The organism is Actinoallomurus sp. CA-142502 (assembly GCF_050936355.1).
Taxonomy (GTDB): Bacteria; Actinomycetota; Actinomycetes; order Streptosporangiales; family Streptosporangiaceae; genus Actinoallomurus; species Actinoallomurus iriomotensis.
This window is the reverse complement of sequence record NZ_JBNJMY010000001.1, coordinates 7,275,382-7,390,724: the sequence shown is the minus strand read 5'-3', so window position 1 is coordinate 7,390,724 and position 115,343 is coordinate 7,275,382. Positions and strand designations below refer to the sequence as shown.

The window sequence follows — 115,343 nt, the reverse complement described above, 5'->3', positions numbered from 1 at the left end:
CGCTGTTCCCGTTCGGGTACGGCCTGTCGTACACGAGGTTCGCGTTCGGCCACCTCACCGTCGGCCGGCCCGGCCACGACGGGCGGGTGACGGTCGGCCTCGACGTGCGCAACACCGGATCGCGTACCGGCGCGGAGGTCGCCCAGGTGTACGTGACCGATCCGGCGTCGGCCGGCGAGCCGCCGCGACAGCTCAAGGGGTTCGCCAAGGTGACCCTGCGACCCGGCCAGGTGAAGCACGTGCGGCTGACCCTCGACCGGCGGGCGTTCTCCGTCTGGGACGGCGCGGCGCAGCGCTGGACCGTCCCCGGCGGCCGTTACACGATCGCGGCCGGTGATTCCTCGCGTGACCTGCCGTTGTCGGCGTCCGTGACTCTTCCGGCATACTGACCGGTCGGGACATTGTCAGATCGTTACCAATAGAACGCCCAGGTCAGCGCATTCTTCGTCTGGGTGGCGGGGCCGAAACAGGACATTGTGCTGTTCGGCGGTCGTTTCGGCGGCTAGCGTTCCGTCCGCGAGATCGCGCGCGGAGACGAGGACCGGCACGGGACGATCGGCGCTCGGCGGGCACGCCGAGCGTCCACGCCGGTCCGCGCGAAGGACGGAGAGCACATGGCGGGCATCAAGAGGCGGAGCCTCCTGACGGGTGCGGCGGGAGTCGCCGCGATCGCCGGGATCGGGGGCATCGACGTCGGCTCGGCCCGGCCGGCCGAGGCCGCCGCGTCCCAGTCGCCCGGCCATGGCCGCACCGTCCGCCTGCGCGAGGGCACCGACGTCGCGGCCCAGCTGTCGCCGGACGGGCGGTTCATCGCGATCGACCTCGTCGGCGTGCTGTGGGTGCTGCCGGCCTCCGGCGGCCAGGCCCGCCGGCTGACCAGCGACCTGTACGACATCGCCCAGCCGGAGTGGTCGCCGGACGGCAAGTGGATCGCCTTCCAGTCCTACCGCGAGGGCGTCTTCGACATCTGGATGATCCGCCCGGACGGGTCGGGGGCGCGCCGGCTGACCCACGGGCCGTACGACCACCGTGAGCCGCGCTTCTCCCCGGACGGCAGGCGGATCGTCCTGTCCTCCGACCTCACCGGCAGCTACGGCATCCACACGCTGGACGTGGCGTCGGGCGACCTCACCCCGGTCACCGACACGACCGCCGAGGAGTACGAACCGGCGTGGTCGCCGGACGGCACGCGCATCGCCTTCGTCGTGGCCAACACCCGGATCGACGTGGTCGACCTCGGCACCGGCGAGCGCACGACACCGGTGACCGTCCCCGCCGGCCAGGTGATCCACAATCCGGCCTGGACCATGGACGGCCGGGACCTGGTGTACTCCGTCGTCCTGAACGGGCGCAGCGAGCTCTGGCGCTCGGGAAAGCCCCTCGTGACCGGCGAGGAGGTGTTCCCGTTCCGGGTGTCGTGGCTGTCGCGCGACGAGTTCCTCTACACCGCCGACGGGAGGATCCGGCGCCGTTCGGTGAGCGACGGCACGCGGAAGGACATCGGCTTCAGCGCGGGCGTCACCGTCACCGCGCCGGCGTACAAGAAGCGCCGCCGCGACTTCGACTCCGCCAAGCCGAAGCCCGTCGTCGGCATCGGCAGCCCGGTGCTGTCGCCGGACGGCACGCAGGTGGCGTTCCGCGCGCTCAACGACATCTACACGATGACGATCGGCCAGGCGCCCCGCCCGCTCACCCGTGACCACTGGTGGAAGAGCGCCCCCGCCTGGTCGCCGGACGGCCGGTACCTGTCCTACTCGACCGACCGGGCCGGCAAGCTGGACATCTGGATCCGCGACCTGCGGACCGGCGCCGACCGCCGGCTGACGGACCTGCCGAACGCCGCCGCCGTGTCGGGCACCTGGTCGCGCGACGGCGCGCACATCGCCTTCCTCGACCAGACCGGCGCGCTCTACACCGTCGAGGTCTCCTCCGGCGACGTCCAGCCCGTCTACACGGCCACCTTCGAGCCGGGACGGCCGACCTGGTCCGCCGACGGCAACGTCATCGCCCTCGCGGCTATCAAGCCGTACTCCGCGCGCTACCGCGAGGGGCTCAGCAAGATCCTCCTGGTGGACCGCCGCACCGGCGCCGGCACCTACGTCGACCCGCTGCCGGACCGCTCCATCCAGACGCGCGGCGACGACGGCCCCGTGTGGTCGCCCGACGGCACGAAGATGGCGTTCGTCGTCGCGAGCGTGCTGTGGGTGGTCGACGTCCATCCCGACGGCACGCCCGACGGCAAGCCCCGGCAGCTCACCCACGAGGTGACGGACGCGGTGAGCTGGAGCGGCGACTCGAAGCAGCTGCTGTACCTGAACAACGGGCGGCTTCGCCTCGTGACCGTCGACGGCGGCCGTACGCGCACCCTGCCGATGCCGCTGACCTGGGCAAACGCCCGCTCCAATGGGCGCACCGTGGTCCGCGCCGCGCGCATGTGGGACGGCAGCAGCCGCACGCTGCGCGACAACGTGGACATCGTGGTGGAGGGACACCGCATCGTCGCGGTCGAGCCGCGCGGCCACGGGCGCGGCGACAAGGTCGTCGACGCGGGCGACTCCGTGGTCGTCCCGGGCCTGGTGGACATGCACAACCACCGGGAGATGCAGGGGTACGAGTACGGCGACCGGCAGGGACGGCTCTGGCTGTCGCTCGGCATCACCACCACCCGGTCGCCGGGCAGCCCGGCGTACCACATGGTCGAGGCGCGCGAGGCGTTCCAGTCCGGCGCCCGCGTCGCCCCGCGCTACTTCGCCACCGGCGAGGCCGTCGACGGGCCGCGCATCTTCTACAACTTCATGCGGCCCACGTTCGACGACGACCAGCTCGCCCTCGAGCTCGAACGCGCCGGCGCCCTCGACTACGACCTGATGAAGGCCTACGTGCGGCTGCCCACCGAGTGGCAGCGGAAGGTCATCACCTGGGCGCACGAGCACCGCGTGCACGCCACGTCGCACTACCACTACCCGGCGACGGCCTTCGGCGGCGACGGCATGGAGCACATGGGCGCGACGAACCGGTTCGGCTACTCCCGCACGGTCACCGCGCTCGGCACCGGCTACCGCGACGTCATCGACATCTTCACCGCCTCCGGCGCGGTGCGGACGCCGACGCTGTTCGTCGCGGCGACGATGTTCCGCGAGGACACCTCGCTGGTCACCGACCGGCGGGTGAAGACGCTGTACCCCTCCTGGGAGTACGCCTCGCTCCAGGCCGCCGTGAAGACGGCCCAGACCACCGACCAGACCGTGAACGAGCGGAACCTCGCCGCCCAGGTGGCCCAGGTCGTCGCGACGATCCGCGGCGGTGGCCGGATCATCACCGGCACGGACTCGCCGATCGACCACACCGCGGTCAGCACCCACATGAACCTCCGCGCCCTGGTCAAGTACGGGCTCACGCCGTACGAGGCGCTGACCACGGCCACCCGGGTGCCGGGGGAGTTCCTCGGGGAGCCGCTCGGCCAGATCAAGCCGGGCATGTACGCGGACCTGGCCTTCCTCGGCGGTGACCCGCTCACCGACATCTCCCGGGCGGCCGACGTGCGGCAGGTCATGGTCAACGGGGAACTGCACACGGTGGACGACCTGCTCGCGCCGTTCGCCGCCCCGGCCCGCACGGCCGCCGCGCCCGCGGGCCGGCTGCTGCCCAAGCTGCCGGAGCACCCGGCGAACCGGAAGTACTGGTGGCACGACCCCCACTACCTGGAGGAGAGCAAGCGGTCCTGCTGCGCGGAGAGCTGACCGCGCCCCGGGCTCGGAGGTTCTGACGGGAATATGATTTTCCGGAGGTTCGGCGCGGGACGGGGAGACGTCCGATCAAGACCGAGCCGGTACGGGGGTGCGTGAACCGATGGGACCGACGCCGACTCGGGTGACGCTGTACGCCCGCGCGACGGAGGCGGAGCGGGTCGCCGAGTTCCGGTGGAGCCCGGAATCAGGCGTCTCGCTCACCGTGTTCGACCAGGAGTGGGGCGCCCTGGCCAGGGACTACTACGAAAACGGCGTACCGCTCATCCGGGAGAACCGGCGAGTGCCGGCCAGCGAGGGCGCGGCCTTCATGCGCGCTCTCCTGGAGCGGCGGAACATGAGCTACTACAGCCTCGTCGACGAGAGCCAACGCGACAACCTGAACTGACGGCCCAGGCCCACACTGAATCGGAATTCGCATGGCCAAGGACGCGGCGCTGGGGCGCCTCTTCGGCAAGGTGGCCGCGTTCTTTCGCGGACCGGTGGAGCAGGTCGACGGCGTCTGGACGCGTAAGCTCTCGAAGCCTCAGCTGGAAGACATCAGCAACAACTTCCCTGCGTACCGGGTCGATCTACCCGATGGCACGAGCAGGCTGTACAAGCTCAATCCCGACATGGACATCGGTTACGGGGTGCCCGCCAACAAGATGATCAACCGCGAGGTCGGTGCCTCGATCACCGACCGGCATCTCGGCTTCGGGCTCGTTCCCCGCACCACCTTCTGGGAGGGCCCGTACGGGAAGGGGTCGCTCCAGGACTGGCTGCATGACGCGACCCCCGGCAAACTGCCGCACGAGTACGACCGGCTCGACCAGCAGCGGATGGCCGTTCTGGACTATGTCATGGGCAGTGGTGACCGGAACATCGGCAATGTCTTCACTCACCATGGACGTCCGGCCGCGACCGACAACTCGATCTCCTTCCCGCGGTACGACGACGAGGTGATTCGTTCGACCTACGTGAAGAACCACGTGGGGCAGCAGCTCGACGCCGACGTGCTCGCCCAGGTGAACGCGGTCGACCCGGTGCGCCTGGCCGCGGATTTGAAGGACGCGGGGATCGACGCCCAGTCCGTGACGAACGCGATGTCCCGCCTGCGGGAGATTCAAAGCAATGGCGCGATAACAGGGCGGTACTGGCGCGGCGACATCATCGAGTGGTGATCGTCGCCGGATCCCCACGACCGGCCCGCTCCGCGCCGGTCGCCACCTGACGTGGCCAGGGAGACTTCCCTGCCGGTCCATCCGTATGGAATCGTTCCCATATGCGTATTACGGACAGCCTGCGGGTCCATTACGACACCTGCAACGTCTACCTGCTCGTCACCGGCACGGACGCCGTCGCCATCGACTTCGGGTCCGGCTCCGTGCTGGATCACCTGGCCGACCACGGCATCGAGCGGATCACCGATGTGCTGATGACGCATCACCACCGCGACCAGGGGCAGGGGCTGGCGCGCGCCGCGGCCGCCGGAATACGCATCTGGGTGCCCTCCACCGAGCGAGACCTGTTCGCCGACGTCGGCACGCACTGGCAGACGCGCGTCATCGACAACTACTACGACCTGCGCCAGGACCGGTTCTCCCTGCTGGAGGACGTACCGGTCCACGGCGCCCTGCCCGAGTACCGCACCACGCGGGTCGGCGGGGTCGACGTCCACGCGATGCCCACCCCCGGGCACACGCTGGGCTCGGTCAGCTACCTCGCCGAGCTGGACGGCCGGCGGATGGCCTTCACCGGCGACCTGCTGTACGGGCCGGGCACCGTCTGGTCGGTCTCGGCGTTGCAGCGCGGCTACAACGCCCTGGAGGGCGCGGCCGCGTCGGTGATCTCGCTCGACCTGGTCGCCGAGCGCGCCCCCGACCTCGTACTGCCCTCGCACGGCCGCCCGATCGCCGAGCCGGCGGAGACGCTCGCGCAGACCCGGCGCAACCTGCAGGCACTGGTCGACTTCCGCCGTGATGAGCCGTGGGACCTGGACGCCTGGCTGCGGCGGCCGTACGAGGAGGTCACCCCGCACCTGCTGCGCAACCGCACCTCCTTCGCGACCAGCTACGCCCTGCTGTCGGACTCCGGCGCCGCGCTGCTCATCGACTACGGGCTCGACATGATCACCGGGCTGCCGACCGGTGACGACCGCTCCTCGCGCCGCCCCTGGCTCGCCTCGCTCGACGCGCTCAAGCGCACGTACGGCGTCGACCGGGTCGAGGTGGCCATCCCGACCCATTACCACGACGATCACGTGGCGGGCTTCGGCCTGCTGCACGAGGTCGAGGGCACCGAGATCTGGGCCGGGGAGTCGATCGCGCCGATCCTGCGCGACCCGCACCGGTACGACCTGCCGTGCCTCTGGTACGACCCGCTGCCCGTCGACCGCGCGGTCGCGCCGGGCGTTCCCGTGCGGTGGCACGAGTACGAGCTGACCATGTACCCGCTGCCCGGCCACACGCTGTACGCGGTGGCGATCGCGTTCGAGGCCGACGGCACCAGGGTGCTGGCCACGGGCGACCAGCAGGACGGTGGCTGGGTCGACGGCGAGCGGACCGAGGTGCTCAACTTCCAGTACCGCAACCGGTTCCGCTTCGACGACTTCGTCGACTCCGCGCTGCTCTACCGGCGGCTGTCGCCGGACCTGATGATCAGTGGGCACTGGGAGCCGCGCCCGGTCGACGACCGGTACCTCGACATGCTCCTGGCGAAGGGCGAGGAACTGGCCCGCCTGCACCGGGCGCTGCTGCCGCTGGACGAGGTGGACTTCGGCGCCGAGGGCTTCGGCGCGCGGATCCTGCCGTACCGCTCGACGGTGGGCGGCGGCGAGAGCCAGGAGTTCGAGGTGGTGGTCCTCAACCCGTTCCGGCAGCGCTGCGAGCTCCGCGTCGACCTGGTCGTGCCCGAAGGGTGGCTGGCCACCCCGGCGTCCCGCGCGGTGGAGGTCGAGGGAGGCGGCGAGGCGGTGGTGCGGTTCACCGTCGTACCCCCGCCGGGCCGTCGGCGGCGGGCGCGGCTGGCGGCCAACCTCACCGCCGGCGACCGCGACTTCGGCCAGCAGGCCGAGGCCTTGGTGGACGTGCGATGACCGGGCCCGGCCGCGGAGCGAGTGAGGAGGGTGAGCGACCGATGACGCGCATGGACGTCGGTGAGACCGACGGGTGGCTGGAGATCCGTGCCGAGCACTACACCGCGCGCGTCGACCGGGAGCGGCTGCTGGCCGACGTCACCGGGGCGGACGGCGGGTCCTGGGGGATGCTGCGGCTGCTCGCCTCCGTCGACACGCTCGCCGGCCCGGATGAGACGACGCATGTCGAGGCCGTGACCTGGGAGTCCACGGACTCGTGCGTACGGCTGACCGTGTCGTGCGCCAGCTCGCTGTGGACCGCGCGTACGCACGTGGTGGAGTTCCACCCCGGCCGGATCACCTTCGGGGCGACCGTGCGCGGTGAGGGCCGCGTCACCACGGTGCGGCTGCTCGGCGGAGCGCGGCTGCCGCAGGGCGTGCTGCCGAGCGGCGCGGCCCACCACACCGTCTTCTCCCCGAACCCGGACCACCCCTGGCGCGTCGCCCGCCCGGCGGTCGAACCCGCCGTCATCAGCGTCAACGGCGAGGGCGGCGAGCCGGGCGTGGGCCGGTGGCTGTTCACGCCGGCGCCCACCTGCTTCGGGCTGTCCCGCGAGCGGGCCGCCGACGAGCGGACCCTGCCGGAGGGACCGTGGCTGATGCTCGGGCTGGCCGCGACCCGGCGGACGTTCGTCGACGTCGTCTACGACCCGACGCCCGGCGGGTTCAGCCTGCGCTGTGAGTACCAGGGGCACACGGCCGCCGACGCGACGTTCACGACGCCCGAGGTGCTGCTGCTGTTCGGCGCGGCCGACCCGTACGCGGGGCTGCGCGCGTACCGCGACGAGCTGGCCGCCCGCGGGCTCGCGCCCGCCGTCGCCGGCCGGGACGCCGCGTGCCCGCCCTCCGGCGACCGGCTCCAGCCCATCTTCTGCGGCTGGGGCGCCCAGTGCGCCCTGGCCGCCGTGGACGGGTCGCCGGCGCCCGCGCTGTCGCGCCGCGCGCTGTACGAGGAGTGGCTGGACGCCCTGGCCGGTCGCGGGATCGTCCCCGGCACGATCGTCGTGGACGACAAGTGGCAGGAGCGGTACGCCACCTGCCGGCCCGACGCCGTCAAGTGGCCGGATCTCGCCGGTTTCGTCGCCGACCGGCAGGCCGGGGGACAGCGGGTGCTGCTCTGGTGGAAGGCGTGGGACCCCGAGGGCGCCCCCGCCGAGGCGTGTGTGCGCGCTCCGGACGGCACCCCGCTCGCGATCGATCCGGAGAGCCCCGCGGGCCGCGCGGTGATCGAGGACGCGATGGAGTACATGCTGGGCCCGGACGGGCTGAACGCCGACGGCCTGAAGATCGACTTCACCGCGCGCACGCCGTCGGGCACCGCCCTGCGCCACGCCGGCCCGTCGTGGGGCTTCGACCTGCTGCACGAGCTGCTGGCGGTCGCGTACCGGGCGGCGAAGCGGGTCAAGCCGGACTCACTGATCGTCACGCACACGCCGGACCCGGGCTTCCTCGACGTCACCGACATGATCCGGCTCAACGACGCGCTGCACAACGACCACCCCGAGGGGCTGGTGCCGCCGTCGGACGACGCCGTCGTCGAGCAGATGACCTACCGGGCGCGGGTCGTGCACGCGGCGTGCCCGGAGCTGCCGGTGGACACCGACGGCTGGCGCCTGCCCGGCGAGCGGCACCTGCGGGCGTACGCCGCCGCGGCGCCGCGACTGGGCGCGCCGGCGCTGTACTACGCCGACGGGATGGACTGGGCTCCGGGACGCGTCGAGGCCGCCACCTGGGCCGCCATCGCCGAGGCGTGGGCGGCGTACCGCGCGGAACATGGGCTCGCCGTGCCGCCACATAGAATCATCGGCCATGGGGCGTAGACGTGAGGACGGTGCCGGACACCGACCGAACGGCACACCGTCGCCCCAGCCCCGCCGGCGGCCGACCATCCAGGATCTCGCCCGCGCCGCCGCGACCTCACCTTCCACCGCGTCCCGCGCGCTGAGCGGCAACGGCTACGTCGCGGCCGACGTGCGGGCGCGGGTGCTCGAGGCGGCCGAGCGCATCGGGTACGTCCCGGACATCAACGCGCGTACGCTCCGCAACCGCCGGAGCCGTGCGGTCGGCGTGCTCATCTCGGATCTGCGCAACCCGTTCTACGCCAACCTCGCGGCCGTCATCGAACAGCAGCTGCGCTCGGCCGGCTATCACGTCATCGTCGTCAACAACGACGGTGAGCAGCACGCCGAGGTCGAGGGCGCCCGCACGTTCCTCGCGGTGCGCGTCTCGGCGGCCATCATCACGCCCGTGTCGGACCGCGCGGTGCACATGCTGATGGACGACGGCGTGCCGGTGGTGCAGGCCGACCGCATGGTGGACGGCCTGACCACCGACGGCGTGCTGGTCGACAACGTCCAGGGCGCGCGGCGGATCACCGACCACCTGATCGGGCTCGGGCACACGCGCATCGCGCTGCTGATCGACGAGACCGGCTGGACGACCGGCGCGGGCCGTCTCGCGGGCTACCGCGCGGCCCTGCGCGACGCCGGCCTGCCGATGGATCCGGGCCTGGTCGTGCCGACCCGGTTCCAGCCCGACACGGCGCGGGAGGCGGTGACCGCGCTCCTCGACCGCCGGCCCGACGTCACGGCGCTGTTCGCCGCGAACAACCGGCTGGCCGAGGGCGCCTTCCAGGCGCTCCAGGAGGGCGGCCACCGCATGCCCGACGACATCTCGCTGGTCGCGTTCGACGACGTGCCCTGGATGTCGATGGTCTCGCCGGGCATCACCACCGTCGACCAGCACACCGACGACCTCGGTCGGGCCTGCGCGCAGCTCGTCGTCGACCGCATCGCGGGGGGCGCGGCCGGGCACATGACCGTGCGCTACATCGAGCCCTCGATCGTCCTGCGCGGCTCCACCGCGCCGCCGCGCACGTCGCCGGCCACCTCCGTCCGGCCGGACCCGGGCCCGGCCGCCGCCGCGCCGTCGGCCTGAGCCCGCGCGGGGCCTCAGCCGACCTGGCACGCCGGGGGCGCGGAGACGGTGACGGGCAGCGAGAGACAGAACTCGACCGCCGCCGTCTTGGACTTCACCAGATTGTCGCGGGCGTCCTTGAAGGAGTCGGTGCTGCTCCTTCCGCATCAGCGCATAACGAATTCGGGGTTATCTTCGCCGCTGCTGTGGCGTCTGTCGGTATACGTCCGGCATGAATATCGGCGGAGCCGGAAAAAGGGGTGGCGGAGTGCGGGCCCCGCCCTGGTCGGGCCTCGCGACCCGCATGGCGAGGCCGGTGCCTTCATCCGATGAACGACCTGGTCGAGCGGCGGCTGTGAGCCGATCAGGTGGAACCCGATGGTCGGCGTCGTCGGGCTGGTCAACCCGAGGACGCACTCGCCGGCCGGCCTCTCCGGTGGTCCGGCGGAATCTTCCAGCAGGAGGCGGTCCTATTGCGAAAGAAAGGATCTGAGCGCTTTCGTTCGCCGTCGCCTTCCCGCTCGCGGTCGAGACCAAGACGAATGAGGGCGACGGTGAAGTCGCTGACGATCTTTCCGACGCGGGCCCACCACAGCGGGACACATCCGGTAGCCGCTGACGTGTCCCGGCGGCATCTCGCCGGGACGGCGATGGAAGCGGCCGGACGAGCCCGGTGGACGCTCCGGCCGGAGGCCGGGCCGCACCCCCTGAGCGGCACGGTCGCGCGGTCGGGCCGGGCGGACGGTGGCGTCGGTGGCCCTGAGGCGCGTGTGGCACTGGCAAGAATGGCGCGTTAATCCGTCCGAAACATGGTCTTGACAGCGACTGCGGGCCGAAAATATGGTCGGCCGCACTGTGGTAACGATGCCACATTCAATGTCCGGGCCGGTCCCCCACGCGCCCGCAGTGCCCGAGTTCACCGGAAACCGCAGGTCACCGCGTACTCTTCACGCCTGGCCCGGACATTCGCCTGGTTGTGAGGAGTGAGCAATGATCACCCGACGCGGTTTTCTCACCGGCTCGGCGGGCGCGCTCGCACTCGGCGCCGTCACGAGCGCCTGTGGCGGTGTCGGCGGCAAGAGCACGAGCGGCGGTGGCGGTGCGTCCAAGGGCGACACCGGAGCGATCTCGATCCAGGGCATGGGCAAGCCCGACGACGTCGCCCAGGCGCGCATCGACGCGTTCAAGAGCGCGTACCCGAAGGTCCAGGTCAACATCAACGAAGGCGACTTCGACCCGCAGCAGTTCCTGTCCGCGGTCGCGAGCGGCAACCCGCCGGACATCGTGTACCTCGACCGGGACCTCGTCGGCACGTACGCCGCCAAGGGCGCCGTCCAGCCCCTGGACGACCACCTCGACAAGGCCGGGCTCAAGACCAGCCTCTACCGGCCCGCGGCCGTGCGCGAGGTGACGATCGACGGGAAGGTCTACGGCGTCCCGGAGTTCTACGACACCCGCAACATCCTCATGAGCGGCAAGGCGCTTCAGTCCGCCGGCCTGACCGCGGCCGACCTCGCGACCAGCGACTGGGACAAGCTGCACACCAACACCGTCAAGCTCTACAAGGCGAACGGCGGCAAGATCTCCCGCATCGGGTTCGACCCCAAGCTGCCGGAGTTCCTGCCCCTGTGGGCCAAGGCCAACGGCGCCGAGCTGATCAACCCCGACGGCTCGCCGAAGCTCGACGACCCCAAGATCATCGAGGCGCTGACGTTCGCGCTCAGCCTCATCGACGAGCAGGGCGGCTGGTCGAAGTTCAAGGCCTTCCGCGACACCTGGGACCTGTTCGGGGCCAAGAACGAGTTCCAGAAGGACCAGGCCGGCGCGTTCCCGTGGGAGGGCTGGTACGTCAACGTCCTCGTCCAGGCGACGCCGAAGCTGAACCTGGAATCGATTCCCTTCACCGACCGCCAGGGCAAGCCGATCAGCTTCTCCAACGGCAGCGCGTGGTGCCTGCCGAAGGGCTCCAAGAACCCGGCCGCCGCGGTCAACTGGATGAAGACCATGACCGCCACCGACACCTGGCTCAAGGCCGGCGCCGCGCGCGAGGCGACGGTGGAGAAGAACAAGTCCATCTTCACCGGCCTGTGGACCGGCAACCCCACCGCCGACGCGCAGGTCAAGGCCAAGTACGTCAAGCCCGGCGACACCGGCTTCGACAAGGCCATCCAGAACTACTACGCCTCCACCGAGTACGCCTTCAGCATCGCGCCGTCCAAGGCGGGCAGCGAGATCAAGACGGCGTGGACGGACGCGGTGAACCGCGCGCTGTCCGGCCAGCAGAAGCCCGACGCCGCCATGAAACAGGCACAGTCGGAGGCCGCTAAGGCGTTCAGCGCGGTGAAGTGATGGCGGCCGTCACCACCGCCGCGACCCGCGTGCGGCAGAAGAAGAGGAAGGGCACCCGGAGCCGGGAGGCGCGCGCCGCGTACGGCTTCATCGGCATCTGGATCGTCGGCTTTCTCGTGTTCACGCTGGGCCCGATGATCGCCAGCCTCGTGCTGTCGTTCACCGACTACAACGCCATCAGCTCGCCCCACAACGTGGGGTGGGCGAACTACCGGCAGATGTTCTCGGACCCGAAGGTCGGCAAGGCGCTCGCAAACACGCTCGTCTACGCGGTCATCTACGTGCCGTCCGCGATGGTCGTGGCGCTGGCCCTGGCGATGGTCCTGAACCGGGTCGGACGTGCGTCAGGGTTCTTCCGCACCGTGTTCTACCTGCCGGTGATGACGCCGCCGGTCGCCGCGGGCGCGCTGTTCCTGCTGCTGCTCAACGGCAACCAGGGCCTGCTGAACCGCACGCTGCACCTGGTCGGGATCAACGGGCCCAACTGGACGACCGACACCGCGTGGGTCAAGCCGGGCCTGGCCCTGACGATGCTGTGGGGTGTCGGCGGCATGGTCGTCATCTACCTCGCCGCGCTGCGTCAGGTGCCCAAGGACCTGTACGAGGCCGCCTCGCTCGACGGCGCGGGAGCGTGGATGCGGTTCCGCAAGATCACGCTGCCGATGATCAGCGGCGCGCTGTTCTTCACGCTGATCGTGCAGACCATCTCGGCGCTGCAGATGTTCGACCAGGCGTACACGATGTTCTTCGGCGGCCAGCAGAACAGCACCTACTCCAACGACGCGGCGCTGTTCTACGTCATCTACCTGTTCCAGCAGGGCTTCGGCTTCCTGCACATGGGCTACGCCTCCGCGCTCGCCTGGCTGCTGTTCATCGTGATCATGATCATCACCGCGATCCAGGTGCGGGTCTCGCGCCGGTTCGTCTACTACGAGGGGGAGAGGGACTGATGGCCGCTTCTCCCGCCGGCCTGACCGCGACGCCCGCGGCCGAGGGCCCGGCCACCCGCAAGGCCAGGACGGCGCCGCCGGGCGCCGGCCGGCGCGACCGCCCTCCCGTGTGGAAGCGCGCGCCGTACCTGGTGGTGCTCGGGCTCGCCAGCGTGCTGTTCACCTATCCGTTCCTGTGGCTGATCAGCGCGTCGTTCAAGCCGCGCACCGACGTGTTCGACAACGCGCTGATCCCGCGCCACTGGCGCTTCGCCAACTTCGCCGACGTCTGGCACTACGGCAACATGGTGAACTGGCTGATCAACAGCGCGGTGGTGGGCGTCGCCGCCGCCACCACGGTCACGATCAGCAGCGCCGTCGTGGCGTTCGGCTTCGCCTACTTCCGGTTCCCCGGCCGCAACATCCTGTTCGGCCTGGTGCTGGCCACGATGATGCTGCCGCAGGCGGTCACGATGATCCCGGTCTACCTGATCTGGAACAAGGTCGGCCTGACCGGCACGCAGGTCCCGCTGTGGGCGCAGAACATCTTCGGTTCGGCGTTCTACATCTTCCTGCTGCGGCAGTTCTTCCTGTCGCTGCCACGGGAGCTGTTCGAGGCGGCGCGCGTCGACGGGTGCAGTTTCTTCGGGTTGTTCTGGCGCATCGCCCTGCCGCTGGCGCGGCCGGCACTGGCGATCGTGTTCATCTTCGAGATCCAGGCGAGCTGGAACGACCTGCTCAAGCCACTCATCTACCTGCAGAACACCTCGCTGTTCACGATGCCCCGCGGCCTGAAGTCGATCATCGACACGTTCGGCAACGGCGGCGAACACCACTGGGAGATCATCTCGGCGGCGAGCCTGATCGCGACCATACCCATGATCGTGATCTTCGCCTTCGCCCAGCGGCACATCATCGAGGGCATCGCCACCACGGGCCGGAAGGGCTGACACGTGACATTCGGGGATCACGTACTCGCCCTCGACATCGGCGGCACCAAACTGGCCGCCGGCGTCGTGGGCCGGGCCGGCGACGTACGGTCGTTCGTACGGACGCCGACGCGGGTCGAGGAGGGCCCGGACACGACCGTCAAACGTCTCCTCGACCTCGGCCGGGACGCCCTGGCCGAGGCCGGCCACCGGGCCGAGGACATGGCCGCGGTCGGCATCGGCTGCGGCGGCCCGCTCGACCCGGTCACCGGCCGGGTGCAGGGCCCGCCCGGCCTGCCGGGCTGGGACGACGTGCCCATCGTCGACCTGGTCGACACCGCGTACGGCCGGCCGTCGTTCCTGGAGAACGACGCCACCGCCGCCGCGCTCGGCGAGTACCACTACGGGCGCTGGGGCGACGTGCGCCAGATGCTCTACCTGACCGTCTCCACCGGGGTGGGCGGCGGCGTCATCCTCGACGGCCGGCTGTACCGCGGCGCGGCCGGCAACGGCGGGGAGTTCGGGCACGTCGTCATCGACTGGAACGGCCGCCTCTGCGGCTGCGGCCAGCGCGGCTGCATCGAGGCGTACGCCTCGGGCACCTCGATCGCCCGGCGCGCGAACGAGGCGCTCGCCACCGGTGAGGCGTCCTCCATGCGGGAGGTCCCAGTGGTGACCGCCGAGACCGTCTCCGCGCACGCCGGCCGGGGCGACGCCCTCGCCCGGCACGTCTGGGACGAGACCACCGCAGCACTGGGCCGGGCCCTCGCGGTGATGATCAACGTGATCGAGCCCGAGCTCGTCGTCCTGGGCGGCGGCGTCACCCGCGCCGGCGACGCCCTTCTGCTGCCGGTGCGCCGCGCGGCGCTGTCCCAGGCCATGCGGCCGGCCGGCGCCGCCGCCCGCGTCGAGCTGTCCGCGCACGGCGACACCGTCGGCGTGGTCGGCGCGGCCGCGTCGGCGTTCCTCCACCTCGACGGCGGAGGAAGGACCCATGACCTCGCGGAGCGAGGGAACCGAAGTCACCGTCTTCCCCCGACGAAGGAGGTCTCGTCCCCATGACCGACCAGCCCGCGCTCGCCGAGTACCTCGACGAGCACCTCGCCGTGATCGAGTCGGTCCGCGGCCTCGTGCCCGAGGTCGAGTCGCTCGGGGAGGAGGTGATCGCGCGCCTGGCCCGCGGCGGTGTCGTCTACTCCTTCGGCAACGGCGGTTCGGCCGCCGACGCCCAGCACCTGGCGGGTGAGCTCATCGGCCGGTACTGCCGCGAGCGCCGGCCGCTCGCCGCCGTGGCGCTGTCCACCGACCCGACCGTGTCGACCTGCATCGGCAACGACTACTCCTTCGACGACGTCTTCGCCCGCCAGGTCACGGCGCTGGCCGGCCCGGACGACGTCGTCGTCGGGTTCACCACGAGCGGGCGTTCCCCCAACGTCGTCGCCGGGCTCGCCGCGGGCCGCAAGGCCGGCGCGCTGACCGTGCTGCTCACCGGGCACGCGGACAGCGGCGGCGGACCGGCGGCCGAGCACGCCGACCGGGTCCTCGCCGTCGCCTCAGCCCGTACGGCACGCGTCCAGGAGGCGCACGTCCTGCTGTTGCACCTGCTCAGCGAGCACATCGACCGCTGGGCCGCCGAGTCCTCGTAGCCGTTCTCGTCACGGACCGGCACCCCCCACCATCGGAAGGAACCCCCGCTTCACCATGATCAGCGCGAAACCGGACCCCCGGCCGCGTACGGCGTCCACCTCCCACCCGGCGCCCCCGATCGGACGGGCCACCCGCGGGCCCCTCCACATGATCGGAAACGCGCACATCGACGCGGTGTGGCTGTGGCCGTGGCAGGAGGGCTTCCAGGAGGCGCGCGCGACGTTCCGCGCCGCCCTCGACCGCATCGCCGAGTACCCCGACTTCGTCTTCACCTGCGACTCCATCGGGTACCTGGCGTGGATCGAGGAGCACGACCCGGAGCTGTTCGACGCGCTGCGCGAGCAGGTGCACGCGGGCCGGTTCGAGATCGTCGGCGGCTGGTGGGTCGAGCCGGACTGCAACATCCCGGGCGGCGAGGGGTTCGTGCGGCACGCGCTGTACTCCCAGCGGTTCCTGGCCGACCGGTTCGGCCGGATGGCCTCGGTCGGCTGCAACGTCGACCCGTTCGGGCAGAACGCCGTGATCCCGCAGCTGCTCAGCAAGTCCGGCATGGAGAGCTACGCCTTCATGCGGCCGCAGCCGCACGAGGCCGAGCTGCCCGGCCCGACGTTCTGGTGGCGGTCGGCGGACGGCTCCCGGGTGCTGACCTACCGGATCCCGCACGAGTACTGCAGCCCGGCCGGGCACCTGGGCACGCACGTCGGCAAGGCCCTGGCCCAGCTCCCGCACACGACCGAGCCGCTGATGTGCTTCTACGGCGTCGGCAACCACGGCGGCGGCCCGACCCGGGCCAACATCGACAGCATCGTCGAGCTGAACGGCAGCGACCAGTTCCCGCGGATGATCTTCTCCACGGTCGGCGCGTTCTTCGACGACGCCAGGGACGGTGACCTGCCGGAGTACACCGGCGAGATCCAGCCGCACGGAGTCGGCTGCTACTCGGCGCACTCGGGGATCAAGAAGCTGATCCGCACCACCGAGCACGCGCTCGCCGCCGCGGAGAAGTGGGCGGCGATCGCCGGAGAGGTGGCGGCGATGCCGCCGGTCACCGGGGAGTTCGAGACGGCCTGGCGGCAGGTGCTGCTCAACCACTTCCACGACACCGCGGCCGGCACGGCGCTGCCCAGCGCGTACGACGACGCACGCGACCAGCTCGGCGAGGCCCGCTCGATCGCGGCGCGCCTGCAGAACCGGGCGATCCAGAGCATCAGCCGCCAGATCGCCGTCGCGCCCGAGGAGGGCATGGCGCCGCTGGCGGTGTTCAACCCGCACCCCTGGCCGGTGGCGACCACGGTCGAGGTGGAGTTCGGCGCCCAGCTCGGCCGTGGCGCGATCGTCGCCGTCGACGACGCGGACCGGCGCGTGCCCGTCCAGCCGGCGCGCTCGTCCACGGTCTGCGGCGGGCGGCGGGTGCTCGTGGTGCCGGTGGAGCTGCCGCCGCTCGGCTACCGGCTCTACCGGCTGTACGCCGACCCGGTGAGCGGCCCGGTTGCCGAGCGCGGCACCGTCCTGGAGAACGAGCACCTGCGGGCCGAGATCGACCCGGAGACCGGCTGGCTGTCGAGCCTCGTGCACAAGGCGAGCGGCGTCGACCTCATCGACGGCGAGGCGGCGCGGGCGGCGCACGCGGCCGTCCTGGACGACCCGACCGACACCTGGGGCCACAGCGTCGTGTCCTACCGCGACGTGATCGGCCGGTTCACCCCGACGTCGGTCCGCGTGGTCGAGTCCGGCCCGGTGCGCCACGTGGTGCGGGTCGACAGCGCGTACGGCTCCTCGACGATGCGCGAGGACTACGTGCTGGTCGCGGGCGCGCGGCACCTGGAGGTCCGGGTGACCGTCGACTGGCACGAGCGGCTGCGGATGCTCAAGCTGCGCTTCCCGACCGCGCTGACCGGCGTCACCGCGACGCACGCCATCCCGTACGGCCACCTGGAGCGCGTGCCGGACGGCCACGAGACGGTGAGTCACACCTGGGTGGACGTGTCGGGGGAGACGCCCGCCGGCCCGGCCGGGCTTTCGGTGCTCAACGACGCCAAGTACGGCGGCGACGTGTCCGACGGCGACATCGGCGTCACCGTCCTGCGGAGCCCGCCGTACGCCTGGCACACCCCGGAGCCGTTGCCCGAGGACGGCGACTTCGAGGCGATGGACCAGGGCGTGCAGCGGTTCACGTACCGGCTGCTGCCGCACGACGGCGACTGGCGCGCGGCCGGCACGCCGCGTGCGGCCGCCGAGCTGGACCAACTCCCGGTCGCCCTGCTGGAGTCCTTCCACGACGGCCCGCTGCCCCAGCACCGGTCCTTCGCCGACGCGAGCGACGCGGGCAACGTCGTGATCACGGTGGTCAAGCGGGCCGAGGACGGTGACGGCCACATCGTGCGCGGCTACGAGACGGACGGCGCGGCGGCGACCGCGACGGTCCACCTGCCGTTCCTGCGACGCACGGTGATCGCGGAGTTCGACCCGCACGAGATCAAGACGCTGTTCGTGCCGGACGACCGGAGGCTGCCGGTGGTCGAGACCGACCTGCTCGAACGGCCGCTGAGCGAGTCGGAGGACCGGGCGGAGGACACCATCCTGGACCGTACGGAATGACCGGTGTGGTCGCCCTCGACCGGGACTGGCGCCTGCGCGGCTTCCTCGGCGACGACTGGCAGCTCCACCGCGCCCAGCTGCACGCCCGCGACGTGGGCGGCCGGTGGGTGCCCGCGCGGGTGCCCGGCTCGGTGCTGGCGGACCTGCTCGCGGCGGGCGAGGTGCCCGATCCGCGCGTCGGGCGGCAGAGCCTGCTGTCGGAGTGGGTGCCGCAGCGGACCTGGGTCTACCGGACGACGCTGCGCACGCCCGCCCTGGCGGAGGGCGAGCGCGCGTTCCTGGAGTTCGACGGCGTCGACCACTCCGCCACCGTGCACCTCGACGGCGAGCGGGTGGCCGCGCACGAGGGCACGTTCGTCCCGCTCGTGGCGGAGGTGACGGGGCGGCTCGGCGCCGGCGAGCACGCCCTGGCGGTCGTGGTCGACCCGGCCCCGGTCAGCGAGCCGCAGGTCGGCCACACCGAGGCCGTGACCGTGCACAAGGGCCGGATGGGCTACGGCTGGGACTTCTGCCCGCGCATGGTCCACCAGGGGCTGTGGGGCCCGGCCCGGCTCCGGATCACCGGTGCGGTGCGTCTCGCGGACGTGTGGGCGCGGCCCGCGGCGGACCGGCTCACCGTCACGGTGACCGCGGACGGCGACGCGACCGGGGCGACCGCCGCCTGCGCGCTGCGCGACGCGGACGGCGCGGTCGTCGCCGAGGCCCTCGTACCGCTCGCCGGCGCGGTCACCGAGGTCGTCCTCGAGGTGCCCTCGCCGCGCCCGTGGCGGCCGAACGGCTTCGGCGAGCCGTACCTCTACACGCTCGACACGACCGTCCGCGACGGGTCCGGCCGGCGCGGCGACGAACGCCGGGTCCGCGTGGGCTTCCGCGACATCGGCTTCGTCCGCGAACCCGCCGGACCGGCGGGCGCGCTGCCGTACCGGCTGACGGTCGGCGGGGAGCCGGCCGACATCCTGGGCTGGAACTGGGTGCCCGCCGACGCGATGTACGGGGCGGCCGGCGAGGACCGGCTCCGCCACCTGCTCACCCTCGCCCGCGAGGCCGGCGTGATGATGCTGCGGGTCTGGGGCGGCGGCCTCATCGAGAGCAGGACGTTCTATGACCTGTGCGACGAGTACGGCATTCTCGTGTGGCAGGAGTTCGCCCAGTCCAGCTCGGGGATGAGCAGCGTGCCCGGCACGGATCCGGCGTTCGTCGCGCGGATGCGGGCCGAGGCCGAGCGGATCGTGCCCGCGCGCCGCAACCATCCGAGCCTGGCCATCTGGTGCGGCGGCAACGAGCTGCAGAACGCCGACGGCGTCCCGCTGACCGACGGCGAGTCCCCGGTGCTGGCGGCGCTGCACGAGGTGGTGGCGCGCCTGGACCCGGACCGGCGGTGGCTGCCGACCTCACCGTCCGGGCCGGTGTTCGGCAACACCCTCGACAGCGTGCGCACCGCGCCCGAGCAGCACGACGTGCACGGCCCGTGGGAGCACCAGGGGCTGGCCGACCACTACCGGCTCTATGACGAGGGCCGCGGCCTGCTCCTCAGCGAGTTCGGTGTCGAGGGCATGAGCAACGTACGCGCGATCGCCTCGGTCGTGCCCGGCGCGACGCTGCCCACGCACGGCGACCCGGTCTGGGACCACCTGGGCCGGTGGTGGAACAACGAGCCCCCGGTCCGCGCGGCCTTCGACGACGCGATCGGTGACCTGCCCGCCATGTCGCGGGCGAGCCAGTTCCTCCAGGCCGACGGCCTGCGGTACGCGGTCGAGGCCAACCGGCGGCGGCCCGGGAGCTGCGGCGTGCTGCCGTGGCAGCTCAACGAGTCCTTTCCCAACGGCTGGTGCACGGCGGCGGTCGACTACTTCGGCGAGCCGAAGGCGGCCTACCACTACGTGCGCCGCGCGTACCGCTCGCCGCTTGTATGCGCGGCCCTGCTGGCGCCGCGGGTGACCGGCGAGGAGTTCACCGCCACCGTGTGGGCCGGTCCGGGAGAGGTCACCGCGCGGGTGCTGCGCCTGGACGGCGAGGAGATCGCGTCCGCCGCATGGCGGAGCGAGGCGGACGCGCCCGTGGCCGGGGCGGGCGGCCTGCGGCCATGCGGCGAGATCCGCTGCGCCACGGCCGCGCTGGCGGGCGCGCCCTTCGTCCTCGACCTGGCACTGCGGGCGGGCGGACGGACGTACCGGAACCGGTACCTGCTCACCGCCGGCACCGGCTTCGGAGCGCTGCTCTCCCTCCCGCCGGCCCGCGTGGAGGTGCGGCTGGCGGCCTCCGGCGACGAGTGGACGCTGCGGCTGCGGCACGAGGACGGCCCGGCCGCGCCGTTCGTACGGCTGCTCGACGGCCGCCCGGCGGACCGGCCCGGCTGGGCCCGCTGGGACGACAACGCGGTGGACCTGCTGCCGGGCGAGGAGACCGTGCTGCGGTGCCGATGGGACGGCGTGCCGCCCGCCGAGCGCCGGGTGCTGCTCGACGGCTGGAACGTTCCCGCCCGCGTGCTGACCGAGAACCCCGCGTGCTGACCGAGAACTCCGATGGGGAGCGGACATGGACCTGACCGTCACCGGGCTCGACCCCGGTGTGTTCGACGTGGAGCTGGACCGCTCGACCGACCCGACCCCGGCCGGCGGCGTCACCGTGACGGTGACCGCGACCTACCGGGGCACCGAGCCCGCCGAGGCGCGGCTGCGGGTGTCGGCGAGCCTGCCCGCCGAGGACGACCCGTACTGGATGATCCCCGGGCTGTTCTACGGCGAGAACCGCCCGGAGGGCAACGACCGGCTCTACCCGCGGTACGCGCGGGAGGCCGACACCGAAAGGTTCGTCTCGCCCGCGTGGAGCTTCCGCGCCGACCGTGCCGCGACGCCCGCCGTGTTCGCCTGGACCGGCGAAGGCGGGCTCGCGCTGGCCGTGGACGAGGACGGCTCGCTGGGCCTGACCGGCATCGGCTTCGCCTGGGAGGCGGGCACCGCCACCCTGCACGCCGAGTTCCCCTACCGCGAGGCGCCGGTCAGCTACTACGGCGACAAGGTGCCGCTGCCGCCGATGGCGCAGACCCACCTGTGGCAGCCGGGGGAGCGGCACACGGTCGAGCTGTGCGTCTACCCGCTGCCCGCGGACCGGCACGCGTACGCGCCGGTGTTGCGCGAGCGGCACGCGCGGACGGCCACCGAGCCGCTGCGGCCCTGGGTCGGCGTGTCCGAGGCGGCCGACCTCGCCGCGCACGGCCTGCACCGCTGGCACTATCGCCCCGATCCGGCCGTGCTGCTGGAGACCGCGGCGTTCGACCGGGAGTTCAACGGCAACGTCCGCGGGCTCGGCGACCGGGAGGCGATGCACGTCGCCTGGGTGAGCGGCATCCCGTACGCGCACGCGCTGCTGGCGCACGGTCGCCGCCGGGCGCTGCCCGAGGAGGTCACGGCCGGGGCCGCCGTCATCGACCACATCTGCGCCAACCTCGCGCCGTCGGGCACGTTCTGGGGCCAGTGGAGCGGGAGCCGGGGCTGGGTCGGGAGCTGGACGCCGGTGCCCGGCGGCCTGCATGCCCGCACCCTCGCCGAGGCGACGCTGTTCCTGCACCGGGCGGTCGTCGCGGAGCGGACTCTGGGCGTCTCGCACGACTCTTGGGAGCGCGCGGTGCGGAGCAACCTGGACGTCGCGGTGAAGAGCCAGAACGCCGACGGCAACCTCGGCAGCATGCTGCACGCCGCGGACGGGCAGGTCCTGTCGCGCGAGGGAGCGGCCGGGCTGACCTGGGTGGCCGCGCTCGCCGAGGCGAGCGACCTCGACCCGGCCTACCTGCCGGCGGCGGTCCACGGCGGCGAGCACTACGCGCACTTCGTGGACGAGGAGTTCCTGCACGGCGCGCCCGAGGACGTCGACCTGGCGCCGACGTCCGAGGACGGGTACGCCGCGATCCTCGCGTACATGGCGCTGTGGCGCGTCACCGGCGAGGCGCGCTGGCGCGACCTCGCCCGCCGCGCCGCGGACTGGATGCTGACCTTCCGCTACACCTACGACGTGCGCTTCGACCCGCACACGCTGCTGGGGGCGTACGGCTTCCGCAGCCGGGGCGCGGACCAGGCGTCGCCGAGCAACCAGCACCTGCACGCGTACGGCCTGATCTGCCTGCCGGAGATGGCCGAGCTGGCCGAGGCGACCGGTGATCCGTACTACCTGGAGCGGACCCGGGAGAACCTCGCCTGCTTCCGGCAGTTCATCGCCCGCGAGGACGGCGACTTCAACGCCTACAAGGGCATGGCCAGCGAACGCTACTACCAGACGGAGTGCTTCCAGGCGAAGGGGATGCTGCTCACGCTCTCGCACGCGTGGAGCGTCGGCGTCCTCCTCCTCGGCTGCGAGGCCGCCCTGAACCTGCCGGGAGCGGAGTGGTGAGCTTTCCGCCGGATTTCCTGTGGGGCGCCGCCACGTCGGCGTACCAGGTCGAGGGCGCGGTCGCCGAGGACGGCCGGGCCCCGTCGATCTGGGACACCTTCGCCGCCGAGCGCGGCATCGACTCCGGTGAGGTGGCCTGCGACCACTACCACCGCTGGCCCGGCGACGCCGACCTGATGGCGGGCCTGGGCATGAACGCCTACCGCTTCTCCCTCGCCTGGCCGCGGATCGTCCCGGCGGGCACCGGCCGGGTCAACCCGGCCGGCCTCGCGCACTACGACCGGATGATCGACGGCCTGCTCGAACGCGGCATCACGCCGGTGCCGACCCTGTACCACTGGGATCTGCCGCAGACACTGCAGGACCGCGGCGGCTGGACGTCCCGCGCGACGGCGGAGGCGTTCGCCGCGTACACGGAGGTCTGCCTCGACGCGTTCGGCGACCGGGTGGGGACCTGGCTGACCGTGAACGAGCCGTGGGTGGTCTCGGTCCTTGGCTACCGCCTCGGCCTGCACGCGCCGGGGGAGCAGGATCTGCGTACGTCCGTGCTGGTCGCCCACCACCTGCTGCTCGCCCACGGCCTGGCGATGGGCCGCATCCGCGAACGCCGCCCGGAGGCTCGGGCGGGCATCCCGCTGAGCCTGTACCCCACGTACGGGGCCTCGGCGGCGGATGCCGAGGCGGCGTGGGGCTCGGACGGGTACACGAACCGCTGGTTCCTCGACCCGGTGCTGCGCGGGGAGTACCCGCGGGACATGGTGGAGCTGTTCGAGGGCCTGGTCGGCCCGCTGGACTTCGTCCGCGACGGCGACCTGCCGGTGATCGGCACCCGTTCGGACCTGCTCGGCGTGAACTACTACACGCGCCGCCGGGTCTCCGCCGCGCCGCAGGACGGGCTGCCGTGGCGGGTCGAGCGCGCCGAGGAGGGCGTCCCGCGCACCGAGACGGGCTGGGAGGACGTGCCCGGCGCCTTCTACGACCTGCTCGTGCGCCTGCGCCGCGACTACGCCGTTCCGCTGCTGATCACCGAGAACGGCGGTGTCTGGAACGCCGGGCCGGACGCCTCCGGGCGCGTCCGCGACACCGGGCGCGCGCTGGCCCTGCGCCGGCACCTGCTCGCGCTCGCCCGCGCGATGGACGACGGGGCGCGGGTGCTCGGGTACCTGCACTGGTCGCTGCTGGACAACCTGGAGTGGGCCGAGGGGTACTCCCAGCGCTTCGGCCTCGTCCACGTCGACCGCGTCACCCAGGAACGCCGCGTCAAGGACAGCGCCCGCTACTACGCCCGCGTGATCGCCGCGAACGCCGTGGTCGACATCGAGGAGGACGAATGAAGCTCACCATCGTCGGCGGGGGCTCGACGTACACGCCCGAGCTGATCGACGGACTGGTCCGCCTGCGCGACCGGATCGACGTCACCGAGATCGCCCTGCACGACGTCTCGGCCGAGCGGCTCGACGTGCTGGCCGCGATGAGCCGCCGGATGCTGTCCGCCGGCGGCCACCCGGCGGCCGTCACCACGCACACCGACATCGCCCCGGCGGCCGAGGGCGCGCAGATCGTGCTGGTGCAGCTGCGCGTCGGCGGCCAGGCCGCGCGCCTCCAGGACGAGACGCTGCCGCTGCGCTGCGACTGCCTGGGCCAGGAGACCACCGGCGCCGGCGGTCTGGCCAAGGCGCTGCGCACCGTGCCGGTGATGCTGGACGTCGCCGAGCGGGTGCGCGCGGTCAACCCGGACGCGTGGCTGATCGACTTCACCAACCCGGTCGGCATCGTCACCCGGGCGCTGCTGACGGCCGGGCACACACGGGTGGTCGGCCTGTGCAGCTCGGCCATGGTCTTCCAGCGGCACTTCGCCAAGGTGCTGGGGGTCGAGCCGTCGCGCATCGCCCTCGACCACGTGGGACTCAACCACCTGACCTGGGAGCGGCGGGTGCTGCTCGACGGTGAGGATGTGCTGCCGCGGCTGCTCGGCGAGCACGGCGAGGAGGTCGCGCCGGCGACGGGCCTGCCGATCGGCCTGCTGCGCCGCCTCGGCACCGTGCCCTCCTACTACCTGCACTACTACTACGCGCACGACGAGGTGGTCGCCGACCAGCAGGCGAACGGCGTGCGGGCACAGGAGGTCATGGAGATCGAGGGCCGGCTGCTGTCCACGTACGCCGACGAGTCGGTGACCGCCAAGCCGGAGCTGCTGACGCGCCGGGGCGGCGCGTTCTACTCCGAGGCGGCGCTGGACCTGATGGCGTCGCTGCGCGCCGGTGACGGCCGGGCGCACGTGGTCAACGTGCGCAACGGCGCCACCCTGCCGTTCCTGTCGGAGGACTCCGTCATCGAGGTGCCCGCGACCGTGGGCGCCGACGGCCCGGTGCCGCTGCCCTCCGCGCCGGTCGAGCCCCTGCTGGCCGGGCTGATCGCGAACGTCACCGCGTACGAGCACCTGGCGCTGGAGGCCGCCGTGCACGGCGGGCGCGACCGGGTGTTCCGCGCGCTGCTGGCCCACCCGCTCATCGGCCAGTACGCGGTCGCCGACCGGCTCACCGATCTGCTGCTGGAGGCGAACCGCGCGTACCTGCCGTGGGCCGTGTGATGACGCGGCTGGTCCTGGCGGTCGACGGCGGCAACTCCAAGACCGACGTCGCGCTCGTGGATCCCGCCGGGACGCTCCTGTCCTGGGTCCGCGGGCCGGGCTGCGCCCTCGACGTGCCGGCCGTGGCCGCGCTGATCGCCCGGCTGGCGGACGCCGCGGCCGCCTCGGCGGGCGTGGCCCTGGCGGACGCGCACGCCGCCTGCTACCTGGCCGGGGTGGACGTGCCGTGGCAGGCGTCGGCGCGGCGGGAGGCGCTCGCCTCGCTCGGGGTGTTCGGGTCGGTCGAGGTCGGCAACGACGCGTGGGCGCTGCTGCGCCTGGGCGCCTCGTCGGAGGCGCCCGCCGTCGGTGTGGTGTGCGGCGCGGGCCTGAAGGGCGTCGCGCGGTCGGGTTCCGTCGCCTGGGAGTTCCCGTCGCTGGGCTGGCAGACGGGCGACCTGAGCGGGGCGGGCGACTTCCTGGCGCGGGAGACGGTACGCGTCGCCGCCCGCGCCGAGGACGGCCGCGGCCCGTCGACCCCCCTGCGCGAGGCGGTGTGCTCGGCGCTGGGCGTTCCGTCGGTCCGCGCGGTGGGGGAGAGGCTGCTCGCCGGTTCGCTGACCGAGGAGGCACTGGGCGTCCTGGTGCCGGTGGTCCTGGACCAGGCGGTCGCCGGCGATCCGGTCGCGGCCGGGGTGGTGGGAGAGCTGGCCGCCGAGGTCGCGGCCATGGCCCGCGCGGCCCGGCGAACCCTGGGCGGAGAGGGACCGTGGACGCTGGTGCTGGGCGGCGGCCTGTTCGCCGACCCGGCGGGCCGCCTCCTGAGCGCGGTGAGGAAGGCCGTGCCGGAACTGGAGCGGGAGTTCACCCTCGCGGTCGTCGACGCTCCACCGGTCGCGGGCGCCGCCCTGCTGGGCCTCGACCGGACCGGTGCCGCGGCCGGCGTCGAGACCGTGCGCCGTGCGTTCCTCACCAGGTCCCCGTCCGACGTCATCGACCTCCGCTGAACAGGGCGGTGGTGGCGTACGTCCATCACCGCCCCATCGCGGGCCGACGTGACGGCGCCCTCGTCAGGAGTGGAGGTCGGCCGGAGGCGCGGGGCGCACGTTCAGAGCCGCCAACGCCTGCCGGACCCGCCCTCCGGACTCCGCCAGCGCGGCGCGGCAGTCCTGCGGTGTCACCGATCCGGCCGGGGGCTGCCCCGCGAGCAGGTAGACCAGCGCGGTCTTCAGATCGCCGCACACGTCGAGTGCCGCCCGGCAGTCGGCGTCGTCCGCTCCCGTGGCCTGGACGAGCAGCCGCACCATCCGCCCGCGCAGCTTCGCGTTCGTCGCCCGCATGTCGACCATGAGGTTGCGGTAGGTGTGGCCCAGCCGGACCATCAGCGCGGTCGAGAACGAGTTCAGGAGCAGCTTCTGCGCGGTGCCGGCCTTGAGCCGGGTCGATCCCGTGAGGGCCTCCGGCCCGGTGTCCGCGACGAGCACATAGTCCGCGAGTTCGGCCAGCGGGGCGTTCGGGTTCGAGGTGACGAGCGCGGAGGACGCCCCGGCCTCCCGGGCGGCCGTCAGCGCCGCTCCGACGTAGGGGGTGCGGCCGGAGGCGGTCAGGCCGATCACCACGTCCGCGGCGGTGACGTCGGCGGTGTCGCTTCCATCGTCGTTGTCCTCGGCGTCCTCGACGGCGCGCAGCAACGCCGTGGTGCCGCCGGCATGATGAGCGATGACCACGCCTTCGGGCAGCCCGAACGTCGGGAGCAGTTCCGCCGCGTCGAGCACGCCGAGACGTCCGGACGTGCCCGCGCCGAAGTAGTGCACCCGGCCGCCGCCGGCGACCCGGGCCGCGGCGTCGTCCACCAGCCTGGCCAGTTCGGGCAATGCCGCGGCCACCGCGTCGGGGACGACACGGTCCTCATCGTGAAGCAGGCGGACGAGTTCGAGCGTCGACACGGCGTCGAGTTCGGTGGTCCGGGCGTTGACCTGCTCGGTCGGGGACGTGACCCGGATTCCAGAGTGGTTCACGAATGGCCTTTCCATGGGCGGCGTTGTTCAGCGGGTCTCCCCACCGCGCGGTTGGGGCGTTGTCCGGGTGACCCGGCGATCGGCGATGGCGTGCCGGGTCGCGTCGAGTGCGGCGATGGCCTGGTCGTAACGGCGCTGGGCGACGGCGGTGAACAGCACGTCGACCACACTCAGCGCGGCGATCCGCGACGCCGTCGCTCCGGAGCGGAAGGTCGTCTCCCGGTCGACCGTGGTCAATAACACGTCCGCCGCGGCGGCGAGCGGTGAGTTCGGTACGCCGGTCAGCGCGATCGTCCGGGCGCCGTGCGCGCTCGCCTCGCGGATGACGTCGACGGTGTCCGGCGTCGTACCGGTGTGCGACACGCCGATCGCGACGTCGGCCGGTCCGAGCAGCGCGGCCGCGGTCAGGGCCGCGTGGGTGTCGTGCCAGGCGTAGGCGATGAGTCCGATCCGGTGCAGCTTCTGGTGCAGGTCGAGGGCGACGACGGCGCTCGCGCCGACGCCGACGATGTCGACCCGGCGCGCGCCCGCGGTGAGCGCGACCGCCTTGGCCAGTGCCGCGCGGTCGAGGTTACGCGCCGTGTCGGCGATCGCCTGCTGGTCGGTGAAGGTGACGGTGTCGATGATCGAGTCAAGGTCGTCGTCGCGGCTGATGTCGCTCCCGATCGGGCGGTTCGCCGCCCGCTCCTGCTCGCGTCCCGACTCCGCCGCGAGTGCGATCCGCAGTTCGCGGTACCCGCGCAGCCCGAGTTCCTGGCACAGCCGCAGCACCGTGCTCTCCGAGGTCTGCGCGGCCCGCGCGAGTTCGGAGATGGTCTGCGTGGCGGCATGCGCCGGCTGACCCAGGATGTAGGTCGCGACCCGCCGTTTGGACGGCACCAGCGACAGCTGGAGCCCGCGCAGTGTGGTCAGCACGTCCTGCTGCGGGCCGGGCGAGTGATCGGTGGCCACGGTTACCCGTTCGTCCCGTCCGCCGTCGCCGCCTCGCTCTGCACGACATGGCAGGCCAGCCGATGCCGGCCGGACGCGGGCAGCATGAGCGGCTCGACACTGCGGCATCGATCTTCGGCCAGCGGGCATCGCGGGTGGAAGCGGCACCCGGACGGCGGGTCGGCGGCGTCCGGGACCTCGCCGGTGACCACCAGCTCGGTCGGCGGAGCGTCGAGCCCGGGGTCGGCGATCGGCACCGCCGTCTGCAGCGCCCGGGTGTACGGGTGCCCGGGGGTGTCGGAGACGACGTCCCACGGCCCGTACTCGACGATCTTGCCCAGGTACATCACCGCGATCCGGTCGGCGAGGTGGCGCACCACGCCGAGGTCGTGAGAGATGAACACGAAGGTCAGCCCCAGCTCATCGCGGAGCCGGACCAGCAGATTGATGATCTCCGCGCGGACCGAGACGTCCAGCGCCGAGACGGGCTCGTCCAGGACGAGGATCTGCGGCTGGACGGCGAGCGCGCGGGCGATCCCGATGCGTTGCCGCTGCCCGCCGGAGAGCTGGTGCGGGTACCGGCCGGCGGTGGACGGCGGCAACCCGACGGTCTCGAGCAGCTCGCCGACGCGTCCGTCACCGGACGGCAGCCGGTGCACGCTGAGGACCTCGGCCAGCGCGGCGCCGATCCGCTGCCGCGGATCGAGGGAGGCGTACGGGTCCTGGAAGACGAGCTGGATCCCGCGCCGCAGTTCGCGCAGTTCTCCCCGCTTGGCGAGGTCGATCCGCCGCCCCAGGATCTCGACGCTTCCGGAGTCCGGCCGTTCGAGCCGTGTCAGCAGTCGCGCGAGCGTCGACTTCCCGCAGCCGCTCTCCCCGACGACGCCGAGCACCTGGCCGCGCTCGACGCTCACGCTCACGCGGTCGAGCGCCTGGACCTCGCCGCGCCCCGGTGTGCGGTAGTGCTTGACGACGTCGCGTACGTCGATCGCGATCTCGCCGGACGTCGGCCGGTCAGGCACGGCCGGTCACCCCCGCGGACGGTGCGTGCCAGTCCTCGCGCGGCACCCAGCATGCGGCTCGTGAGCCGGCACGGTCGATCAATGGAGGCTCCTCCGTGTCGCAGCGGTCCTGTCGATGGGCGCAGCGCGGCGCGAACGGGCAGCCGGGCGGGAGCGCGGACAGCGCGACCGGGCTGCCGCCGATCTGCGGCAACGGCGCCTGGTGCGGATCTCCCGGTGTCGGCAGCGAGCGCAGCAGGCCGTCGGTGTAGGGGTGGTGCGGGGTGGCGAACAGCGAGCGGGTACGGGCCAGCTCGGTGACCCGGCCGGCGTACACCACGGCGACCCGGTCGGCGATCCGCGCCACCACGCCGAGGTCGTGGGTGATCCAGACGACGGCGATGCCGTACTCGTCCCGCAGTCTGGCGACCAGCTGGATGATCTGCTGCTGGATCGTCACGTCCAGCGCCGTCGTCGGTTCGTCGGCGATGAGCACCTTGGGGCGGGGCGCGATCGCGCACGCGATCAGCACGCGCTGCCGCATGCCACCGGAGAGCTGGTGCGGATAGAGCCTCATCAGTGCCTGCGGCGAGGGCAGCCCCACCTCGCCGAGCACGGTCACCGCCCGGTCGCGGGCCGCGTCCTTCGACCAGCCGTGGGCCTGCAGCCCCTCGGTCACCTGCCGGCCGATGCGCATCATCGGGTTCAACGACGTCATCGGATCCTGGTAGACCATGCCGACCTCCGCGCCGCGGACGGTGCGGCGCTCGGGCTCGCGCAGCGCCACCAGATCCCGGCCCTCCAGCAGGACCTGGCCGCTGGTGACCTCGGCGCCGGCCGGCAACAGGCCGGCGATGCTCAGCGCGGTGAACGACTTGCCCGAACCGGACTCGCCCACCACCGCCAGGGTCTCGCCGCGGTCGACCTCGAGGTCGACCCCGCGCAGGATCTCCAGCGGCCCGGACGGAGTGCGGATCGCGGTGTGCAGGCCCCGTACCGCGAGTATCGGTTCGCTCATGAGCCCTCCTTCGTCGGAGAAGCGATCCCGGCGCGCGTGTTTTTGATTCGCTCGCTCCGCTCCCTCATGGGCGGGAGTCCCTTCGCGGATCGAGCGCACTGCGCAGGCCGTCGCCGAGGAGGTTGAGCGTTATCACCGCGATGACGATCGCGAGTGCGGGGAAGGTCAGCGTCCACCAGGCGGTGGCGACGGTGTTGCGCGCGTCGGAGACCATCAGGCCGAGGCTGGGAGTCGGGGGCCGGGTACCCAGGCCGAGGAACGACAGCGCGGACTCGGTGAGGATCGCCCAGGACAGCGCCAGTGTCACCTGCACCACGATCGGCGCGCTCACGTTGGGGAGCACGTGGCGGAGCAGGATCCGCGGCAGTGGCGTGCCGAGAACCCGCTGCGCCTTGATGTACTCCGCGCCGCCGACCGTGAGCGTCGGCCCGCGCGAGACGCGGGTGAAGATCGGGGTGTAGACGACGGCGATCGCGATCGCGGTGTTCTGCCAGCCGTTGCCGAGGGCGCTGACGACCGCGAGTGCCAGCAGGATCGCGGGGAACGCGAAGAGAATGTCGATGAAGCGGCTGACGATCTGGTCCACCCAGCCGCCGAAGAAACCGGCGCTGATCCCGAGGACCGAGCCGATCACGGCCGCTGCCGCCACCGAGACGACCGCGACACGCAGCGACGTCCAGATTCCGACGGCGGCGCGGGCGGCGATGTCCCGGCCGAACTGGTCGGTGCCGAACCAGTATCGGCTCGACGGGCCCTGCAGCCGGGCGGCCGGGTGCTGCGCGATCGGGTCGTGCGGCAGCATCCCGAGCGCGCCGAGCACCGCGATGACGGCGAGCAGCACGATGACGGTGAGGCCGATCCGCCCGTTGCGGTCCCGCCAGATCCGGGCGAGCAGCGACGACCGGCCGGGCGCGGCGGGCACGGAGCCCATCGGCTCGGCCACCGTAGGCAGCACACTCACGAGGTCTCCTTTCGCTCGCTCATGAGGCACGCGTCCTTGGGTCGATCATTCGGTAGAGCAGGTCGACGAGCAGGTTCACCAGCACGAACAGCACCGCGATGACCAGTACCGTGCCCTGCACCACCGGGTAGTCCCGGTTGGAGATGGCGGTGAACAGCAGGCGCCCCATACCGGGCAGCGCGAAGATCTGCTCGATGATCACGGTGCCGCCGAGCAGGTAGCCGAACTGGATACCGGTCAGCGTGACGATGGGGATGGTGGCGTTACGCAGGATGTGGGACCTGCGGACCCGACCGGGCGACAGGCCCTTGCCGCGCGCGGTCCGCACGTAGTCGGCGTCCGCCATCTCGACGTACTCCGATCGGGTCGTGCGCATCACGTTGGCCGCGAACGCGACCGCGAGCACGAGCGACGGGTACAGGATCTGGCTCATGTTCCCCGACACCGAGCGGGTCAGCGGCACGAAGGTGCCGGTGTCGGGGAAGTAGTGGAAGGCCTCCGCGAGGATCGTCACCACGGCGGTGCCGAGCACGAACTCGGGGATCGCCAGGCCGACCAGCGACGCGCCCTGGGTGAGCGAGTCGGAGGCCCGCCCCGGCCGGCTGCCGGCGAGCACACCCAGCACCACGCCGAAGGCGGTGCCGATCAACGCCGACAGCACGGCGAGTTCGACCGTCACCGGCAGCGATGACGCCACCAGGCTGGTGACGGACCTGCCGTTGGTCAGCGACAGCCCGAGGTCGCCGTGCGCGACACCCGAGATCCACGCCCAGAGCTGGGCGAACCAGGGCCGGTCGATCCCGTAGAAGTGCTCGAGTGAGGCACGCTGCGCCGGGGTCAGCGTGCCCGACTCGATGCCGAGCGAGGCGGTGATCGCGTCTCCGGGGATGGTGCGCAGCACGACGAAGACGACCACTGTCACCCCCAGCAAGGTGATCAGCGCGCCGAGGGCCCGTGCCCCCAGCCATCGCCAGTTCAGCATCGGCTCGCCCCTCTCAGGACGTGGCGGTCAGCGAGCTGAGCAGCTCGTCCGGCCGTGGCGTGAACCCGTGGACGTTCGAGCCGACCAGGTAGTAGTCGTCCGAGCGGAAGGTCCAGACCCACGGCGACTCGGTCAGCAGCTCCTTCTGGAGGTTGCGGAAGGTTCCCTGCCGCTTGCCGTCGTCACTGGTGGCGTTGCCCTGGGTGAGCAGGTCGGCCAGCGTCGAGGAGTTCAGGCCCGCCGGCTTCGCGAGGCTTCCGCCGGAGGTGAAGTAGCGCCCGTACATCAGGAACGGGTCGTACGAGCCGCCGTTCAGCGCGACGGCGGCGTCGTAGTCGGCGTCGAGCCACGCCGACACGTACGGCCCGGTGGAGAGCTGCTTGAGCGTGAGCTTCACGCCGATCTTGGCGAGCTGTGACTGGAGGTTCTGGGCCTCGGCGCCGGCGGTCGCGTACTCGCCGGTCTCGACGATGGTGGTGAGGCTGAAGCCCTGTGCGTACCCGGCGGCGGCCAGCATCGACTTGGCCTTGGCGGTGTCACCCGGGGTGCAGGGCAGCCCGTCCGTCGGCGAGTACGCGAAGGCGGGGCTGGTGATGGGGCCCGTGACGGTGCCGTCGCCGTACGCCGCCGTCTGCATGACCTGGTTGCGGTCGACGGCGCAGCTGATGGCCTGCCGGACCTGCTGGTTCTTCAGCGGTCCCTTCCGGCCGTTGAGCATCAGCACGTGGTAGGCCAGGGCCGGCTGCTTGACGAGCGAGTACGCGTCGGCCTTGCCGGCCTGGCGGGCGACCCCGGGGTCGGAGATCAGGCCGAGCTGGAAGGCGGAGGCCTTCATGCCAGACAAGATCGACGACTCGTCCGGGATGACACGGAACTCGAGTTTCTTGATCTTCGGCGCGCCGCCGAAGTACTTCGCGTTGCCGGTGAGGACCACCTGCTGGCCGGGGTTCCAGGCGCTCCAGGCGAACGCTCCGGTCCCGTTGGGCTTCTTGCCGACCGTCCCGGCGGAGATGTCCTTGGCGGACTCGATCGAGGAGTTCACCGTCGTCAGCGAGTAGAGCAGCGAGGCCGACGGCTGGGACAGGTGCAACACCACTGAGGTGTCGTCGGGAGCGTCCACCTTCTTGATGGCGACCAGGTTCGAGCGGGAGACCGCACCGGTCTTCTGGTCGAGGATCCGCTCGATCGACGCCTTGACGTCCTTGGAGGTGAACGGCGAACCGTCCTGCCAGGTCACGCCCGAGCGGAGGGTGAAGTCGAGCGTCTTCCCGTCGGAGGAGGTGGTCCACTTGGTCGCCAGATCGGGCTGGATCTGGCCGGTGGGGCTGGTCTTGACCAGCGTCGAGTAGACGAGTCCCAGCGTCTGCTGTGTCTGGAACGCGGTCGCCAGGTGCGGATCGAGCTTGTCGATGTCACCCGTCCGGGCGACGACGAACGTCGAGCCGCCGGACGAGGAGTTCTGTGAACCGCTGGGCGAGCACGCGGCCAGTCCCGCTGCCACGGTGACGGTGGCGGTGAGGGCGACGGCGCCGGTACGGAACCGGACGCCGCCGCGAGGGGTGGGGGGTGTCATACGAGGTCCTCCGAGCGACGAGTTACGCAGAGGGTAATGGTTGACCTGAATGACATTCAACAGGTGAACGATTAACCTGATCCCGTGTCCGAAATAACCCGACTCACCGCGGACCCCCTGGTCACCGCCGTCACCGACCTGCTGGGCGCGTCCCCCGACGGCGGCGCCGCGCCGCCCGGAGCGCTCGTCGCCGTCGCCGAGGGCGAGCGGATCCGCTATGCCGCAGGGGGATTCGCGCGGCACGGCGCGGCCGGGCCCCCGGTCGAGATGGGCTGGGCGACACGGACGGACGCCGGGTCGGTGAGCAAGATCGTCGGTACGACGGCCGCGCTGATGGCGCTGGTGGACGCCGGCGAGGTCGCGCTGGACGCGCCGGCCGCCCGCCATCTGCCGGAACTCGACCGGGACAGCACCGTGCGCGACCTGCTCGAACACCGGGCAGGCCTGCGGGAATGGTGGCCCCTGTACCTGAACGGCGCCCGCTCCGGTGACGCCGTCTCCCTCGCCGCCCGGATGCCGCTCCGCTACCGGCCGGGCGAGGGACGCCATTACTCGGACCTCGGGTTCATCCTGCTCGGCGAGCTGGTCGCACGCGTCGCCGGCGGCGGCCTCGCGGCGGCAGTGGACGAACTGGCGCTACGGCCGTTCGGGCTCGCCGAGACGCGCTACGCCACGCCGGTGCCGGGCGGACCGGTCGCCGCGAGCTCGAACGGCGACAGCGTCGAACAGGGCATGATCGCGTCCGGTGTCCCGTACCCGGTCGACGGTGTCGTCGCCGACTTCGACGGCTGGCGCGACCACGTCCTGGTCGGCGAGGTCAACGACGGCAACGCCTTCCACGCGTTCGACGGGGTCGCCGGACACGCCGGGCTGTTCACGACCGCCGCCGACCTCCTGCGGTTCGCGACGGGCCTGCTGCGCTGCCTCGACGGTGACGGGCCGGTACGGCGCGACACGGCCGCCGCCTTCCTCACCGCCGGCGCCGACCCCGGTCAGGCCCTGGGGCTGCGCGTCTGGAGCCTCCCCTCTGGCCGCGCCATCGGGCATACCGGTTTCCCCGGAGTCGCGGTCGCGGTACTGCCCGAGCGCCGAGCCGCCGTCGCGATGATCACCAACCGGCTGCACACGACGGGCCCGTTCCGGGCGACCGAACAGATGTGGCTGCGGGTACTCGCCGCGGCCGAGGCCCACCTGAGGAGACCGACATGGACCTGACCGTCATCGGCATGATCAGTGGTACGTCCTATGACGCGATCGATGCCGCCGCCGCCGACTTCTCGCTGGCCGATGACGAGATCGTCTGCCATCCTCGCGGGCTGTACAGCGAGGACGTCCCGGACGAACTCCGGGCCCGGATAGCGGCCGCCCTGCCGCCGCACCCCACCACCATGGAAGAGGTGTGCCGGCTCGACACCGAGCTGGGCCGGTTGTTCGGCTCGGTCGCCGCGGCGGCCGACGACCACCTCACCGGTGGTTCCGCTGACCTCATCGTCTCCCACGGGCAGACCGTCTTCCACTGGGTCGAGGGCGCACACGCGCTCGGCACGCTGCAGCTGGGGGCCGCGGCCTGGATCGCCGAGGCGACCGGGGTGACCACCGTCTCCGACCTGCGCACGCGCGACCTCACCCGCGGCGGCCACGGCGCGCCGCTCGCCTCCACCCTGGACGCACTGCTCGTCCTCGGAGACGAGGCCCGGCGCGGTTCCCTCAACCTCGGCGGCATCGCCAACATCACCGTGCGAGACCGGGACGGAAACGTGATCGCGTACGATCTCGGCCCCGCGAACGCCCTGATGGACAGCGCCGTCAGCGACGCCACCGCGGGCGCGGAACGCATGGACGCCTCGGGGGCGCGGGCGGCACGAGGCACGGTGCACGCCGCACTGCTCGACCGGCTGCTCGCCGAGCCGTACTACCGGGCCGCCCCGCCCAAGTCCACCGGCAAGGAACTCTTCCACGCCGACTATGTCCGCGACGCCGTCGGCGAGCTGGAGATCGGCACCGACGACCTGCTCGCGACGCTCACGGAACTGACCGCACGGCTCGTGGCCGACGCGTGCCGGACGCACGACCTGACCGAACTCGTCGTCGCGGGCGGCGGGGTGCGCAACCCGACCCTGATGCGGCGCATCACCGAACTGGCCGCACCGGCGCGCGTCCGGCCGGTCGAGGACTTCGGCCTGCCGGCACAGGCGAAGGAGGCCTACCTGTTCGGCCTGCTCGGCTACCTCTCCGTCCATGGTCTCGAGGGCACCATCGCGTCCGCGACCGGCGCGCGCACCGGATCGATCCTGGGATCCCTGACCCCGGGTGCGACACCGCTGCGGCTGCCGGAGCCGGCCGTCGTGCGGCCACGTCGGATGGTCGTCAAGTGACCGCCTACCGGGAGGCGGTCGCCGGCGACCTGCCCGCGATGGCCGACATCTTCGTGGCCGCCTGGCGCTCCGGGTACCGAGGGGTCGTGCCGGACGAGGTGATCGACGCCCTCGACGCGGACACCGTCGCGGCCGACCTGGCCGCGCGCCTGGACGACCCCGGCCTCACGACCGTGCTCGCCGTCGGCGCCGGCGGGCGGCCGGTCGGGTTCGTCCGCTACGGCGACGACGCCGATCATCCCGGCGAGGGCTACCTGGCCGCGCTCTATGTCCATCCGGCCGCGTCGGGTGCCGGCGTCGGACGCGGTCTGCTCGGCCGCGCGATCGACGCGATGCCCGGCGTGGACGTCAGGCTGTGGGTGTTCGAGGACAACGACCGGGCACGCGCGCTCTACGAGCGCGCCGGCTTCCGCCCCGAGGGCGCGCGGCTGACCGACCCGCGCTGGCGGACGCCCCAGGCCAGGTACCTCCGCCCAGGCGATTCCGGCTCTCCCGAGGGGGATGCCCCGGCGCCGTCATGAGCCCGGCCGGCGCGGGAGGCTCATTCGTGGCGTGCCTCGCCGCCCGTGGAGGTGTGCACGAGGACCGAGGCGTCCGCGGCGCCGACCGGTCGCAACAGGGAGAGGGTCATCGGGACGCCGCGCACCTCCACGGTGGTCGGCGTGAAGTCCGCCACCGACCGGCATTCCCACCAGTGCGCGAGGTCGGGGCGCTCGGCGGCCAGCAGCCCGCGGATGTCGCGCACGCGGGGATCGCCCGGCCGCCGGTCGGCGCCCGTACGGAACTGGCCGTACAGGCCGCGGGCGAGACGTGCCCAGTCCGGGACCGCGTCGCGGAGCTCACCGACGAGCAGGAGCAGGAGGTTGCGCCGCTCCCGTGTGACCTTCGACAGGTCGAGCACCATGTCGCGGTACGCGGGGTTCCACCCGTCGATGTCGAGGCGTTCGTCGAGGATCAGCGACGGGGTGCCGGGCCAGGGATCGATGAGCCGCCGCAGGTGGTCGCGGTCCGCCGGTGGTGCCGTCTCCTCGTGGTATCCGGCCAGTTCGAGGGCGTGGCGGCGGGACCCGGGGTCCATGCGCAGGACCCGGCACACCGAGTCGAGCACCTGCCGGGAGACCGCGACCCGGCCCTGTTCGAGCCAGGTGTACCAGGCGATGCTCACGCCGGACAGCGCCGCCACCTCCTCGCGGCGCAGTCCCGGCGTACGGCGCCGCGCGCCCGCGCTCAGGCCCACGTCGGCGGGTGCGGTGTGCTCACGCACTGCCCGGAGGAAACCGCCGAGTTCGCGGCGGAGCGGATCGGGGGACATGCGGCCAGCCTATGAGTCTGGCCAACAGGACAATTCGTGTACTGCCACGTTCGCGGAACGCGCGACAGGCTGACTGCCATGACACAACAGATCTGGCGCCGCGACCCCGACTCGTCCCACCGGACGGAGCCCCGTGTCCTCATCCGGGTCTTCGTCGGGCCGGGCGAGCTGGACGAGGCCATCGGCTTCTACGAGACGTCGCAGGGCACGACGCTCGACATGCGGATGCCCTATCCGGAGAAGAACCTCGTGCTGGCCGCGGTCGGCGCGTTCCTGATCATCGAGGGTGACGAGGAGTCCCTGCGCCCGTACCGCGCCACGACCGGGACGCTCCTCGTCGACGACGTCGAGCCGTACCACGAGCGGCTGCTGAGCGCGGGCGCCGAGATCGTCGGGCCGCTCAGGCAGGTGCCGGTCGGTGCCGGCTTCACCGTGCGGCACCCCGACGGGGCGGTGGTGGAGTACGTCCACCATCGCCCCGTCGCGGACTGACGCTTCCCGACCCGGAACCCTCGCGCGCCCGCCCCGGCGCCGTCATGCCGCCGGCCGGTCCGGCAGGGGTCGTCTGCGCTGCGCGGTCTCGGCCAGCGCCGGATGGGTCCACGCACCGTCCGGGTGGTAGACGTTGGTGCCGGGCGGCACGATCGCGTCGATGCGGTCCAGTGTGTCGTCGTCCAGGGTGAGCGCCGCTCCCTTGAGCAGTGCCTCCAGCTGTTCCATGGTGCGTGGCCCGATGATGACCGAGGTGACGGCCGGGTGCGCGGCCGCGAAGGCCACGGCCAGTTCGGGCAGGCTGCTCCCGATGCCGGCCGCGACCTCCACGAGCTGCTCGACGACGTCCAGCTTGGCCGCGTTGACCGGCAGCGAGGGGTCGAAGCGGCCGGGGGTGAGGGCGGCGCGCCCGGTGTTCAGATCGACGTCCTGTCCCTTGCGGTAGCGGCCGGTAAGGAAGCCCGAGGCGAGCGGCCCCCAGGTCAGCACGCCCATCCCGTACCGACGGCAGGCCGGCAGCACGTTCGCCTCGACGCCGCGGGCCAGGATCGAGTACGGGGGTTGCTCGGTGCGGAACCGGTGCAGCCCGCGGCGCTCGGCGACGTGGTAGGCGTCGGCGATCTCCTCGGCGGGGAACGTCGAGCAGCCGAACGCGCGGATCTTCCCCTGCCGCACCAGGTCGGTCAGCACGGACAGGGTCTCCTCCACGTCGGTGGCGTGGTCCGGGCGGTGGACCTGGTAGAGGTCGATCCAGTCGGTGCCCAGCCGCCGCAGGCTGTCCTCGACCGCCGAGGTGATCCAACGCCGGCCGTTGCCGCCGCGGTTGCGGCCCTCGCCCATCGGGAAGTGCACCTTGGTGGCCAGCACCACGTCGTCGCGCCGCCCCTTCAGGGCCTTTCCGACGATCTCCTCCGACTCGCCCGCCGAGTACATGTCGGCGGTGTCGACGAAGTTGATCCCGCGATCCAGCGCGGCGTGCACGATACGGACGCAGTCGTCGTGGTCGGGATTGCCGACCGCGCCGAACATCATGGTGCCCAGGCAGTGCACGCTGACTTCCATACCGGTACGGCCGAGATAGCGGTAACGCATGGTGAGACTCCTGTGAGGGACCGGAGGTGGCTTGACTCGTCCGCCGCACCCTAGATGCTGGACCCGACTCCAGCTCAAGTCCCATCCTGGAGGCGTGAGCGATTCCCCAACCCTGACCATCGGCCAGGTCGCCGCGCGTACCGGCCTGAGCGTGGACACTCTGCGCTTCTACGAACGCGAGGGCATCCTGGCCAACCCCGTACGGCGCGGCCCGGGCGGCCGGCGGGTCTACGCCGAGCACGACGTCGACTGGCTCAACCTCTGTATCGTGCTGCGCTCCTCGGGAATGCCCATCCCCGCGATCCGCCGTTACACCGAACTGGCCCGCCAGGCCGGCACCGAGACCGACCGGCTGGCCCTGCTGCGCGAGCATCAGGGGCAGATCTTCGCCCAGCTCGCCGGACTTCACCGCTGCCTCGACGTGATCAACCACAAGATCGCCGTCTACGAGGACTACCTGGACCGGCCCGCGGAGTGATCCCTCGTACTCCCTGCCCGGCGGTGGGAAGCCACCGACGTCCGGTCCGGCCGGCTCTCACGGGCACTCGGCCGCGGCGATCAGGAAGTTCGGGAGGTGGACGTAGCCGTCGATGCCCGGCGTGGTCCGCCTCGCTTCGCGCGCGATGTCGGGGTCGAGCCCCGGCTCGGCGAGTTCCCGCAGGCGGCAGCCCAGGGCGGCGAGTTCGTTGAGGTAGGCCGAGATCGGCCGATGGAAGTCGGGGGCGTACTTCTGGGCCATCTCGTAGTCCTCCAGATACCGCCGCACGCGATATTCGCCGTGTTCACGCCACGTCGCCCACAGGTGCTCGAAGGCCGGATGGTTGACGGAGAAGACGAACAGCCCGCCGGGCCGTGCCGCGCGCACGCAGGCACGCATCGCCGTCTTCCAGTCGGGTATCGCCGGCAGCACCATGCTGCAGACGACGGCGTCGAAGGGCTCGCCGAGATCCGGCAGGCCGGTCAGATCCGCCTGGACGTACTCGATGCCCTGCCGATGTTCGCGTTCCTTCTCCCACGCGTAGGCGAGGAGCGCGTCGGTGGGTTCGACGCCGACCACGTGGGCGTGGCGGGCGGCCAGCAGGCGACTGAGGTAGCCGTGCCCGCATCCGGCGTCCAGTATCCGGCGCCCGCGTACATCCCCCAGCATGCGCCACAGCACCGGGTTGAGCAGATGACGCTTGGCGAAGTCCCCTTCCGGCTCCATCGCGTCGAGCGCCTCGCGAGGGAGGGTGTTCCACTGCCGGATCACCGCTTCGTTCGTCCAGTCCGTGGTCATCCGCGCGATCTTAGTGACGGACCGGCCACCTCCTGTCAAAAGAACATGAGTGCGCCCTCGCCGTCTTCCACTTCTGGTGTCAGGGGCCGCCGACGACCTCGGAGACGGGGTCGCCGACGCGGGTCCAGCCGGTGCCGTCGCCGGACCAGGCGAACAGGCCCGCCCCGGAGGCGCCGTACAGCGACGTGTCGTTCACCGTGAACACGTCGCCCGGACCGCCGGCACGGGCCCAGGTGTTCTCCACGCCCAGGTAGTGGTAGACGTCGCCGGTGTTCGGGTCGGTGGCGAAGAGGTCCTCACCGCCGGCGTGGATGCGGCTCGCCGGGCCGCCGATCTGGGTCCACGTCGTGCCGTTGCCGGTCCACTCCACCACCTTCGAGCGGTCGGGGGTCAGCCCGTACAGGCCGTTGGCGTTCACCGCGAACGATGCGCCGGGGCCGCCGATCCGGGTCCAGTTCTCCGGGGTCCCGTTGTAGCGGTAGATGTCGCCGGTGTCCGGGTTCGTGGCGAACAGGTCGTTGCCGCCGGCGTAGATCTGGGCCGCCGGGCCGCCGATCCTCGTCCACGCGGTGCCGCTGCCGGTCCACCGCAGGACCATGGAGTGGTCGGGGGCCAGCGCGTACAGGCCGTCGGCGTTCACCGCGAACGATGCGCCGGGGCCGCCGACCCGGCTCCAGTTCCCCGGCGTGCCGTTGTAGCGGTAGAGGTCACCGGTGCCGGGGTCCGTGGCGAACAGGCCGTACCCGCCGCCGTACAGGTGCCCCGCCGGGCCGCCGACCACGGTCCAGGACGAGCCGTCCCAGCGCGAGACGGCGGACCGGTCTGCGGGCATCGCGTACAGGTGAGGGCCGCTGACCGGGCCGTCGTGCCAGGTCAGCGGGGCGAGGTAGACGCCGCCCCTGCCCCAGCCCGCGGCGCTGATCCACCACGCGCCGTTCTGGTCCAGCACCGGCTCGGCGGCGTGCGAGGCGATGTGGCCCACCGCGTCGGCCAGGGCGAAGTGGAACGGGTCGCGGCTGCGGTACACGTCGGTGCCGGAGTAGTCCAGCCGCGGGCCGATGAACAGGTACCACCAGTCGCCGCGGTGCACGACGAACGGCGACTCGGTGTTGCCGCAGCAGTCGCCGGTGGTCGGGTCGGTGTAGGCGATGTTCCGCCCGCTCCAGTGGATCAGGTCCGTGCTCGTGCGGTACGCGACGACGTGGTCGCCGCCCGACGGCGCGCTGGTCGCGTCGTAGTACATGACCCACTGGTCGCCGACGCGGGTCACCATCGGGTCCCGTGCCTCGTACCCGTCGCGGAACAGCGGACCGCTCGCCAGTCGGGTCCAGTGGATCAGGTCGGTCGAGGTCGCCAGGCTGATCGCGGTGGCGGTCAGGTCGGTGCCGCCGCCGTTGTAGAACATGTAGTACGTGCCGCCGACGTGGATGACGTGCGGCGCCCACAGGTGCGTCTCGCCGAAGTAGGAGCGGTCGACGGTCAGCGCGGGCGCCTGCTTGGTCCACGGGCCGCCGAGCGAGGGTGCGGTCGCGTGCGCGAACTCGATCTCGTTGACCGGGTCGGCGGGCTCGGCGTGGGTGATGCCGAACATGTGCCAGGTGCCCGCGTCGTCCCGTACGAACGTGTGGTCGTTGATGTACCACTGCTGGGTCGGCGTGCTCGGGTCGTAGATCTTGCTGAAGGCGCCGGCCGTCACCCAGGCGCCGGCGACCGGCGACGCCTTCGCGGGCACGCAGGTCAGGGCGGCGGCGAGCGTCGCGAGGGAGACGAGAAGGATCCTTCGCACGGGATGTCCTTTCCTCACGGCAGCAGCCTGCTGGGCTGCGGCCACTCGTCGTCGGCGGCGAAGTGGTCGTGCCACTTCCAGCCGTCCTGGACGAACCGGGCGCCGTCGGAGAGCGAGACGTAGACGTCGGCGGCCGTGCCGCGCGTGAACGTCACCGCGTCGGCGCGCCCGTCGCCGTCGAAGTCGCCGATGCCGGGCACCTCCGTCCCGGCGGCGAAGTGGTCGTGCCATTTCCAGGCGTCCTGGACGAACGTCGTTCCGTCGGACAGGGAGACGTAGACGTCGGCGGTGTCGCCGCGGGTGAAGGTGATGATGTCGTCCCTGCCGTCGCCGTTGACGTCCCCGACGGCCGGGAGCTCGTCGCCCAGCGCGAAGTGGTCGTGCCACTTCCAGCCGTCCTGGACGAACCTGGTGCCGTCGGACAGGGAGACGTAGACGTCGGCGTTCGTGCCCCGCGTGAACGTGATGATGTCCGCGCGCCCGTCGCCGTCGACGTCGCCGACCGCCGGGATCTCGTCGCCCACGGCGAAGTGGTCGTGCCATTTCCAGGCGTCCTGGACGAACTTCGTGCCGTCGGAGAAGGAGACGTAGACGTCGGCGGCGTCGCCGCGGGTGAAGGTGATGATGTCGTCCTTGCCATCGCCGTTGACGTCCCCGACGGCGGGGATCTCGTCGTTGATCGCGAAGTGGCTGTGCCAGACCGTGGCCGGCCCGAAGCCGGTGCCGTTCGACAGCGCCACCCAGACCTGGCCGTTCGTCCCGCGGGTGAACGTGACGATGTCGTCCTTGCCGTCTCCGTTGAAGTCGCCGGTCTCCGGCACCTCGGTGCCCGCCGCGAAGTAGTCGTCCCACTTCCAGCCGTCCTGGACGAACTTCGTGCCGTCCGACAGCGAGGCGTAGACGTCGGCGGCGTCGTCCCGGGTGAACGTCAGGGCGTCGTCCCGGCCGTCGCCGTCCAGGTCCGTACGGACCGGGTTCGCCGTGGTCGCGTCGAGCACCGCCGAGCCGGACCCGGCGTTGCCGGCGCCGTCGACCGCCACGACCCGGTAGTGGAGCGTCTGGCGGGCGGGCCGCGACCCGTACGTGAACACCGGCAGGCGCGAGGTCCCCACCAGCGTGGACGAGCCGATCGGCACGTCCGCCGAGGCCGAGGCGTAGACGCGGTAGGTCGTGACGCCGGAGTCGTCGGCGGGCTCGGTCCAGGCGAGGTGCACGGCGTGCTGCCGCCCGCCCGTCCGCACCAGGCCGGTCGGCGCGCCCGGCGGCGACGCGTCGGCGTACGGGGTGACGAGGCTGTCGGCGGTGTACCGCGCCGCCGTCCAGGCGGGTGCGCCCGCCACCGGCCGCAGCGTGACGGTCACCGACGTCCGGCCCACCGTCGCCGAGGCGGGCAGGGGGAACGCGTCGTCGCGCAGCCGGTGAGTGCCGTCGCCCTGCGGCTGGACCCAGGTGCCGACCGCGGTGCCGTCGACCAGCACGTCGGCCTTCTGGTACGCCGCCTGCTGGTCGGAGGCGCGGCGGAGCAGCACGCCCTGGTTGGCGGCGTCCGTGGTGACCTTGAACGCGACCTGGCCGGTGGTGCTCCGCACCTGCGCGGCGACCGGCACACCGTCGTCGTCGCCCTCGTAGGAGGAGTCCAGGGCGTACTGGCTCGCCGTGCCGGACTCGGTGTAGGCGTGGGCCGTACGGCTCGCCGCGTCGCCGGTCCGTACGGTGTCGGTGCGGTGGTTCGCCACGGTGGTCTGGGTGTAGAGGAAGGCGGTGGAGGAGTACTCCGCGTCCGCGTCGTCCTGCGGCCCGTGCTCGATCCCGAACCTCAGCGCGTGCGCGTACGGGACCGCGTCGGCGAGCATGAGCCGGTACGCCCCGTCGCACTCGTGGTCGCAGCCGCCGGCGTGCCGCTCGTGGCCGGGCTCGCCGTTGAACGGCGCGGTGAACGTGCCCCGGTTGAAGTACCAGCCGGACTCGTAGAAGTCCTCCGTCCCGGTGCCGTGCAGGTCGGGCGTACCGGAGCCGTCGGCGTACACGCGCTCGTCGCCTTCGAGGTACGCGCGGGTGTTGGCGCTGGTGTCCGGGATGAGGCCGCGCATCGTCTCGGAGACGCCGACGAACTTGCCGCGCCCGCCGGTGTCGGCGAACAGCCAGTCCGCGCCGGGCGTGGCGACGGCGCGGTGCGCCGAGGCGGTGAAGTACGCGGCCGGCCCGTTCGGCGCGAGGGCGTCCGTCCACTGGGCGTCGGGGGCCGACGTCAGCTCCACGCTGATCCCGCTCAGCGCGTGCGCGGTCCCGTTCACGAGCGCGACCGTCGCCGACCGGCGGTACGGCATCGGCCACCACGTCGAGTACCAGCCGCTCGCCGGGTCCACGCCGAACAGCAGCGAGCTCACCTTCTGCTCGCCGAGCCCCACGCCGAAGAACTCGCCGATCGGCGCGTCCACCGTGGGCCGGCCGTCGAAGGAGATCCGCAGCCGTACCTTGTCGAGCGTGTCGTCGGACCGGTCGGGCAGCCTGACGCGCAGTCCGGTGATGACGGCCGGGCCGGCGGGCTGGTCGACGCTCGCCGTGGCGCCCGCGGCGGGGGAGAGGCCGGCCGTACGCGTGGTCGCCCCGGAGACGGGCGGCTTGGGGTCGTTGGTGCCGGCCGCCCTGAGCATCGCGACGACGTCGTCGGCGTGGTCGGCCGGGTCGAAGGTGGCGACGCCGTTCGCGTCGGGGAAGTGCCGGTAGGTGACGTGGTAGAAGAGCGGGTCGCTCTGCGTGGTGACCGTCATGGAGGAGCGGTACGGCATCGGCACCTTGATGTACACGCCGCCGGAGCTCTGGTCCGCGTTGGCGACGAGCGGGCTGACGAACGGGGCGCCGTGGCCGCCGTTCACCACGTTCTGGAGCGAGTCGTCGAGGACCGTCCTCCCGTCGAGCACGATCGTGATCCGGCCGGTGGCGGACACGTCGCCGTTGTCGCGGGTGAACCAGATCGAACTGATCTCGCCGGGCCCGGAGTCCTCGGCGATGACGCATCCGCCGCCGGTGGTGCGCAGGCAGGAGTAGGTGCCGTTGAACCCGTCGTCGTTGCCGCCCGCGCGGTCGTAGCTGGAGAACTCGTGCGTGGTGACGCCGGTGGTGAGGTAGGGCAGCTGGTCGAGGTGCCGGTAGGTGTCCCAGCCGACCGGCCCCTTGCCGGCGGGCGTGGGCGCCGCCGCGGAGGCCGGGTGCGCCGTGACGAGCGAAGAGACGGCCAGCGCGAGCAGGACCGGAACCAGGCCCGCGAGCACGCGCCGCATCAGATGCGTGGGCTCGGCCCGGCGGCGGCCTTCGGCTCGTCGGGGAGAGGCCATCTCCGCCTCACTTTCCTCGCCTTGGCGGCGACGGTGGGCCGGGCCGTCGGGACGCCGGCCAGCTCAGAAATCGATTTCAGAAATCGATTTCTGACCGAGAACCTAAAAACCGGACGTACGGCTGTCAACGACCGGATCCGGACATCCGCCCTGTCTTGGGGCGCTCGCCTGGGCGACTCGGCTATCGCGGCCCAGGGTGGAGGAGCGTCTCGGCGATCCGCTGGACTCTCGCGCGGGTGATGCCCTGACGCTGCTCGATGGCGAGCGGGTGGGCGGTGGGCTCCAGCTCGACGGCCGGGCGTTCACCGACCGGGCGGGTGTGGAGGTTGGTCTTGAGTTCGACGGTGGTCGGTGAGTAGATCGGCAACTCCGTCGACAGCCAGCCGAAGTAGGGCGGCTCGGCTTCCCGGCCGGGGACGTCCCAGAGTCGTGTGGCGCGGGTGAAGTTCTTCTCGCTGAGCGAGACCCATACACCCCAGGTGAAGACCTCTCCGGTGTCGACGACCGGGATCTCGATCAGTCCGCGCACGAAGAACGCCTGCCGCTTGATCACGCACTGGTCGGAGGAGAGCTCGCTGTCCGGATCGTCCACCAGGTCGGGCGTCCAGAAGGCCGGGGCCGGAGCGGAGAAGGAGAGCGGCGGCTCGCCGTGGCGCCGGCCGCAGCACGAACACGTGAACCCTGGCTCATCCGACATGCCCGGAGACTACGGGATGGTGATCCGCAGTGCGGTGCGCGCGGTAAAGATCGGCTAGCCGCTGGATCATGCCAAGATCGTCTTATGTGGGGATATCGGCGTGCATTCCTTGATCCGGCCCGGTGCCGTGCGTCCATGACGACCGGGCTCGCGTGACGATGGCCGAGGACGAAGCGATGCGCCGGATGCTCCGCCCGTACGTCCTGGCCGCGGGCGAGGGAGAGCCGGCGGCGGCGCCCGAGGGCTCGGTCATGCGGGTGAAGGCGTCCGCCGAGTCGACCGACGGCGGCCTGGGCCTGCTGGAGGGCGTGGACGAGCCCGGCTTCGCGACGCCACTGCACCGGCACGACGTCGCCGAACTCTGGTACATCCTCGACGGTCACTACGACTTCTACGTCGCCGGCGAGTGGGTGCCCGCCGACACCGGAGGCGTGGTCTACGTCCCCGGCGGCCTGCCCCACGGCCTGCGCGCGGGCCCGGACGGCGGACGCAAACTGACCATGATGATCCCCGGTGGGTCCGAAGGCTTCTTCCGCGACGTACACCGCGCCCTTGAGGAGGACACGGCGACCCCGGAGACGTTCCGCGCGCTGGGCGCCGAGTACGGCATCGAGCTGATCGGCCCTCTCCCGGAAAGCTGACCCGACCGGTCTCGCAAGCACCGGCTCGTCACCCGCTCCGGCGCCGAAGTCCTGGGCCGGCACGAGCCTCAGAGCACGCAGAACTCGTTTCCCTCAGGGTCGGCCATCACCACGTGATCGGGTTTGCCCCGCAGTTCGTCTTCGCGTATCACCGTGGCACCGGCCGCGATCAATCGTTCGACCGCCTCGATCACGCGGGGCCATCGCACCTCCCACGGTGTTTCGCGGCCTCCGCCGACCTGGACGTCCAAATGCAGTCGGTTCTTCACCGTCTTGCCCTCCGGCACCTGCAGAAATGACAGGTTCGGACGCACGCCGTCCGGGTCGGACAGATAAGCGGCCTGATCCCTTTCTTCTTCGGGAACGCCGTAATGCGTGAACCATTCGTCCCAGCTTCCGAATCCGACTCGCGGCGGCGCCTGTACGTATCCCAAGGCCAGTGCCCAGAACTCCGCCAACTTCGCCGGTCGTGCACAGTCGATCGTCAGACTCCACTCGGTCGCCACGGATCCTCCTCGTCGAGATGCGCGGACCGTACCGCGTACATCCGACAACGGCGGCCGGCCGCAGGCGCTGCGCCGGATCACTAGCCCCAGGTGAGCGGATCGAGGTGGAGGTAAAAGGTCAGGCGGTCGTGATCGAGGGCGATGCCGTATCTCTCCTCGAAGGCCGCGTCGGCGGCCAGGGCCTGCTCCTCGTCCTGCCATGTCTCGCGGGCATTGGCCAGCAGCAGCGCCAAGTCGGCGTGGCGGTCGGCCAGGCCAAGGCGGCCCAGGTCGATGAAGCCCGCCACCTCCAGAGTCTCCGGGTCGAGGATGATGTTGGGCAGGCACAGGTCCCCGTGGCAGACGACCATGTCCGCGGCCTCTTGGTCGCGTCGCCGCGCGACCTGCTGGAGGAGCCGGGCCAGCAGTTCCGCGGGCGGCGTGTGCCGCTGCTCGACAGGCAGGAATCGCGGGTTCACGGCGTCACGGGCGACGACATCACGCGCCATGGCCACCGTTCCGTCCAGACCCTGGCGGAACGGGCACTGCTCGATGGGCACCTCGTGCAGTCCGCGCACCGCGTCCGCGATGCGTTCCCACGAGGCTCGCAGGTCCGCCGCGGGAACCTGATCCGCGGGTACGCCGGAAACCGCGCTGGTCACCAGGCAGGCGCCCGCGTCACCGGAGTGCCACTCGAGCACGCGAGGCCCCGGCACGCACTGGTCGTGCAGCCATGCGGTCCGGTCGCGCTCAGCCTCCAGGCCGGCCGCATCCGCAGCAGGTACGCACTTGGCATATCGGGCAGCGTCCGCGCTGCGAAAGACGGCGGCCTCAGATTCGCCCGTAGTGACGGACAGCCATTCGCCGCCGCCGTCACCCGCACCCAGCAGCGCCGGCTGAGGACCAGGATGACCGCTCATCGCAACCACTCTAGTCAGCCCGGCACAGTGTCGATCGCCAGTGCTGGGCGCCGGCCCCCGGGCCGAAGTGCGGCCGTTCGAGCGGTTCCTTTCCGAGGGAGGGGTGTTCGTCTACGCGCGACGCTCGTCAGGTGGTGGCGTACGGGCGGAGCTGGCGGACTCCCGAGCGGGGTGAGGTGAGGACCGGGACGGTCACCTCTCCGGCCGGGAGGGCGTCGACCACGCGGGCCATGCTGGCCTGGGCCAGGACGAGGACGTCGACCTCCGCGGCCAGGCGGCGGGCCTCGGCGGCGACGATCGTGTCGTGGCGTTCCGTATCGCCCGCCTTCAGCGCCTCGAACGCGCCCGGGCACACCGACTCCCGGAACTCGCGAGGGCCGGTCGCCCGGCGACGCAGCAGGTCGCCGGTCGGTCGCAGGGTCGCGGCGAGCGTGGCCAGGATCCCGATGCGCCCGCCCGCGCGTACCGCCTCGGCGGCCATCGGCGCGTCCACCCGGTACACCGGAATGCCGGCCTCCGCGTTCGCCTCCTCCGCCGCCTCGCCGATCGAGGAGCACGTCACCAGCATGGCCGCCGCGCCGGACTCCTCCGCGAACCGCGCGTAGTCGGCGACGCGGCGGCGGGTGCGCGGCAGCAGGCCGTGCTCGACCGTGTCCCGCAGCAGCGTCTCGTCCACCATGTTGACCGCGTCGACCGCGCCGACCTCGACCGGAAGCAGACCGGCGAAGACCGCGGGCAGGCTCGTCACGGTGTGCAGCAGACACACAAGGGTCATGGGCTTCCTCTCAGCGTGCATCAGCCGGCCTCGGTCCACGGGCGGCCGTACCGGTCGACGGTCTCGCCCAGGCGCCGCAGCCGGTCGGCGGATCGGGTCCGCAGCGCCTCGGCCGGGTCGGGCGTGGCGATCGCGTCACGCCACAGGGCGCGGCCGGCGAGCATGCCGGAGGCGCCCGCGCGGCAGGCCGCCTCGACGGCCGCCGGGAAGTCCGCCGCCTCGACGCCGTTGGACAGCACGACCCAGGGCCGGGCGAGCCGGCCGTCCAGCTTCTCGCAGGCGCTCACCAGCTCGCCCATCGAGCCGCGTCCCCGGCGCGGCACCTGCGCCTTGTACAGGCTCGGTCCCGAGGGGCCGAGCGCGGCGGCCGCGTCGAGGATCGCCGCGTCCAGGTCGAAGCCGGTCTGCCCGGGTGCCGGGACGGCGACGGGTTCGAGCACCGACAGCAGCCCCGCGTCACGGCAGAGGGCGACGAACCGGTGGGCCATCTCCTCCCGTCGCGCCTCCTGGCCGTCGCGCTTCCAGATGACGAGCAGCTTCAGCGCCACGACGCCGTCGCGCCGTGCCCGTCCAGGGTCGACCGCCAGGTCCAGTTCGGTGTCCTCGACGGCGCCGCCCGGCGGCTGGGTCAGCGCGTCGGCGGCCAGGATGAGCCCGCAGCCCGGCGGCAGCGACCGCTCCCGTACGAGGTCGGCGAAGGCGTAGTGCCGGTCGATCAGGAACGCCGAGGCCAGCGGCCCGAGCACGGCCGCCACCTCCAGCTTGAACGCCGTCAGGGCGGCGTCGTCGGACGGGTGTCCGTCCTCGGCGAGCATGGTACGGAGGCTGTCACGCTGGTCCATGGCGACCATGGCGAAGGTTCCGGACGGCCGCGCGAGGCGGTCGAGGGTGGGGTCGAGGGTGGGAGAGGTCATGGTGCTTCCTGTTCGTCGGAGGGAGAGGGCGCCGTGGCCAGCGGCAGGAACCTCGACCGGTACGCCTCCTCCCACTCGGGTGCGGGGACGGGAGCCCGGGGTGGAGCAGGGACGAAACCGTCCGGAAGGCCGATCGCGCGGCCGGCGAGCTGGGCCGCGCCGAGCGCCGCGCCGTGCGCGCCGGGCACGACCGCGAGCGGCGCCGGGGTCAGCCGTGCCTTGATCCACATCCAGGTCGGGTTGGCGGCCGGCCCGCCGAACACCGTGACCGAGCCGGGCCGTACGCCGCCGCCCGCCGTGTCGAGCATCCACCGGGCCTGCATCGACAGCCCTTCCAGCACGGCGCGGCCCAGGTCGGCGAGCGTGTGTTCGGGCCGCAGGCCGTGCATGGACAGCGTGCGGCGCGGATCCGGTTCCGGGGCGGCACGGCCCCGCAGGTACGGCAGCACGGTGATGCCGGTCGGCGGGGCCTCGGGCGGGCCGACGAGCTCGGTGAACCACCGGTGCGGGTCGGGATGGCCGGCCGGCGCGATCCGTCCCAGCAGCCACTCGACCAGCCCGCCGCTGGCGGGCAGGCCGCTGATCAGGCAGTACGACGCGCCGTCGACGAACGGGCCGACGGTCGCGCCGTCGACGACCCGCGCGGGTACCGCCGCGACCGGCGTCACGATCGCCTCCGCGGTGCCCATGGAGTCGGCCACCCGCCCCGGCGCGCGGACCCCGGCCGCCCATGCGGCGGCCATGTGGTCGTGACCGGCCACCACCACCGGCGTACCGGCGAGCAGCCCGGTACGCCCGGCGGCGGCCGTGCCGACCCGCCCGGCCACGCCGGTGACGACCGGGGGCAGCCGGTCGGGGGACAGACCCGCCAGGTCGAGCAGGTCGGGCCGGTAGGCGCCCTGGTGGATGTCGTAGGCACCGGTACGGGAGGCCAGTGTGGGGCTGGTGGCGACCACGCCGGTGAGCGAGGCGGCGACGAGGTCGGCGGCGCTCACCCAGCACGCCATGCGCCGGAGCACGTCGGGGGCGTGACGGCGCAACCGCATCCAGCGGGCCAGCGGCAGCTTCGCCCCCGGACGCAGGCCGGTGACGGCGAAGAACGCCTCGGACCCCACCTCGGAGGCCAGCACGCCGGCCTCGTCCGCGGCGCTCCGATCGCGCCAGTCCAGCAGCGGCCCGGCCGGATCGCCGCCCTTATCCAGCGGTACGCCGGTCTCGGCCATGCTCGCGACGCCGACGGCGGCGGGCGCCGTCCCGGCCTCGGCCACACACTCGGCGAGCAGCCGCAGCGCGGTCGTGCGCAGGGCGTCCGCGTCACCGGGCGTCCGGTCCCGACGAGAGACGAGGGACGTGCCGTCGGCGCGGTAGAGGGCGACCTTGGTATGCGTCGTGCCGATGTCGAGACCCGCGAGCGTGCTCATGAGCGTCACGCCGCCTCGCCGGCCGGCACCGCGCCGAAGGCACCGGCCGCCGCTCCTGCGGCGGTTAGCGTGGTCATGGGCCGACCTGGGCGAGGATGTGGCGGAGCGTGCCGTCGGTGCCGACGTTGCCGGGTACCACCACGTACGCCGGGTGGCCCCGTGGTGTGCGCAGGTCCCACACCGGGACGCCGGGCAGGATCTGACCGCGTACGCGGGCGCTCGTCGCCTCCAGGGCGTCGGTGGCCAGCCGCGCCGAGGTGATCCCGCCCTTCGCGACGACCAGGTCCACCTCCGTCGCCAGGTGGCGCACGGTCGCGACCAGCGTCTCCATCAAGAGCGCGGGTGCCGCCGGGACGCGGTCGTGGCCGGGGGTGCGGTCCGTCGCCAGCAGCGCGCGGCCGTCCTCGGTCAGCCGTTCGCGGACCGCGCCGGCGAGGGCGCGGTCGTCGCCCGCGCGCGGGGCGACGGGCAGTTCGACGCGGCGTTCCCACAGCCCGTCCAGGGCGCGGAGCTGCCGCGTGCTGGCCTCGGTGAACGATCCGCAGACGACCAGCACCCGCCCGGGCGGCGGCACGGCGACGCGGTCGAGCGGCCGGGTGGTGAGGCCCGCCAGCGCGGCGGCGAGCGACGCGGCGCAGCGGACCTGTACCCGCGCGCCCCGGCGTTCCGCGCATACCAGCCCCGCCGCGATGGCGAGGACGTCGGACTCGGTGACGCAGTCGGGGATCACGACGGCGTCCGGCCCGGCCGACGCCAGGGCGTCCGCGACGGCGTCGGGCCCCCGCGAGCGCAGCCGGGAGAGGGGGACGGTCACGGCGTGCCGTCGGCCGCCGCCGACCTCGCGGACCCAGCCGGCCATGTCGGGACTCGTGTAGCCGAAGACCGGATCGCGGGCGAACTCGGTCTCGGCGACCGGGACCGGCCCCGAGGGCGTGCGCAGCCGGTGCACGCCGTCCTCGGTGAACCGGCCGCCGTCGACGAACGCCGGCACGAACAGCACCGGCGTGCCCGGCGACACGGCGTCGACCTCGGCGAACACGTGCCCGCGCAGGGTCGAGTCCCCGCGCAGGACCAGCCGCAGGGAGCGACCGGCGGCGCGCGCCGCGGCCTCGGCCGTACGGGCGATGCCGGCGACCAGGGCGGCGGCCTCGCCTTCGGGCAGCGCCCGGCTGTTGGACAGCACGAACACCGAACGGTGCGCGGCGGCGGCGTCGAACGCGGCCCGGCCGGGGCGAAGGATCACGTCGACGTCGCTCACGGACTGGGTGCCGGTGGGGTCGTCATCGACGATCACCGTGAACCGGTCGTCGGCGGCGATCTCCGCCCGCCGGCTGGTCTCCCGCACCCGCCCTCCCCGAGATGTCAAGCTTCGGACAATTGTCGTCCGAGTTAGGACATTCTGGCAAGAGGCCGGGTACGGTCGAGCACGTGGTCACCGGAGAGCGCGGCGGCGAGCTGCGATACAACTCCGCGCCCGAGCGGCGCGAGGAGATCCTGCGCCGGCTCCGGGAGACGGGCTACGTGTCGGCGCCCGACCTCGGCGCCGACCTGGCCGTCTCGGAGCGTACGGTCCGGCGTGACCTGCAAAGACTCGCCGAGTTCGGCCTGGTGGAGCTCGTCTACGGCGGCGCGGTGGCCCCGGGCGGCGTGACCCCGCGCTCGCCGTTCGGCGTGCGGTCGCAGGCGCGCTCGGAGCAGAAGCGGGCCATCGCCGAGCTGGCGCTGCGTTTCGTCCAGCCCGGCGCGACCGTCGGCCTCGACGCGGGCACCACGACGCTGGAGCTGGCCCGGCTGCTGCCCGGCGATCGCGACGTGACGGTCGTGACCCACTCGCTGCCCGCGATGACGGTGCTGGGGGAGCGCCCCGGCACGACCCTGATCGGCCTCGGCGGCCTCCACCATCCGCCGACGCAGGCGTTCACCGGGCCGGACACCGTCGCCGCGATCGGCCGACTACGCGTGCACACCTTCTTCCTGGCCGCGAGCGGGCTCGGCGAGCGGGGTGCGTACTGCGCCACGCCTCTCGACGCCGAGGTCAAGCGTGCGTTCATCGGCATCGCCGATCACGTCGTGCTCCTTGCCGACTCCGCCAAGCTGCGCCAGACCGCGCCCGTCCCGATCTGCGAGCACTCCGAGATCGGCGCGTTCGTCACCGACGCCGCGATCACGCGGGCGCAGCGGGCGGCGCTGTCGCCGGGCACCCGGCTGCTGGTCGCGGACGGCTGACCGGTCCGGTCGCTCGGGCCTCGACTGGTAGGTGTGCTAGTGCGGGGACGTTGGTGCCGGGCGACGCTCTAAGAGGTCATCTCATTTGGTGGCTAGGAATCCGCAACGAGCCGAGCCATCTCGTGTAGGTGGTGCCAGTACTCGGGGTCGTCCGCTTCGCTGAGTACAGGTATGACCTGGTCCAAGCGGGCGATGCAGCGAAGCAGGCCACTCCGCCCCTGCGCTTCGAGCTCGCCGCCGTTCTTGATCCAGATGGAAACCCAGGCTGCGGTGTCCGAGTCCAGCATCACCAGGTCAAAGCCGGCTCGGTCCGCACCTGCCAATCTGGGAGGAAAGGGCAGTTTCATGAATTCTTGATAAAGGCGAGATACGGCCTCGAACGCGGTTTCTTTGCTCACGCGGGCCATCATGGCTCAGCTGTGCCAATGCATGGAGCCGTCCTGAGTCTGCGGTAGCAGATGAGGGTGCAGGCGATGCTGGTGAAGGCGAGGAAGTGCTCGGCTTTGCGTTCGTAGCGGCGGTGCAGGCGGCGGCAGCCGGCGAGCCAGGCCATCGTGCGTTCGACGGTCCAGCGGTGACGGCCGAGTCGTTGGGAGGACTCGATGCCTTTGCGGGCGATGCGGTGGGTGATCCCGCGTAGGCGAAGCCATCGGCGCAGGTGGTTGTAGTCGTAGCCCTTGTCCGCGTGCAGTTTGGCGGGACGCCGACGACGCGGACCGTGGCTGGAGCGGATCGGTGGAATGCCGCTGACCAGTGGGATGAGGGCCTGGCTGTCGTGGAGGTTCGCACCCGAGATTCCGACGGATATGGGCAGGCCGGACCGCTCGGTGATCAAGTGGATCTTCGAGCCGTACTTACCCCGATCCACAGGATTCGGACCTGTCAGGTCCCCCGTTTCATGGCCCTCATGTTCATCGAGTCGATCGCGCAGCGGCTCCAGTCCAGCCCGCCACGCGCGCCAAGCTCGTCCAGGACCAAGCGATGGAGCTTGGCCCACACCCGGTCCTTGCTCCACTCGGTGAACCGGCGGTGAGCCGTGGGCCCTGAAGCCCCGAAGGAAGGCGGCAGCTGGCGCCACGTACAGCCGGAGGTGGCGACGAATACGATGGCCGCCAGCACCTCACGGTCTCCGTACCGACGCCGGCCGCCACCCTGCGGCCGCGACGGCGCAGGCGGCACGACCCGCTGGAACAACTCCCACAGTTCATCCGGCACGAGGCGCTCAACGATCCCCACCACCGCAGACTACCGAACGCGCCAAATGAGACGACTTCTAAGTGGCCTGATCGGGGTAGGGGCGGCGCCGTGCACATCGGAAGGCTTGGCCGGCGGAGTCAGGATGGGCCCGTGTCGTGTAGGCGGATTTCGCCGTGGGGCCCTTGCACGGTGTAGCGGTAGCCTTCCTCCTCCGTTCCCTCCATCGCCTTACTGAGCGCCTCTGCCGCATCTCGCCACGAATAGCCCTGCAATGTCTCGCGCAGCTTGGCTGCGGTCATGCGTCGTGCTGGATAGTCGGCGGCAAGTCTCATTACCACCCTGGACCATGCCTCGATGCGGGTTGGTGTGTCTTCGGCCATACCATGATCCGGCGTAACGCTCGGCTGGCCGAGCTTGGGCGGCACACGGCTCGCGTCCTCGAGGAACTTCGCGAAACCGCTCTCGGCGTTCACGAGCACAGGCACTCCCCGTCCAGCCGCCTCGCTGCCGACCATGCCAAAGCCCTCGATACGAGACGGCATCACCGCGACATGCGCCCAGTCGTGGTCGGCGCTGAGCTCGTCGGTGTCTGTGGTGTGTGGCAGGATTTCGACAATGCCCGAAGCGCCGAGGACTTCGTCCGCATGTTGTTGTTCGGTGGCTACGTTCTCTCCCGGTACTCCCCGGACACGTAGACGAATCGGTACGCCTTGGTCTCGCAACTCCTTCACGGTGGCCAAGAGGTCGTCGTAGCCCTTGACAGGGTCGCTTACGCGATTTGTCGTAAACAGCGCATTGAAGGTCTCGCCGGTGGATGATGCGACGGCCTCTCTGGCAGTGTCGATGCCAGGGATCAACTCATGGTGATTCGGCGCGCTTTGACTCCCTGCTGTCATCTCTCGCGCAACGTCGGTATTCAGTGGGCCGACTCCGACCACAAGGTCGGCATTCTGCATCAATTCGCGTTCTTCCGCCGCGCGTTTTGCTCCGCGTTCGAGGACTCCTTGGATCTCGGCATACCGCATCGCAGGCTCATGTGTGACATACATCAGGTTTGCGTAGGGATACCAACGCTGCCGGATCAGCATCGCTGCGGACCCGGAGGCCTTCCCATGGCCGATGACCCAATCAAAACCGTCGTAACCGTGCACCGGCAGTCCCTCGATCTGTTCGGGCCAGCCATATCGTGCGACATCCTGCAGCTGGGCTTGCCTTGACCGCCCGGCTTCGTGAGTGGGGATCGAGGTGACGCGCGCGTGTCCATGCGGCTCGGCCGGTCCCACGGTGAGTAGAGTGACGTCTGTGTTGTGGAGACCGGCCATCTCTGTGGTGAGTTTCCCGGTCGCGACGGCGAGTCCCCCGACACGGACCTGGTTACGGCCGCTGGCGTGAGCGACGACAAGGACCCGTTGCCGCTCGGCCTCGTCACTCAGGCGCTTCAGGTCGATCCACTCATGTCGAAGCGGATCCCAACGCCCCGCCAATGGGTGTTCGCTGAGGAGGGGGGCAAGGAACGCTTTGAGAAGCGGCTTCGCCTCCGGGAGGGTCTTGAACGCAAGCCCGGGTGTCTTTCCAGCGTAATCCGCGAATCCCTCGCTCCAGTTCGGATTCGGCACCCGGAAACGCCTCGGAATCGTCACCGGGTCACCGCGCGTGATTCGGAAGTCAACCTCCGCGCGCAAAACGGCATGCATGATTTCGGCGTCCCATGACCGCTTGGTCGCGAGGAACGTCGTGTCAACGAGGTCCTTGACGCGCCACGGTAGATCGCCTTCCTGGCAGGCGAAGATACTCTCGGATCTGCGAAAGCAGTGGATGCACCGGCTCTCCGCGGTCCGCAACCCCTGTGTGTACATTGCCACGACTTTTTGGACTAGTTGATCCTCCAGCGACAGCACCCGCAGTTGCGGACTCTCCCCGGGCGCCCCGGTCGAGAAGATGTGCCGTGGAAACGGAATCAGTTCCGGGGCGATCCACTCGGGACTTCCTTCATTAGGGAGCAGGTCGGCCTCGAAGTTCATCAACTCACGGCCACCGAGCGTCACCCGGTGGGCTACCCGTGCACCGGCTCCGCCTAGCAGATCGGCGGTCCCAAGCGGCTCGAACGCCAGATAGTCGTGCAGATCCAGCGTGAGTGCGTCGGCGAAGTCGCCCTCCATCTCCGGCCGCGCGGCCTTATCGATTCGGGCAAAGTCGACATCACCGCTGACCCGGGCATCGGGGAAGCGTGCGAGCATTCCCTGGCCGCCTTTGATCTTCCAGTCGTGAGGGTTCGCGGTGAAGCTACGCGCCATGATCCGTTGCACGACGAACTGCTGCAACTCTGCCGATGGTGACGTCCCGCGACGGTACGCCTCCTCGCGGACCCTGCCTGTCAGCTCCTTCAGAAACGACGTCGAATCCTCGATGCCGGGAAGCTTCGGCCCGAATTCGTTGAGGCGTTTGATTAGTTCATCGACATCGCGTGCCGGCCTATCGGCGAAGCGTGACGTGTCGTTTTCGGCACCTACCGAAAGCACGGCTCGGTCCTCATTGCCGGCTGGCTCGATACCGTCAGGCTCCCTGCGACGAGTCGGCTGCGGCGTGGCATGAATATCCTTGGCCTGCCGCGCGAGCGTGGCGCCATCTGTGGGCCCATGCGCGGTAGGTGGAATGATCTCCGGGGCATCGACCTTGGGCGGCGTATCCGCAGCCTTGACATTGAGAATGCCCGCAATGCTCTTTCCGCCGTTATCCACGCTGCTGGGCTCACTGCCGATGGCCAGCCTGGAATCATGGTGGCCCGTCGGCTGTGTGGTGGCGTCGGCCAGCATGCTGTCGCCTGACACGTCGGCGGATGACCGGGGGAGGTGAGCACCCTGGCCGGTCGAGCCGATACCGCCGGTGACCGGGTCGGCGAGGCTCGGCACGGCTCTGTAATCGGCGGCGCCATTGATGATTTCGTGGACGTGGTTGTTGCCCGGGCCGTCGATCGTTTCGATGTTCGCGACACGGGCTTCGGCGCGTCCGGCGAGAGCGGTGGGGGATGGGTGATCGGTCGGGCCGACCGTGACCTCGGTGTGTGCCGTGGATTCTATTGACGTCGAGATCGTGTCGATAGGTTCATGCGCGGCGGTGGCGTGGATCTCGGCGGCCCTTTGTGCGGACTGTGGATGGTCGGCCGATCCGAGCTCGGCGTGAGCGGGCTCAACGAGCACTCTTTCGAGCAGGTGTTCCGGCTTTGGAAAGATCTCATCGCGTACTGTCATCACCTCGCCGTCCACGATTCCGCCGGACCGGACGAATGGGTCGTCAAAAGGCGGGATGCCGACAGCGGGCGAATGCGACTGATCGGTGTGGCGGATGAGTTTGCGCAGGTGGGTGATGCCTTCGGCGCCGGCGCCGATGGAGGCCATCGCCAGGCCGGTCTGCCAGGCGTGTTCCAGGTCCCAGCCGTGTCCGGTGATCTTGTTGGTGGCCGCGATCGCTCCGGTACCGACGCCCCAGCCGACCGCGAAACGGGACAGTATGCCGGCGGCGCCTGCTGATTCCATCATCTTGGCCAGGCCGATGGTGGCTGGTCCGCGGCGCAACACCGCCGGCAGTCCCGCTTTCGCGCCGCCCATCAGCCCGCCCAGCATCAGGCCTTGGCCGAGCGCGCCGCCCAACTCGCTCCAGTCGAAGTGCCCGCCGCGGAAGAGTTGCTCGATCACATCTGACCCGGCGGAAAAGACCCCACCCACCACGGCTTCGAACAGCAGATTGAGGATGATCTGCAGCGCTTCGCCTTCCAGCCGGATCATCGACAGCGCCCAGGCCATTCCGGCTTCAACGAACGGGCCGAGCATGCTGACCGCGTACATCAAGCCCACCGCGAACACCGCTGAGGCCACGAAATGCCACTGGGCGGTAACGATCGCATCGGCGGCCGTTCGACAGTAGCCGGCCAGATCATCACACCGCTGTTTCAGGTCCGCCAACAGCCCGTCCTGCGCGTACACCGTCCGCGCGATCGCCCCGAAGGCCTCGGTCGCCTCGCCGGACCCGCTGCCGGTCACCCGTCGAGCATGGTCGGCGACATGCCCGCGCACCGTATCGATGGCCGAACCCAGCTTGGTCGCGGCACCTCCGACCCGCTCCACCGCCGCCGAATCACCGTCAGGCCAGGCAACCGTCAATCCCGCCCGCTCAAAGAGCCACAACGCCTGCATCACGAGATTCGGTGGCGGCGCGCTCGACGGAAGCCCATCCGGTATCGGGGGCAATCGATACTCCCGCACACCCCCCGGCCCACCCCCAGGAAGCCTCGACGGCGCCGTCGGGGCCTGCCGGCCGCTCAGCACCTGCGCGATCGCCTGGTCGGCCGCGGCGTACCGATCACCCGCACCGACCAGCCCCGCCGCCATCCCCTGCAGCAGATTCACAATGGCGGGCAAGTCCTTCAACAACCGATCCCGCCGCTGCGCGAACCCCGCCGCGCCCGAACCGGTGTTCCCCTCGAACAGCCCCCGGCCCAAATCGTCGCTACCGAAGGGCTGGCCACCAATGACTCCGGCGAACACGGACACTCCATCGGCCAGCCGCGAGGAGGCCTCATCGATACCACGCCCTGCCTTGACCCATACCTCGGGCACAACGGCAAAGCCCAGCATCGCATCGCTCCCTTCGAAGGTCATGCAGGCGCAAAGAGCTATAAAACGGAGTCATGACTTCAGCGGAGACGCCTCAGCCCAGAGTGCCCTGAAGGCCCGAGTAGGCCCGGTTGATCGTGCCGTCGTGGCTGAACTCGACCCGTACCTCGCGCGGGCCACGGGTGCCGATGAGCAGCTCGGGTTCGCCCACGTACAGCGGGGTGATGCCGTAGGCGTCGAAGTATCCGAGGACCATGGCGCGCATCGTCGCGTACCGGTCCCGCTGGGGCGTCAGCTGCTGGAGGCAGTCGGCCATGGAGAGGATGACCTCGCAGATCAGCGGCAGCGAGCTCGCCGGTTCGGGGACGCGGCTGTCGGTGACGGCCCAATAGCGCTTGCCGTCGTCCTCAGTCGGAACGGACGCGAGGCCCCGGGCGCGTCCGAGCTGGGTCGCCGCGCGCACCAGGAGGACGACGATGTAGCCCTCGAAACCGGGGGCGTCGGGGAGGACCACCTGGTCGGCGGCGAGGTGGTCCGCGCCGTGCTCGCGGGCGATCGCGCGCAGGCGCGCCACCCCGTCCCCGTCGCCCCAGTGCCAGGTGCGCGTGTCGTGGTGGTAGACGCCGATCTCATACGCCTCGGCGGAGAAGACGTCGCCGAAGTGGACGACCCCGGCCTCCCACGACGACGGGGTCCGGTCGGGCCAGCCCAGTTTCTCCAGGTGGTCGCCGAAGGCGACGGCTCCCCGGTCGAGCCCCTCCGCCGCGCCACGGGCGAGTTCGGTGAGCAGGCTCGGCGGGAAGAACGCCGCGACCGCGCCGTCGGCGGCCGGCGCGGGCGGCAGAGGTGCGGCGGCGACCGGACCGTCCGGTCCGGTGACGACGACCTCGCCCAGCCGTTCGCCGTCGAGGTGGACGAGTACACGGTGGTCGCCCGGCAGGTCCAGCTCCAGGCCTTCCGGGACGTCCCGCACGGTGAGGCCGTGGTGCGCCGCGTACCCGCTCACCACCTCGGCGGCGTTCGTCCCGGGCAGCATCTGGGCGCCGGTCCGCAGCGCCTCCCCGACCGTCGCGGGATCGGGCCGGCTCGCCGGCAGGGCCGGATCGTCGGTGACCAGGAACGTCAGGGATCTGCCGCCGTGGCAGAAGTCGATCGCCCCTCGCGCGCCCAGCAGCGCCATGGCGATGAGGCCGAGCCGCTGGGCGGCCAGCCGGGAGTCCGCGACGCCGCGCAGATCGACCATCTCCGTGGTCAGCTCCGGGACGCCGTGCCGCTCGCCGATCCTCCGCAGCTCCAGGGGCCCGCTGATCGCCGGCATTCCGGCGAGGCCCGACTTGGCCCAGCCCCACTGGAAGGTGGCGTCCTCGGCGTAGGTGCCGAGCAGATCGGCGCGCAGTTCCAGGTCGCCCATCCGGGCGGTACGGGCGTCGGCGTCGTAGCCGACGGCGCCCGCGGGCACGACGGAGTGGAAGGCGCCCAGCTGTTCGGCGGCCCAGCCGAGGTGGGGACGTGCCAGGTCGAGCAGGGCGTCGCTGAACAGGTCCATTCGGGGAAGCCTAATGCGGCCGGCGGGCCCGGCCGGTGATGGTACGAGGACTTTTGAAACGTACCTTCGCGGCCCGATGCGCGCCTCGGTTCGGGTCACCGTCCCTGGTGAGCCGGGAGGCGCCGAGGCGGGCGCGACATCACGTCGAGGTGAGGCCGAGGCGGTCGCGCAGGGCGGTGGTCCAGGGAACCCATCGCGGGTCGGGTCCGGCCGCCGAGTCCCATGCCAGGTTGGTGCAGGTGTAGGCGACGGCGGTCCGGGTTCGGGGCTGGGCGAAGGCCAGGCGGCCGCCGGCGCCCGCGTGCCCGAAGGAGCCGGTTCCCAGCATGGGCAGGTGCGAGGCGGGCAGCTCGTAGCCGAGCGCGTGCCGGGACCGGCTTCCCGCGGGCATGCGGTCGAGAGGGCTCGGGGTCGGCAGGTGATCGGTCTGCGGCGCGGTGGCGCGCTCCAGGGCCTCCGCGGTCAGGAGCCGCGTCCCGCCCACGGGCCCGATGAGCGCGGCGAACAGGCGGGCGAGGGACCGGGCGTTGCCGACTCCGTTGGCGGCCGGGATCTCGGCGGCCATGGCGGCGGGGCGGTTGAAGGCCTCGGCGGCCTCGGCCACCGAGGCCATGGTCGCCAGCGTGCCGCCGACGAGCGGGTCCCCGCGGTCGATGCCGAAACGTGCCAGCGCCTCGTCGATCTGCCGGGCGGTGGGGCGCGGCTCGTCGGTGAACTGCGCGAGCACGCGGGGCTCTTCGGCCGCGGGCAGGCCGATCCACAGGTCCAGTCCGAGAGGGGCGGACAGGTCCGTGGCGAGCATGGCTCCGACGCTGTGCCCGATGATCCTGCGGATCACCTCGCCGACCAGGTAGCCGTAGGTCAGGGCGTGATAGTGCCAGGCGGTGCCCGGCCGCCACAGCGGGGCCATGGCGGCGAGCACGCCGGTGCAGTGGTCCCAGTCGAGGAGCTCGGCGAGTCCGACACGTGCCTCCGGCGGGAAGGCGGAGAGCCCGGAACGGTGCGCGAGCAGGTCGCCGACGCTGATGGTCTCCTTGCCGTTCTGGGCGAACTCGGGCCAGTAGGCGGCGACGGGCGCGTCCAGATCGAGCAGCCCGCGCTGGGCGAGCAGGTGGGCGCAGGTGGCGACGACGCCCTTGGTCACCGACAGGACGACGCTCAGGGAGTCACCGCTCACCGGCCTCCCGCCGATGGGGTCGGCACCGGCCCACAGGTCCACGACCGGCTGCCCGTCCTGGTAGACGGCGAGCTGAGCGGCTCCCGGATCGTCTCGTTGCCCGGCTTCGAAACCGTCGCGTACGGCTTCGAAACCGGGCGCGGCCCAGCCGCCGGCACGTGGGTCCCGGGGAGCCCGTGAGGCGCCTGCCGGACCGTGCATGTGTCTCCTCGCGGACCGCCGGGACATTCAGGACATCGCAGCGTACCGATGAATTCCGTCCGTGGCACCGGTCACAATCCCTGGTGAGCCGCGACCGGCGGTCACCGCACGGACCCAGGGAGGGATACCGGTGAGCGGAGTACGGGTACTGGTCGGCACGCGCAAGGGCGCGTTCATCCTGACGTCGGACGGCCGGCGGGAGCGGTGGGAGGTGAGCGGCCCCCACTTCGGCGGCTGGGAGATCTACCACGTCACCGGCTCGCCCGCCGACCCGTCGCGGCTGTTCGCCGCCCAGTCCACCGGCTGGTTCGGCCAGCTGATCCAGCGGTCCGACGACGGCGGCGCGACCTGGACGCCGGTCGGCAACGAGTTCCGGTACGAGGGCGAGACCGGCACCCACCAGTGGTACGACGGCACGCCGCACCCCTGGGAGTTCGCCCGCGTCTGGCACCTGGAGCCCTCGGCCACCGACCCGGACACGATCTACGCCGGGGTCGAGGACGCCGCCCTGTTCCGGTCCTCCGACGGGGGCACGACCTGGCGGGAGCTGCCCGGCCTGCGCGGGCACGGCTCCGGCTCCTCCTGGCAGCCCGGAGCCGGCGGCATGTGCCTGCACACGATCGTGCTGCACCCGGAGGATCCGGCGCGGATGTACGCCGCGATCTCGGCCGCGGGCGTCTTCCGCACCGACGACGCGGGCCAGACCTGGCAGCCGGCCAACCGCGGCCTGCGGTCCGGCGGCATCCCCGACGAGGACGCCGAGGTCGGCCACTGCGTGCACCGCATCGCGCTGCACCCCGCGCGCCCCGACACCATGTACATGCAGAAGCACTGGGACGTCATGCGCAGCGACGACGGGGGCGGCTCCTGGCGTGAGGTCAGCGGCGACCTGCCCTCGGACTTCGGCTTCCCGATCGCGGTGCACGCCCACGAGCCGGAGACGATCTACGTCGTGCCGATCAAGAGCGACTCCGAGCACTACCCGCCGGAGGGGCGGCTGCGCGTCTACCGCAGCCGTACGGGCGGCGACGAGTGGGAGCCGCTCACCAACGGCCTGCCGCAGCGCGACTGCTACGTCAACGTCCTGCGCGACGCGATGGCCGTGGACCGGCTCGCCTCCTGCGGCGTCTACTTCGGCACGACCGGCGGGCAGGTGTACGTCTCGCCGGACTCCGGCGACACCTGGTCGCCCATCGTGCGCGACCTGCCGGCCGTCCTGTCCGTCGAAGTCCAGACGCTGTCGTGATCCGCGTCGTGCTCCCGGCCCACCTGCGGGTCCTCGCGCGCACCGGCTCCGAGGTCGAGCTGGACGTCGACGGCGAGGTCACGCAGAGCTCGGTGCTCGACGCGCTGGAGGAGCGGTATCCGATGCTGCGCGGGACGATCCGTGACCACGGCACCGGGCGGCGCCGCGCGTTCATCCGGTTCTACGCCTGCGAGAACGACCTGTCCCACGACCCGCCGGACGCGCCACTGCCCGACGCGGTCGTCCGCGGCGCCGAGCCGTTCCTCGTGGTGGGCGCCATGGCGGGCGGCTGACGGCCGTACGGCGGCGGGGTGCCGATGCCCGGCGGTCTCGCCCGTGCGCTCCTCCATGCGCCTGAGGCATGGTGGGCATCGGACACCACCGCCCCGCGCCACCGTTCACCCACTGGAGCCAGCCGATGACGTCCCCCCGCGACCGGTTACCGGAGATCACCCTCGACCCCACCGGCGCCGACCACCACGGCGAGGCCGCACGCCTCCGCGCGGCCGGTCCGGTCGTCCGCGTCGTCCTGCCCGGCGGTGTCCACGCCTGGGCCGTCACCCGCCACGCCGAACTCTTCGCCCTGGTCAAGGACCCGCGCGTCAGCAAGGACCGGCGCAACTGGACCGCCGTTCAGAACGGCCGGATCCCCGACGACTGGCCGCTGATCGGCATGCTCAAGGTCGACAACATGGTCACCGCCACACGATCGCTACGGATTGCTAATCAGACTGGTGAGGCTGCCCGTCCGGCTGACCGGCCCCTCGTGAGGCGGGGCCGCCGGCGTCACGGGGCGAGACGGAGCCCGCGGATCGCCCGGTCGATGAAGTGCTGCTGCGGCGCGACGTCGTCCAGGAGCATCTTGGTGAACGCGTAGTTGACGCACGTGCCGATCAGGAGCTGGGCGGCGGCCTCGCAGTCGACGTCGGCCGCGACGCGTCCCAGCTCGCGCTCACCGTCGAGGTAGGCGGCGACCCGCGAGTCCGCGGCGTGCGGTCCCATGCCGCGCGAGGTGAGCACGCGCCGGAGCCGAAGGAGCTGGTCGGGCTTGGTGAAGACGCTCACCTTGGCCGCGAGGATCTCGCAGTAGAACCGGATCGTCGCCTGGGCGACGGGCACGAGGTTCGCCTCGACGCTCGCCTCCCCGACCCGAGACTCCAGCTCCGTCATCGTGCGCGCGTAGACCGGCAGGCGGTCGGTCAGCAGCGCGAGATAGAGGGTCATCGCGGACTGGTCGGATGACTCCGAGGCTCCGCGCGCCGGGGCGGCGGTGCCCCGCATCATCTCAGCGGCGACCTCGACCACCTGGCGTCGTACGGAGTCGGCGCTGGACGGCGAGGAGGGTTCGGACGTGGCGTCGAAGTTCATGATTTTTTCAGTATCCACACCATCGGCCCTCGGCGTAACGAACCCGCACAACAACGATCACGATCGACGGGGCACGACAGGACGGACTCGGTGCCGAACCTGCCGGATCGACGGCCGGCCGCGGGTCTCGGCCGCCCACGAGGATTCCCGTTCAATGGGAATCGGTGCTCCCCGTGGCCGAGGGTGAGCGCGCAAGCTCCCTTGTGCCGAGGTAAGGATGGTGCTTCGTGGGTGCGACGGGTGACGTGCCGCGCGCGACGGCCGTGCGGATACCGAGGATGACCTGGACTTTCTTCTACTCCGTCAGCACAATTCCGGCATGAGTCCCGCTCATCGGAACACCGGGGAGATCACCGCGGTCGGCCGCGTCGCCGAGATTCTCAAGCAGTTCGCGCACTGCCGTGGCGTGCTGAGCGCCGCGGCGCTGACGCAGCGAACGGGCCTGCCCAAGACGACGGTGTATCGGATGGTGGGCGAGCTCGTTCGCGTCGGTCTGCTGGAGAGGGTCGGGCCGGACTACCGCCCGGGGCTCCTGCTGTTCGAGATCGGCGAGACGTCGCCGCAGCAGCGGGACCTGCGCGAGGCGTCGAGGAGGCACCTGCTCACGCTGCACGAGGCGACCCGGCAGAACGTCGGGCTCGCCCTGCTGGACGGCTTCGACGTCGTTCACCTGGAGGTCTTCCGCAGTGACGAGGGGCCGCGGCTGCCGCAGCACTCGGGAGGACGTTGGCCGGCACATGCCAGTGCGTCCGGGAAGGCGATCCTGGCGTTCATGCCTGCGGAACAGGTGGTGATCCCCGGCGTCCTGCAGCGCTTCACACCGCACACGATCGTGGAGAACAGCGCGCTGCGGGCCGAGCTACAGCGAGTCCGGCGGCGTGGCGTGGCCTTCGACAGACAGGAGGCGCTGAACGGCATCGTCGGGATCGCCGCCCCGATCACCGGACCGGACGACGAGGTGCTGGCGGCGGTGTCGATGTCCGGGGTCGTCGGGAGGATCGACACGGCCCGCATGGACGCCGCCGTGCGGACGACGGCCATGACGATCTCGCGCGACCTGGAGCGGGCGCGCTCGATCGTCCGGCCGATCCTGCAGCGGCGCTGACGACACGTCAGCCGCGGCCCGCATAGGGCATCGTCCGCGCCATCACGGTGAGGGACGGCACGTTCACCTCCAGCGGCAGCGACACGACATGGGCGACCAAGCGCGCGACATCCACCGGATCGATCGTCGGTTCGGCCCGGCGCGTGCCGTCCGGCTGGAGCGCCTCCACGCCGATGCCGGCGGTCATCGCCGTCGCCGCGTTGCCGACGTCCAGTTGGGTGCAGGCGATGCCGTGGTCGCGCAGGTCGAGGTTCATCGCGGCGGTGAGCCCGGTGATCGCGTGCTTGCTGACGGTGTACGCGACGCTGTGCGGCCGCGGGACGTGCGCCGACAGCGACCCGCTGTTGATGATCCGGCCACCGCGCGGCCGCTGCCGTCTCATGATGCGGACCGCCTCCCGCGCGCACAGGAACGAACCGGTGACGTTGGCCGCGAGGACGTCGTGCCAGTGGCCGTCCTCCACCTCGTCGATCGCGCCTTCGGGCCCGAAGACCCCCGCGTTGTTGACCAGGACGTCGACGCGGCCGTGCAGCGCCCACGCCGAGGCGAACAGCGCGCGGACCGACGAGGCGGACGTGACATCGGCCACGACCACCTCGGCGCGCGGATGGTCCGCGGCCGTGTCCTGCAGGGATGCCCGCGTACGGCCCGCCAGGACGACCATGTGGCCGTCGTCGAGCAGCGCGCGGGTGATGGCTCTGCCGAGCCCGTTTCCCGCCCCGGTCACGACGGCCACCGAGGAGCGCGGCGAATCAGTGGTTGTCACCGTGCACCGCCGCTCCGCGCCGGCCGACCAGGAAGTCGAAGTCGGCGCCCCGGTCGGCCTGCAGGACGTGTTGGACGTAGAGACTCGCGTAGCCGGTCTCCGGCGGGAGCGGCGGCGCCGCCGCGGCGATCCTACGATCGATCTCTTCCGCGTCGACGAGGAGTCGCAGGCTGCCGGCCGTGACGTCGAGGGCCACCAGGTCGCCGTCGCGTACGGCGGCCAGGGCACCGCCTGCGGCGGCCTCAGGCGCGACATGCAGCACGACCGTCCCGAACGCCGTCCCGCTCATGCGGGCATCGGAGACGCGGACCATGTCGGTCACGCCCGCCTGCAGGAGCTTCTTCGGCAGTGGCAGGTTGCCGACTTCGGGCATCCCGGGGAACCCGCGCGGGCCCGCGTGGCGCAGCACCAGGACGGTGTTCTCATCCACCGGCAGGTCCGGGTCGTCGATGCGCGCACGGAAATCGTCCATGCCCTCGAACACCAGTGCCGGACCGGTGTGGCGCAGCAGGTGCGGCGAGGCGGCCGCCGGCTTGATGACGGCTCCCGACGGCGCCAGATTCCCGCGCAGCACGGTGATGCGGGCGTCGGGCAGCAGGGGTTCGCCCACCATCCGGATGACCTCGCAGTCCCAGGCGACGGCGTCGGTGGAGTTCTCGCCGAGCGTCCGGCCGTTCACCGTCAGCGCGTCGGTGTGCAGGATGTCGCCCAGTTCCTTCACCACGACGGGCAGACCGCCGGCGGCGTGAAAGTCCTCCATCAGGAACCGTCCGGCGGGCATCAGGTCGACCAGGAGCGGCACGCCCTTGGCCGCGCGGTCGAAGTCGTCCAGCTCCAGATCGATCTCCAGCCGTCCGGCCAGCGCCAGCAGGTGCACCACCGCGTTCGTCGATCCGCCGATCGCCGCGTTGACCTTGATGGCGTTCTCGAAGGACGCGCGGGTGACGATCCGCGACATCCGTACGTCCTCGCGGACCATCGCGACCGCCCGGAACCCCGACTCATTGGCGAGCAGGCGCCGCCGGGCGTCGACGGCGGGGATCGCGGCGTTGCCGGGAAGGGCGAGGCCGAGGGTCTCGACCATGCAGGCCATCGTCGATGCCGTACCCATGGTGTTGCAGTGGCCGGCCGAGCGCGCCATGGCGCCCTCGGCGGCGCGAAACTCACACTCGGTGACGCGGCCGGCCCGCACCTCCTCGCTCATCTCGAACAGTGAGGTGCCGCTGCCCACCGTCCGGCCCTGCCACCTGCCATTCAGCATCGGCCCGCCGGACACGACAATGGTGGGCAGGTCGCAGCTGGCGGCGCCCATCAGCAGCGCCGGCGTGGTCTTGTCGCAGCCGCACAGCAGCACGACCCCGTCGACGGGGTTGGCGCGGATGGACTCCTCGACCTCCATCGAGACCAGGTTGCGGTAGAGCATGGTGGTCGGCCGCACGATGGTCTCGCCCAGCGACATCACCGGAAACTCCACCGGGAACCCACCCGCTTCGAGCACACCGCGCTTGACCTGTTCGGCGAGTTCCCGGAAGTGGGCGTTGCAGGGGGTGAGGTCGGAGTAGGTGTTACAGATCCCGATGACCGGACGGCCGTCGAACATCCGGTCCGGGACTCCTTGGTTCTTCATCCACGAGCGGTGCATGGCGGCGTTGATGTCGGAGCCGCCGAACCACTCCTGCGAGCGGAGCGGCACGCGATCCGGGTCCTGTTCAGATGGCATGGGCGGCGTCCTCTCGTGCGGGGAGGCCGAGGATCCGGCGGGCCTCGTCGGGGGTGGCGGGTTCCAGGCCGAGGCTCTGGACCAGGGTGACGGCGCGCTCGACGAGGCGGACGTTCTCGGCCGGCTCCCCGGGAACGAGGCAGGGATTGTCCTCGATGCCGACCCGGATGTGCCCGCCGAGAGCCAGTGCGTGCGCGAGCCCCCGGAACTGCTGAGGCCCGTTGACCGCCACGGTGAACATCGAGCCGTCCGGGAGGGCGTCGACCATGTGCTGGAGGTCGGCCGGGGTGTAGGGGACCGCGTTCTGGAACGTCGTGTCCAGGCCGAGCACCAGGTTCACGCAGTACGGTTCGGCGTCGAAGCCCAGGGCGGTGAGCCGGGTGACCTCACGGGCCAGGTGGGATGGGCCGAACGCCTCCCACTCCGGCTTGATCCCTCGTTCGAACATCGCCGCCGCGAGTTCGATGGCCCGCTCCATCGGGGTGTCCATGAGCACCTCGCGCCCGTCCGGCCCGCTGATGTAGGCGGTGACGGCGTCCAGCGTGCAGGTGTCGGCACCGCCGTCGACGCCCTCCATGCGGGCGTCCCAGTCGATCGTCCGTGACCCGTCCGGGCGTACCCGCAGCAAGTCGCCGTTGATTCCTCCACCGGTCGAGTTGTTGATCACCACATCGCACGCCGCGCGGACCCGCGCGTTGATGTCGCGGTAGATCGCCGCGTCGCACGTGGCCTGGCCGTCCGGACGCCGCGCGTGCAGCGCCGCGACACTGGCACCGGCGGCGGCGCAGCGTGCGACGTCGGCGGCGATCTCCTCCGGCTGGGTCGGGACGTACGGATGGTCCGCGCGTGTGAGGAACCCCCCGGTGGGGGCGACGGTGACGATGACTTTGCCGGCGTGACCGGCGTTCGCGGACGTCATGCCGCCGCCCGCGTGTCCGCGGCGGCCTGGAAGAACCAGGCGACGGCCAGCGCCCCTGGGTCGACCACCCCGCGCGCGTGCTCGCCCACGTAGCTGGCGCGTCCGCGGCGGGCGAGCATGTCCCGGGTCGCCTCGGCGCCGTCGGCGGCGGCGCGGGCCGCGCGGGCGACCGCACCGCGCCATGCCGGTGCGAGCGGCTCGGCCTCCAGTGCCTTCACGGCGGGGACCATGGCGTCCACCATCGTCTTCTGCCCGACGTCGGTGTTCCCGAGCCGGCAGACGGCTTGCACGGCGCTCTGGAACGCGTGTGCCAGAGCGGGTCCGGACCACGGCTCGCCGGGGCCTTGCGCGAGCCGCCCGAACCAGAGGCCGAACAGCGGGCCGCTCGTGCCGCCGGCCCCGAGGTGAGCATCGGACGCGGCCCTGAAGGCGTCCGGAGGGGGCGCCGTGTCGGGAATGTCGGTCAGGGTGGGTCGAGCCCGATCGAGCGCGGTCGCGATGTTCCAGCCGAAGTCTCCGTCGCCGGCTCTGCGGTCCAGATCGGTCAGCTCGTCGACGTCTCGCCGCACCCGGTCCGCGTACGCCAGCAGCCAGGCGCGTGCGTCCGCACCGGTCAGCCGCGTGTCATCGGTGGTCATGTCATCAATCCCTTCCTACCAGGCGAGCGCCGGTGTCCGGACCGGCGCGTCCCACAGCTCGATCAGGTCCTCGGTCAGTGCGGTGAGGGTCACCGAGAATCCGCGCATGTCCAGCGAGGTCACGAACGAGCCGGAGAGGCTGCGGGCCGGCGCGATGCCGCTGCCGGCCAGCGACCGGCGCACCTCACGCAGCACGACCCCCAGCTCCAGCGAATGGGTGGCTCCGAGCCCGTTCACGATGGCGAGGACCTCGTCGCCGCGCCGTAGGCCGAGGTGCTCGACCAGCGGGCGGACGAGGGATTCGACGAGCTCGGCGGCGGTTCCGGAGGCGCGGGTGCCGATGCCCCGTTCGCCGTGGATGCCCACGCCGAACTCGATCTGGTCCGGACCGAGGTCGAACGAGCGGGTCCCGGTCATCGGATTGGTGCAGGCCTCGAGGGCGAGTCCCAGCGTCGCCGACCGGGCCACCACTTCGCGGCCGAGGTCGCGGACCCGGTCGGCCGGGGCCCCTGTCTCGGCGACCGCTCCACAGATCTTCTCGACCGCCAGGACGGCGGCGGTTCCGCGCCGCCCCGGTGCGCTCTCGTCCTCGGACGTCGTCGCGAGGTCGTCGTCGACGATCACCACCTCCACTCGGTGCCGGTCCTCGAGCAGCTCCGCCGCGATCCGGAAGTTGAGGACGTCGCCGGTGTAGTTCTTGACGATCATGACGACGCCCGCGCCGGTGTCGACCGCCTGTGCCGCCTCGCGCACCTGCAGGGCGGTAGGGCTGGTGAAGACCGCGCCGGGTACGGCGGCGTCGAGCATTCCGGTGCCGACCAGGCCGGTGTGGAGCGGTTCGTGTCCCGAACCACCGCCCGACACCAGCGCGACCTTGCCTCGTGCGGGAACCCGTCGGGTCACGAACAGCGGGTCGTCATGCATCCGGACGAGGCCCGGGTGGGCCGCCTCCAGCCCCTCCACCGCCTGCCGGACGAAGGTGTCACGATCGTTCAGTACGTACCTGCTCATGTGCTCGTCTCCACGATGCGGGCGTGCGCGAAAGCGATCAGGGTCGGCCGGGCGAGGGCCCCGGGCGCCACACCGGCCGCCTGCGCGGCCGTGTTGACGTACGAGATGACGCCGTGCTCCCACATGTCGAGGCCATTGGAGATCTCGGCGGTGTGGTGGCCGACGGCCGCCGCGGGGATGCCGGCCTCGTTGAGGATGGCGAGCCCGGCGATGCCCGCGTCGTCCTTGCCGACGCCGGCGTCGTTGAGCAGGACGAACCCACAGCGAGCCGCCGCCCCGAAGCGTCCGGACTCCTGACCTCCGTTGGACGCGGCGACGACGATCGCGCCCGCGTCGTCGTCCTCGACCTGGGACATGCTGTCCATCACGACGATGCGCATCCCGGCCTGTGACCACACAGTCGCTCGGTACACGGTCAGATCCCTCCTTGGTCGACGAGCGCCACGATCTGGTCCTTGAGGGAGGCGCCGGTACGGATGCCGAGGGCACGGGCGTGCTCGTTGACGAAGCTGACGACGCCGTTCTCCCAGGTGTCGTGGCCGTCGCCGATCCGCGCGGAGTCGTGCGCCACGCCCACGGCGGCGATGCCTGTCCCGTCCAGGGCCCGCAACCCGGCGACGCCGGCGGCGTTCTTCCCGGTGCCGGCGTCGTTGCAGGCGACCACCGCGACGTCGTAGGACGCGGCGTACTCTCCCGCGCTGACCCCGCCGTGGGAGCCGGTGACGATGACGTCGCCGCGCAGCGTCGCCGATCCGAAGGCGATGGAATCCATCACCCAGACCGTGCGTCCGGCGGACCGATGGACCGGCGCCGGCGGGGTCGCGCCGGCGTCAACGAGACGCATGCGTGGGCACCCCCAGAATGCGTCGGGCCTCGTCGGTGGTGGCAGGGCGGCGGCCATGTCGGCGACCGAGTTCGGCGACGCGCGCGACGAGGTCGGCGGTGGCCGGATGCCCCAGGTCGGTGTAAGGGTGGTCGCCGATCCCGACCACCAGGTGTCCGCCCGCGGCGATGATGTCGTCGGCGACCTCCAGAACGTCGCCGCGATGGCTGGAGACCAGCCATTCGATCCGCAGGCCGGCGGGCAACACCTCCAGATGGGCGCGCACCCCCGACGCAGTGGTGGGATGCGCGGCGACGAACTCCTCACCACCCAGCACGAACGCCACGATGAGCGGCCGGGCGAGCCGCCCGGTGCGCTCGTGCGCGACGATCGCGCGGGTCCAGCTGAGGTTGAATGACGCCAGGTACGGGCGCAGGCCCAGCCGCGGCGCCCGCTCAAGGAACGCCCGCTGGGTGCGGATGTCGTTGACGAAGACGCGGTCCTCGGAGGCGTAGTCGCCCGCGTCCGCGTCGAACAGGTCCATGTTGGCGCAGCCCATGTCCACCGGAAGCAGGTCCGCCGCGGTCTCGGGGTCGCCCTGGTTGGGGGCGATGTTGGACAGCCGTTGCTCGACGTCGTAGCCCGGGACGTTGGCCATCGACGGCGCGAGCAGCAGCGAACTGGCCCGGTGCGTCTCGCGGGCGATGTCGGCGTATGTCGGGGCCGAATGATCGGCCCGTCCATCCGCGGTCCGGCCGTGGTAGTGCATGAGCGAGGCACCGGCGCGCTCACAGTCCCGGGCGACCTCAGCGATCTCCTTCGGGGTGAACGGCACGTGCGGGTTCGGGTCCCGGCCGGTGCCCTCGTTGACGTTGACGCCGATGATCAGTGGCTTCATCGGGCGGCCTCCGGGCGGTTCCAGCCGGCGCCGGCCAGTTGTCCGCCGTCGACGCCCCAGACCTGTCCGGTGACGAACCCCGCTCCTTCCCCGGCGAGGAAGGTGATCACCTGGGCGATCTCGCGCGGTTCGGCATAGCGCCGGAGCGGGATGGCCTCCAGGATCGCTCGGCGGGTCCGCTCACCTCCCTGCGCGGTCTCGACCAGTGGGGTCAGGGTGGAGCCCGGGGCCACGCAGTTGACGCGCACCGCCTCGGTGGCGAGTTCGACGGCGAGCTGGCGGGTCAGGGCGATGACTCCGCCCTTGGACGCCGAGTACGCCGCCCGGTCCGGGCTGCCCCGCAGGCCGGAGACCGACGCCACGGTCACGATCGACCCGCGGGTGGCGGCGAGGTCGTCGACGAAAAGCCGGCACAGCGCGAACGTCGCGACCAGGTTGAGCGTCAGGGTACGGGTGAAGCGGGCGGGGGTGACGTCGCGGACGGCCGCGTTGTCGGCGGTGCCGGCGCAGGTGACGACCGCGTCCACGCGGCCGAGGCGGTCGCGGGTCCGCTGCGCCAGCCGCTCCAGGGCCGCGTCGTCGGTGACATCGGTCCGCACCGACAGCCGGACGGCCCCGGAGGCATCTCTGGTCTCGCCGTCCGCGACCCGCAGGTCGGCGACCACGACATCCCATCCCTGGGCGCCGAAGAGCTCGGCCGTCGCTGCGCCGATACCCGAGGCGCCACCGGAGACGATGGCGGTCCGCCCGCTCACCGGGTCACCAGCGTGGTCATGTCGCGCACCGGGCCGCTCCCGTCCCAGCCGGCGGCCGCGACGGCGACGGCCTCGAACAGTGCCGCCTTGCGCCCGGCCACCTCGGAGATCTCGACCACCGTGCCGGCGTGCCCGCCCGCGGTGAAGTAGGCGAAGCGCTCGTCGGGCCCCCCGCTGCCGGAGCGGCCGCGTTGCAGCTCCTGGTATCCGAGTGCCGCTGCCCGGTCGACGAGGTCGCCGAACGTGGTCGTCCAGTAGGCGATGTGCTGCAGTCCCTCGCCGCCCGCGTTAGTGAACTCGCGGAACGCCGACGGGGCGTCGTTGCGCTGCTGGATCAGCTCCACCTGCACGGGGCCCGCCTGGGCCAGCGCGACGCTGAACTCGGGTTCGCTCGGTTCGCCGCGATAGGTGAAGTCGTTGACGGGCTGGCGTTCGATGTAGAAGAACGGTCCGACCTCCAGCCGCTCCACCCAATGGGTGATGGCGGACGCGATGTCCGGGACCACGTAGCCCAGCTGACGGATGGTGCCGAAGGTGCGGCTCACTTCTCCTCCTCGATCGCGGGCGTGTGGCCCGGTGTCAGCGCCGATCGTGTCGCGACGTCCCCTCGCCGCCCAGCGCGCGGGCCCATTGATCGGGAAAGCGGCGGTGGCCCGTGCCGTCGCGTACTCACGTGTGGTGCCCGGTGACGGGCAGAAGCCGGAGACGGCCGCCGTCGCGGATCAGCGTGAACGGATGGTCGGCGGGAAAGTGCGCGGGCAGCAGGAGCAGTCCGTCCCGTGCGCAGCGCTCCAGCACGGCGTCACGCGTCCGCCGCGCCAGCGCCGGATCGGCGTCCCCGGCCTGGCTCAGCTCCGGATAGAGCAGTTGGATCGGATGATGGACGACGTCGCCGGAGATGACGGCGCCGCCCTCCCGCGAGAGGATCTCGGCGACGAGGTGCCCGCCGGTGTGACCGGGGGCCGCACGCAGCACGACCTTGGTGTCGCCATGCTCGGCCAGCAGATGACCATCGTCGGCGATCTCCCACCGGCCGTTCTGCAACACGGGCCGCACGCTGTCGTCGTACATGCGCACGAGATCCGCCGCGACCCCCTCGGGGTGCTCCGTCGCGGCCAGCGCCTGGAGGGAGTCGAGCTCGGCACGGCCGAACACGTACCTCGCCCCCGGGAACGTCGGCCGCCAGCGGTCGCCTTCGAGGCGGGTGTTCCAGCCGCAGTGGTCGGGATGCAGGTGGGTGCTGACGACTACGTCCACGTCCTCGACGGCGGTGCCCGTTCCCGCGAAGCGGTTCAGGAAGTCGGTGTCGAAACGGTGGTGCGGCGGCAGATTGGGGCGATCTTTGTGGTTGCCGTTGCCCGCGTCCACGACGAGCGTGGTGCCGCCGATCCGCACGAGATAGCTGTGGATGGCCAGCACGAGGGCGCCCGTGCGCTCCTCGACGTATCCCGGCCCGAACTCGGCGGCGGCTCGGGCGGCCTGCTCACCGGTGGCGTCGGGGAACAGCTCCCACGGTGGGAACGGCCAGCGCGCCAACTCGGTGACCTGGGTGATGGTCGCCTCTCCGACCGTCAGCTGGAATGTCATGAACCTTTGTCCTTAGTCGAGCGGGTCTTCGTCGAGCGGGCTTCGGATGAAGACGGGTGGTCCGGGCGCAGGCGCCCGCGGGCGCCGCGGCGCCGTCATCGAGGTGGCAGGCCCGTCAGGAACCGGCGGTCGATTCGGCTCCGGTCAGGAGGCGGGGTGAGGACGTGCGGCGGGCCGTCGCCCCGAGGGCCAGGACGATGGCGGCGGCGAGCGCGAGGACGACGGCGTACACGCCGATCGCGGCGGTGAACCCGCCGGTCGCGTCTTTGATCCAGCCGGTCACCTGCGGCCCGAAGTAGCCGCCCAGATTGCCGGCGCCGTTGATGACTCCGAACCCTGCCGCCAGCGCGACCCCGGTGAGGAATGACGACGGCATGGTGATGAAGACGCCCATCGCGCCGTACAGACCCACACCGGCGACGCAGAACCCCGCGATCGCGAGGGCGGGGACGGAGAAGGAAACGGCCGCGAGGCCGAAGCCGGCCGCCGCGACGGCGGCGGCCACGGCGAAGTGCACCGTCCGCTCCTGCCGTCGGTCCGAACGCCGCATCCACCACAGCACGGGCCCGATCGCGAGCAGCGCGGGCAGCGTGGCGACCCAGCCCACCTGGCTTCTGGACAGCCCGAACTGCGCCAGGATCTGCGGGATCCAAAGCTGGAAGCCGTTCAGGCAGAACGTGAAGCAGACGAACACCATCACCAGGACCAGCACGCGAGGATGCACCAGCGAGCGGGCGAATCCGTGCTCGCCATGCGCGTCCGTCGTCCCGCGATCCTCCGATCGCAGTTCGGCGACCAGCCAGTCCCGTTCGGCGGCGGTGAGAAACTCGGCGTCCTTCGGGCCGTCCCTGAGGATCTTGACGCAGGCACAGCCCAGGACGATGGCCGGGATTCCCGTGAACACGAACACCCAGCGCCAGCCCGCCAGACCGAGCAGGCCGTCCAGGCCGAGAATCTGCGTCGTGACGGGCGTGGCGAGCGACGACAGGCAGATGAAGGCGATGATCCACGCCATCGCTCGTCCGCGCTCACGCTGTGGGATCCATCGCGACACGAAATAGAGCATGCCCGGGGAGAACCCGGCCTCCGCGATACCCAGCAGGACCCGCGCGCAGGCCAGGCTGGTCGTCCCCTGCACGGTTGCGGTGGCGATGGTCACCAGACCCCACGTCACCATGATCCGGCCGAGCCACCGCCGGGCACCGACCTTGGTCAGGATGTAGTTGCTCGGGGGCTCGCAGACCGTGTAGCTCCAGAAGTAGACGCCGGCCGTGAACCCGAAGGCCGACGCCGAGATCCCCAGGTCATCGTTCATGGTCAGTGCCGCCACGCCGATGTTCAGGCGATCGACGTACACCGCGATGTAGCAGAGTCCGATCAACGGCATGAACCGCGCCATCACCTTCCGGACGGCACGGTGGCCCACGTCCGGCCACTCCCGCGTCTCATGCACTTCGCACCTCGATTCTCCGGTCGGCGCCTTGTGACGCCGGCCACACAGAATGAGGTGGCTCTGCATCTCCCATCCACCGCTCGGTGCCGTTCATCGGGACTTAACAAGTCGGCAACGCGTCGGACATGACGTCGCGCCGGGCTCCCGTCACGCTATCGGCGTCACAGCCGCAGTTCGCGGCCGGTCCAGCGGGAGCGCAGCCACCGGTCGTGGCTGGCGACCACGACGGCGCCGGAGGTCGTGCCCAGCGCCTCCTCCAGCTCGTCGGCCAGCCGCGGCGACAGGTGATTGGTGGGCTCGTCGAGCAGCAGCAGCTCCGGCGGGTCCGCCACGAGCAACGCCAGGGCGAGCCGGCGACGCTGCCCGACGGACAGCTCGCCGACCCGCCGGTCGAGGTCCGCGACGCCGAGCAGTCCGAGGGACCGCAGCGGCACGGCGTCGGCGCGTTCGGCGCCGAGCGCCTGTTCGTAGGTCTCCCGCGCGGTACGGTCCGGCCGGTCGAACACGGTGTCCTGGGTCAGCAGGCCGACCCTCAGCTCGCGGCGCCGCCGTACCTCGCCGAGGGCCTCCAGCCGGCCCGCCAGCAGCAGGAGCAGCGTCGACTTGCCCGCTCCGTTCGTTCCGGTGACCAGGAGCCGTTCGCCGGCCGCGAGGTCGAGGCGGTCCAGAGTGAGCCGGCCGGGAACGCGGACGCCGCGCAGCGACAGGAGCGTGCCGTCGGCCGACGCGGAGGCGAGCGTCGCGGCACGGAACCGCAGCGGCTCCGGCGGCTCCCCGACCTGGTCGCGTTCCAGCTGGTCGAGCCGACGGGCGGCGTCGCGCACCCGCCGCGAGATCTGTTTCTGCACCCGCCCGCCGGAGTGCCCGTATCCCATCTTCTCGTGGTCGCGCTTCTCGCGGTCCGGCGCGACCCGGTGCGCGGTCACGGTGACCGCGCGGCGCAGGCCGGCGAGCTCCTCCTGTTCCTCGGCGAAACGTCTGTGCCAGCGCTCCCGCTCGGCGCGCTTCTCCGCCTGGTAGGCGGTGTAGCCGCCGCCGTAGCGGATCGGGCCGGACACCGCGGGATCGAGGTCGATCAGGTCGGTGCAGACGGCGTCGAGGAACGCCCGGTCGTGGCTCGCCACCACGACGACGCCGGGCAGGCCCCGCAGCTGCTCCTCCAGGAAGGCCGCCGCGGCGTCGTCGAGATGGTTGGTCGGCTCGTCGAGCAGCAGCGCCGCGGGCCGTCGTACCAGGAGCGCGGCCAGCGCGAGCCGGCCGCGCTGCCCGCCGGACAGGGACCCGAGCGTGCGGTCGTGCCTCAGCCCGCCCAGGCCGAGCGCGCCGAGCACGATCTCGGCGCGCCGGTCGGCGTCCCAGGCCTCATGTTCCTGGGCGTGCTCCAGCCGTTCGCCGTACTCGACGAGAAGCCCGGCGTGACCGGGGGAGTCCTGCGGCGTCTCCGCGAGCGTCCGGGTGAGCCGGTCCAGCTCGGCGAGGTCCGCGCGGGCTCCGCGCAGGGCGTCGTCGAGCACGTCGGCGATCGTCGACGCGCGCTCGAACGGCATCTCCTGCCGCAGGAAGCCGAGGTCCGGAGGCCGTACGACGGTGCCCGCGTCGGGCTCGTCGGTCCCGGCGAGCAGCCGCAGCAGGGTCGACTTTCCCGCGCCGTTCTCGCCGATCAGCCCGATCCGCTGCCCGGGGGCGGCGGTGAGGGAGACGCCGTCGAGCACCCGTCGCGTACCGAACGTGCGGACCAGATCGTGGGCGAGCAGCGCCGGTTCAGGCACGCGTCGCCGCCGACGTGCCGTCGGGCGCGCCGGTCTCCACGAGCCGGCCCTCGGAGAGCCGGAGCCAGCGGCCGACCCGGATCTCGGCGAGGAACCGCTCGTCGTGGCTGACCACCACGAACGCGCCCTCGTAGGCGTTGAGCGCGCTCTCCAGCTGGCCGACGCTCACCAGGTCGAGGTTGTTGGTCGGTTCGTCCAGGAGCAGGAGCTGCGGCGCCGGTTCGGCGTACAGGACGCAGGCGAGGGTGGCCCGCAGCCGCTCGCCGCCCGACAGCACGCCGACCGGAAGGTGGATGCGGGACCCGCGGAACAGGAAGCGGGCGAGCAGGTTCATCCGCTGCGCCTCGGGCATCGCGGGCGCGAAGGCGGCCAGGTTCTGCGCCACGGTGCGGTCGAGGTCGAGCAGGTCCAGCCGCTGGGACAGGTACGCGATCCGGCCGTCGAAGCGCCGGATCGCGGCGCCCTCCGGCTCGACGTCGCCGTTCACCACGCGGAGCAGCGTGGACTTGCCGGAGCCGTTGGGCCCGGTCAGCGCGATCCGTTCGGGCCCCTGGACGGTCAGGCCGGCGCCGTCCCCGGCGAACACGGCCCGGTCGCCGTGGCGGACCTGGATGTGTTCGCCGCGGAAGACCGTGCGTCCGGCCGGGACGTTGGTGCCGGGCAGCTCAAGGGCGATCTTCTGCTCGTCGCGCAGGGCCCGGCCGGCCTCCTCGAGCCGTGCCTTGGCGTCGCCGACCCGCGCGGAGTGCGTCTGGCTCGCCCGGCCCGCGGACTCCTGGGCGCGCCGTTTCATGTTCCCGGCGAAGAGCTTCGGCAGCCCCGCGTTGTCGAGGTTGCGCGCGGCGTTGCCGGCCCGTCGCTCGGCCCGCTCACGGGCCTGCTGCATCTCCCGCTTCTCGCGCTTGACCTGCTGCTCGGCGTGCCGGACGGCCCTCTCGGCGGCCTCCTGGCCGGTGCGTACGGCCTCTTCGTAGGCGGTGAAGTTCCCGCCGTAGGAGCGGATCTCGCCCTGGTCGAGCTCGGCGATGCGGTCCATGCGGTCGAGCAGGGCCCGGTCGTGGCTGACCAGCAACAGGCAGCCGCCGAAGTCGTCGAGCACGCCGTAGAGCCGGTGGCGCGCGTCGAGGTCGAGGTTGTTGGTCGGCTCGTCCAGCAGCAGGACGTCGGGGCGCTTCAGCAGCTGTCCGGCCAGGCCCAGGGAGACGACCTGACCGCCGCTGAGGGTGTCGAGACGCCGGGTGAGGGCGACGTCGCCGAGGCCGAGCCGGTCCAGCTGGGCCGTGGTGCGCTCCTCGATGTCCCAGTCGTCGCCGATCGCGGTGAAGTTCTCCTCGCTGGCGTCGCCGGCCTCGACGGCGTCGATCGCCCGGATGATCGGGGCGATTCCCAGCACCTCGGCCACCGTCAGGTCGCCGGTGAGCGGGAGGCTCTGCGGAAGGTGGCCGAGCACTCCGTCGACGGAGACGGTCCCGCCGCCGGGCCGAAGCTCACCCGCGATGAGCTTGAGCAGCGTGCTCTTGCCGGCGCCGTTCGGCGCGACCAGGCCGGTACGGCCGGCGCCGACCGTGAAGGACAGGTCCTGGAAGACCGGTGTGTCGTCCGGCCAGGAGAAGGACAGGTTGGAGCAGACGATGTACGCGTCGGACATGGAAGGGTCCTCGGGAAATAACGCGGGCGCGTGAAGGCGTCCCGCCGGGGTCAAGGGACGACGACAGAGCGGCCACGGCGGCATCGCGCGCCTGCCTGCGGCCGGTCAGGTCCGGGTATCACCCGGAGATGTCGTCGTCACCTGCCATGTGCGGCTCTCCCTATTTCCCGAAATCGTCCGTCAACCGTACCAGCAGCCCGGCTCAGACGTCGGCGGCGCAGCGGAAGCCCAGATTGCCGCTGGAGCTGTCGGGGCTGTTGCCCGTGCGCGCGGCCACCCGGTAGCGGTTGCAGTAGGAATCGTGGCACAGGTACGAACCGCCGCGCATCGGACGCTCGGCGTCGGTCCCGCGGAACCGCCCGGCGCACCATTCCCACACGTTGCCCGAAACGTTGAAGAGCCCGAAGCCGTTGGGCGGGAAGGCGTCCACCGGAGCGGTGCCGGCGTAACCGTCCTCCGCCGTGTCGCGCACCGGGAACCGGCCCTGCCAGATGTTGCACCGGTGCTCGCCGTCGGGCGTGAGCTCGTCGCCCCACGGGTAACGGGCCTGCTCCAGGCCGCCTCGCGCGGCGTACTCCCACTCGGCCTCCGTCGGCAGCCGCCGGCCGGCCCAGGCGCAGTAGGCGTTCGCGTCACGCCACGACACGTGCACGACCGGGTGGTCCCAGCGGTCCTCGACCGTGCTGCCGGGCCCTTCCGGCACCCGCCAGTACGCCCCGGAGACCCCGCACCACCACGGCGTCTGCGGCGGTCGTGGAGACCTCTTGCGCAGCTCACCGGACAGGAACTTGGCGAAGACGTAGGTCCAGCCGAACTTCTCGGCGTCCGTCCGGTAGCCCGTCGCGTCCACGAACTCCGCGAACCGCGCGTTCGTCACGCAGTGCGGATCGATGGCGAAGGAGGCGACGGCGACCTCGCGGACGGGCCCCTCGTCGTCGTCGGGGAATCCGTCCTTGTCCTCGGTTCCCATCAGGAACGTGCCGCCCGGCAGCACGATCAGGTCGCCGGAGGCGTGTCCGCGGCCCGGCGGGTCGTACGGGACCTCCGAACCCTCGGAGCGTGACGGGGGACAGCATCCGGACATCCGCGAACCACCTCCTTGCGTGCTTGCGTGCGTGACCTGACGTGCGTGACCTGCATCATCTCAGGGCCGACGCCCGAGCCCGGTCAGTGGGGGACGAGCAGGTGGTCCGACCGCGCCGAGGCCATCGACGACATGACGAGTGACGCCGCGCCGATGGCGCCCCCGTCCTCGCCGAGAGTCGTGCCGCGTACCTCCACCGTGTGCACGTCGCTCACGGTGAGCAGCGAGGCGGTGATCGGCGGCACGACCCGCAGGTAGATGCGCGACAGCGCGGACCAGCTCGGTCCGCCCAGCACGACGGCGTCGAGGTCCAGGACGTTGGCGAGGTTGCCGGCGACGCGTGCGATGGCGCGCGCCGACTTCTCCACGATGGCGAGCGCGGACTCGTCGCCTTTGTCGGCGAGGGCGCACAGATGCCTTAACGCGGTCTCGACGGCCAGGGGATCGTCGAGGTCCACGGACGGGATCGTGCCGGCCCCGGCGGCCGCGGAGACGAGGTGCACGGGGGCGGAGGTGATCGCGATGCACCCGCGCCCGCCGCACGGGCACCGGGGCCCGTCGGGATCGCCGCTGAGGTGCCCGATCTCGCCGAGGTTGTCGGACGCGCCGCGCATCACCTCGCCGTCGAGGACGACCCCGGCGCCGATTCCGGTGCCGAGGTAGATGAAGGCGAAGTTCGACAGCGTGCCGCCGCCCGCCCAGAGCTCGCCCGTCGCGGCGGCGATGGTGTCCTTCTCCAGCACGACCGGCAGGCCGACGCGGCTCTCCAGCTCGTCGCGGAGGCGTACGACGCCCCAGCCGCGCAGGTTCGGCGGCCCGACGAGAGAGCCGGACTCGGCCCTGATGGGCCCGGGGGCGGAAACGCCGAGGCCGGACACCCGGAGCGGGGGGATCGCCCGGCGGCCCACGAGGTCGGCGACGGCGTCGACGATCGCCTTGAGCACGTCTTCCGGGCCGTCGGTGGTCGGGGTCACGATCGAGGCCCGGTCCTCGACCTGGCCGGCGAGGTTGAGGAGCACCAGCGTCATCCGGGCCGGGTCGATGTGCAGCCCCAGGGAGTACTGACCCTGCGGGACCACTCTGAACATCGTCCGGCGGGCGCCCGTGTCGGCCTCCACCCGGCCGGCGGCCTCGATCAGCCCCGCGCTGACGAGGCGGCGGCAGATGTTGGAGACGGTCTGCACCGACAGGCCGGTGTGCTCCGACAGCTCCACCCGGCTGATGTTCGAGCTGCGCCGTACCAGGTCGAGAACGAGCAGCTGGTTGTAGTCGCCGACGCGCGGAAGATTCGATCCCCGCCGCTCCATCGTGATCCCTCCCGGCTTCGGCGATTGGGGCCGTCTCACGCGCTTCCGCGCTTGACGGAACAGATCGTAGATCAACGCCGAGGCCCAGATCGTAGGTCACGAAAGAGTCTGTTGTAAATCAAATTGATTGTGTTAGCGTCCTGGGACCCCGCTGCGGGGCGGTGCCTCTTAAGGAGATGCAGCATGAAGTTCACGAAGTCGGTCGTGGCCGCCGCGGTGACGAGTCTCGTTCTTCCACTCGCGGCATGCTCGGGCTCCGGTTCCGGATCCGGCTCGGTGAACCTGGTCTTCCGGCAGTTCGACCCCAAGGGAGAGGTCGCCGGCCTCACCACCGCGATCGACGCGTGGAACAAGAGTCACCCGAAGATCCACGTCGAGATGCAGACCCTGAGCCCCAACAACGTGCAGCAGTTCGCGCGTGAGGCCAATTCCGGATCCGGGCCGGACATCGACCAGATCGGCTACGCCGACGTCGCGTTCCTCGCCAAGCCGAAGATCCTGCTGTCGCTGGACGACCTCATGAAGAAGGACCCGGTGCCCGGGGGGACGGACAACCTCCTCGCGAAGGACATGGTCACCTTCGACGGCAAGACCTGGGCCATGCCCTGGACGGCCGACACCATGGCGCTCGTCTACAACCCCAAGGCGCTCTCCGCCGCGGGCGTCAAGACCCCGCCCACCACCTGGGAGCAGCTCGCGGCCGACGCGAAGCAGATCAGCTCCTCCAGCTCCGGCAAGACCAGCGGCTTCTGCTTCGCGGCCTCCGGCTCGGCGACCAGCTCACAGTGGAACGCGATCAACTACTACATCTGGGCGCACGGCGGCACGCTCGTGCAGAAGAACTCCTCGGGCGCGTGGCAGCCCGGCATCGCCCAGCCCCAGCTCGCGAGCGCGATCCAGTACTTCGCCGACCTGTTCTCCTCCGGGGCCTCGCCGAAGGCGAACCAGGCGGTGCAGGACTACAGCGACCCCTCCATCGTCAACGGCCTCGCGACCGGATCCTGCGCGATGAGCTACGAGCCGCCGGCGACCTTCGCGCCCCTGCTCAAGCAGGCGAAGGCGGCCGGCACGACGCTGACGACCGCGCCGATGCCCTCCGGCCTGACCGACGGCGCGACGCACCTCGGCGGTCGCGCGCTCGGCATCAACCGCAACAGCAAGCACCCGGACGAGGCGTGGCAGGTGATCAAGTACCTGATGAGCGCCACGACGTTCAAGACCTACTCCCAGTACCCGGCCTCCAAGAGCACCCTCACCCAGCTGACGGTGCCGGAGTCGCAGCAGGGCTTCGTCAAGCAGCTGCCGCACGCCCGCTCGTTCGCGCGCTACATCGGGTCCGACATGACGGTCGCCTCGATCGAGCAACTCGTCAACCAGCGGTTCTCCGCCGTCTACTCGGGCCAGTCATCCAGCTCGGACGCGGCCGCGGCGATAATCTCCGGGCTGACCAAGGGCCTGAAGGGCTGAGCGGCGCCGATGGCCTCCCGCTCCGCACGACGCCAGCCGTACGCGCTGACGACACCGGCTCTCATCGTCATCGGAGTCCTGTTCGTCTTCCCCAGCGTGTACAACGTGGTGCTGGCGTTCCAGAAACTGAGCCCGTACGACACGCCCGGTGACGCCACGTGGGTGGGGTTCGACAACTTCAAGGCGATCTTCAGCGACCCGCAGATCGGCAGCGCCACCCTCAACACCGCCTTCTGGCTGACCGCGCTGACGGTGGCCATCCGGCTCGTGCTCGGCCTGGGGCTCGCGCTCCTCCTGCAGAGCCAGGTGCTCGCGCGCTGGCGCCTGCGGGGCGTCGGCCGCACCCTCGTCCTCGTGCCGTGGATGCTCCCGCCGGTCGTCGCGGTCGCGTGCTGGAAGTCGATCTTCGACGCCAACACCGGCGTCCTCAACCAGTTCCTCGTTAGCACGCACATCGTGTCGAAGGGCGTGCCCTTCCTGGCCCAGACGAGCACCGCGTGGTGGTCGGTGATCGCCATCATCGTGTGGCGCGAGCTGCCCTTCGTCGTGATCGTGATGATGGCGGGCCTGCAGTCCATCCCGAAGGAGCAGTACGAGGCGGCCGCGATCGACTCCGCGGGGCGCTGGCAGTCCTTCCTCCACATCACGCTGCCCAACCTGCGGCCCGTCATCGTCGTCGTCGTGCTCATGACGGTGATCCAGACGTTCAACAACTTCGTCTACGTCTGGCTCTCGACCGGGGGCGGGCCGGGCACTTACACGCAGGTGCTCGCCACCCAGCTGTACTCGGCCGCGTTCGTGGCCAACGACCTCGGGCAGGGCGCCGCGATCGGCATCGTCATGACGGCGACGATGGCGGTGTTCGCGCTGATCTACCTGCGCGTGACGGGTGACCGGGAAGGACGCTCCGCATGACCGCCGACGTGACGTCGAAGCCGGCCGTCCGCGACGCGCCGAAGAAGGTCGTGGCGAGACGCGACCCGAACCGCCGGCGGGCGCGCGACCTGCTCGTGATCGTGCCGACCTTCGCGATCCTGCTCGTGATCGTCTTCCCGGTCCTCTGGATGGTCTTCACCTCGCTGCGGCCGACGACGGCGCTCGCCGCCCGGCTGCCCTGGAGCCGCTACTTCGACGGGCTGGGATTCGGCGCGTACGGCCGGCTGTTCGGCAACTCCGACTTCGCGCGGTACATCGGGAACAGCCTGCTGGTGTCGGCCGTCAGCACGTGCTGCACCGTGGTGCTGGCCAGCCTCGCGGCCTACGCGCTGTCGCGGTTCGTCTTCCGGCTGCGCCGGACCGTCCTGATGGTCGTCCTCGCGACGCAGCTGCTGCCCTTCGTCGTGCTGATCACGCCGATCTACCTCTCGTTCGGGGAGCTGGGCCTGCTCAACTCGTACGTCGGCCTGATCATCGTGTACACCGCGATGACCCTGCCGCTCGCGATCTACCTGTTGATGGGCTACTTCGACACCATCCCTCTCGCGCTCGACGAGGCGGCGCGCATCGACGGCTGCTCGAACGTCGGCGTCATCTTCCGGGTCGTCTTCCCGATCGCGCTGCCCGGCATCGTCACGGTGATCGTCACGACCTTCATCGCGACGTGGGAGGAGTACTTCTTCGCGAGCGTGCTGAACACGAGCGAGGACCTGAAGACCGTGCAGGTGGGGCTGTCGTCCTTCTTCGGGGAGTACACCAGCGACTGGGGCGTGATCATGGCCGCCGCGACGGTGGCCACCATTCCCACCATCGTCCTCTTCTCCATTGTCCAGAAACGGCTCGTCGCCGGAATGGCCGCTGGGAGCGTCAAAGAATGAGCCAGACCACCGATCGCCCGAACGTCGTCGTCATCTACGCCGACGACCTGGGCTGGGGCGACCTCGGCTGCTTCGGCGCCGACGACTTCGACACCCCGGCGCTGGACGGGCTCGCGGCCTCCGGCGTCCGCCTGCCGCAGTGGTACTCCAACTCGCCCGTCTGCTCGCCCTCCCGGGCGTCGCTCCTCACCGGCCGGCACCCCGCGCACGCGGGTGTGGAGGCGATCCTCGGCGGGACGAGGCGCACCCCCGGGCTCCCGCCGCAGCCGACGCTCGCGAGCGCCCTGGGGGAGCGCGGCTATGCCACCGGGATCTTCGGCAAGTGGCACCTGGGCGCCGACCCGGCGTACGGCCCGCTGCACCGCGGCTTCGACGAGCACTTCGGGTTCCGCGCCGGCTGCGTCGACTACTACTCCCACATCTACTACTGGGGCGATCACAACCCGATCCACGACCTGTGGGAGGACGAGGAGGAGGTCTGGCTGAACGGCGAGTACCTCACCACGGTCATCGCGCGCCGGGCCGCCGAGTTCATCGAGCGGAACGCCGAACGGCCGTTCTTCTGCTACGTGCCGTTCAACGCGCCGCACTACCCGATGCACGCGCCCGAGGAGTACATGGCGCAGTTCGCGCACCTGCCGGCCGGGCGGCGCATGATGGCGGCGATGGTGAAGGCGATGGACGACGGCGTCGCGACCATCCTCGACACCCTCGACCGGATCGGCCTGCGCGAGAACACGATCGTGTTCATGTCCTCCGACAACGGCCCGTCGATCGAGGAGCGCAACTGGCTCGACGGTGAGGAGATCTCCTACGACGGCGGCTCGGCCGGTGGCCTGCGCGGTCACAAGGGCTCGCTGTTCGAGGGCGGCATCCGGGTGCCCGCCATCATCTCGTGGCCCGCGGCGATCCCCGCCGGCGCGCCGGGTGAGGTGGTCGGCTGCATGTCCGACGTCGTGCCCACCGTGCTCGAGGCCGTGGACGGTGTCGCGCCCGCCGACGAGACGATCGACGGCAGGTCGCTGCTGTCGCTGCTGAGGAGCGGCGAGGCCGGTCCCGACCGCTGGCTGTTCTGGGAGTACGAGGGGCAGCTCGCCGCCCGGCTCGGACGCTGGAAGGTCGTACTGGACGCCTGCGAGAGCATGCAGGTGGACGTCGCCGTGCCCGAGGGCCTGTACGACCTCGTCGACGACCCGGGCGAGCGGCACGAGCTGTCGCGCACCCACCCCGACCGGTTCCGCCGGATGCGCGAGGAGCTCGAACGCTGGGCGGAGCGCTGCGCCGCCTGGCGCGGTGAGTCGCTGGTCGGCTAGCTCGCGCCTTCATCCACGGCCGTTCCCTTTTCGTTCCTTCCCCCTGCCACGGTCAGGAGCCTCCATGCACGACACCACCCCCCAGATCGAGATGCGCGTCGAGCGCTTCGTGCGCGAGCGTGTCGCGCCGGCCGTGGAGCGCCGGCACGTCGCGCTCGACGTGACGGCGTGGGAGGTGCCCGACGAGCCGGTGCCCTTCGCGGAGGCGGTGGCACAGGACTTCACCGCGTTCAAGCCCGGCATGGCCTGGAGCCGGCCGTGGGGCACGACGTGGTTCCACGTGACCGGTGAGATCCCCGAGGGGTGGGGCGGCGCGGACGTCGCCCTGGAGCTGGTCGTCGACCTGGGCTTCTCGGCGCGGCAGCCCGGCTTTCAGGCCGAGGGCCTCATCTACCGGCCCGACGGCACGATCGTGAAGGGCCTCGAGCCGCTGAACAACGCCGTGCCCGTCGGGCCCGGCCCGGTCGACCTCTACATCGAGGCCGCCTCGAATCCCGACGTGGGCGGGCACTACTTCTACCTGCCCACCCCGCTCGGCGACAAGGCGACCGCCGGCGCCGAGCCCATCTACACGCTCCGCCGCGTCGACCTCGTCGAACGCGACCTGACCGTGTACGGCCTGCTGCAGGACTGCTGGACCCTCGTCGGGCTCATGGAGCAGCTGGAGGCGTCCCTGCCGCGCCGCGCCGAGATCCTGCGCGCGCTCGAGCGGATGTGCGACGTCGTGGACCCCGACCGGGTGGCCGAGACCGCCGCGGCGGGCCGGGAGGCCCTGGCGGGCGTGCTCGCCTCGCCCGCCTACGCGAGCGCGCACCAGGTGATCGCGGTGGGGCACGCGCACATCGACTCGGCCTGGCTGTGGCCGACGCGCGAGACGATCCGCAAGTGCGCCCGCACCTTCTCGAACGTGCTGGCGCTCATGGACGAGTACCCGGACTTCGTGTTCGCCTGCTCCAGCGCGCAGCAGTACGCGTGGATGAAGGAGCACTACCCGGAGCTGTTCGAACGCATCCGCCGTCGCGTCGCCGACGGGCGCTTCGTGCCGGTCGGAGGAATGTGGGTCGAGTCCGACACGAACATGCCCGGCGGTGAGGCGCTCGCGCGTCAGTTCGTGCACGGGAAGGGCTTCTTCCTGCGCGAGTTCGGCTACGAGCCCGGCGACGTGTGGCTGCCCGACTCGTTCGGCTACACGGCGGCGCTGCCGCAGATCGCGCGCGCGGCAGGCGCCCGCGCGTTCCTCACCCAGAAGATCTCGTGGAACGAGAGCAACCGGATGCCGCACCACACCTTCTGGTGGGAGGGCATCGACGGCAGCCGCATCTTCACGCACTTCCCGCCGGCCGACACCTACAACTCCGACCTCTCCGGCGCCGACCTGGCCCGCGCCCAGCGGCAGTACGCCGAGAAGGGCGTCTCCAACGTCTCGCTCACGCCGTTCGGATTCGGCGACGGGGGAGGGGGACCGACCCGGGAGATGATGGAGGCCGCCGCCCGTACGCGCTCGCTGGAGGGGTCGCCGCGGGTCGAGGTCGGCACGCCGGAGCGCTTCTTCGAGCTCGCGCGGACCACTCACCCGGCGCCGGCCACCTGGTCGGGGGAGATGTACCTCGAACTGCACCGGGGCACCTACACCTCCCAGGCGAACACCAAGCAGGGCAACCGGCGCAGCGAACACCTCCTGCGCGAGGCGGAGCTCTGGAGCGCGACCGCGGCCTGGCGCGGGCTCGCGGACTACCCGTACGAGACGCTCGACGACGCGTGGCGCACCGTGCTGCTACAGCAGTTCCACGACATCCTGCCCGGCTCCTCGATCGCCTGGGTGCACCAGGAGGCGGAGCGCAACTACGCGGCCGTCGCCGCCGCGCTCGCCCCGGTGATCGACGAGGCGCAGCGGGCGCTCGCCGGGCCGGGCTCGGCGCCGGTCGTCTTCAACGCGGCACCGGTCGCCGCGGCCGGGGCGCCCGCGCTCGGCGCGGTGGCGGGGCCCCCGCCCGCCGGGGTCGCGCCCGTGGCCGCCGGCACCGGGTGGGTGCTCGACAACGGCGTCGTCCGGGCCGTCTTCGACGCCGCGGGCCTGCTCGTCTCGTTCGCCGAGACCGCCTCGGGGCGCGAGCTGGTGGCCGCCGGCGAGGCCGCGGCGCTGCTGCAGGTGTTCCGCGACACCCCGAACCAGTGGGACGCCTGGGACATCGACGCGCACTACCGCCACACCGTGACCGAACTGCGCGAGGCGGACGCGGTGGAGGCCACCGGCGACGCGCTCGTCGTGCGGCGCTCCTTCCACCGCTCGACGTTCACCCAGACCTTCCGGCTCGTGGAGGCGTCACCCGAGCTCGAGATCGAGACCCGCGTCGACTGGCACGAGCGGGAGAAGCTGCTCAAGCTCGCGTTCCCGCTCGCGGTGCACGCCGACCGGGCGTCGTCGGAGGTGCAGTTCGGGCACGTGCAGCGGCCCACCCACGCGAACACCTCCTGGGACATGGCGCGCTTCGAGACGGCGGCGCACCGGTGGGTGCACGTCGGCGAGCCGGGCTTCGGCGTGGCCGTCGCGAACGACTCGACCTACGGTCACGACATCACCCGCCGCTGGGCGGCGGACGGCTCGACGGTCACGCTGGTACGGGAGTCGCTGCTGCGCGCGCCGCGCTTCCCGGACCCCCATGCCGACCAGGGCGAGCATGTGCTGCGCACCGCGCTGCGGCCCGCCCCGACCGTGCTGGAGGCCCTCGACACCGGCTACCGGCTCAACCTCCCGGTGCGCGCGGTCACCGGAGGCGGCCCGGTGGCCCCGCTCGTCACGGTCTCCTCACCCGCGGTCGTGGTGGAGGCCGTCAAGCTCGCCGAGGACCGCTCCGGCGACCTCGTCGTACGGCTCTACGAGGCGCGGGGCGGCCGGGCGCGAGCGCGCGTCGAGGTCTCCGAGCCGGTCGAGCGGGCGTGGACGACCGACCTGCTGGAGCGCGACCCGGCCGACCTCGCCGACGCCGCCGTCCAGGCTTCCGCCTGGGCGGCCGGGGAACCGATCGAGATCGCGTTCCGGCCGTTCGAGATCGTCACGTTGCGGCTGCGGCGCGCCTAGCGTCGACGGCGAGCACGGACCGTCAATGCCGTACGAGCGGCCGATGGCGGTCAGTAGCGCCGCGTGAAAATGGGATGAATCCGTGCTGAGCTCGTAAGGCATAGCAATCCGGACATCTGGCTGAATCCGCGCCGGACGCACTCGTGCGAGCTCACCATGGAGGAAAGGTGCCCGCGACCGCTGACGCCGTCGATCCGATCGAACCCTACGTTCTCAATCTCGCGGTCCGGGCCGGGCGGGCGCGGCCGGCGACGCGCGTGTCCGCGTGACGGGCATGTTCGAGCGTCTCAACGCCCTGTTGGACGGTCACATCCGCACCCAGTTGGTGGCGTCGGCGGTCCGCTTCCAGATCCCGGACCATCTCGCGGACGGGACGCTCACCGACGTCGAGCTCGGCGGGCTGACGGGGATCGGCGTCCCGACGTTACGCCGGTACATGCGTGCGCTGGAAGGGCTCGGGCTGGTCGAGCCGGCCGGGGAGAACGCGTATCGCGGTACGGAGCTGATCGAGCTGCTCCGCCGTGGCACCGGCAGCCTCTACGGCCACGCGCTGATGGCGGGCACGGAGTACTACCAAGCCTGGTCCGAACTGGACTACGCGCTGCGGACCGGCGACTCCGCCTTCGAGCACCGGTACGGCCGTGATCTGTGGCACCACCTGGACGGCGACGATGACGCGGCGGTGTCGTTCGCGCGCACCATGCGGTCCAACACCGAGCGTTTCCTCGAGGAGATTCTCGAGCTGTACGACTTCCCGGACGACGGTGTGGTCGCCGACCTGGGCGCGGGGGACGGCACCCTGCTGGCCGAGCTCCTGGTGCGCTCCCCGAAACTGCGCGGCATCGCGTTCGAGCAGCCCGCCACCATCGGCATCGCGCGGCAGACGATGGAGGACCGCGCCGTCGCGGACCGGTGCGAATTCGTCGCGGGCGACTTCATGGCCGAGGTTCCCCGAGGTGCCGACATCTATGTCATCAAGTCGGTCATCCATAACTGGAACGACGAAGCGGCGCTGCGCATCCTGCGCAACTGCCGGGCCTCGGTCGGAGAGCACGGGCGGCTGCTCCTCATCGAGCGCGCGCTGAAGATCGACGATGCGCTGGAAGCGGCGATCCGAGACCTGGCCATGCTCGTACTCCTCGGGGGCCAGAGTCGTTCGGTCGGGGAGTACGAGGCGCTGCTGCGACGGGCCGGATACGCCGTGGAAAGGACGTTGACCGCGCCCTCCGGTTTCTGCCTGCTCGAAGCGAGACCATCTTGGGGGTATTTCGTCAGATGAAGTACGGGGTACTGGGAGCACTCACGGCGACCGGCAGCGAACCGCTTGTCTTACGCCCCAGAGAACGCTCTATCGTCGCCTTACTTCTCATCAATCGAAATCATGTTCTTTCCACGTCCAGGATCGTCGACGAACTCTGGAGCTCCCGGCCACCCGAATCGGCGAACAACCTCGTTCAGCAGTACGTCTCACGCATCCGGAGTCAGCTGCGCGACCGTGGTGACGACGCGGCCGCCGAGAGTTTGCGGACCTGCGGACCGGGCTATCTGCTGCGCTGCGACGACACCGAACTCGACTCGGTGTGCTTCGAGTCGATGCTGGACAACGCACGCGACGCGTTGGCGAAACGGCGGTACAAGACGGCGGCGCGGCTCCTGAGCGACGGACTCCGCATCTGGCGCGGGGCGCCGTTCCTGGACATCCAGCGGATGCCGACGGTGGTCGCGGAGGCCTGCCGCCTCGAAGAACAGCGGCTGCGGGCCATCGAGGAGCGGTTCGACGCGGAGCTGGCGCTGGGCCACCACACCGGGCTGGTCGGCGAGCTGACGGCGCTGGTCGCCATCCATCCCTTCCGGGAACGGCTGCGCGGCCAGCTCATGCTCGCCCTGTACCGCTCCGGGCGTCAGGTCGAGGCGCTGGAGCAGTACCGCGACACCCGGCGCATGATGATGAGCGAGCTGGGCGTCGAACCGGGGTACGAACTGCGTCGGCTCGAACGCGCCATCCTCAACTCCGCCCCGGATCTCACCGCGCCCGAGAACGTGGTGGCGCGGTGGCCCGTCCCCGCCCAGCTCCCCTCCTGCATCGGCGACTTCACCGGACGCTCGCGGGAGGTGGCCCACGGCTGCGAGGTCCTGCGGGGCGACCGGCGGCCGGGCGAGTGGAGATCCCTCCCCGTTCTGAAGCTCGTCGGCAAACCCGGAGTCGGGAAGACGACGCTGGCCGTCCAGATCGCGCACCAGGTGCGCCGGGATTTCCCGGACGGTCAGCTCTTCGTCGACCTGGACGGCCTGGGCCCGCGCCCGCTTCAGCCGTCGTACGTGCTCGGGCGCTTCCTGCGCACGCTGGGTGTGCCCGCCGCCGACCTGCCCGACGACGTCGAAGAACGCCGCGAGTACTTCCTGAGCCTTACGGCCGACCGTCGTCTGCTCCTCGTCCTGGACAACTGCGCGGATGAGGCGCAGATCCGCCCGCTGCTGCCCGGGTCCGCCGGCTGCGCGGTCATCATCACGGGCCGCCAGAGCCTCGCCGGCCTCGAAGGCGCCCGGCATCTGGTCGTGGATGCGTTCGGCCCCGAGGAGGCGGTCGAACTGCTCTCGCGCGTCTCCGGCTCCGAGCCGGCGGTGTCCAGGACCCGTACGGCCGCCGAGGTCGTCCGCCTGTGCCAGCACTTGCCTCTCGCGATCCGGATCGCCGGGTCCATTCTGGCCGTGAGCCCTTCGGCGACGCTCGACGGGGTCGCCGGCCGGCTCCGTACGGCCCCGCTGGACGAGCTCACGATCGGCGATCTGTCGATGCGCTCCAGCATCCGCCTTAGCTACGAACGCCTCGACTCGCGGGCCAAGCGGGCCTTCCGGAGGCTCGCGCTGCTGCAGACCTCCCACTTCGCGGACTGGAGCTGCGCGGCGGTGACCGGGGAGGGCATCACGTACGCGGGCCGCCTGCTCGACCATCTCGCCCAGCATCACCTGCTGGAGTCGGTGCGCGTGCCCGGAGGGCATGTTCGCTACTTCTTCGACGGCATCCTCCGCGCCTTCGCCCAGGAGCGAGCTCGCGTCGAAGAGCCGGCGGACGTCCGGCACACGGTCGACGCTCGCCCCGTGGCCGGAGCGGTCCCGGCGATCGGCCTCCGGCTCAAGTGCTGAGCCCCGTCCTGACCTCGCGAAAAGCAGATGTAAAGCGGACGTGCAAACCGTCAGTCGAAACTCCGTATGGCTGCGGACCACGTGTGATGTCCTCAGGAGGTTGCTCCGCGATGCCTGAAGCCCTGTCGACCGACCGGATCCTCGCGTTGGCCGAGCCGGAGACCCTCCGCGATCCGTATCCCGCGTACGCCCGGCTGCGGGAGGCCGAACCCGTGTACTGGAGCGAGGCGATCGACTCCTGGGTGCTGACGCGTTACGAGGACTGCGTGGCCGTCCTGCGGAACTCCCGGGCGTTCGCGTCGGACTGGCGCCGTACGGGAGAGCAGATCCCGACTCCGCTGCTCAGCATCCAGTCGCTCGACCCGCCCGAGCACACGCTGATCCGCCACTTCATGGTGAACGCCGTCCGTACCCTCGACCATCCGGCGCTCCAGCGGATGATCGCCGACCGGGTCCGCGAGCGGCTCGCGCGGATACGGCGCCAGGACTCGTTCGACGTCGTCACCGAGTTCGCCGCCCCGATCGCCCTGGACACCATCGTCGCGGTGCTCGGCGTCGCGCGGCCGGAGCCGGAGTGGTTCCTGCCGACCTCCCAGGCGATCGTCGACGGCATGGACGCCGGGGTGTGGCCGGAGACGCACGAGCCGGCGGTGGCGGCGCGCGCACGGCTCGCCGAGCTCGCCGAGGGCTGGCTCGCCGATCCGCCGGACGCCGGTCTCGTCGGCTACGTGGCGGCCCACGGCGCCGACTCGGGCATCGAGCGGCCGGTCCTGCTCAACACGCTCCGCGCGGTGTTTCACGCGGGATTCGAGTCGGCCGGCCGGCTGCTCGCCAACGCGCTCGCCGCGATGGCCGCGGTGCCGGACGCGCTCGGCCGGTTCGCGGCGGCCGAGACGCCGGTGGCGGTCGAGGAACTGGTCCGCCACAGCGCGCCGGTGCAGGCCGACGGCCGGGCCTGTGTCCAGGAGACCTCGATCGGCGGGACGGTCATCCGCCGGGGCGAGGCGGTCACGATGCTGCTCGGCGCGGCCAATCGGGATCCGGCGCGTTTCCACGACCCGGACGCGCTGGACTTCGGCCGTGCTCCGAACCCGCATGTCGGCTTCGGCCGTGGCGCGCACTCGTGCCTCGGGCAGTCGCTCGCGACGTTACAGGCGGGCGTCGTCTTCGAGATCCTCGCCGCCGAGTGCGACCGGATCCGTGCCGTCACGGCGCCGGTCTACCGGCGCAATCTGACCCTCCGCGGGCCATCGCGGTTCGAGGCCCGCCTCGCCTGACAGCCGAAGGAGGTGCGCCATGCGTTACGTGCACTGAACCCAGTGATCGGCCCTGTGCCCCGCGGCCTGCGCCCCGTGGCACAGGGTCGCCCCCTCAACCCGTCCAGGGAGACCCCATGCGTATCTGCCTCGTGTCGATGCCCTGGCACCTGCTCGAGACGCCGTGCCTGCCCATCGGGTTACTGCGCGCCCGGGTCGACGCCTGCCGTGACCCGCACACGGTCGTCGACTACTACGGCAACCTCCGCTGGGCCGAGTATCTCCTCGACGTCTCCGGCGGTCAGATCGCCGAGGCCGAGTACTCCTACGTCGCCGACCGTGGAGTCTGGCACGAGATGGGCGAATGGATCTTCGCCGGGGCGCTGTACGACGATCCGGCCTGGCGCGTGGACACGTACCGCGCCTATCTGGAGGCACGGAACCTCGACCCCGGCGCCTCGCTGCGCATGCGCGAGCACGCCGCCGGCTTCGTCGACCTGGCCGCCCGGGAGATCCTGGAAGAGCGGCCGGACCTGGTGGGCTTCACCACGACCTTCCAGCAGAACGTCTCCTCACTCGCGGTCGCCAGGCGCATCAAACAGCTCCGCCCGGACGTCCAGGTGGTGTTCGGCGGCGGCAACTGCGACGGCCCGATGGGCGCGGCCCTGCACCGCAACTTCCCCTTCGTCGACCATGTCGTGAGCGGCGAGGGCGAGCTCGCCTTCGTCGCGCTGCTCGACGCGCTGAGTGAGGGACGAGCGCCGGCCGGTGTGCCGGGGCTGGTCACCCGGGGGCCGGACGGCGAGAGCGTCGCGGGACCGCCGGCCGCCATGGTGCCGATCGACATGGTGCCCCGCCCCGACTTCACGGCCTGGTGGTCGGCCTACGGCGACGGCAGGTTCGCCGAGCGGCTGAGCCCGGTGCTGCTGTACGAGGCGAGCCGTGGCTGCTGGTGGGGCGAGAAGCACCACTGCACGTTCTGCGGCCTGAACGGCACCACGATGAAGTTCCGCGCCAAGCCGGCCACACGAGTCTGGGACGACATCACCCACCTGGTGGAGACCCACGGCGTGCTCGACATCGTCACCGTGGACAACATCCTCGACGTCGCCTACCTCGCCGAACTCATGCCGCGGATCCAGGAGTCCGGCTGGGACCTGCGGATCCGGTACGAGGTCAAGGCCAACCTCAAGCCCGACCAGCTCGCCGCGCTGCGGGACGCGGGCGTCACGCACATCCAGCCGGGCATCGAGAGCCTGAACTCCCGTGCGCTGCGGCTCATGGACAAGGGCGTGCACGGGACGCAGAACGTGTTCCTGCTCCGCGCGAGCGATGAATACCAGCTCACGGTGGACTGGAACTACCTGTACGGGTTCCCCGACGAGCGGGCCGGCGACTACCGCCCGGTGATCGAGCAGATACCGGCGATGGTGCACCTCCAGCCTCCGTCCGGATCCGTCCGCGTCCTCATCGAGCGGTTCAGCCCGCACTTCCAGTCACGCGAGCGGGGCTTCGCCGAGCGACGTCCCTCGCGGATGTACCAGCACGTCTACGACCTGCCCGAATCCGAGCTCGAAGACTTGGCGTACCAGTTCGAGGCGCCGCCGCAGGGCATCGACGAGGACGTCGCCTCCGACCTTCGGGCCGCCATCGCGGCCTGGCGGCACGACCATGCGGCCAGCACCCTGACCTGGCGGGAGACCGAAGACGGGCTGGTGATCGACGAGGGCCGCGCGGGCCGGCCCCGATGCGAGTACGTCCTGAGCGATCCGGCTCAGGCCCGCTCGTACCGGCTGATGGAACGGCCGCGCACGATCGCGGCCCTCGCGCGCGAGCTGGCGGCGGAAGGGTTCGCGATGAGCGAGGAGACGCTGCGGCGATGGGTCGGCGAGCTCCGCGGCGCCGGGCTGGTCTTCGAAGACGACGACCGGGTCGTCGCGCTGGCCACCAACCGCAGGCCCCTACGCGTCGCCGAGGTGGGATGAGCCATGGACACCACACTCGCCGTGCGGAAGCCGGGCGCCGTGCTCGGCGATCGCCTCGAGGTGAGCACGTCGGAGCTGTCGCGACGCCTCGCGGACGGCGCGGCCGCTCCGGTCCTGCTCGTCACCGGGACCCCGTACGCGCCCGGCCTGGACGCGGTGACCGGAGATCTGCTGTGGCAGGCCGGCGTACGGGAGGTACGGATACGGGAGACCGTGCGCGCCGACGACGGACTCCTCCACTTCCTCCGTTTCCTGCGCGAGGCGGCGAGCCATGACATCGAGGTCGTCTGGGAGAGTACGGGCGATCTGGGCTGTGATACCCGGCTCCTGTACCACCTGCCCCCGCGGGCCGGGGATCCGTCCTGGCGTTCGGCCTATCGGTACGGGCTGTGCCACTACCGGGTCGGACCGGGATTCGTGACCGTCACCGATCAGCGGCGTGGCCCGGCCGTGCCCTTCACCCTCCGGAACCCGCAGGAGATCGGGCTCGTCCAGGATCTCGATCGTCCGGGGCCGTCGGACGAGTCGTCCGCTTTCGCCGGGCTGCTGCGATCGGGCTTGATCATCAGTAACGGCCGTGATGCGCTTTGTCTGCCCTATCGGCTACGTCGATGGCCGATACCGTGCACCGTCATCTGACCCGAGGAGTCTGATGAGAGCCCTTCTCGCCGCCGTCGCCGCGGTGGCCATCACCGGCTCGCTGACCGCGGCCGGCTCACCTCCGGACGACGATCTCTGGCTGGCCGACCACCTCGCCAGGACCACGTCCGGGAAGCAAGCCCTCGCCCACCTGCGAGCCTTCGAACGGATCGCCGACGAGAACGGCGGCCAGCGCGCGACGGCGACGCCGGGATTCGCGGCGTCGGCGCGTTACGTCACCGAGCAGCTCACCACCGCCGGCTACCAGGTGAAGAGCCAGACGGTGCCCTATCGGCAGTTCGTGTTCGACGCCGAGTCCGGCCAGGAGATCGCTCCGCACGCTCGTACGATCCGAACGCTGATGATGGACGGCTCGCCGGTCACCCCCAAGGGCGGCTTAACAGCCCCCCTGGTCTTCGCGCCGGTCAAGGCCGACGGCACGAGCGGATGCACGGCCGCGGACTACGACGGGCTCCCGGTACGGGGTGCGATCGTGCTCGCCCCGCGCAGTTCCTGCGGGTACACCAACCAGCAGAAGGTCATCGCCGGGCTGGGAGGCCGCGCGATGCTGATGTACCTGCCGGTGCCGGACCCCGAGAACATCTATCGGCTGCACGTCTTCACCCCTTCGGACTTCACGATCCCCTCGGCGACCATCTCGCCTGAGCAGGCCGGGCAACTGAGCACCGACGCCGCGCAGCACCCCATCACCTTCCACCTCGAGCTCCGCGGCCACGTCGCCGACAAGAAGACCGTCAACCTCTTCGCGGAGACGCGCGGCGGCTCCGCCGACCACATCGTGATGGCCGGCGCCCATCTGGACAGCGTGCCCGAGGGGCCGGGCATCGACGACAACGCGAGCAGCGTGGCCGCCCTGCTGGAGACGGCCAGGCGGCTCGCTCCGTTCCAGAACCGAGTACGCGACAAGGTGCGGTTCGCCTTCTGGGGAGCGGAAGAGCAGGTCGACGTCGGTTCCGACTACTACGTCGAGCACCTGTCGTCCGCCGAGAAGGCCGCCATCGACCTCTACGAGAACTTCGAGCTGATCGCCTCGCCGAACTTCGCCCGCTTCCTCATCGACGGCGACGTGCCGGAGGCACCGGGCTCAGCGACCGTCACGAAGGTCTTCGAGCAGTACTTCACCCGCGCCGGCCTGCCGTTCAAGACCGAACCGGTGACGGGCGTCGGCTCGGATCAGGCACCGTTCGTGACGGCCGGCATAGCGGTCGGCGGGATGGACATGGGCACGATCGGGCTGAAGACGCCTGAGGAGGCCGCGATGTTCGGCGGGCAGGCGGGACAGCAGTACGACCACTGCTATCACCAGACGTGCGACCGGGTGGCGAACCTCAGCCTCCAGGCCCTGGACGAGAACGTGCCCGCGATCGCCTGGACCATCGGCCGCTTCGCCATGGACACCTCGGACGTGAGATAGGCCCGGGCCGCTGACCCGGGGTGGCAAGGAGGTCAGGGTCGTCTCACTCGATCAACGTGCCGTGAGGAGGACGAACTCGTTTCCTTCGGGATCCGCCAGGAGGTCGGCTTCCGGCGCCGGGTCGCCGCCGGGGGCGGCGACCTCCAGGAGCAGGCGGTTCCGGCCCGTCTTGGGGGCCGCGGGCGGCCCCATGACCACCCGGGGGCCTCGCACCGACGGCGAGCGGAGGCTGATCCCCCAGTCGCCCCGGTCCACGATCCGCCATCCCAGGGCCGGAGCCCAGAACCGGCCCTGCGCGTCCGGATCGGCGGCGTCCAGGCAGATCGCGGCGAGCCGGCCCGCGGAGTCGTCCTCGGGCAGCACGCAGAACTCGTTGCCCTCCGGGTCGGCGAGCACGGTCCAGGGCACCGCGCCCTGCCCGATGTCGGCCCGGGACGCGCCCAGGGCGAGGACCCGTTCCACCTCCCGCGCCGGGTCGGGCCCACCGGCCAGGTCCAGGTGCAGCCGGTTCTTGCCCGCCTTCGGCCCGGTGGCCGGCACGAACCGCAGCCGTACGGCGGCGTCGCCCGTGCGGACCTCCGTCCGCTCACCGTCGGGGTGCTCCTCGACCGCCGTCCCGTTCAGGGCCTCGGCCCAGAAGCGGGCCAGGGCGCCCGGGTCCAGCGCTTCGAAGACGACCCCGACCAGCCCCGCCGGCATCATCGCCTCCCCGGGGCCGTGGCGGCGGTCCGTAGGCGGCGCTCGATCAGCTCGCGTGCCGCCTGCGCGGGCGTCGTGCCCGTGGTCCGCGCCCGGGTCAGCAGGTCCGTGACGGTGTTCTCGATGGCCTGGACGCGGCCGAGGCCCTCGTCGGCGGTCCCGCGCTGGAGCTCGACCGTGACGGCGTAGGTGACGCCGCCCGCTCCGGCGATGTAGTCGGGGACCCAGATGATGCCGCGGCCGTGGAGCAGGTCGGCGACCTCGGGAGTGGCGAGTTGGTTGTTGGCGGGTCCGGCGATGGCGGCGCAGCGGAGCCGGGGGACGATCCGTTCGGTGAGCACGCCGCCGAGGGCCGCGGGCACCAGGAGGTCGACGTCGGCGGTCAGCGCCCGCTCCGGGTCGTCCCAGGCGGCACCGAGCTCGGCGCTCAGCGCCCGTTTGGCGGGGTCGATGTCGCTGAGCAGCAGGTCGGCTCCCTCGTCGGCGAGCATCCGGGCGAGCCGTTCGCCGACGCTGCCCACCCCGACCACGGCCACGCGACGGCCCGTGAGGTCCGGCGTGCCGTGAAGATGTCCGCTGACGGCCCGCAGAGCGGCCAGCGCCCCGGTCGCGGTGGGGTCGGAGGAGTCCCCGCTGCCGCCGCGCCCCAGCGGCCGGCCGAGCACATGGCCGGTGCGTTCCCCGATGACCGTCATGTCGTCGGGTGTCGTGCCGACGTCCGGGCCGGTCGCGTACCGGCCGTCCAGGGAGGCGGCGGCATCGGCCACGTCGTGCAGCACGTCGCGGCGCAGGGACGGGGTGAGCGTGACCCCTCCGGGCAGGGCGACGACGGTCTTGCCGCCTCCGTTGTCGAGTCCGGCCGCCGCGCACTTGGCGGTCATGCCGGCGGACAGGCGCAGGGCGTCCGCGAGGCCGTCCCGCCAGTCGGCGTACTGCCGGACACGGCATCCTCCGACGGCCTGCCCGAGCGTGGACGAGTGCACGGCGACGATGATCGGCAGGCCCGACCGCCGCCCCGTACGGATCAGGACCTGTTCGTGCTCGAAGGTGGACACGCCACCGGACCTCCTGTCGTGCGAACGGTGATACCGCTCAAGGGTCGGCCATCTGGATGGCCGCAGACCAGTGAACCGTACAGATGAGCGGAGATCTGGCAGGATCCCGGCTGTGGACGAACTTGATTCGGAGATCATCCGGCTTCTCCAGACAGATGCGCGGCAGTCCAACCGCGAACTGGCCCGCCGGCTCGGCGTCGCGCCCTCGACCTGCCTCGAACGCGTCCGGGCGCTCAGCCGACGCGGCGTCATACGCGGCTACCACGCCGAGATCGACCCCGCCGCGCTCAACCGCGGCGTGCAGGCCATGGTCTCGGTCCAGGCGCGTCCCCTCAGCCGTGCCGTCATCGACGCCTTCAAGGACTCCGCGAGCGCCATGCCGGAAGTGCTCAGCGTCTTCGTACTGGGCGGCGGTGACGACTTCCTCCTCCACGTCGCCGTGCAGGACCTCGACCACCTGCACGCCTTCCTGCTCGACCGGCTGAGCAAGCGCCGGGAGATCGTGGGCTTCCGCACGTCGGTCATCTTCCAGCAGGTGCACAACGCCGTTCCGGCCCGGCTGCCGGACCCGGTCTGATCCCGCACGACGTCGACGGAGGTGCTCCCATGCCGCACAGAGTCTCCATGAACGCCGGCTGGGCCGGACGCGAGGTGGGCGGCCCGGCGCCGCACGCCGCCGAGGTCGAGGCCTTCCACCACTCGCTGCCGGGGTTCCGGCCCACACCGCTGGTCGAGGTGCCCCGGCTGGCCGCCGGCCTGGGGGTCCGGCGGCTCTTCGTCAAGCACGAGTGCGAGCGGCTCGGCCTGCCGTCGTTCAAGGTCGTCGGCGCGGCGTGGGCGGTGCACCGCGCGATCGCGGACCGGCTGGGCGTGGTCGTGCCGCCGCGGTTCGACGCGAGCCTGGCCGCGGCGCGGTCGCTGCCTCCCGGCACGGCGCTCACCACCGCGACCGACGGCAACCACGGGCGGGCCCTCGCGCACCTGGCGCGCCTGTTCGGGCTCGGCTGCCGTGTCCTCGTCCCGCGCGGGCTGTCGGATGAGCGGATCGCCGCGATCGAGGGCGAGGGGGCGGAGGTCGAGGTCGTCGACGGTTCCTACGACGACGCCGTCCGCCGGTGCGCGGCCGACGCGCGCGACCACGCGGACCGCCTGCTCGTCTCCGACACCTCCTGGTCCGGGTACGAGACGATCCCCGCGGCCGTCGCGGAGGGGTACGGCACGATCTTCCGTGAGGCACGCGACCAGCTCGCGGAGGCGACGGGTGGTGCGGCCGGCTTCACGCTGGCGGTGGTGCCCGCGGGCGTGGGCTCGTTCGCCTCGGCCGCCGTGCGGAGCCTGGCCGCCGACCGCTGTGCCGTCGTCACCGCCGAACCCCTGGCCGCCGACTGCGTCCGGCGGTCGATCGCCGCGGGACGGCCGGTCACCGTGCCGGGTCCGCACGAGTCCATCATGGCGGGGCTGAACTGCGGTGAGGTGTCGCACGTCGCGTGGCCGGTGCTGCGGCGCGGCCTGCGCGCCGCCGTCGCGGTCTCCGACGACGAGGTGAGAGACGCGATGCGGGGCCTGGCCGCCGAGGGCATCGCGTCGAGCGAGAGCGGTGCGGCGGGCCTCGCGGGCCTGGCCGTACTCCTGCGGGAGGGGACGTTCTCGCACGCCGGCGACGGCACGGCCCTGGTGGTCGACACGGAGGGCGTCACGGACCTCGACGCCTACCGCGCGGTCGTCGATGGGTGAGACCTGCTCCGCCGAGGTCGCCGGCCGTTCCGGCCGAGTCAGGGACGCGTCGCCTCGCCGGGTCAGGAGCGGCGCAGGCGTCGCCGTTCGTCGACGCGGTCGTGCGGGGTGATGTCGGTGGTGGGGTCGGTGGCGTCGGTCTGGTGGACGGTGCCGGGCCGCCGTGGGTCAGGAGCGGCGCAGGCGTCGCCGTTCGTCCACGTGCTCGTGCGGGGTGATGTCGGTGGTGGGGTCGGTGGCGTCGGTCTGGTGGACGGTGCCGGGCTGCCGTGGGTCAGGAGCGGCGCAGGCGTCGCCGTTCGTCCACGCGGTCGTGCAGGGTGACGTCGGCGGTGGGGTCGGTGCCGTCGGCCTGCAGCACGGTGCCCGGCTGCCGTACGGCGGCCGCCGACCAGCCGAGTGCCGTCCGCAGTGCCTCGGGGCCGCGGGCGCCGGCGGCCAGGAAGCCGGCCAGCAGCGCGTCCCCGGCGCCCACGGTGCTGCGCGGATCGGCGACGTACGCCTCGCCGTGCACGACCTCGTTCTCCTCGACGAGCACGGCGCCGTCCGGGCCGAGGCTGGCCAGCACGGCCCCCGCGCCGAGTTCGCGGAGACGCCGGGCGGCGGTCAGCGCGTCCCCGAGGGTCTCGATGGCGTGGCCGGCCGCTTCGGCGAGTTCGTCGGCGTTCGGCTTGATGAGGTCCGGGCCGGCGGGCAGCGCCGCGGCGAGCGGCGCCCCGGAACTGTCCACCGCGATGCGCGCCGGCGTGTGACGGGCCGCGCCGACCAGTTCGGCGTAGAAGCCGGATCCGGCGCTGACCGGCAGGCTGCCGCATCCGACGAGCCACTCCGCCCGCTCGCCGGCGCTGATCGCCGCCTCGACCAGTGCCTTCAGCTCCGTCTCGGTCAGGTGGGGGCCGGGCTCGTTCACCTTGGTGACCGTGCCGTCGGGCTCCAGGACACTGATGTTGCTGCGTACTTCGCCACCGATCGGAACGGCCACGTACTCCAGGCCCCGTGCGCGCAGCATCGTCTCCAGGCGGGCGCCCTCGGCCCCGCCGACGGGGACCACCGCGCGGCTCGCGTACCCGTGGGCGCTCAGCGCCAGCGCCACGTTGACGCCCTTGCCGCTCGGCTCGCTCCAGCTGCTGCTCGCGCGCAGGACCTCGCCGTGGGCCAGGCGGCCCACGGCGAGTGTCCGGTCGACACTCGGGTTGGGGGTGACTGTCACGATCATGCGCGTTTCACTTCTACTCCCACGTCCTCGAACCGGCGGACGTCCGCGTCGGACAGGCCGGTGTCGGTGATCAGAAGGTCGATCTCGGAAAGGTCGCCGTACTTGTAGAGGCTGATGTGCCCGGCCTTGCTGTGGTCGGCGAGCAGCACCCGGCGGCGGGCCGCGCCGAGCATGAGGCGCTTCACCGTCGCCTCGGACTCGTCCGGCGTGCGCAGGCCGTCCTCCACGGTGAACCCGTTGGTGCCGAGGAAGGCGACGTCCACCCGGATCTCCGACAGCGCGCGCACGGCCCAGTTGTCGACCTCGGCGAACGTCCGGCTCCGCACCCGGCCGCCCAGCGTGTGCACGGTGAGCCGCGGACGCGTCGCCAGCGTCATGGCGATCGTGAGGGCGCTGGTGAACACGGACAGGTCGCGGTCGCCGGGCATCAGCTCGGCGAGGCAGGCCGTCGTCGACCCGGCGTCGATGAGCACCGCGCCCTCGCCCGGTACCTCGGCCAGCGCCGCGCGTGCGATCCTGCGCTTCTCCTCCGTGTACTCGGTGCGCGCCGCGACCGCCGGTTCGAAGGACAGGTCCTCCACGGCCACCGCACCGCCGTGCACGCGGTGCAGCAGGCCCTGGCGTTCCAGCTCGCTGAGGTCCTTGCGGATCGTCTCCGTCGACACGGAGAGCCGATCCGCCATGTCCGTGACGTCGACGCGTCCCGCGCTGCGCAGCGTCTGCAGCAGGATCTGCTGGCGCTGCGCGGCGTACGGCGGGCGGCCGGGTCGGCGTTCGCCGGTCGATGCCACCATCAGTCCCTCCTTCATGGCAGGCGGGCCGCGGTGGGCGGCCCGCGCCACCCGCTAGCAGGACGTCTTGTAGGCGGCCTGTCCGCCTGCCGGCTTCGACAGGTCATCCTGGGTGATCGTGGTGGTCGTTGTCCCGATTTTGGGGTTGGGCTTCTTCCCGGTCAGCGACGCGACGAGCTGGTCGACCGCCTGGGTGCCGATCTGGTACGGCTGCTGGGCCACGAGCGCCTGGACGTCACCGCGCTTGAGCTGCTGCATCTGCACCGGTCCGGCGTCGAAGCCGACCGTCTTGACGGCGCCCTGCTTGCCCGCGTTGCGCAGACCCGTGGCCGCGCCCTCGGCGGCGAACTGGTTGGTGGCGAACACGCCCTTCAGGTCGGGGTTGGCCGACAGGGTGGCGGAGATGATCGAGGCGGCCTTGGCCGGGCTGTTGTCGTTGACCTGCGCGCCGAGGTACTTGATACCGGAGTACTTCTTGATCTCCTGCTCGAAGCCGTGCTGCCGGTCGTCCGAGGTGGAGGCGCCCGCCTTGAACGCGATCACCAGCACCTTGCCCTGCTGGCCGATGAGCTTGGCCAGAGCGTCCGCCGCCGAGGCGCCGGCCGCGACGTTGTCGGTCGAGACGCTGGAGGAGGCGATGCCGTCCTTGGACAGCGTGGTGTCGACCAGGCCGATCTTGATGCCGGCCTGCTTGGCCTGGAGCAGCGGCGGCACCATCGCCTTGGCGTCGGTCGGGGCGATCAGGATCCCGGCCGGCTTCTTGGCGACGACCGCGTTGACGATCGGGGTCTGCAGCGACGCGTCGAACTGCTGCGGCGCCTGCATGTCGACCTTCATGCCGTTCTTGGCCGCCTCGGCCTGGATGCCGCACTGCATGGTGATGTAGAAGCTGTCGCCGGAGACACCGGGGACGAACGAGATCGTCTTCCCCTTGACGTCGCCGGTCGACCCGCCGCCGCCTCCGCTGTTGCCGCTGCTGCACGCGGCCAGCCCGAGGGCGAGCGCGGCCGCCACTCCGAGCACCTTCGTGGTGTACATCGATCCTCCGTAAGGTTCCGAATGAAAGAGCTGCCTAGGGGCGTTGTCGGGCGGCGCGGCGCATCTGGTCGAGGTAGACGGCGGCGATGAGGACGACGCCGACCGCGACCTGCTGCCAGAACGCCTGGACGCCGAGGACGACGAACCCGTTCTGCAGCACGGTGGGGATGAAGACGCCGATGACCGTGCCGATCATGGTTCCGCGGCCGCCGAACAGGCTCGTGCCGCCGATGACCACGGCCGCGATGGTGGACAGGTTGTCGGTCGCGTGACCGCCGAGGGTGGTGGTGGCGAACCGCGCCAGCGACATGTACCCGGCCAGCCCGGCCAGCGTCCCGGCCACCGCGTACACCTTGATCAGATGGCGGGCGGAGGCGACGCCGGTGCGGCGCAGCGCCTCGGCGTTGGAGCCGGCCGCGTACGTGTAGCGGCCGAACCTCGTCTGCGACAGGATGACGCCGCCGACGACGGCCACGGCCAGGGCGATGACGACCAGCCACGGCACACCGGCCACCTTGCCGGAGCCGACGCTGAGGACCAGGTTGAACGGCACGTCGCGGACGTCGACGCCGCCCGTGAGCAGCAGCGCGGCGCCCTGCGAGGCGCCCATGGTGCCGAGCGTGACGATGAGCGCGGGGATGCGCGCCTTGGCGACCAGCACTCCGTTGATCAGGCCCCACGCCAGGCCGGCCACCAGCCCGGCGGCCAGGCCCAGGAGCAGCACGCCGACCGACTGGCCCCCGAGCGCCGCCATGATCTTGGCGGAGATGACGCCCGCGAACACCAGCACGCCGCTCACGGACAGGTCGATCCCGGCGGTGAGGATGACGTACGTGCCGCCGACCGCGAGGACGAGCAGCACCGACGCGTCCGAGGCGATGTTGACGATGTTCGCCGTGGTCGGGAACGCGTGCGGGCGCAGGATCGAGAAGACCACGCACAGGATCACCAGCGCGCCGAAGATGCGTACGGTCTCCCCGCGGCGCACCCGGTCGCCGAGGGAACGCCAGGCCGACGCCGGCGCCGGTCCCTGCGTCGTGGTGCTGGAGTCGACGGTCGTCATGCGGCACGCTCCTCGGTGGTTCCGCTGGTCATCGCCGCCACGAGGTCGTCGACGGTGGCGTCCGCGGCGGTGAACCGCGCCACCCGCGCGCCGAGCCGCAGCACCTCGACCCGGTCCGCGACCTCCAGTACCTGCGGCATGTTGTGGCTGATCAGCACGACCGCGATGCCCTCGTCGCGGACGCGGCGGACCAGCTGGAGGACCTGTTCGGTCTGGACGACGCCGAGCGCCGCGGTCGGTTCGTCCATGAAGATCACGCGGCTGGCCCACATCGCCGCCCTCGCCACCGCGACGCTCTGCCGCTGCCCGCCCGAGAGCGCGGCGACCGGCGCGGCGGCGTCCTTCAGCCGTACGCCCAGCCGGGCCATCTCGTTCGCGGTGTCGCGGGCCATCGCGCGCTTGTCCAGGAAGCCGAGGCGGCCCAGCAGCCCGGGCCGGAAGATCTCCCGGCCGAGGAAGAGGTTGGCCGCCGGGTCCAGGTCGGCGGCGAGCGCCAGGTCCTGGTAGACGGTCTCGATGCCGTGGTCGCGCGCGGCGTGCGGGCTGGGCATCTCGACCGGCCTGCCGTCGACCAGGATCTGGCCCGCGTCCGGCTGGTCGGCCCCGGACAGGATCTTGACCAGCGTGCTCTTGCCCGCGCCGTTGTCGCCGATCAGGGCCACGATCTCGCCCTCGTGCACCGTGAAGTCGGCGCCGCGCAACGCGTGGACCTGCCCGAAGCTCTTCTGGATGCCACGCGCCTCAAGCAGCGGCTCACTCATGAATCCTCCTTCGTCGGAGGAGTGACCGGGCACGCGTGTTCTTTGATTCGCTCGCTTCGCTCACTCATGGGCCCTCCTTCGTCGGAGGAGTGACCGGGCACGCGTGTCTTTTGATTCGCTCGCTCATGGACTCTCCTTGCCATGCCTGGGGGTGAACCCGGTACTCACGACTCGGCCCGGGGGATCGGACCGGTGACGGCGGGGCGCGCACCCGCCGCCTGACCGGCCAGCAGTGCCGCGCCCCGTGCGCCCGCCTGCACCGCCGTACTCCGCCGGGCGTTCCCGAAGGCCCGGCGGCGCAGCTCGACCATCGCCTCGCTGTGCGCCCATCCGCCGGTCATCACCACCTGGCCGTACGGGCCGGCGGCGGCCGTCATGATCCGCTGCAGGCGCTCGAGCTCGGCGGTCGCCTCATCCAGCGCGGCGCGCCAGACGGCGGCAGGCGTCCCGTCGCGCCCGGCGCCGGAGACGGTCGCGGTGCCGTCATCGGCGAGCCGTACGCGCAGGGACCCCGGCTCCGTCTCCAGGGCCGTACGGTCGAGCTCCGGCAGGTCGTCGCGGTCCCGGCCGAGCAGCCGCAGCACGTGTTGCAGCAGCAGGCCGCCGCGGGTGGCGCCGAGCACGGACAGCCGGCCGGGCAGCGCGTGCCAGCCCACCGTCACCCCGTGCCGGGTGAGTTCCACGACCGCGGGTTCGGGCAGCGGCGCCGGCACCGTGCGCACGAGCGCCTCGGCCGTCCCGCACGAGTCGAGGACGTCACCGTCTCCGGTGGCGGCGGCGCCGACGGCGGCCGCCTGGTGGTCGTGCCCCGCGACGGTGAGCACGGCGCCGGCGAGCCGGTCACCGGCCCGGTCCCGTACGGCCCGGCCGAGCGGCGTCCCGGCCTGCACCAGCGGCGGGAGCAGGGCCCGGTCCGCGCCGGCCCACTCCAGCGTCGGCTCCCACCACGTACGGTCGCGCAGGTGCAGCCAGCCCGTACGTGAGGCGAGGGAGTACTCCGACGCCTGCTCGCCGCCCAGCGCGTGCACCACCCACTCGCCGACGTTCAGCCGCCGGACGGCGCGTTCGATCCGGCCGTCGTGCTCGCGCATCCAGCGGTGCTTGGTCAGCGACCACTGGGTGCCGAGCGGCAGGCCCGTCGCCGCCGCGAACTCCTCCTCGCCGAGGTCGGCGGCCAGCCGTGCGGCCTGGTCGCGATCGCGGCTGTCGTGCCAGGCGATGAGCGGCGCGACCGGCCGGCCATCCGGCCCGAGGAGCACCCCGGACTCGGCCATGCCGGCCACGCCCAGGCCGATGACCTGGCCTTCCGGCGCCCGCGCCAGTGCGTCGGCGAGAGCGGCACGTACCGTGGACAGCACCCGCTCGGGGTCGGTCTCGGTTCCCAGAGGCGTGGTGCGCCAGGCGAGCGGAGCGCTTCCGTGGGCGAGCTCCTGGCCTTCGGCCGTGCAGACGGCGGCCTTGACGGAACTGGTCCCCACATCGAGGCCAACCAGCAGGTCAGGCACGGTGAGCCACCAATCGAAGTTGCGTTTCATCCTGGTTAATTCGGGATTACATGGTTATAGTTGGGACTCGTTGGGATCGTCAACCCCCAGTTCAGAGCTCTCTTCGATGGAGGTCGTGTGTCACTGACGGGTACCGGCGAGCTGGTCGCCGCGGCGCGCGAGGCCGGCCGCGGCGTCGGGGCGTTCAACGTCATCACCGTTGAGCACGCCGAGGGCATCGTGGCGGGCGGGGAGCTGGCCGCCGCCCCGGTGATCCTGCAGATCAGCCAGAACGCGGTCCGCTACCACGACGGCCGGGTCGAGCCCCTCGCGGCGGCCTGCGCCCGGCTCGCCGAGACCGCCGGCGTTCCGGTCGCCCTGCACCTCGACCACGTCGACGACCTCGACCTGCTGCACCGGGCCGCGGACGCGGGCTTCAGCTCGGTGATGTACGACGCGTCGCGGCTCGGCTATGCCGAGAACGTCGCCGCCACCCGGTCGGCGGCCGACTGGGCGCACGCCAACGGCCTCTGGCTCGAGGCGGAACTCGGCGAGGTCGGCGGCAAGGACGGCGTGCACTCGCCGACCGCGCGCACGAAGCCGGCCGAGGCCGCGGAGTACGTCTCCGGCACGGGCGTCGACGCGCTCGCCGTCGCGGTCGGAAGCTCACACGCGATGACCGTCAAGGCGGCACGCCTCGACATCGGTCTGATCGAGGAGATCCGTGTCGCCGTGCCGGTGCCGCTCGTGCTGCACGGATCCAGCGGCGTCCTGGACGAGGACCTGCGGCAGGCCGTCGCCGCGGGCCTCACCAAGATCAATGTGGGGACTCAGCTCAACGTCGCCTTCACCGCCGCCGTACGCGAAGTGCTTGCCGACCCGGACCTGACCGACCCCCGCAAGTACCTCCGCCCCGCACGCGACGGAGTGGCCGCCGCCGTCGCCGGCATCCTCCGCACCATCTCCGGCGCCTGACCGGTACGGCTCTACCCGTGCAGGCGGTCGAGTGACCGGATGACCTCCGCGTCGGCCCGGCCGTGGCGGGTGTTGAGCCATCGGAGCAGCGTGTCGACCTCGCCCGCCGCCAGCAGCCGGGCGCGGAGCCGTTCGTGGAGGCGGGCGCGGAGCATGGCCACGCCGGGGGCCACCGACCTGGGCAGCAGCGGACCGGGATAGCGGTCGAGGAGCGCGGAGGGAGCGTCCCTGACCACGGCGGCGTCCAGATCGAGGAAGTCCGCGGTGACCTGGCCGGTGAGCCGGTAGGGCTCCGACACGAGCCGGTGGCCCAGGACCGAGCGGAGCCGGGCGAGCTCGGCCCGCAGCGTCACGGCCTTCCCCGCGTCCCCGTACACCTCGCGCCTGAGCTCGTCGGCGCCCAGGCCGCCCGGATTGGCGGCCAGCACGGTGAGGAGCTCACTGTGCCGCCCCCCGAGTTCGTGCGTCATGCCCGCGACCCGCAGCCGTGCCCGGTCGCGGCCGAGCGCCTCCAGGGAGAGGACCTGGTCGACGTCGGCCTCGTGCGCCACGAGAAGGAACGGGCCACCGGGCGCGAGCCGTTCGGCGATCACGGCCTGACCCGTCGGCAGGACGAGCTGCCCCTCGTCGAGCGCGGCCGGCAGCCGCGCGGGCAGCCATCCGTGGGGTGCCGCGTGCACGACCTGTCCGTCCGCGGTGACGAGAGCGCTGTGCGTGCCGGACCGGCGGGAGAGCCGCTCGCCGTACCGGGCGTGCGTCCGGGCCTGTTGCTGCAGCGCGACCGTGCGCAGCTCGGCCTCGGCGAGCCTGGCCACCGTCGTCATCAGGGACAGCACCATCGCGTCGGAGTGCTTGGTCGCGTGGGTGAGGTCGATGGTCCCGAGGGACGCTCCGGTCATCGGGTCACGGATCGGCGCGGCGGTGCACGTGTAGGCGGTGACGGCGGACAGGTAGTGCTCGGCGCCCTGCACCTGGAACGGGCGGCGCAGGGCCAGCGCGGTGCCGACGCCGCTCGTGCCGGCGGCCTCCTCGCTCCAGCGCGCGCCCAGGACGAGGTTGACGCGCTCGGCCCGGCGCAGGTCGGTGTTGGAGCCGTCCATCCACAGGAGACGGCCGTCGGCGTCACTGGCGAAGATCAGATTGCCCGGCTCGGACGTCACCGAGCGCATGGTGTCGCACAACATCGGCCAGACCCGGGCCAGCGGGTGTTCCCTCCGCAGGTCGCCGACCAGGTCGTCGTGCAGCTCGATCGGTGGCAGGTGCCGGTCGGGCCGGATGCCGTGGCGCCGCGAGCGTTGCCATGAATCCCGGATCGTCTCGCGCACACCGCGAGCGTCACCCCCGGACAGGGCGATTTCGCGGCTTCGAGCCATCGATATGCCGTCCATCCCGCCAAAAGTAGAACGCTGTTCGGTGCACTGCAACTCTGATGCAACGCCTGGCAAACCTTGGAGCGGTACACGCGGCCGGACCAGAATTCCTATTCGGGAGCATGAGAGGGGGAAGATATGGTGGGCCAGGAAACGAGGTTCCGAAAAGAAGGCCTGAAGACCGCGTCGCGGCCAATTCGTGCGCCGCACGGCGGTGCCTCCCCGCTCCGGGCTCCTTCTCGCGTGATCGCCTGGACCGCCGACCGCGGTGCCGCCGGAGAAAAGGGCTTGGTCCCGCTCCGACGGCCGGCGAACCATGCGCTGAGCAGGCTGAAGTCTCCGATCTCACGGCCCGCACCGGCCGTGGGCCGCTGCGATGCGGCCTGGGGCGGAGTCACAGTTCACCCGCCTGCCGCGTCTATTGACGTGTGGACCTCCGCCACATGCGCGCAGTAGATAGAAAGAAGATGACGATGACAGTTGCTGCGAATGGTGACAAGCGGCTCTCGTTGGACAAGCGTGCCTTGACCCGGCGAACGAGCCTGACTCTTCCCGACGCGATGCCGCTGGATTCGTGGGTGAGTGTCGGGCAGGAGATCGCGGTTATCTCGGATGCTTCCGCATGGTGGCTCGCCGACTGGTTGATCTATGGGCGGGAGACCTATCCCGACCGCTATCGGCACGCGATCGATCGGACCGGTCTTTCCTACCAGACACTGAGAAACTACGCGTGGATCGCCCGTGCGTTCCCGGTGTCCCGTCGACGGGACAGACTGAGCATGCAACACCATGCCGAGGTGGTCACGCTCGTCGCCGAGGAACAGGACGAGTGGCTCGACCGCGCGGAGCGCCACGGCTGGTCGGTCACCGAGCTCCGGAGGCGGTTGAGAGGCGGCCGGTCCGTGGCGGCGCCCGAGGACGAGGTGTCGACGTTCGTGCTGAAGATGAACATCGACTCGGAGCGGCAGCGGCGGTGGGAGCAGGCGGCGGAGATGTCCGGTTCGGACCTGGCCTACTGGGTCTCCAAGGCCTTGGACGAGGCCGCCGTCGCGGCGCTCCGGAGCGAGGACCGCGGCTGAGAAGAACGGGACCGGTCATGGGCCTGGCGCGAGTCCCATGACCGGTCACCGGGGCTACGCCTTCGCCGAGAGGTACGCGGCGACCTCGTCCTGGTCCGTGGGCCGGTACTCGATCCGGTTCGCGGCCTTGTCGTACCAGAACGCGTTCCGGTCGTTGCCGACCGCGAAGCAGGAGCAACTGAGCCCGCCGCGCGGGTCGGCCTCGATCCGGTCGAGCCGATCCCCTTCGATCGGTATCTCACACGACTTGTCGCCCTCGACGGTCCCCGTCTCCAGGTCCGGGTCGAGCCGCAGCTCGATCCGGAGGTCGGCGGCGTTCCTGAGCGTCTCCAGCACCTCGTGGATCCGCGTGAAGGAGGGCGCGTCGAGCGCCAGCTCGGGATGCTCCTCGGCGTTCCCCACCACGCGGACGCTGTGCAGGTTGAGCCGGCTCACGCCGGCCTCCTGCAGCCGGTAGGCCAGGGGGACGACGTCGTCGACGTTCCAGGAGTTCACCGTCATGGTGCCGCTGGTGGTCACACCCAGCTCGCGGGCGAGCTCCAGACCTCGCATCGCGGAGGCGAAGCTCCCCTCTCGGCGCAGCCGGTCGTTCAGCTCCCGCATGCCGTCCAACGACACGCGTAGCAGGTCGATGTGCCGGCCGGACTGCCGGAGCTGCTTCTCGATCCGGTAGGCGTTCGTGCAGATGTCGATCGTGAGGTCCAGATCCTCCTTGGCGTACCGGAGCACCTCCGCCAGGTTCTTGTAGACGAACGGCTCGCCGCCCAGGAGGGTGATGGCCTGCAGGTCGTATTCGGTACGCAGCAGGTGGAGCAGATTCTTGGCCTCGGCGAGCGTGTAACCGTCCCGCCATTTCAGCCGTTCTCCGTGATAGCAGAAGATGCAGTCGAAGTTGCAGCGGTAGAGCAGCTGAAGATAAAGCATGCGGATGCGCTCGATGCCGAGTACTTCCTTGATCATGATTTGCCTCCTGTTGCCGGTGACGTCCTCACCGCCGGATCGGCGGCGTCGGAGGTGGCGGCGTCCGGCGTCCGCCACAGCAGGTCGTCGATGGGTTGCTGAACTCGGGCGGCACACCACTCCCGTGCCTCGGCGAGCCGGCGGCCGTTGCGGTGATCGACCTCCTCCCGCCGGATGTCGGCGGCGGGCCCCAGCGTTTCGGTCAGGCCCCACAATGGAACGGGGACCGCGCCGCGGCGCAGTTTCGCCTCGGCCGTTCCCATTCCCACGTGCATGCTGGTGAGGCCTTTTTCCAGGGCCACCTTCAGCGGCTCGTAATAGGTGATGTTGAAATAGTCGTTGCGGGCGGCCAGTTCGTAGTCGATGCCCACCGATATGCAGTACAGGCCGGTGCCGTGGCGGAGCATCAGCACGAAGGCCACCAGCCGGCCGTCGCGCCGCAGCAGGATCACCTCGCCCGCCCCGGCCATCGCGACCGCCTGCCGGCGCAGTCGCTCGGTGAGCCACTCGACGGTCCGCGGCATGCCGTGCTTGGCCTGCAGCTTGGCCAGGAGCGGGGCGATGGCCGGGCAAATGTCCTCGTCGTAGGGGACGCGGACGAGTTCGGGGGAGCTCTCGGCGAACGCCTTCCTCTCGCGTCCGACGTTGCGCCGCTGGAGTTTGTTGAGGCGGGCGAGGTAGGCCTCGTAGGACTCCGGCACCGGGATGACCAGTTCGAAGTCGATGAAGTGCGGCATCGCGCGCGGCCACGCCGCCCGCAGCCGCGAGGCCTCGGCGGCGTCGAGGTAGAGGTACCAGAGCGCGCGTCTTTCCTGCTCCCGCGCGAGCGCGAGCGCCTCGTCGAGGAGGCCGCCCAGCACTCGCGTCCGCTCGGCCGCCGGGCCGGTGCCGTCGAGCAGGCCGTTCCGGTTGCCGGTGCGCGCGCCGAGCACCAGCCCGGGGAACCAGCGCGAGTCCGGGTGGGCGGACTCCGGCAGCGTCCCGGCGAGGGCCTCACCCGGGCGGTACCGCGGATGGCCCTCCTTGCTGATCTCGTACGCGGGCAACATCCCCAGGATCCGTCCCTGGTCGTCCCGCCCGACCAGGTGGTGCGGCCTGGAGTAGTCGTGGCGCTCGCAGAACGACAGCCACGCGTGGCCGCTGTAGAGATGGGAGCCGTCGAATATCGCCGAGTCCGCCGGCACCTCGGCCATCGACGTCACATGGTCGACTTTCACGTCGTCTCCGTTTCCGCTTCGTCAGCCGTCCGAAGCCGGGCCGCGAGGTCGTAGATCGCGGCCCGGCCCGCCGAGTCCCAGGTGGCGTCCACATAGGCCGCCATGCGCGCCAGGTCGGCCGGCGCGAGCGGGGACTCCCGCGCCGGCGCCCGGCCGAGCGTCCGGTCCACCTCCGCCTGCCGTTCGGTGAACAGCGCCGCCCACGCGGCCTGGGCGGTCACCGCCTCCGCGGCCGTGGCCGCCCGCGCCGGCGCCGTGAGGCCGAGCGCGTCGCCCAGCATCGCCACGAGCCGGGCGAACGCCTCCAACTCGCCGGCGTCCAGGGTGAATCCCTTGGCCGCCATCGGCGCGGCCCCCGGCTCGCCGGGAACCGGCGCGAGAGAGCGGGCGAACCGCTGGAGCTGTATCCGGGTCTCCAGGAAGTAGCGGACCTTCAGCAGCTCCATGCGGGAGATCGCGTCGCCGTAGTCGAGCAGCGGCTCCGCGTCGACCGGCGTCATCTCCCCGCCGCCGTCCGTTCCCGCGCCGTTCAACACGGCCTCGGCCCATTCACGGACCAGGTGGGGCGGCCCGGAACAGGCGGCGTCCTCCGACAGGAAGGCCCCCGAGTCCTCGGTCACCGCGATGAACTCCGACGGTGTCGGCACGGCCAGCGGGTCGATGCCGCCGAGCAGCGCCCGTTCGGCCGTCATGTACAGGCCGATCGCGGGCTTGAACAGGGCGGATACCTCATTCGGCACGGTACGGGCACGGCCCTCCGACCGGCGGACGAGGAACGCGGGAACGGCGGTGAGCGTGCGCCCGAAGAGCCAGACGTGCACCCACGGCAGCCGCTCGATACCGGCCCGCTCCAGGTAGCGGCGCCGCAGCGCGATCGCGGTGCGGACGGCCACGTCCCAGTGGGCGGTGACGGTCCGGAGCCCCGAGACGTTCATCGGCCGCCCGTGCCGCGAGCCCGGATACCCGCAGCGCCTGAGTGTGACGTCGACCTTCTCGCGCAGGGGCCGGGGGAGGGCGCGCTCGCCCAGCGCCCGGCCGTCCTCGTCGGCGTGTACGCGGGCGATGTCGGCGGCGGAGGCGAAGAACTCCGCGTACGCCTCGAGGCGTACGGGTGGGACGTCGGGGAGAAGCGATCGCAGCATCAGGCCGTCCTCGTCTCGTGCAGCCGGTGGAGGAGGCCGGAAAGGGGGCGCTCCCGGTGTTCCTCGCCCGCCGTCATCAGTTCGAGGAGCCGCTCGTACGACGCGAGGGCTCGTTCCGCGCGCGGGGCGCTGATGAGGTCGGTGTTGAAGGCCAGGGTGACGTCGAGCCCGTCCGCGCTCTCCGTCACCGTGAGCTGGTACGGGTTCTTCAGCTGCGGCGGGCGGGCCACCTCCAGCGGTTCCACCTCCAGGCCCGGCAGCCGGAGCACGGTCCCGGGGCCGGTCTCGAGGATGAACTTGGCCGTCGGCCTGCGGTAGAGGTCGCGTACGTGTGCCAGCTCGTCCACGACCAGGCCGAAGGGGACGTCCTGATGGGCGAACGCGCCCA

General features: G+C 71.5%; 98 protein-coding genes and 1 pseudogene (2 of these 99 only partly in view). 44 read left to right on the top strand and 55 right to left on the bottom strand.

Annotated elements, in window-relative coordinates; all coding sequences use genetic code 11:
• From ACQEV1_RS34730 to ACQEV1_RS34645, 18 genes are all read left to right on the top strand, one after another.
• Positions 1-389: the end of a beta-glucosidase gene (locus tag ACQEV1_RS34730; protein WP_433399608.1), read on the top strand. 1,690 nt of this gene lie to the left of the window's left edge; the window shows 389 of its 2,079 coding nt (coding positions 1,691-2,079); the start codon falls outside the window, past its left edge; the stop codon is at positions 387-389.
• Positions 390-614: 225 nt separating this feature from the next.
• Positions 615-3,740, top strand: a complete 3,126-nt coding sequence (locus tag ACQEV1_RS34725) for an amidohydrolase family protein (RefSeq protein ID WP_433399605.1) — start codon at positions 615-617, stop codon at positions 3,738-3,740.
• A 109-nt stretch (positions 3,741-3,849) separates the two neighbouring features.
• Positions 3,850-4,134: a hypothetical protein gene (locus ACQEV1_RS34720; RefSeq protein ID WP_433399602.1), complete on the top strand. Its 285-nt coding sequence runs from the start codon at positions 3,850-3,852 to the stop codon at positions 4,132-4,134.
• A gap of 31 nt (positions 4,135-4,165) precedes the next feature.
• Positions 4,166-4,909 (top strand): hypothetical protein, encoded by a 744-nt coding sequence (locus tag ACQEV1_RS34715; protein ID WP_433399599.1) that lies wholly within the window; start codon positions 4,166-4,168, stop codon positions 4,907-4,909.
• A gap of 101 nt (positions 4,910-5,010) precedes the next feature.
• Entirely contained in the window at positions 5,011-6,822 is a 1,812-nt protein-coding gene (locus ACQEV1_RS34710) for an MBL fold metallo-hydrolase (protein ID WP_433399596.1), read from the top strand.
• Between the two features lie 41 nt (positions 6,823-6,863).
• Positions 6,864-8,681 (top strand): hypothetical protein, encoded by a 1,818-nt coding sequence (locus tag ACQEV1_RS34705; RefSeq protein WP_433399593.1) that lies wholly within the window; start codon positions 6,864-6,866, stop codon positions 8,679-8,681.
• Positions 8,671-9,798, top strand: a complete 1,128-nt coding sequence (locus ACQEV1_RS34700) for a LacI family DNA-binding transcriptional regulator (RefSeq protein WP_285629781.1) — start codon at positions 8,671-8,673, stop codon at positions 9,796-9,798. Before ACQEV1_RS34705 ends, ACQEV1_RS34700 begins: the two co-directional genes overlap by 11 nt.
• A gap of 969 nt (positions 9,799-10,767) precedes the next feature.
• Entirely contained in the window at positions 10,768-12,126 is a 1,359-nt protein-coding gene (locus tag ACQEV1_RS34695) for an ABC transporter substrate-binding protein (protein WP_433399589.1), read from the top strand.
• Positions 12,126-13,076 (top strand): carbohydrate ABC transporter permease, encoded by a 951-nt coding sequence (locus tag ACQEV1_RS34690; protein WP_433399586.1) that lies wholly within the window; start codon positions 12,126-12,128, stop codon positions 13,074-13,076. Before ACQEV1_RS34695 ends, ACQEV1_RS34690 begins: the two co-directional genes overlap by 1 nt.
• Positions 13,076-14,005: a carbohydrate ABC transporter permease gene (locus ACQEV1_RS34685; protein ID WP_433399583.1), complete on the top strand. Its 930-nt coding sequence runs from the start codon at positions 13,076-13,078 to the stop codon at positions 14,003-14,005. Before ACQEV1_RS34690 ends, ACQEV1_RS34685 begins: the two co-directional genes overlap by 1 nt.
• A 3-nt stretch (positions 14,006-14,008) precedes the next feature.
• A complete protein-coding gene (locus ACQEV1_RS34680) occupies positions 14,009-15,046 on the top strand; it encodes an ROK family protein (protein ID WP_433399580.1) in 1,038 nt (345 codons plus the stop codon).
• On the top strand, positions 15,043-15,630 hold the full coding sequence (locus ACQEV1_RS34675) for a D-sedoheptulose-7-phosphate isomerase (protein WP_285629788.1): 588 nt from the start codon (positions 15,043-15,045) through the stop codon (positions 15,628-15,630). Before ACQEV1_RS34680 ends, ACQEV1_RS34675 begins: the two co-directional genes overlap by 4 nt.
• A 55-nt stretch (positions 15,631-15,685) precedes the next feature.
• Positions 15,686-18,229 carry an alpha-mannosidase gene (locus ACQEV1_RS34670; protein ID WP_285629790.1) on the top strand — a complete coding sequence of 848 codons (2,544 nt, stop codon included), beginning with the start codon at positions 15,686-15,688 and terminating at the stop codon, positions 18,227-18,229.
• Entirely contained in the window at positions 18,226-20,739 is a 2,514-nt protein-coding gene (locus ACQEV1_RS34665) for a glycoside hydrolase family 2 protein (protein WP_433399575.1), read from the top strand. The genes ACQEV1_RS34670 and ACQEV1_RS34665 overlap by 4 nt, the downstream gene beginning before the upstream one ends.
• Before the next feature lie 25 nt (positions 20,740-20,764).
• The gene (locus ACQEV1_RS34660; protein ID WP_433399572.1) at positions 20,765-22,612 is read left to right on the top strand and encodes a hypothetical protein; all 1,848 of its coding nucleotides are present in this window, start codon (positions 20,765-20,767) and stop codon (positions 22,610-22,612) included.
• Complete coding sequence (locus ACQEV1_RS34655) at positions 22,609-23,946, top strand: GH1 family beta-glucosidase (protein ID WP_349498017.1); 1,338 nt, start codon at positions 22,609-22,611, stop codon at positions 23,944-23,946. The genes ACQEV1_RS34660 and ACQEV1_RS34655 overlap by 4 nt, the downstream gene beginning before the upstream one ends.
• On the top strand, positions 23,943-25,202 hold the full coding sequence (locus ACQEV1_RS34650) for a 6-phospho-beta-glucosidase (RefSeq protein ID WP_433399569.1): 1,260 nt from the start codon (positions 23,943-23,945) through the stop codon (positions 25,200-25,202). Before ACQEV1_RS34655 ends, ACQEV1_RS34650 begins: the two co-directional genes overlap by 4 nt.
• Entirely contained in the window at positions 25,202-26,188 is a 987-nt protein-coding gene (locus ACQEV1_RS34645) for an N-acetylglucosamine kinase (RefSeq protein ID WP_433399566.1), read from the top strand. The genes ACQEV1_RS34650 and ACQEV1_RS34645 overlap by 1 nt, the downstream gene beginning before the upstream one ends.
• A gap of 63 nt (positions 26,189-26,251) precedes the next feature.
• Here ACQEV1_RS34645 and ACQEV1_RS34640 read toward each other — a convergent pair whose 3' ends face one another.
• From ACQEV1_RS34640 to ACQEV1_RS34610, 7 genes are all read right to left on the bottom strand, one after another.
• Positions 26,252-27,199, bottom strand: coding sequence for an N-acetylmuramic acid 6-phosphate etherase (locus tag ACQEV1_RS34640; protein ID WP_433399564.1), 948 nt, complete (start codon positions 27,197-27,199; stop codon positions 26,252-26,254).
• A gap of 27 nt (positions 27,200-27,226) precedes the next feature.
• Positions 27,227-28,150, bottom strand: coding sequence for a MurR/RpiR family transcriptional regulator (locus tag ACQEV1_RS34635; protein ID WP_285629807.1), 924 nt, complete (start codon positions 28,148-28,150; stop codon positions 27,227-27,229).
• Between the two features lie 2 nt (positions 28,151-28,152).
• A complete protein-coding gene (locus tag ACQEV1_RS34630) occupies positions 28,153-29,151 on the bottom strand; it encodes an ABC transporter ATP-binding protein (protein WP_285629809.1) in 999 nt (332 codons plus the stop codon).
• The gene (locus ACQEV1_RS34625) at positions 29,144-30,148 is read right to left on the bottom strand and encodes an ABC transporter ATP-binding protein (RefSeq protein ID WP_285629811.1); all 1,005 of its coding nucleotides are present in this window, start codon (positions 30,146-30,148) and stop codon (positions 29,144-29,146) included. The genes ACQEV1_RS34630 and ACQEV1_RS34625 overlap by 8 nt, the downstream gene beginning before the upstream one ends.
• A 64-nt stretch (positions 30,149-30,212) precedes the next feature.
• Positions 30,213-31,109 carry an ABC transporter permease gene (locus ACQEV1_RS34620; RefSeq protein WP_433399559.1) on the bottom strand — a complete coding sequence of 299 codons (897 nt, stop codon included), beginning with the start codon at positions 31,107-31,109 and terminating at the stop codon, positions 30,213-30,215.
• A 19-nt stretch (positions 31,110-31,128) separates the two neighbouring features.
• A complete protein-coding gene (locus tag ACQEV1_RS34615) occupies positions 31,129-32,091 on the bottom strand; it encodes an ABC transporter permease (RefSeq protein ID WP_433399556.1) in 963 nt (320 codons plus the stop codon).
• 13 nt (positions 32,092-32,104) lie between these two features.
• Positions 32,105-33,664: an ABC transporter substrate-binding protein gene (locus ACQEV1_RS34610; protein WP_433399553.1), complete on the bottom strand. Its 1,560-nt coding sequence runs from the start codon at positions 33,662-33,664 to the stop codon at positions 32,105-32,107.
• Between the two features lie 84 nt (positions 33,665-33,748).
• Between ACQEV1_RS34610 and ACQEV1_RS34605 the strand changes: the two genes are divergently transcribed.
• The 3 genes from ACQEV1_RS34605 to ACQEV1_RS34595 are packed head-to-tail and all read left to right on the top strand — an operon-like array spanning position 33,749 to position 36,560.
• Positions 33,749-34,879 carry a serine hydrolase domain-containing protein gene (locus ACQEV1_RS34605; protein WP_433399550.1) on the top strand — a complete coding sequence of 377 codons (1,131 nt, stop codon included), beginning with the start codon at positions 33,749-33,751 and terminating at the stop codon, positions 34,877-34,879.
• Positions 34,870-36,039, top strand: coding sequence for an anhydro-N-acetylmuramic acid kinase (locus tag ACQEV1_RS34600; RefSeq protein ID WP_433399547.1), 1,170 nt, complete (start codon positions 34,870-34,872; stop codon positions 36,037-36,039). Before ACQEV1_RS34605 ends, ACQEV1_RS34600 begins: the two co-directional genes overlap by 10 nt.
• Entirely contained in the window at positions 36,036-36,560 is a 525-nt protein-coding gene (locus ACQEV1_RS34595; protein ID WP_433399544.1) for an N-acetyltransferase family protein, read from the top strand. The genes ACQEV1_RS34600 and ACQEV1_RS34595 overlap by 4 nt, the downstream gene beginning before the upstream one ends.
• A gap of 20 nt (positions 36,561-36,580) precedes the next feature.
• Here the strand turns inward: ACQEV1_RS34595 and ACQEV1_RS34590 are convergent, their stop codons facing one another.
• A complete protein-coding gene (locus ACQEV1_RS34590) occupies positions 36,581-37,351 on the bottom strand; it encodes a helix-turn-helix domain-containing protein (protein ID WP_433399541.1) in 771 nt (256 codons plus the stop codon).
• Positions 37,352-37,429: 78 nt separating this feature from the next.
• On the opposite strand from ACQEV1_RS34590, the gene ACQEV1_RS34585 reads away from it, so the two are divergent.
• Positions 37,430-37,843 (top strand): VOC family protein, encoded by a 414-nt coding sequence (locus ACQEV1_RS34585; RefSeq protein WP_433399538.1) that lies wholly within the window; start codon positions 37,430-37,432, stop codon positions 37,841-37,843.
• 42 nt (positions 37,844-37,885) lie between these two features.
• Here ACQEV1_RS34585 and ACQEV1_RS34580 read toward each other — a convergent pair whose 3' ends face one another.
• On the bottom strand, positions 37,886-38,935 hold the full coding sequence (locus ACQEV1_RS34580; protein ID WP_433399535.1) for an aldo/keto reductase: 1,050 nt from the start codon (positions 38,933-38,935) through the stop codon (positions 37,886-37,888).
• Positions 38,936-39,029: 94 nt separating this feature from the next.
• Here ACQEV1_RS34580 and ACQEV1_RS34575 point away from each other — a divergent pair, with 94 nt between their 5' ends.
• Positions 39,030-39,413 carry a MerR family transcriptional regulator gene (locus ACQEV1_RS34575; protein ID WP_285629828.1) on the top strand — a complete coding sequence of 128 codons (384 nt, stop codon included), beginning with the start codon at positions 39,030-39,032 and terminating at the stop codon, positions 39,411-39,413.
• Between the two features lie 57 nt (positions 39,414-39,470).
• Here the strand turns inward: ACQEV1_RS34575 and ACQEV1_RS34570 are convergent, their stop codons facing one another.
• The 4 genes from ACQEV1_RS34570 to ACQEV1_RS34555 form a co-directional block, all read right to left on the bottom strand.
• On the bottom strand, positions 39,471-40,211 hold the full coding sequence (locus ACQEV1_RS34570) for a class I SAM-dependent methyltransferase (RefSeq protein ID WP_285629830.1): 741 nt from the start codon (positions 40,209-40,211) through the stop codon (positions 39,471-39,473).
• A 79-nt stretch (positions 40,212-40,290) separates the two neighbouring features.
• The gene (locus tag ACQEV1_RS34565) at positions 40,291-41,997 is read right to left on the bottom strand and encodes a tectonin domain-containing protein (protein WP_433399531.1); all 1,707 of its coding nucleotides are present in this window, start codon (positions 41,995-41,997) and stop codon (positions 40,291-40,293) included.
• A gap of 14 nt (positions 41,998-42,011) precedes the next feature.
• Positions 42,012-45,332, bottom strand: a complete 3,321-nt coding sequence (locus ACQEV1_RS34560) for a DUF2961 domain-containing protein (RefSeq protein ID WP_433399528.1) — start codon at positions 45,330-45,332, stop codon at positions 42,012-42,014.
• 181 nt (positions 45,333-45,513) lie between these two features.
• Positions 45,514-46,029: a DUF2199 domain-containing protein gene (locus ACQEV1_RS34555; RefSeq protein ID WP_433399525.1), complete on the bottom strand. Its 516-nt coding sequence runs from the start codon at positions 46,027-46,029 to the stop codon at positions 45,514-45,516.
• Positions 46,030-46,187: 158 nt separating this feature from the next.
• Between ACQEV1_RS34555 and ACQEV1_RS34550 the strand changes: the two genes are divergently transcribed.
• The gene (locus ACQEV1_RS34550) at positions 46,188-46,670 is read left to right on the top strand and encodes a cupin domain-containing protein (RefSeq protein WP_433399522.1); all 483 of its coding nucleotides are present in this window, start codon (positions 46,188-46,190) and stop codon (positions 46,668-46,670) included.
• A gap of 68 nt (positions 46,671-46,738) precedes the next feature.
• Here the strand turns inward: ACQEV1_RS34550 and ACQEV1_RS34545 are convergent, their stop codons facing one another.
• The 6 genes from ACQEV1_RS34545 to ACQEV1_RS34520 all read right to left on the bottom strand — a co-directional run bounded on the left by ACQEV1_RS34545 (position 46,739) and on the right by ACQEV1_RS34520 (position 52,530).
• Complete coding sequence (locus ACQEV1_RS34545; RefSeq protein ID WP_433399520.1) at positions 46,739-47,176, bottom strand: VOC family protein; 438 nt, start codon at positions 47,174-47,176, stop codon at positions 46,739-46,741.
• Between the two features lie 80 nt (positions 47,177-47,256).
• Positions 47,257-48,075, bottom strand: a complete 819-nt coding sequence (locus tag ACQEV1_RS34540) for an APH(3'') family aminoglycoside O-phosphotransferase (protein ID WP_433399517.1) — start codon at positions 48,073-48,075, stop codon at positions 47,257-47,259.
• A 127-nt stretch (positions 48,076-48,202) separates the two neighbouring features.
• Positions 48,203-48,850, bottom strand: coding sequence for an aspartate/glutamate racemase family protein (locus tag ACQEV1_RS34535; protein WP_433399514.1), 648 nt, complete (start codon positions 48,848-48,850; stop codon positions 48,203-48,205).
• 20 nt (positions 48,851-48,870) lie between these two features.
• Positions 48,871-49,764, bottom strand: coding sequence for a hypothetical protein (locus ACQEV1_RS34530; protein WP_433399511.1), 894 nt, complete (start codon positions 49,762-49,764; stop codon positions 48,871-48,873).
• Positions 49,761-51,185, bottom strand: a complete 1,425-nt coding sequence (locus ACQEV1_RS34525) for an FGGY-family carbohydrate kinase (RefSeq protein ID WP_433399509.1) — start codon at positions 51,183-51,185, stop codon at positions 49,761-49,763. The genes ACQEV1_RS34530 and ACQEV1_RS34525 overlap by 4 nt, the downstream gene beginning before the upstream one ends.
• Before the next feature lie 73 nt (positions 51,186-51,258).
• On the bottom strand, positions 51,259-52,530 hold the full coding sequence (locus ACQEV1_RS34520; RefSeq protein ID WP_433399506.1) for a four-carbon acid sugar kinase family protein: 1,272 nt from the start codon (positions 52,528-52,530) through the stop codon (positions 51,259-51,261).
• A gap of 83 nt (positions 52,531-52,613) precedes the next feature.
• Here ACQEV1_RS34520 and ACQEV1_RS34515 point away from each other — a divergent pair, with 83 nt between their 5' ends.
• Positions 52,614-53,411, top strand: a complete 798-nt coding sequence (locus tag ACQEV1_RS34515) for a DeoR/GlpR family DNA-binding transcription regulator (protein WP_433399503.1) — start codon at positions 52,614-52,616, stop codon at positions 53,409-53,411.
• A gap of 92 nt (positions 53,412-53,503) precedes the next feature.
• Here the strand turns inward: ACQEV1_RS34515 and ACQEV1_RS34510 are convergent, their stop codons facing one another.
• The 5 genes from ACQEV1_RS34510 to ACQEV1_RS34490 form a co-directional block, all read right to left on the bottom strand.
• A complete protein-coding gene (locus ACQEV1_RS34510) occupies positions 53,504-53,809 on the bottom strand; it encodes a hypothetical protein (RefSeq protein WP_285630316.1) in 306 nt (101 codons plus the stop codon).
• A gap of 8 nt (positions 53,810-53,817) precedes the next feature.
• Positions 53,818-54,647 (bottom strand): IS5 family transposase gene (locus ACQEV1_RS34505; RefSeq protein ID WP_433399500.1). Its coding sequence is split into 2 segments (ribosomal slippage): positions 53,818-54,305 and positions 54,305-54,647, totalling 831 coding nucleotides; the frame shifts between segments, so codons are not numbered across the junction.
• 98 nt (positions 54,648-54,745) lie between these two features.
• The gene (locus tag ACQEV1_RS34500) at positions 54,746-59,239 is read right to left on the bottom strand and encodes a nucleotidyl transferase AbiEii/AbiGii toxin family protein (RefSeq protein ID WP_433399497.1); all 4,494 of its coding nucleotides are present in this window, start codon (positions 59,237-59,239) and stop codon (positions 54,746-54,748) included.
• A gap of 73 nt (positions 59,240-59,312) precedes the next feature.
• A complete protein-coding gene (locus tag ACQEV1_RS34495; RefSeq protein ID WP_433399494.1) occupies positions 59,313-60,764 on the bottom strand; it encodes a DUF6882 domain-containing protein in 1,452 nt (483 codons plus the stop codon).
• 139 nt (positions 60,765-60,903) lie between these two features.
• Entirely contained in the window at positions 60,904-62,142 is a 1,239-nt protein-coding gene (locus ACQEV1_RS34490) for a serine hydrolase domain-containing protein (protein ID WP_433399492.1), read from the bottom strand.
• A gap of 130 nt (positions 62,143-62,272) precedes the next feature.
• Here ACQEV1_RS34490 and ACQEV1_RS34485 point away from each other — a divergent pair, with 130 nt between their 5' ends.
• Together ACQEV1_RS34485 and ACQEV1_RS34480 are read left to right on the top strand one after the other, a co-directional pair.
• Positions 62,273-63,388, top strand: coding sequence for a WD40/YVTN/BNR-like repeat-containing protein (locus tag ACQEV1_RS34485; RefSeq protein ID WP_433399489.1), 1,116 nt, complete (start codon positions 62,273-62,275; stop codon positions 63,386-63,388).
• Entirely contained in the window at positions 63,385-63,681 is a 297-nt protein-coding gene (locus tag ACQEV1_RS34480) for a MoaD/ThiS family protein (RefSeq protein ID WP_285629861.1), read from the top strand. Before ACQEV1_RS34485 ends, ACQEV1_RS34480 begins: the two co-directional genes overlap by 4 nt.
• A gap of 146 nt (positions 63,682-63,827) precedes the next feature.
• Here the strand turns inward: ACQEV1_RS34480 and ACQEV1_RS34475 are convergent, their stop codons facing one another.
• Complete coding sequence (locus ACQEV1_RS34475) at positions 63,828-63,956, bottom strand: hypothetical protein (RefSeq protein WP_433399486.1); 129 nt, start codon at positions 63,954-63,956, stop codon at positions 63,828-63,830.
• A gap of 218 nt (positions 63,957-64,174) precedes the next feature.
• Positions 64,175-64,756 carry a TetR/AcrR family transcriptional regulator C-terminal domain-containing protein gene (locus ACQEV1_RS34470; RefSeq protein ID WP_285629865.1) on the bottom strand — a complete coding sequence of 194 codons (582 nt, stop codon included), beginning with the start codon at positions 64,754-64,756 and terminating at the stop codon, positions 64,175-64,177.
• A gap of 319 nt (positions 64,757-65,075) precedes the next feature.
• Here ACQEV1_RS34470 and ACQEV1_RS34465 point away from each other — a divergent pair, with 319 nt between their 5' ends.
• Complete coding sequence (locus tag ACQEV1_RS34465; protein ID WP_285629867.1) at positions 65,076-65,861, top strand: IclR family transcriptional regulator; 786 nt, start codon at positions 65,076-65,078, stop codon at positions 65,859-65,861.
• Positions 65,862-65,868: 7 nt separating this feature from the next.
• On the opposite strand, the gene ACQEV1_RS34460 is transcribed toward ACQEV1_RS34465, so the two are convergent.
• The 16 genes from ACQEV1_RS34460 to ACQEV1_RS34385 all read right to left on the bottom strand — a co-directional run bounded on the left by ACQEV1_RS34460 (position 65,869) and on the right by ACQEV1_RS34385 (position 82,239).
• A complete protein-coding gene (locus ACQEV1_RS34460) occupies positions 65,869-66,627 on the bottom strand; it encodes an SDR family oxidoreductase (RefSeq protein ID WP_285629869.1) in 759 nt (252 codons plus the stop codon).
• Positions 66,614-68,347 (bottom strand): IlvD/Edd family dehydratase, encoded by a 1,734-nt coding sequence (locus tag ACQEV1_RS34455; RefSeq protein ID WP_433399481.1) that lies wholly within the window; start codon positions 68,345-68,347, stop codon positions 66,614-66,616. Before ACQEV1_RS34455 ends, ACQEV1_RS34460 begins: the two co-directional genes overlap by 14 nt.
• Positions 68,337-69,266: a 3-keto-5-aminohexanoate cleavage protein gene (locus ACQEV1_RS34450; RefSeq protein ID WP_433399478.1), complete on the bottom strand. Its 930-nt coding sequence runs from the start codon at positions 69,264-69,266 to the stop codon at positions 68,337-68,339. The genes ACQEV1_RS34455 and ACQEV1_RS34450 overlap by 11 nt, the downstream gene beginning before the upstream one ends.
• Complete coding sequence (locus ACQEV1_RS34445; protein ID WP_433399475.1) at positions 69,263-69,904, bottom strand: DAK2 domain-containing protein; 642 nt, start codon at positions 69,902-69,904, stop codon at positions 69,263-69,265. The genes ACQEV1_RS34450 and ACQEV1_RS34445 overlap by 4 nt, the downstream gene beginning before the upstream one ends.
• Before the next feature lie 15 nt (positions 69,905-69,919).
• A complete protein-coding gene (locus ACQEV1_RS34440) occupies positions 69,920-70,915 on the bottom strand; it encodes a dihydroxyacetone kinase subunit DhaK (protein ID WP_433399472.1) in 996 nt (331 codons plus the stop codon).
• On the bottom strand, positions 70,912-71,328 hold the full coding sequence (locus tag ACQEV1_RS34435; protein WP_285629879.1) for a hypothetical protein: 417 nt from the start codon (positions 71,326-71,328) through the stop codon (positions 70,912-70,914). Before ACQEV1_RS34435 ends, ACQEV1_RS34440 begins: the two co-directional genes overlap by 4 nt.
• Before the next feature lie 2 nt (positions 71,329-71,330).
• Positions 71,331-71,687 carry a hypothetical protein gene (locus tag ACQEV1_RS34430; RefSeq protein WP_285629881.1) on the bottom strand — a complete coding sequence of 119 codons (357 nt, stop codon included), beginning with the start codon at positions 71,685-71,687 and terminating at the stop codon, positions 71,331-71,333.
• Between the two features lie 58 nt (positions 71,688-71,745).
• Positions 71,746-72,636, bottom strand: coding sequence for a 3-keto-5-aminohexanoate cleavage protein (locus ACQEV1_RS34425; protein ID WP_285629883.1), 891 nt, complete (start codon positions 72,634-72,636; stop codon positions 71,746-71,748).
• The gene (locus tag ACQEV1_RS34420) at positions 72,633-73,391 is read right to left on the bottom strand and encodes an SDR family NAD(P)-dependent oxidoreductase (protein ID WP_433399467.1); all 759 of its coding nucleotides are present in this window, start codon (positions 73,389-73,391) and stop codon (positions 72,633-72,635) included. Before ACQEV1_RS34420 ends, ACQEV1_RS34425 begins: the two co-directional genes overlap by 4 nt.
• Positions 73,388-73,936, bottom strand: coding sequence for a VOC family protein (locus ACQEV1_RS34415; protein WP_433399464.1), 549 nt, complete (start codon positions 73,934-73,936; stop codon positions 73,388-73,390). The genes ACQEV1_RS34420 and ACQEV1_RS34415 overlap by 4 nt, the downstream gene beginning before the upstream one ends.
• 124 nt (positions 73,937-74,060) lie before the next feature.
• A complete protein-coding gene (locus ACQEV1_RS34410; RefSeq protein ID WP_433399461.1) occupies positions 74,061-74,978 on the bottom strand; it encodes an MBL fold metallo-hydrolase in 918 nt (305 codons plus the stop codon).
• 115 nt (positions 74,979-75,093) lie between these two features.
• On the bottom strand, positions 75,094-76,431 hold the full coding sequence (locus ACQEV1_RS34405; RefSeq protein ID WP_433399458.1) for an MFS transporter: 1,338 nt from the start codon (positions 76,429-76,431) through the stop codon (positions 75,094-75,096).
• A gap of 161 nt (positions 76,432-76,592) precedes the next feature.
• Positions 76,593-78,200 carry an ABC-F family ATP-binding cassette domain-containing protein gene (locus tag ACQEV1_RS34400; protein ID WP_433399455.1) on the bottom strand — a complete coding sequence of 536 codons (1,608 nt, stop codon included), beginning with the start codon at positions 78,198-78,200 and terminating at the stop codon, positions 76,593-76,595.
• On the bottom strand, positions 78,193-79,848 hold the full coding sequence (locus tag ACQEV1_RS34395; protein ID WP_433399452.1) for an ABC-F family ATP-binding cassette domain-containing protein: 1,656 nt from the start codon (positions 79,846-79,848) through the stop codon (positions 78,193-78,195). Before ACQEV1_RS34395 ends, ACQEV1_RS34400 begins: the two co-directional genes overlap by 8 nt.
• Before the next feature lie 202 nt (positions 79,849-80,050).
• On the bottom strand, positions 80,051-80,932 hold the full coding sequence (locus ACQEV1_RS34390; RefSeq protein WP_433399449.1) for a formylglycine-generating enzyme family protein: 882 nt from the start codon (positions 80,930-80,932) through the stop codon (positions 80,051-80,053).
• A gap of 83 nt (positions 80,933-81,015) precedes the next feature.
• Positions 81,016-82,239: an ROK family transcriptional regulator gene (locus tag ACQEV1_RS34385; protein ID WP_433399446.1), complete on the bottom strand. Its 1,224-nt coding sequence runs from the start codon at positions 82,237-82,239 to the stop codon at positions 81,016-81,018.
• A gap of 183 nt (positions 82,240-82,422) precedes the next feature.
• Here ACQEV1_RS34385 and ACQEV1_RS34380 point away from each other — a divergent pair, with 183 nt between their 5' ends.
• The 12 genes and pseudogenes from ACQEV1_RS34380 to ACQEV1_RS34325 all read left to right on the top strand — a co-directional run bounded on the left by ACQEV1_RS34380 (position 82,423) and on the right by ACQEV1_RS34325 (position 98,371).
• The gene (locus ACQEV1_RS34380) at positions 82,423-83,706 is read left to right on the top strand and encodes an ABC transporter substrate-binding protein (protein ID WP_433399443.1); all 1,284 of its coding nucleotides are present in this window, start codon (positions 82,423-82,425) and stop codon (positions 83,704-83,706) included.
• A gap of 9 nt (positions 83,707-83,715) precedes the next feature.
• Entirely contained in the window at positions 83,716-84,621 is a 906-nt protein-coding gene (locus ACQEV1_RS34375) for a carbohydrate ABC transporter permease (RefSeq protein WP_285629904.1), read from the top strand.
• On the top strand, positions 84,618-85,520 hold the full coding sequence (locus ACQEV1_RS34370; protein WP_285629906.1) for a carbohydrate ABC transporter permease: 903 nt from the start codon (positions 84,618-84,620) through the stop codon (positions 85,518-85,520). Before ACQEV1_RS34375 ends, ACQEV1_RS34370 begins: the two co-directional genes overlap by 4 nt.
• Entirely contained in the window at positions 85,517-86,833 is a 1,317-nt protein-coding gene (locus tag ACQEV1_RS34365) for a sulfatase-like hydrolase/transferase (RefSeq protein ID WP_433399439.1), read from the top strand. The genes ACQEV1_RS34370 and ACQEV1_RS34365 overlap by 4 nt, the downstream gene beginning before the upstream one ends.
• Before the next feature lie 64 nt (positions 86,834-86,897).
• On the top strand, positions 86,898-89,912 hold the full coding sequence (locus tag ACQEV1_RS34360; protein ID WP_433399436.1) for an alpha-mannosidase: 3,015 nt from the start codon (positions 86,898-86,900) through the stop codon (positions 89,910-89,912).
• Positions 89,913-90,186: 274 nt separating this feature from the next.
• Entirely contained in the window at positions 90,187-91,191 is a 1,005-nt protein-coding gene (locus ACQEV1_RS34355; RefSeq protein ID WP_433399433.1) for a methyltransferase, read from the top strand.
• A pseudogene (locus ACQEV1_RS34350) lies at positions 91,188-91,412 on the top strand (AfsR/SARP family transcriptional regulator); the annotation flags it as partial. The gene ACQEV1_RS34355 and the pseudogene ACQEV1_RS34350, both read left to right, overlap by 4 nt.
• A 21-nt stretch (positions 91,413-91,433) precedes the next feature.
• Positions 91,434-93,056 carry a BTAD domain-containing putative transcriptional regulator gene (locus ACQEV1_RS34345; protein WP_433406029.1) on the top strand — a complete coding sequence of 541 codons (1,623 nt, stop codon included), beginning with the start codon at positions 91,434-91,436 and terminating at the stop codon, positions 93,054-93,056.
• A gap of 110 nt (positions 93,057-93,166) precedes the next feature.
• Positions 93,167-94,333 (top strand): cytochrome P450, encoded by a 1,167-nt coding sequence (locus ACQEV1_RS34340; RefSeq protein ID WP_433399430.1) that lies wholly within the window; start codon positions 93,167-93,169, stop codon positions 94,331-94,333.
• A 116-nt stretch (positions 94,334-94,449) separates the two neighbouring features.
• Positions 94,450-96,297: a RiPP maturation radical SAM C-methyltransferase gene (locus tag ACQEV1_RS34335; RefSeq protein ID WP_285629917.1), complete on the top strand. Its 1,848-nt coding sequence runs from the start codon at positions 94,450-94,452 to the stop codon at positions 96,295-96,297.
• A gap of 3 nt (positions 96,298-96,300) precedes the next feature.
• A complete protein-coding gene (locus ACQEV1_RS34330) occupies positions 96,301-96,936 on the top strand; it encodes a DUF5825 family protein (protein ID WP_433399425.1) in 636 nt (211 codons plus the stop codon).
• A gap of 13 nt (positions 96,937-96,949) precedes the next feature.
• Complete coding sequence (locus tag ACQEV1_RS34325) at positions 96,950-98,371, top strand: M20/M25/M40 family metallo-hydrolase (protein ID WP_433399422.1); 1,422 nt, start codon at positions 96,950-96,952, stop codon at positions 98,369-98,371.
• A 51-nt stretch (positions 98,372-98,422) separates the two neighbouring features.
• Here ACQEV1_RS34325 and ACQEV1_RS34320 read toward each other — a convergent pair whose 3' ends face one another.
• Both ACQEV1_RS34320 and ACQEV1_RS34315 read right to left on the bottom strand, forming a co-directional pair.
• Complete coding sequence (locus ACQEV1_RS34320) at positions 98,423-99,070, bottom strand: VOC family protein (RefSeq protein ID WP_433399419.1); 648 nt, start codon at positions 99,068-99,070, stop codon at positions 98,423-98,425.
• A complete protein-coding gene (locus ACQEV1_RS34315) occupies positions 99,070-100,125 on the bottom strand; it encodes a Glu/Leu/Phe/Val dehydrogenase dimerization domain-containing protein (protein ID WP_433399416.1) in 1,056 nt (351 codons plus the stop codon). The genes ACQEV1_RS34320 and ACQEV1_RS34315 overlap by 1 nt, the downstream gene beginning before the upstream one ends.
• A gap of 112 nt (positions 100,126-100,237) precedes the next feature.
• Between ACQEV1_RS34315 and ACQEV1_RS34310 the strand changes: the two genes are divergently transcribed.
• Together ACQEV1_RS34310 and ACQEV1_RS34305 are read left to right on the top strand one after the other, a co-directional pair.
• The gene (locus tag ACQEV1_RS34310; protein ID WP_433399413.1) at positions 100,238-100,702 is read left to right on the top strand and encodes an Lrp/AsnC family transcriptional regulator; all 465 of its coding nucleotides are present in this window, start codon (positions 100,238-100,240) and stop codon (positions 100,700-100,702) included.
• A gap of 29 nt (positions 100,703-100,731) precedes the next feature.
• Complete coding sequence (locus ACQEV1_RS34305) at positions 100,732-101,859, top strand: diaminopropionate ammonia-lyase (protein ID WP_433399410.1); 1,128 nt, start codon at positions 100,732-100,734, stop codon at positions 101,857-101,859.
• A gap of 274 nt (positions 101,860-102,133) precedes the next feature.
• Here the strand turns inward: ACQEV1_RS34305 and ACQEV1_RS34300 are convergent, their stop codons facing one another.
• The 6 genes from ACQEV1_RS34300 to ACQEV1_RS34275 form a co-directional block, all read right to left on the bottom strand.
• Complete coding sequence (locus tag ACQEV1_RS34300; RefSeq protein ID WP_433399407.1) at positions 102,134-103,075, bottom strand: 1-phosphofructokinase family hexose kinase; 942 nt, start codon at positions 103,073-103,075, stop codon at positions 102,134-102,136.
• A complete protein-coding gene (locus tag ACQEV1_RS34295; RefSeq protein WP_433399404.1) occupies positions 103,072-103,869 on the bottom strand; it encodes a DeoR/GlpR family DNA-binding transcription regulator in 798 nt (265 codons plus the stop codon). Before ACQEV1_RS34295 ends, ACQEV1_RS34300 begins: the two co-directional genes overlap by 4 nt.
• Positions 103,870-103,920: 51 nt before the next feature.
• Entirely contained in the window at positions 103,921-104,904 is a 984-nt protein-coding gene (locus tag ACQEV1_RS34290; RefSeq protein ID WP_285583886.1) for an ABC transporter substrate-binding protein, read from the bottom strand.
• Positions 104,905-104,938: 34 nt separating this feature from the next.
• Positions 104,939-105,967 (bottom strand): ABC transporter permease, encoded by a 1,029-nt coding sequence (locus ACQEV1_RS34285; RefSeq protein ID WP_433399400.1) that lies wholly within the window; start codon positions 105,965-105,967, stop codon positions 104,939-104,941.
• A complete protein-coding gene (locus tag ACQEV1_RS34280; protein ID WP_285629937.1) occupies positions 105,964-106,728 on the bottom strand; it encodes an ATP-binding cassette domain-containing protein in 765 nt (254 codons plus the stop codon). The genes ACQEV1_RS34285 and ACQEV1_RS34280 overlap by 4 nt, the downstream gene beginning before the upstream one ends.
• A gap of 164 nt (positions 106,729-106,892) precedes the next feature.
• The gene (locus ACQEV1_RS34275) at positions 106,893-108,233 is read right to left on the bottom strand and encodes an FGGY-family carbohydrate kinase (RefSeq protein WP_433399396.1); all 1,341 of its coding nucleotides are present in this window, start codon (positions 108,231-108,233) and stop codon (positions 106,893-106,895) included.
• A 117-nt stretch (positions 108,234-108,350) separates the two neighbouring features.
• Between ACQEV1_RS34275 and ACQEV1_RS34270 the strand changes: the two genes are divergently transcribed.
• Positions 108,351-109,187 carry a class II fructose-bisphosphate aldolase gene (locus ACQEV1_RS34270; protein WP_433399393.1) on the top strand — a complete coding sequence of 279 codons (837 nt, stop codon included), beginning with the start codon at positions 108,351-108,353 and terminating at the stop codon, positions 109,185-109,187.
• Between the two features lie 11 nt (positions 109,188-109,198).
• On the opposite strand, the gene ACQEV1_RS34265 is transcribed toward ACQEV1_RS34270, so the two are convergent.
• Positions 109,199-110,512: a GAF domain-containing protein gene (locus ACQEV1_RS34265; protein ID WP_433399390.1), complete on the bottom strand. Its 1,314-nt coding sequence runs from the start codon at positions 110,510-110,512 to the stop codon at positions 109,199-109,201.
• Positions 110,513-110,985: 473 nt separating this feature from the next.
• On the opposite strand from ACQEV1_RS34265, the gene ACQEV1_RS34260 reads away from it, so the two are divergent.
• Positions 110,986-111,636, top strand: coding sequence for an LmbU family transcriptional regulator (locus ACQEV1_RS34260; RefSeq protein ID WP_433399388.1), 651 nt, complete (start codon positions 110,986-110,988; stop codon positions 111,634-111,636).
• 54 nt (positions 111,637-111,690) lie between these two features.
• On the opposite strand, the gene ACQEV1_RS34255 is transcribed toward ACQEV1_RS34260, so the two are convergent.
• The 4 genes in view from ACQEV1_RS34255 to ACQEV1_RS34240 are tightly spaced (each overlapping or abutting the next) and all read right to left on the bottom strand, a layout consistent with a single transcriptional unit that may run on beyond the window.
• Positions 111,691-112,596: a radical SAM protein gene (locus tag ACQEV1_RS34255; protein WP_433399385.1), complete on the bottom strand. Its 906-nt coding sequence runs from the start codon at positions 112,594-112,596 to the stop codon at positions 111,691-111,693.
• Complete coding sequence (locus ACQEV1_RS34250) at positions 112,593-113,813, bottom strand: GNAT family N-acetyltransferase (RefSeq protein ID WP_433399382.1); 1,221 nt, start codon at positions 113,811-113,813, stop codon at positions 112,593-112,595. Before ACQEV1_RS34250 ends, ACQEV1_RS34255 begins: the two co-directional genes overlap by 4 nt.
• Entirely contained in the window at positions 113,810-114,955 is a 1,146-nt protein-coding gene (locus tag ACQEV1_RS34245; protein ID WP_433399379.1) for a hypothetical protein, read from the bottom strand. Before ACQEV1_RS34245 ends, ACQEV1_RS34250 begins: the two co-directional genes overlap by 4 nt.
• Positions 114,955-115,343: the end of an amino acid adenylation domain-containing protein gene (locus tag ACQEV1_RS34240; RefSeq protein ID WP_433399376.1), read on the bottom strand. It continues 2,752 nt past the right edge of the window; 389 of the gene's 3,141 nt are visible here — the last part of the coding sequence; its start codon lies beyond the right edge, outside the window — the gene reads right to left on this strand; it ends in the stop codon at positions 114,955-114,957. Before ACQEV1_RS34240 ends, ACQEV1_RS34245 begins: the two co-directional genes overlap by 1 nt.

Excerpts from the sequence above, each read along its gene's own strand:
- ACQEV1_RS34455 (WP_433399481.1), bottom strand. The coding sequence starts at position 68,347 with ATGCCATCTGAACAGGACCCGGATCGCGTGCCGCTCCGCTCGCAGGAG.
- ACQEV1_RS34550 (WP_433399522.1), top strand. The coding sequence starts at position 46,188 with ATGGCCGAGGACGAAGCGATGCGCCGGATGCTCCGCCCGTACGTCCTG.
- ACQEV1_RS34725 (WP_433399605.1), top strand. The coding sequence starts at position 615 with ATGGCGGGCATCAAGAGGCGGAGCCTCCTGACGGGTGCGGCGGGAGTC.
- ACQEV1_RS34300 (WP_433399407.1), bottom strand. The coding sequence starts at position 103,075 with ATGATCGTGACAGTCACCCCCAACCCGAGTGTCGACCGGACACTCGCC.
- ACQEV1_RS34440 (WP_433399472.1), bottom strand. The coding sequence starts at position 70,915 with ATGAGCAGGTACGTACTGAACGATCGTGACACCTTCGTCCGGCAGGCG.
- ACQEV1_RS34535 (WP_433399514.1), bottom strand. The coding sequence starts at position 48,850 with ATGACCCTTGTGTGTCTGCTGCACACCGTGACGAGCCTGCCCGCGGTC.
- ACQEV1_RS34610 (WP_433399553.1), bottom strand. The coding sequence starts at position 33,664 with ATGACACCCCCCACCCCTCGCGGCGGCGTCCGGTTCCGTACCGGCGCC.
- ACQEV1_RS34285 (WP_433399400.1), bottom strand. The coding sequence starts at position 105,967 with ATGACGACCGTCGACTCCAGCACCACGACGCAGGGACCGGCGCCGGCG.
- ACQEV1_RS34280 (WP_285629937.1), bottom strand. The coding sequence starts at position 106,728 with ATGAGTGAGCCGCTGCTTGAGGCGCGTGGCATCCAGAAGAGCTTCGGG.
- ACQEV1_RS34705 (WP_433399593.1), top strand. The coding sequence starts at position 6,864 with ATGACGCGCATGGACGTCGGTGAGACCGACGGGTGGCTGGAGATCCGT.
- ACQEV1_RS34465 (WP_285629867.1), top strand. The coding sequence starts at position 65,076 with ATGAGTCCCGCTCATCGGAACACCGGGGAGATCACCGCGGTCGGCCGC.
- ACQEV1_RS34325 (WP_433399422.1), top strand. The coding sequence starts at position 96,950 with ATGAGAGCCCTTCTCGCCGCCGTCGCCGCGGTGGCCATCACCGGCTCG.
- ACQEV1_RS34660 (WP_433399572.1), top strand. The coding sequence starts at position 20,765 with ATGGACCTGACCGTCACCGGGCTCGACCCCGGTGTGTTCGACGTGGAG.
- ACQEV1_RS34410 (WP_433399461.1), bottom strand. The coding sequence starts at position 74,978 with ATGACATTCCAGCTGACGGTCGGAGAGGCGACCATCACCCAGGTCACC.
- ACQEV1_RS34425 (WP_285629883.1), bottom strand. The coding sequence starts at position 72,636 with ATGAAGCCACTGATCATCGGCGTCAACGTCAACGAGGGCACCGGCCGG.
- ACQEV1_RS34650 (WP_433399569.1), top strand. The coding sequence starts at position 23,943 with ATGAAGCTCACCATCGTCGGCGGGGGCTCGACGTACACGCCCGAGCTG.
- ACQEV1_RS34560 (WP_433399528.1), bottom strand. The coding sequence starts at position 45,332 with ATGGCCTCTCCCCGACGAGCCGAAGGCCGCCGCCGGGCCGAGCCCACG.
- ACQEV1_RS34710 (WP_433399596.1), top strand. The coding sequence starts at position 5,011 with ATGCGTATTACGGACAGCCTGCGGGTCCATTACGACACCTGCAACGTC.
- ACQEV1_RS34720 (WP_433399602.1), top strand. The coding sequence starts at position 3,850 with ATGGGACCGACGCCGACTCGGGTGACGCTGTACGCCCGCGCGACGGAG.
- ACQEV1_RS34495 (WP_433399494.1), bottom strand. The coding sequence starts at position 60,764 with ATGGACCTGTTCAGCGACGCCCTGCTCGACCTGGCACGTCCCCACCTC.
- ACQEV1_RS34355 (WP_433399433.1), top strand. The coding sequence starts at position 90,187 with ATGTTCGAGCGTCTCAACGCCCTGTTGGACGGTCACATCCGCACCCAG.
- ACQEV1_RS34570 (WP_285629830.1), bottom strand. The coding sequence starts at position 40,211 with ATGACCACGGACTGGACGAACGAAGCGGTGATCCGGCAGTGGAACACC.
- ACQEV1_RS34470 (WP_285629865.1), bottom strand. The coding sequence starts at position 64,756 with ATGAACTTCGACGCCACGTCCGAACCCTCCTCGCCGTCCAGCGCCGAC.
- ACQEV1_RS34295 (WP_433399404.1), bottom strand. The coding sequence starts at position 103,869 with ATGGTGGCATCGACCGGCGAACGCCGACCCGGCCGCCCGCCGTACGCC.
- ACQEV1_RS34700 (WP_285629781.1), top strand. The coding sequence starts at position 8,671 with ATGGGGCGTAGACGTGAGGACGGTGCCGGACACCGACCGAACGGCACA.
- ACQEV1_RS34585 (WP_433399538.1), top strand. The coding sequence starts at position 37,430 with ATGACACAACAGATCTGGCGCCGCGACCCCGACTCGTCCCACCGGACG.
- ACQEV1_RS34615 (WP_433399556.1), bottom strand. The coding sequence starts at position 32,091 with ATGCTGAACTGGCGATGGCTGGGGGCACGGGCCCTCGGCGCGCTGATC.
- ACQEV1_RS34385 (WP_433399446.1), bottom strand. The coding sequence starts at position 82,239 with ATGGAGCGGCGGGGATCGAATCTTCCGCGCGTCGGCGACTACAACCAG.
- ACQEV1_RS34390 (WP_433399449.1), bottom strand. The coding sequence starts at position 80,932 with ATGTCCGGATGCTGTCCCCCGTCACGCTCCGAGGGTTCGGAGGTCCCG.
- ACQEV1_RS34555 (WP_433399525.1), bottom strand. The coding sequence starts at position 46,029 with ATGTCGGATGAGCCAGGGTTCACGTGTTCGTGCTGCGGCCGGCGCCAC.
- ACQEV1_RS34450 (WP_433399478.1), bottom strand. The coding sequence starts at position 69,266 with ATGACGTCCGCGAACGCCGGTCACGCCGGCAAAGTCATCGTCACCGTC.
- ACQEV1_RS34590 (WP_433399541.1), bottom strand. The coding sequence starts at position 37,351 with ATGTCCCCCGATCCGCTCCGCCGCGAACTCGGCGGTTTCCTCCGGGCA.
- ACQEV1_RS34255 (WP_433399385.1), bottom strand. The coding sequence starts at position 112,596 with ATGATCAAGGAAGTACTCGGCATCGAGCGCATCCGCATGCTTTATCTT.
- ACQEV1_RS34580 (WP_433399535.1), bottom strand. The coding sequence starts at position 38,935 with ATGCGTTACCGCTATCTCGGCCGTACCGGTATGGAAGTCAGCGTGCAC.
- ACQEV1_RS34530 (WP_433399511.1), bottom strand. The coding sequence starts at position 49,764 with ATGACCTCTCCCACCCTCGACCCCACCCTCGACCGCCTCGCGCGGCCG.
- ACQEV1_RS34540 (WP_433399517.1), bottom strand. The coding sequence starts at position 48,075 with ATGAGCGGTCATCCTGGTCCTCAGCCGGCGCTGCTGGGTGCGGGTGAC.
- ACQEV1_RS34245 (WP_433399379.1), bottom strand. The coding sequence starts at position 114,955 with ATGCTGCGATCGCTTCTCCCCGACGTCCCACCCGTACGCCTCGAGGCG.
- ACQEV1_RS34445 (WP_433399475.1), bottom strand. The coding sequence starts at position 69,904 with ATGACCACCGATGACACGCGGCTGACCGGTGCGGACGCACGCGCCTGG.
- ACQEV1_RS34670 (WP_285629790.1), top strand. The coding sequence starts at position 15,686 with ATGATCAGCGCGAAACCGGACCCCCGGCCGCGTACGGCGTCCACCTCC.
- ACQEV1_RS34675 (WP_285629788.1), top strand. The coding sequence starts at position 15,043 with ATGACCGACCAGCCCGCGCTCGCCGAGTACCTCGACGAGCACCTCGCC.
- ACQEV1_RS34600 (WP_433399547.1), top strand. The coding sequence starts at position 34,870 with ATGGACCTGACCGTCATCGGCATGATCAGTGGTACGTCCTATGACGCG.
- ACQEV1_RS34665 (WP_433399575.1), top strand. The coding sequence starts at position 18,226 with ATGACCGGTGTGGTCGCCCTCGACCGGGACTGGCGCCTGCGCGGCTTC.
- ACQEV1_RS34625 (WP_285629811.1), bottom strand. The coding sequence starts at position 30,148 with ATGAGCGAACCGATACTCGCGGTACGGGGCCTGCACACCGCGATCCGC.
- ACQEV1_RS34395 (WP_433399452.1), bottom strand. The coding sequence starts at position 79,848 with ATGTCCGACGCGTACATCGTCTGCTCCAACCTGTCCTTCTCCTGGCCG.
- ACQEV1_RS34335 (WP_285629917.1), top strand. The coding sequence starts at position 94,450 with ATGCGTATCTGCCTCGTGTCGATGCCCTGGCACCTGCTCGAGACGCCG.
- ACQEV1_RS34340 (WP_433399430.1), top strand. The coding sequence starts at position 93,167 with ATGCCTGAAGCCCTGTCGACCGACCGGATCCTCGCGTTGGCCGAGCCG.
- ACQEV1_RS34320 (WP_433399419.1), bottom strand. The coding sequence starts at position 99,070 with ATGCCGGCGGGGCTGGTCGGGGTCGTCTTCGAAGCGCTGGACCCGGGC.
- ACQEV1_RS34290 (WP_285583886.1), bottom strand. The coding sequence starts at position 104,904 with ATGTACACCACGAAGGTGCTCGGAGTGGCGGCCGCGCTCGCCCTCGGG.
- ACQEV1_RS34430 (WP_285629881.1), bottom strand. The coding sequence starts at position 71,687 with ATGGATTCCATCGCCTTCGGATCGGCGACGCTGCGCGGCGACGTCATC.
- ACQEV1_RS34330 (WP_433399425.1), top strand. The coding sequence starts at position 96,301 with ATGGACACCACACTCGCCGTGCGGAAGCCGGGCGCCGTGCTCGGCGAT.
- ACQEV1_RS34375 (WP_285629904.1), top strand. The coding sequence starts at position 83,716 with ATGGCCTCCCGCTCCGCACGACGCCAGCCGTACGCGCTGACGACACCG.
- ACQEV1_RS34490 (WP_433399492.1), bottom strand. The coding sequence starts at position 62,142 with ATGCACGGTCCGGCAGGCGCCTCACGGGCTCCCCGGGACCCACGTGCC.
- ACQEV1_RS34690 (WP_433399586.1), top strand. The coding sequence starts at position 12,126 with ATGGCGGCCGTCACCACCGCCGCGACCCGCGTGCGGCAGAAGAAGAGG.
- ACQEV1_RS34685 (WP_433399583.1), top strand. The coding sequence starts at position 13,076 with ATGGCCGCTTCTCCCGCCGGCCTGACCGCGACGCCCGCGGCCGAGGGC.
- ACQEV1_RS34645 (WP_433399566.1), top strand. The coding sequence starts at position 25,202 with ATGACGCGGCTGGTCCTGGCGGTCGACGGCGGCAACTCCAAGACCGAC.
- ACQEV1_RS34525 (WP_433399509.1), bottom strand. The coding sequence starts at position 51,185 with ATGAGCACGCTCGCGGGTCTCGACATCGGCACGACGCATACCAAGGTC.
- ACQEV1_RS34305 (WP_433399410.1), top strand. The coding sequence starts at position 100,732 with ATGCCGCACAGAGTCTCCATGAACGCCGGCTGGGCCGGACGCGAGGTG.
- ACQEV1_RS34695 (WP_433399589.1), top strand. The coding sequence starts at position 10,768 with ATGATCACCCGACGCGGTTTTCTCACCGGCTCGGCGGGCGCGCTCGCA.
- ACQEV1_RS34370 (WP_285629906.1), top strand. The coding sequence starts at position 84,618 with ATGACCGCCGACGTGACGTCGAAGCCGGCCGTCCGCGACGCGCCGAAG.
- ACQEV1_RS34715 (WP_433399599.1), top strand. The coding sequence starts at position 4,166 with ATGGCCAAGGACGCGGCGCTGGGGCGCCTCTTCGGCAAGGTGGCCGCG.
- ACQEV1_RS34365 (WP_433399439.1), top strand. The coding sequence starts at position 85,517 with ATGAGCCAGACCACCGATCGCCCGAACGTCGTCGTCATCTACGCCGAC.
- ACQEV1_RS34360 (WP_433399436.1), top strand. The coding sequence starts at position 86,898 with ATGCACGACACCACCCCCCAGATCGAGATGCGCGTCGAGCGCTTCGTG.
- ACQEV1_RS34380 (WP_433399443.1), top strand. The coding sequence starts at position 82,423 with ATGAAGTTCACGAAGTCGGTCGTGGCCGCCGCGGTGACGAGTCTCGTT.
- ACQEV1_RS34500 (WP_433399497.1), bottom strand. The coding sequence starts at position 59,239 with ATGCTGGGCTTTGCCGTTGTGCCCGAGGTATGGGTCAAGGCAGGGCGT.